Annotated in this window: 100 protein-coding genes and 2 pseudogenes (2 of these 102 running past the window's edge); 38 read left to right on the forward strand and 64 right to left on the reverse strand. The window is 60.4% G+C overall.

The features are described 5' to 3' along the window. The 3 genes from V6Z53_RS05205 to V6Z53_RS05215 form a co-directional block, all read left to right on the forward strand. Positions 1-494 carry the 3' portion of an NAD(P)H-dependent oxidoreductase gene (locus tag V6Z53_RS05205; protein ID WP_338584461.1) on the forward strand. 145 nt of this gene lie to the left of the window's left edge, so only the last 494 of its 639 coding nucleotides appear in the window; its start codon lies beyond the left edge, outside the window; it ends in the stop codon at positions 492-494. Further along, complete coding sequence (locus tag V6Z53_RS05210) at positions 495-800, forward strand: multidrug efflux SMR transporter (RefSeq protein WP_338584462.1); 306 nt, start codon at positions 495-497, stop codon at positions 798-800. A gap of 107 nt (positions 801-907) precedes the next feature. Continuing rightward, on the forward strand, positions 908-1,798 hold the full coding sequence (locus V6Z53_RS05215; protein ID WP_338584463.1) for a triacylglycerol lipase: 891 nt from the start codon (positions 908-910) through the stop codon (positions 1,796-1,798). A 106-nt stretch (positions 1,799-1,904) separates the two neighbouring features. Here V6Z53_RS05215 and V6Z53_RS05220 read toward each other — a convergent pair whose 3' ends face one another. After that, a complete protein-coding gene (locus tag V6Z53_RS05220; protein ID WP_338584464.1) occupies positions 1,905-2,780 on the reverse strand; it encodes a DMT family transporter in 876 nt (291 codons plus the stop codon). 96 nt (positions 2,781-2,876) lie between these two features. On the opposite strand from V6Z53_RS05220, the gene V6Z53_RS05225 reads away from it, so the two are divergent. The 4 genes from V6Z53_RS05225 (at position 2,877) to V6Z53_RS05240 (ending at position 9,842) form a co-directional block, all read left to right on the forward strand. Then, positions 2,877-3,659, forward strand: a complete 783-nt coding sequence (locus V6Z53_RS05225) for a helix-turn-helix transcriptional regulator (protein WP_338584465.1) — start codon at positions 2,877-2,879, stop codon at positions 3,657-3,659. A 46-nt stretch (positions 3,660-3,705) separates the two neighbouring features. Next, positions 3,706-8,190 carry a DUF6543 domain-containing protein gene (locus tag V6Z53_RS05230; protein ID WP_338584466.1) on the forward strand — a complete coding sequence of 1,495 codons (4,485 nt, stop codon included), beginning with the start codon at positions 3,706-3,708 and terminating at the stop codon, positions 8,188-8,190. A 90-nt stretch (positions 8,191-8,280) separates the two neighbouring features. Then, positions 8,281-8,589, forward strand: a complete 309-nt coding sequence (locus V6Z53_RS05235) for a PsiF family protein (protein WP_338584467.1) — start codon at positions 8,281-8,283, stop codon at positions 8,587-8,589. Positions 8,590-8,828: 239 nt separating this feature from the next. Beyond that, positions 8,829-9,842 carry a hypothetical protein gene (locus V6Z53_RS05240; RefSeq protein WP_338584468.1) on the forward strand — a complete coding sequence of 338 codons (1,014 nt, stop codon included), beginning with the start codon at positions 8,829-8,831 and terminating at the stop codon, positions 9,840-9,842. 120 nt (positions 9,843-9,962) lie between these two features. Here V6Z53_RS05240 and V6Z53_RS05245 read toward each other — a convergent pair whose 3' ends face one another. Then, entirely contained in the window at positions 9,963-11,237 is a 1,275-nt protein-coding gene (locus V6Z53_RS05245; protein WP_338584469.1) for an Hsp70 family protein, read from the reverse strand. Between the two features lie 295 nt (positions 11,238-11,532). On the opposite strand from V6Z53_RS05245, the gene V6Z53_RS05250 reads away from it, so the two are divergent. Then, on the forward strand, positions 11,533-12,477 hold the full coding sequence (locus tag V6Z53_RS05250) for a DnaJ C-terminal domain-containing protein (protein ID WP_338584470.1): 945 nt from the start codon (positions 11,533-11,535) through the stop codon (positions 12,475-12,477). Positions 12,478-12,500: 23 nt separating this feature from the next. Continuing rightward, positions 12,501-12,806: a chaperone modulator CbpM gene (locus tag V6Z53_RS05255; RefSeq protein ID WP_338584471.1), complete on the forward strand. Its 306-nt coding sequence runs from the start codon at positions 12,501-12,503 to the stop codon at positions 12,804-12,806. 552 nt (positions 12,807-13,358) lie between these two features. Here V6Z53_RS05255 and V6Z53_RS05260 read toward each other — a convergent pair. Together V6Z53_RS05260 and V6Z53_RS05265 are read right to left on the reverse strand one after the other, a co-directional pair. Continuing rightward, a pseudogene (locus V6Z53_RS05260) lies at positions 13,359-13,673 on the reverse strand (RHS repeat-associated core domain-containing protein); the annotation flags it as partial. Between the two features lie 250 nt (positions 13,674-13,923). After that, positions 13,924-15,051 (reverse strand): HAMP domain-containing sensor histidine kinase, encoded by a 1,128-nt coding sequence (locus V6Z53_RS05265; RefSeq protein WP_338584472.1) that lies wholly within the window; start codon positions 15,049-15,051, stop codon positions 13,924-13,926. Positions 15,052-15,298: 247 nt separating this feature from the next. On the opposite strand from V6Z53_RS05265, the gene V6Z53_RS05270 reads away from it, so the two are divergent. After that, complete coding sequence (locus tag V6Z53_RS05270; RefSeq protein WP_338584473.1) at positions 15,299-20,569, forward strand: DUF6543 domain-containing protein; 5,271 nt, start codon at positions 15,299-15,301, stop codon at positions 20,567-20,569. 66 nt (positions 20,570-20,635) lie between these two features. Here the strand turns inward: V6Z53_RS05270 and ureC are convergent, their stop codons facing one another. The 24 genes from ureC to cbiE form a co-directional block, all read right to left on the reverse strand. Further along, positions 20,636-22,336: an urease subunit alpha gene (gene ureC / locus V6Z53_RS05275; protein ID WP_338584474.1), complete on the reverse strand. Its 1,701-nt coding sequence runs from the start codon at positions 22,334-22,336 to the stop codon at positions 20,636-20,638. 184 nt (positions 22,337-22,520) lie between these two features. Further along, positions 22,521-22,829 carry an urease subunit beta gene (locus V6Z53_RS05280; protein WP_338584475.1) on the reverse strand — a complete coding sequence of 103 codons (309 nt, stop codon included), beginning with the start codon at positions 22,827-22,829 and terminating at the stop codon, positions 22,521-22,523. Beyond that, positions 22,829-23,362, reverse strand: coding sequence for a GNAT family N-acetyltransferase (locus V6Z53_RS05285; RefSeq protein WP_338584476.1), 534 nt, complete (start codon positions 23,360-23,362; stop codon positions 22,829-22,831). Before V6Z53_RS05285 ends, V6Z53_RS05280 begins: the two co-directional genes overlap by 1 nt. Before the next feature lie 6 nt (positions 23,363-23,368). Continuing rightward, positions 23,369-23,902 carry an N-acetyltransferase family protein gene (locus V6Z53_RS05290; protein ID WP_338584477.1) on the reverse strand — a complete coding sequence of 178 codons (534 nt, stop codon included), beginning with the start codon at positions 23,900-23,902 and terminating at the stop codon, positions 23,369-23,371. 9 nt (positions 23,903-23,911) lie between these two features. Next, positions 23,912-24,214: an urease subunit gamma gene (gene ureA / locus V6Z53_RS05295; protein ID WP_007907366.1), complete on the reverse strand. Its 303-nt coding sequence runs from the start codon at positions 24,212-24,214 to the stop codon at positions 23,912-23,914. 138 nt (positions 24,215-24,352) lie between these two features. After that, complete coding sequence (locus V6Z53_RS05300; protein ID WP_338584478.1) at positions 24,353-25,192, reverse strand: urease accessory protein UreD; 840 nt, start codon at positions 25,190-25,192, stop codon at positions 24,353-24,355. 30 nt (positions 25,193-25,222) lie between these two features. Then, positions 25,223-25,921, reverse strand: a complete 699-nt coding sequence (urtE, locus tag V6Z53_RS05305; protein WP_008031204.1) for an urea ABC transporter ATP-binding subunit UrtE — start codon at positions 25,919-25,921, stop codon at positions 25,223-25,225. Positions 25,922-26,044: 123 nt separating this feature from the next. Further along, a complete protein-coding gene (gene urtD, locus V6Z53_RS05310; protein WP_338584479.1) occupies positions 26,045-26,914 on the reverse strand; it encodes an urea ABC transporter ATP-binding protein UrtD in 870 nt (289 codons plus the stop codon). Beyond that, positions 26,911-27,990: an urea ABC transporter permease subunit UrtC gene (urtC, locus tag V6Z53_RS05315; RefSeq protein ID WP_338584480.1), complete on the reverse strand. Its 1,080-nt coding sequence runs from the start codon at positions 27,988-27,990 to the stop codon at positions 26,911-26,913. The genes urtD and urtC overlap by 4 nt, the downstream gene beginning before the upstream one ends. Continuing rightward, positions 27,990-29,489: an urea ABC transporter permease subunit UrtB gene (urtB, locus tag V6Z53_RS05320; protein ID WP_338584481.1), complete on the reverse strand. Its 1,500-nt coding sequence runs from the start codon at positions 29,487-29,489 to the stop codon at positions 27,990-27,992. The genes urtC and urtB overlap by 1 nt, the downstream gene beginning before the upstream one ends. Before the next feature lie 127 nt (positions 29,490-29,616). Next, complete coding sequence (gene urtA / locus V6Z53_RS05325; protein ID WP_034149690.1) at positions 29,617-30,882, reverse strand: urea ABC transporter substrate-binding protein; 1,266 nt, start codon at positions 30,880-30,882, stop codon at positions 29,617-29,619. A gap of 315 nt (positions 30,883-31,197) precedes the next feature. Then, positions 31,198-32,208, reverse strand: a complete 1,011-nt coding sequence (locus V6Z53_RS05330; protein WP_338584482.1) for an iron ABC transporter permease — start codon at positions 32,206-32,208, stop codon at positions 31,198-31,200. After that, complete coding sequence (locus tag V6Z53_RS05335) at positions 32,205-33,155, reverse strand: ABC transporter substrate-binding protein (protein ID WP_338584483.1); 951 nt, start codon at positions 33,153-33,155, stop codon at positions 32,205-32,207. The genes V6Z53_RS05330 and V6Z53_RS05335 overlap by 4 nt, the downstream gene beginning before the upstream one ends. Further along, positions 33,152-33,940 (reverse strand): ABC transporter ATP-binding protein, encoded by a 789-nt coding sequence (locus tag V6Z53_RS05340; RefSeq protein ID WP_338584484.1) that lies wholly within the window; start codon positions 33,938-33,940, stop codon positions 33,152-33,154. The genes V6Z53_RS05335 and V6Z53_RS05340 overlap by 4 nt, the downstream gene beginning before the upstream one ends. 158 nt (positions 33,941-34,098) lie before the next feature. Further along, on the reverse strand, positions 34,099-35,478 hold the full coding sequence (locus tag V6Z53_RS05345) for a PepSY domain-containing protein (RefSeq protein ID WP_338584485.1): 1,380 nt from the start codon (positions 35,476-35,478) through the stop codon (positions 34,099-34,101). Positions 35,479-35,587: 109 nt separating this feature from the next. Next, positions 35,588-37,705 (reverse strand): TonB-dependent copper receptor, encoded by a 2,118-nt coding sequence (locus tag V6Z53_RS05350; protein ID WP_338584486.1) that lies wholly within the window; start codon positions 37,703-37,705, stop codon positions 35,588-35,590. 84 nt (positions 37,706-37,789) lie between these two features. Continuing rightward, positions 37,790-38,236: a DUF2946 domain-containing protein gene (locus V6Z53_RS05355; protein WP_338584487.1), complete on the reverse strand. Its 447-nt coding sequence runs from the start codon at positions 38,234-38,236 to the stop codon at positions 37,790-37,792. 21 nt (positions 38,237-38,257) lie between these two features. Beyond that, on the reverse strand, positions 38,258-38,737 hold the full coding sequence (locus V6Z53_RS05360) for a copper chaperone PCu(A)C (protein ID WP_338584488.1): 480 nt from the start codon (positions 38,735-38,737) through the stop codon (positions 38,258-38,260). A gap of 48 nt (positions 38,738-38,785) precedes the next feature. Beyond that, a complete protein-coding gene (locus V6Z53_RS05365) occupies positions 38,786-39,184 on the reverse strand; it encodes a DUF2946 domain-containing protein (RefSeq protein WP_338584489.1) in 399 nt (132 codons plus the stop codon). 108 nt (positions 39,185-39,292) lie between these two features. Continuing rightward, positions 39,293-39,616: a transcriptional regulator gene (locus tag V6Z53_RS05370; protein WP_338584490.1), complete on the reverse strand. Its 324-nt coding sequence runs from the start codon at positions 39,614-39,616 to the stop codon at positions 39,293-39,295. A gap of 4 nt (positions 39,617-39,620) precedes the next feature. Continuing rightward, positions 39,621-39,956 carry a type II toxin-antitoxin system RelE/ParE family toxin gene (locus V6Z53_RS05375; protein ID WP_338584491.1) on the reverse strand — a complete coding sequence of 112 codons (336 nt, stop codon included), beginning with the start codon at positions 39,954-39,956 and terminating at the stop codon, positions 39,621-39,623. A 56-nt stretch (positions 39,957-40,012) separates the two neighbouring features. Next, entirely contained in the window at positions 40,013-40,738 is a 726-nt protein-coding gene (locus V6Z53_RS05380) for a cobalt-precorrin-6A reductase (protein WP_338584492.1), read from the reverse strand. Then, positions 40,735-41,832 (reverse strand): cobalt-precorrin-5B (C(1))-methyltransferase, encoded by a 1,098-nt coding sequence (locus V6Z53_RS05385; protein ID WP_338584493.1) that lies wholly within the window; start codon positions 41,830-41,832, stop codon positions 40,735-40,737. Before V6Z53_RS05385 ends, V6Z53_RS05380 begins: the two co-directional genes overlap by 4 nt. After that, the gene (gene cbiE / locus V6Z53_RS05390; protein WP_338584494.1) at positions 41,825-43,036 is read right to left on the reverse strand and encodes a precorrin-6y C5,15-methyltransferase (decarboxylating) subunit CbiE; all 1,212 of its coding nucleotides are present in this window, start codon (positions 43,034-43,036) and stop codon (positions 41,825-41,827) included. Before cbiE ends, V6Z53_RS05385 begins: the two co-directional genes overlap by 8 nt. Before the next feature lie 214 nt (positions 43,037-43,250). On the opposite strand from cbiE, the gene V6Z53_RS05395 reads away from it, so the two are divergent. From V6Z53_RS05395 to V6Z53_RS05425, 7 genes are all read left to right on the forward strand, one after another. After that, positions 43,251-44,024: a hypothetical protein gene (locus V6Z53_RS05395; protein ID WP_338584495.1), complete on the forward strand. Its 774-nt coding sequence runs from the start codon at positions 43,251-43,253 to the stop codon at positions 44,022-44,024. A 161-nt stretch (positions 44,025-44,185) separates the two neighbouring features. Continuing rightward, a complete protein-coding gene (cobG, locus tag V6Z53_RS05400) occupies positions 44,186-45,493 on the forward strand; it encodes a precorrin-3B synthase (protein ID WP_338584497.1) in 1,308 nt (435 codons plus the stop codon). Beyond that, on the forward strand, positions 45,486-46,112 hold the full coding sequence (locus tag V6Z53_RS05405) for a precorrin-8X methylmutase (RefSeq protein ID WP_338584498.1): 627 nt from the start codon (positions 45,486-45,488) through the stop codon (positions 46,110-46,112). Before cobG ends, V6Z53_RS05405 begins: the two co-directional genes overlap by 8 nt. Continuing rightward, the gene (locus V6Z53_RS05410) at positions 46,112-46,843 is read left to right on the forward strand and encodes a precorrin-2 C(20)-methyltransferase (protein WP_338586452.1); all 732 of its coding nucleotides are present in this window, start codon (positions 46,112-46,114) and stop codon (positions 46,841-46,843) included. The genes V6Z53_RS05405 and V6Z53_RS05410 overlap by 1 nt, the downstream gene beginning before the upstream one ends. Beyond that, positions 46,843-48,540 (forward strand): precorrin-3B C(17)-methyltransferase, encoded by a 1,698-nt coding sequence (gene cobJ, locus V6Z53_RS05415; RefSeq protein ID WP_338584499.1) that lies wholly within the window; start codon positions 46,843-46,845, stop codon positions 48,538-48,540. The genes V6Z53_RS05410 and cobJ overlap by 1 nt, the downstream gene beginning before the upstream one ends. Positions 48,541-48,739: 199 nt before the next feature. Further along, entirely contained in the window at positions 48,740-49,510 is a 771-nt protein-coding gene (locus V6Z53_RS05420; protein ID WP_338584500.1) for a hypothetical protein, read from the forward strand. Between the two features lie 60 nt (positions 49,511-49,570). Then, positions 49,571-50,329, forward strand: coding sequence for a hypothetical protein (locus V6Z53_RS05425; protein WP_338584501.1), 759 nt, complete (start codon positions 49,571-49,573; stop codon positions 50,327-50,329). Here V6Z53_RS05425 and V6Z53_RS05430 read toward each other — a convergent pair. The 14 genes from V6Z53_RS05430 to gcbA form a co-directional block, all read right to left on the reverse strand. Further along, on the reverse strand, positions 50,298-50,894 hold the full coding sequence (locus V6Z53_RS05430; protein ID WP_338584502.1) for a MarC family protein: 597 nt from the start codon (positions 50,892-50,894) through the stop codon (positions 50,298-50,300). The two genes, V6Z53_RS05425 and V6Z53_RS05430, sit on opposite strands and share 32 nt — an antisense overlap. A 62-nt stretch (positions 50,895-50,956) precedes the next feature. Continuing rightward, complete coding sequence (locus tag V6Z53_RS05435; RefSeq protein ID WP_338584503.1) at positions 50,957-53,734, reverse strand: response regulator; 2,778 nt, start codon at positions 53,732-53,734, stop codon at positions 50,957-50,959. A 98-nt stretch (positions 53,735-53,832) separates the two neighbouring features. Then, a complete protein-coding gene (purD, locus tag V6Z53_RS05440) occupies positions 53,833-55,128 on the reverse strand; it encodes a phosphoribosylamine--glycine ligase (RefSeq protein ID WP_338584504.1) in 1,296 nt (431 codons plus the stop codon). 107 nt (positions 55,129-55,235) lie between these two features. After that, positions 55,236-56,843: a bifunctional phosphoribosylaminoimidazolecarboxamide formyltransferase/IMP cyclohydrolase gene (gene purH, locus V6Z53_RS05445; protein ID WP_338584505.1), complete on the reverse strand. Its 1,608-nt coding sequence runs from the start codon at positions 56,841-56,843 to the stop codon at positions 55,236-55,238. An 82-nt stretch (positions 56,844-56,925) separates the two neighbouring features. Beyond that, on the reverse strand, positions 56,926-57,246 hold the full coding sequence (fis, locus tag V6Z53_RS05450; RefSeq protein WP_015093301.1) for a DNA-binding transcriptional regulator Fis: 321 nt from the start codon (positions 57,244-57,246) through the stop codon (positions 56,926-56,928). Further along, positions 57,243-58,253 carry a tRNA dihydrouridine synthase DusB gene (gene dusB, locus V6Z53_RS05455; RefSeq protein ID WP_338584506.1) on the reverse strand — a complete coding sequence of 337 codons (1,011 nt, stop codon included), beginning with the start codon at positions 58,251-58,253 and terminating at the stop codon, positions 57,243-57,245. The genes fis and dusB overlap by 4 nt, the downstream gene beginning before the upstream one ends. Positions 58,254-58,438: 185 nt before the next feature. Further along, complete coding sequence (locus V6Z53_RS05460; protein ID WP_338584507.1) at positions 58,439-59,701, reverse strand: DUF3426 domain-containing protein; 1,263 nt, start codon at positions 59,699-59,701, stop codon at positions 58,439-58,441. Positions 59,702-59,731: 30 nt separating this feature from the next. Next, positions 59,732-60,610 (reverse strand): 50S ribosomal protein L11 methyltransferase, encoded by an 879-nt coding sequence (gene prmA, locus V6Z53_RS05465; protein WP_338584508.1) that lies wholly within the window; start codon positions 60,608-60,610, stop codon positions 59,732-59,734. Positions 60,611-60,878: 268 nt separating this feature from the next. After that, a complete protein-coding gene (gene accC, locus V6Z53_RS05470) occupies positions 60,879-62,237 on the reverse strand; it encodes an acetyl-CoA carboxylase biotin carboxylase subunit (protein ID WP_338584509.1) in 1,359 nt (452 codons plus the stop codon). Between the two features lie 17 nt (positions 62,238-62,254). Next, positions 62,255-62,713, reverse strand: a complete 459-nt coding sequence (gene accB, locus V6Z53_RS05475) for an acetyl-CoA carboxylase biotin carboxyl carrier protein (protein WP_338584510.1) — start codon at positions 62,711-62,713, stop codon at positions 62,255-62,257. Between the two features lie 48 nt (positions 62,714-62,761). Then, the gene (aroQ, locus tag V6Z53_RS05480; RefSeq protein WP_338584511.1) at positions 62,762-63,214 is read right to left on the reverse strand and encodes a type II 3-dehydroquinate dehydratase; all 453 of its coding nucleotides are present in this window, start codon (positions 63,212-63,214) and stop codon (positions 62,762-62,764) included. Positions 63,215-63,346: 132 nt separating this feature from the next. Continuing rightward, positions 63,347-65,092: a protein-disulfide reductase DsbD gene (locus tag V6Z53_RS05485; protein ID WP_338584512.1), complete on the reverse strand. Its 1,746-nt coding sequence runs from the start codon at positions 65,090-65,092 to the stop codon at positions 63,347-63,349. Between the two features lie 165 nt (positions 65,093-65,257). Then, the gene (locus V6Z53_RS05490) at positions 65,258-67,204 is read right to left on the reverse strand and encodes a methyl-accepting chemotaxis protein (RefSeq protein ID WP_338584513.1); all 1,947 of its coding nucleotides are present in this window, start codon (positions 67,202-67,204) and stop codon (positions 65,258-65,260) included. A gap of 52 nt (positions 67,205-67,256) precedes the next feature. Continuing rightward, on the reverse strand, positions 67,257-68,927 hold the full coding sequence (gene gcbA / locus V6Z53_RS05495; protein WP_338584514.1) for a diguanylate cyclase GcbA: 1,671 nt from the start codon (positions 68,925-68,927) through the stop codon (positions 67,257-67,259). Between the two features lie 424 nt (positions 68,928-69,351). Here gcbA and V6Z53_RS05500 point away from each other — a divergent pair, with 424 nt between their 5' ends. The 6 genes from V6Z53_RS05500 (at position 69,352) to V6Z53_RS05525 (ending at position 76,129) form a co-directional block, all read left to right on the forward strand. Next, on the forward strand, positions 69,352-70,419 hold the full coding sequence (locus V6Z53_RS05500; protein WP_338584515.1) for a DUF2333 family protein: 1,068 nt from the start codon (positions 69,352-69,354) through the stop codon (positions 70,417-70,419). Between the two features lie 3 nt (positions 70,420-70,422). Continuing rightward, positions 70,423-70,980 carry an NUDIX hydrolase gene (locus tag V6Z53_RS05505; RefSeq protein ID WP_338584516.1) on the forward strand — a complete coding sequence of 186 codons (558 nt, stop codon included), beginning with the start codon at positions 70,423-70,425 and terminating at the stop codon, positions 70,978-70,980. Positions 70,981-71,275: 295 nt separating this feature from the next. After that, the gene (locus tag V6Z53_RS05510; protein WP_338584517.1) at positions 71,276-71,647 is read left to right on the forward strand and encodes a translation initiation factor Sui1; all 372 of its coding nucleotides are present in this window, start codon (positions 71,276-71,278) and stop codon (positions 71,645-71,647) included. A gap of 219 nt (positions 71,648-71,866) precedes the next feature. Next, a complete protein-coding gene (speA, locus tag V6Z53_RS05515) occupies positions 71,867-73,780 on the forward strand; it encodes an arginine decarboxylase (protein WP_338584518.1) in 1,914 nt (637 codons plus the stop codon). A 232-nt stretch (positions 73,781-74,012) separates the two neighbouring features. Then, positions 74,013-75,335, forward strand: coding sequence for a contractile injection system protein, VgrG/Pvc8 family (locus V6Z53_RS05520; RefSeq protein WP_338584519.1), 1,323 nt, complete (start codon positions 74,013-74,015; stop codon positions 75,333-75,335). Continuing rightward, the gene (locus V6Z53_RS05525; RefSeq protein WP_338584520.1) at positions 75,332-76,129 is read left to right on the forward strand and encodes a DUF4123 domain-containing protein; all 798 of its coding nucleotides are present in this window, start codon (positions 75,332-75,334) and stop codon (positions 76,127-76,129) included. Before V6Z53_RS05520 ends, V6Z53_RS05525 begins: the two co-directional genes overlap by 4 nt. Positions 76,130-76,140: 11 nt before the next feature. On the opposite strand, the gene V6Z53_RS05530 is transcribed toward V6Z53_RS05525, so the two are convergent. Together V6Z53_RS05530 and V6Z53_RS05535 are read right to left on the reverse strand one after the other, a co-directional pair. Next, complete coding sequence (locus V6Z53_RS05530; RefSeq protein ID WP_338584521.1) at positions 76,141-77,487, reverse strand: MATE family efflux transporter; 1,347 nt, start codon at positions 77,485-77,487, stop codon at positions 76,141-76,143. A gap of 70 nt (positions 77,488-77,557) precedes the next feature. Then, complete coding sequence (locus V6Z53_RS05535; RefSeq protein WP_338584522.1) at positions 77,558-77,851, reverse strand: hypothetical protein; 294 nt, start codon at positions 77,849-77,851, stop codon at positions 77,558-77,560. A 165-nt stretch (positions 77,852-78,016) separates the two neighbouring features. Here V6Z53_RS05535 and V6Z53_RS05540 point away from each other — a divergent pair, with 165 nt between their 5' ends. The 5 genes and pseudogenes from V6Z53_RS05540 to V6Z53_RS05560 all read left to right on the forward strand — a co-directional run bounded on the left by V6Z53_RS05540 (position 78,017) and on the right by V6Z53_RS05560 (position 82,451). After that, positions 78,017-78,319: a MazG-like family protein gene (locus V6Z53_RS05540; RefSeq protein ID WP_160108969.1), complete on the forward strand. Its 303-nt coding sequence runs from the start codon at positions 78,017-78,019 to the stop codon at positions 78,317-78,319. Next, a complete protein-coding gene (locus V6Z53_RS05545; RefSeq protein WP_338584523.1) occupies positions 78,319-79,068 on the forward strand; it encodes a methyltransferase domain-containing protein in 750 nt (249 codons plus the stop codon). The genes V6Z53_RS05540 and V6Z53_RS05545 overlap by 1 nt, the downstream gene beginning before the upstream one ends. Before the next feature lie 12 nt (positions 79,069-79,080). After that, a pseudogene (locus V6Z53_RS05550) lies at positions 79,081-79,700 on the forward strand (DUF4136 domain-containing protein). Positions 79,701-79,754: 54 nt separating this feature from the next. Next, positions 79,755-80,312, forward strand: coding sequence for a DUF4136 domain-containing protein (locus V6Z53_RS05555; RefSeq protein WP_338584524.1), 558 nt, complete (start codon positions 79,755-79,757; stop codon positions 80,310-80,312). A 216-nt stretch (positions 80,313-80,528) separates the two neighbouring features. Continuing rightward, positions 80,529-82,451: a pilus assembly protein TadG-related protein gene (locus V6Z53_RS05560; RefSeq protein WP_338584525.1), complete on the forward strand. Its 1,923-nt coding sequence runs from the start codon at positions 80,529-80,531 to the stop codon at positions 82,449-82,451. On the opposite strand, the gene V6Z53_RS05565 is transcribed toward V6Z53_RS05560, so the two are convergent. Both V6Z53_RS05565 and V6Z53_RS05570 read right to left on the reverse strand, forming a co-directional pair. Further along, the gene (locus tag V6Z53_RS05565; RefSeq protein WP_338584526.1) at positions 82,436-85,189 is read right to left on the reverse strand and encodes an ATP-binding protein; all 2,754 of its coding nucleotides are present in this window, start codon (positions 85,187-85,189) and stop codon (positions 82,436-82,438) included. The genes V6Z53_RS05560 and V6Z53_RS05565 overlap by 16 nt on opposite strands. Further along, positions 85,186-85,626, reverse strand: coding sequence for a TadE/TadG family type IV pilus assembly protein (locus tag V6Z53_RS05570; RefSeq protein ID WP_338584527.1), 441 nt, complete (start codon positions 85,624-85,626; stop codon positions 85,186-85,188). Before V6Z53_RS05570 ends, V6Z53_RS05565 begins: the two co-directional genes overlap by 4 nt. 75 nt (positions 85,627-85,701) lie before the next feature. Between V6Z53_RS05570 and V6Z53_RS05575 the strand changes: the two genes are divergently transcribed. From V6Z53_RS05575 to V6Z53_RS05585, 3 genes are all read left to right on the forward strand, one after another. Further along, entirely contained in the window at positions 85,702-86,172 is a 471-nt protein-coding gene (locus tag V6Z53_RS05575) for a prepilin peptidase (RefSeq protein ID WP_338584528.1), read from the forward strand. A 111-nt stretch (positions 86,173-86,283) separates the two neighbouring features. After that, entirely contained in the window at positions 86,284-87,069 is a 786-nt protein-coding gene (locus tag V6Z53_RS05580) for a response regulator transcription factor (protein WP_338584529.1), read from the forward strand. A 1,278-nt stretch (positions 87,070-88,347) separates the two neighbouring features. After that, positions 88,348-88,707: a DUF6124 family protein gene (locus V6Z53_RS05585; RefSeq protein ID WP_338584530.1), complete on the forward strand. Its 360-nt coding sequence runs from the start codon at positions 88,348-88,350 to the stop codon at positions 88,705-88,707. A 166-nt stretch (positions 88,708-88,873) separates the two neighbouring features. On the opposite strand, the gene V6Z53_RS05590 is transcribed toward V6Z53_RS05585, so the two are convergent. From V6Z53_RS05590 to cpaB, 8 genes are read right to left on the reverse strand one after another with little or no spacing between them, the layout of a single operon-like run. Beyond that, positions 88,874-89,149, reverse strand: coding sequence for a DUF3613 domain-containing protein (locus V6Z53_RS05590; protein WP_338584531.1), 276 nt, complete (start codon positions 89,147-89,149; stop codon positions 88,874-88,876). Positions 89,150-89,160: 11 nt separating this feature from the next. Then, positions 89,161-89,874, reverse strand: coding sequence for a tetratricopeptide repeat protein (locus V6Z53_RS05595; protein ID WP_338584533.1), 714 nt, complete (start codon positions 89,872-89,874; stop codon positions 89,161-89,163). Positions 89,875-89,884: 10 nt separating this feature from the next. After that, positions 89,885-90,775 (reverse strand): type II secretion system F family protein, encoded by an 891-nt coding sequence (locus V6Z53_RS05600; RefSeq protein WP_338584534.1) that lies wholly within the window; start codon positions 90,773-90,775, stop codon positions 89,885-89,887. After that, positions 90,772-91,656, reverse strand: coding sequence for a type II secretion system F family protein (locus tag V6Z53_RS05605; protein ID WP_338584535.1), 885 nt, complete (start codon positions 91,654-91,656; stop codon positions 90,772-90,774). The genes V6Z53_RS05600 and V6Z53_RS05605 overlap by 4 nt, the downstream gene beginning before the upstream one ends. 10 nt (positions 91,657-91,666) lie before the next feature. Next, positions 91,667-92,947 (reverse strand): CpaF family protein, encoded by a 1,281-nt coding sequence (locus V6Z53_RS05610; RefSeq protein ID WP_338584536.1) that lies wholly within the window; start codon positions 92,945-92,947, stop codon positions 91,667-91,669. Next, a complete protein-coding gene (locus tag V6Z53_RS05615) occupies positions 92,944-94,131 on the reverse strand; it encodes a pilus assembly protein (RefSeq protein WP_338584537.1) in 1,188 nt (395 codons plus the stop codon). The genes V6Z53_RS05610 and V6Z53_RS05615 overlap by 4 nt, the downstream gene beginning before the upstream one ends. Further along, complete coding sequence (locus tag V6Z53_RS05620) at positions 94,128-95,390, reverse strand: type II and III secretion system protein family protein (protein ID WP_338584538.1); 1,263 nt, start codon at positions 95,388-95,390, stop codon at positions 94,128-94,130. The genes V6Z53_RS05615 and V6Z53_RS05620 overlap by 4 nt, the downstream gene beginning before the upstream one ends. A 22-nt stretch (positions 95,391-95,412) precedes the next feature. After that, positions 95,413-96,360: a Flp pilus assembly protein CpaB gene (gene cpaB, locus V6Z53_RS05625; RefSeq protein WP_338584539.1), complete on the reverse strand. Its 948-nt coding sequence runs from the start codon at positions 96,358-96,360 to the stop codon at positions 95,413-95,415. A 322-nt stretch (positions 96,361-96,682) separates the two neighbouring features. On the opposite strand from cpaB, the gene V6Z53_RS05630 reads away from it, so the two are divergent. After that, the gene (locus V6Z53_RS05630) at positions 96,683-96,898 is read left to right on the forward strand and encodes a Flp family type IVb pilin (protein ID WP_338584540.1); all 216 of its coding nucleotides are present in this window, start codon (positions 96,683-96,685) and stop codon (positions 96,896-96,898) included. Positions 96,899-96,972: 74 nt separating this feature from the next. Beyond that, positions 96,973-97,386, forward strand: a complete 414-nt coding sequence (locus tag V6Z53_RS05635; RefSeq protein WP_338584541.1) for a response regulator — start codon at positions 96,973-96,975, stop codon at positions 97,384-97,386. A 496-nt stretch (positions 97,387-97,882) separates the two neighbouring features. Here V6Z53_RS05635 and V6Z53_RS05640 read toward each other — a convergent pair whose 3' ends face one another. The 4 genes from V6Z53_RS05640 to V6Z53_RS05655 form a co-directional block, all read right to left on the reverse strand. Continuing rightward, entirely contained in the window at positions 97,883-99,553 is a 1,671-nt protein-coding gene (locus tag V6Z53_RS05640; protein ID WP_338584542.1) for a POTRA domain-containing protein, read from the reverse strand. A 126-nt stretch (positions 99,554-99,679) separates the two neighbouring features. Next, positions 99,680-101,158 (reverse strand): collagen-like triple helix repeat-containing protein, encoded by a 1,479-nt coding sequence (locus V6Z53_RS05645; RefSeq protein WP_338584543.1) that lies wholly within the window; start codon positions 101,156-101,158, stop codon positions 99,680-99,682. Between the two features lie 457 nt (positions 101,159-101,615). Then, positions 101,616-102,470 (reverse strand): MaoC/PaaZ C-terminal domain-containing protein, encoded by an 855-nt coding sequence (locus tag V6Z53_RS05650; RefSeq protein ID WP_338584544.1) that lies wholly within the window; start codon positions 102,468-102,470, stop codon positions 101,616-101,618. 2 nt (positions 102,471-102,472) lie between these two features. Then, the gene (locus V6Z53_RS05655) at positions 102,473-103,825 is read right to left on the reverse strand and encodes a 3-oxoacyl-ACP reductase (RefSeq protein WP_338584545.1); all 1,353 of its coding nucleotides are present in this window, start codon (positions 103,823-103,825) and stop codon (positions 102,473-102,475) included. A gap of 265 nt (positions 103,826-104,090) precedes the next feature. Here V6Z53_RS05655 and V6Z53_RS05660 point away from each other — a divergent pair, with 265 nt between their 5' ends. Further along, the gene (locus V6Z53_RS05660) at positions 104,091-105,368 is read left to right on the forward strand and encodes an acetyl-CoA C-acetyltransferase (protein ID WP_338584546.1); all 1,278 of its coding nucleotides are present in this window, start codon (positions 104,091-104,093) and stop codon (positions 105,366-105,368) included. Between the two features lie 183 nt (positions 105,369-105,551). Then, the gene (locus tag V6Z53_RS05665; protein ID WP_338584547.1) at positions 105,552-106,343 is read left to right on the forward strand and encodes a helix-turn-helix transcriptional regulator; all 792 of its coding nucleotides are present in this window, start codon (positions 105,552-105,554) and stop codon (positions 106,341-106,343) included. Positions 106,344-106,468: 125 nt separating this feature from the next. Here the strand turns inward: V6Z53_RS05665 and V6Z53_RS05670 are convergent, their stop codons facing one another. Beyond that, positions 106,469-108,415 carry a methyl-accepting chemotaxis protein gene (locus V6Z53_RS05670; RefSeq protein ID WP_338584548.1) on the reverse strand — a complete coding sequence of 649 codons (1,947 nt, stop codon included), beginning with the start codon at positions 108,413-108,415 and terminating at the stop codon, positions 106,469-106,471. A gap of 447 nt (positions 108,416-108,862) precedes the next feature. On the opposite strand from V6Z53_RS05670, the gene V6Z53_RS05675 reads away from it, so the two are divergent. Then, on the forward strand, positions 108,863-109,756 hold the full coding sequence (locus tag V6Z53_RS05675; protein WP_338584549.1) for a PA4780 family RIO1-like protein kinase: 894 nt from the start codon (positions 108,863-108,865) through the stop codon (positions 109,754-109,756). Between the two features lie 159 nt (positions 109,757-109,915). Here V6Z53_RS05675 and cueR read toward each other — a convergent pair whose 3' ends face one another. The 3 genes from cueR to V6Z53_RS05690 all read right to left on the reverse strand — a co-directional run bounded on the left by cueR (position 109,916) and on the right by V6Z53_RS05690 (position 113,296). After that, a complete protein-coding gene (gene cueR, locus V6Z53_RS05680; protein ID WP_338584550.1) occupies positions 109,916-110,332 on the reverse strand; it encodes a Cu(I)-responsive transcriptional regulator in 417 nt (138 codons plus the stop codon). Further along, positions 110,329-112,722 carry a heavy metal translocating P-type ATPase gene (locus tag V6Z53_RS05685; protein ID WP_338584551.1) on the reverse strand — a complete coding sequence of 798 codons (2,394 nt, stop codon included), beginning with the start codon at positions 112,720-112,722 and terminating at the stop codon, positions 110,329-110,331. The genes cueR and V6Z53_RS05685 overlap by 4 nt, the downstream gene beginning before the upstream one ends. Before the next feature lie 190 nt (positions 112,723-112,912). Beyond that, positions 112,913-113,296 carry a hypothetical protein gene (locus V6Z53_RS05690; protein WP_338584552.1) on the reverse strand — a complete coding sequence of 128 codons (384 nt, stop codon included), beginning with the start codon at positions 113,294-113,296 and terminating at the stop codon, positions 112,913-112,915. A 159-nt stretch (positions 113,297-113,455) separates the two neighbouring features. Here V6Z53_RS05690 and V6Z53_RS05695 point away from each other — a divergent pair, with 159 nt between their 5' ends. After that, the gene (locus V6Z53_RS05695; protein WP_338584553.1) at positions 113,456-113,653 is read left to right on the forward strand and encodes a cation transporter; all 198 of its coding nucleotides are present in this window, start codon (positions 113,456-113,458) and stop codon (positions 113,651-113,653) included. A gap of 93 nt (positions 113,654-113,746) precedes the next feature. Next, on the forward strand, positions 113,747-114,943 hold the full coding sequence (locus tag V6Z53_RS05700; protein WP_338584554.1) for a multidrug effflux MFS transporter: 1,197 nt from the start codon (positions 113,747-113,749) through the stop codon (positions 114,941-114,943). A gap of 7 nt (positions 114,944-114,950) precedes the next feature. On the opposite strand, the gene V6Z53_RS05705 is transcribed toward V6Z53_RS05700, so the two are convergent. Both V6Z53_RS05705 and V6Z53_RS05710 read right to left on the reverse strand, forming a co-directional pair. Beyond that, complete coding sequence (locus tag V6Z53_RS05705) at positions 114,951-115,124, reverse strand: hypothetical protein (RefSeq protein WP_338584555.1); 174 nt, start codon at positions 115,122-115,124, stop codon at positions 114,951-114,953. A 183-nt stretch (positions 115,125-115,307) separates the two neighbouring features. Further along, a protein-coding gene (locus V6Z53_RS05710) for a zinc-binding alcohol dehydrogenase family protein (RefSeq protein WP_338584556.1) crosses the window boundary here: on the reverse strand, positions 115,308-115,343 show its 3' portion. Its footprint extends 978 nt past the window's final position; only the last 36 of its 1,014 coding nucleotides appear in the window; the start codon falls outside the window, past its right edge — the gene reads right to left on this strand; it ends in the stop codon at positions 115,308-115,310.

Below are 115,343 nucleotides of genomic sequence, written 5' to 3' on the forward strand. Positions count from 1 at the left end.
CGCCGGTCAACGAAGCGTTTGTGGCCGCCGCGTTTTATCCCGAACCCGAGGCCCGTCCCTTGTCGATGCAAGCCGATTTGGCGTTCAGCGATGAACTGGTCGGCGAGTTGCTCGGCCATGATCTGCTGGTGATTTCCACGCCAATGCACAACTTCAGCGTACCCAGCGGTTTGAAGGCCTGGATCGATCAGATCGTGCGACTCGGCCTGACTTTCAATCACACCCTGGACAACGGTGTGGCCCAGTACGAACCGTTGGTGCACGGTAAAAAGGCCTTGATCGTCACCAGTCGCGGCGGCTTCGGTTTTGGTCCGGGCGGTGAGTTGGAGGCGATGAATCATGCTGATCCGCTATTGCGCACAGCACTGGGTTTCATCGGTATTACCGATATCACGGTGGTAGCGGCCGAGGGCGAAGAGTCCGAGGCGCGCACCTTCGCGGTCTCCGCCGCCGAGGCCGAACAGCGCTTGCTGGCGCTGGCCAGGGAGTTCTAGATGGCCTGGCTGTTTCTGCTGATCGCCGCCGGGTTTGAGGTGACGTTCGCCATGGGCATGAAGTACGCCGAAGGCTTCACCCGGCTCTGGCCGTCGCTGATCACCGTGGCGGCGGCAGTGGGCGGGATTTACTTCCTGACCCTGGCCATGCGCGAATTGCCGGTCAGCATCGCCTATCCGATCTGGACCGCTATCGGGTCGCTGGGCACGGTGTTTCTCGGGTTTGCGTTGCTGGGGGAGAGCCTGACGGCGGTGAAGTTGTTGTCGGTCGGGCTGATCGTGGCGGGCGTGGTGGGGTTGAAGTAGGGCGGATGTCATAGACTGGTCGTCGAGTTGTCATCTTCGCTGGCGATGCTTGGCGGATGTCTTGCATCCCGCCTTGCGTCACTTCTCGATCACAAGGATGTCCGCCCATGTCGCAAGGTTCTGCCCCGCGCTATCCACTGGTGCTGGTCCCGGGAATGCTCGGGTTCATCCGTTTGGTGCTTTATCCGTACTGGTACGGGATCGTTGATGCGTTGCGCCGTGGCGGCGCCATCGTGTTTGCGGTGCAGGTCTCGCCGCTGAACTCCAATGAAGTGCGCGGCGAGCAATTGCTGGCGCGGATCGAGGAGATTCTGCGCGAAACCGGGGCCGAGAAGGTCAACCTGATCGGTCACAGCCAAGGCTCGTTGACGGCGCGATATGCGGCAGCCAAACGCCCGGATCTGGTCGCCTCGGTGACTTCCGTGGCGGGGCCGAATCACGGTTCGGAACTGGCCGATTATCTGCACAAGCACTATCCCCACGACAGTGCCAAGGGGCGGCTACTGAGCTTTTTATTGCGCATGGTCAACACGTTGATGTGCCTGCTGGACACCGGTTATCACGGACCGAAGCTGCCTGTGGATATCCATGCGTCCCATCATTCCCTCACTACCGAAGGCGTGGCGCTGTTCAATCAACGTTATCCACAAGGGCTGCCCGAGACCTGGGGCGGGCACGGGCCGGAAGAGGTCAACGGTGTGCGTTATTACTCCTGGTCCGGAACCCTGCAACCGGGCAAGACCGATCGCGGGCGCAACCTGCTCGATGGCACCAACCGCAGTTGCCGGTTGTTCGCGAGGACTTTCGTTCGTGAGGCCGGGCATTGCGACGGGATGGTCGGGCGCTACAGCTCGCATTTGGGGACGGTGATTGGCGATGAGTTTCCGCTGGATCACTTCGACATCGTCAATCAGTCGTTGGGATTGGTGGGGAAGGGCGCCGAGCCGATCCGGTTGTTTGTCGAGCATGCGGCTCGGTTGAATGCTGCAGGGCTCTAGACCGCCTGTGGCGAGGGAGCTTGCTCCCGCTGGGGCGCGAAGCGGCCCCCAAAAAATAGGACTGCTGCGCAGTCCAGCGGGAGCAAGCTCCCTCGCCACAAAGTAATTACGCGCGGCCCAACACCGTCGTCCAACGCTCCGAAAGCACCACCCCACCCAACGTCAACACGCCACCCACCAGGTGATACATCGCCAGTTGCTCGTGCAGCACCACCGCCGCAATCAGCGCCGTAATCAACGGCAGCAAATTGAAAAACAGCACGGTCCGGCTCGGTCCCAGGCGCACCACGGCCTGCATCCACGCCAATGGCGCGACCATCGAGGCCAGCAAACAGGCATACAACACCAGCGGAATATTCTGCAGAGTCGGGCCGATTTTCGGCGAGGCGAGGAACAGCGGAAACAACACCACCACCGCCACCAGCACCTGCAAATACAACAACACCAGCGGCGGTAATTTCAGCTGCCATTTTTTCAGCAGCGTGCTGTAGACCGCGTAAGCCAGCGTCGCGACCAGCATCATCGCGTCGCCCAGGTTCACCCCGTGCTCCAGCAATGCGCTGAGACTGCCGGACGAAACCACCACCAGCACGCCGGCGAACGACAGCACCGCACCAGCCAGTGCGCCGGCAGTCAGGCGCTGACCGAGGCTGACGATCGCCATGGCCAGCGACATCAACGGCATCAACGACAGGATGATGCCCATGTTGGTGGCCGTGGTCAGGGCTGCGGCGAAATACGCCAGGCTTTGATAGACCGCCATGCCGAGCACGCCGAGGATGAAAATCTTGCCTAGGTTCGGGCGAATCTGCGGCCAGTGAGCGATCACCGGTTTGAGCATGAAAGGCGTGAACAACAAACCGGCGAGCAGCCAGCGGTAGAAGCCGATCTCGGCAGGGAAGATCGCCCCGGCCGACATTTTGGTGATCACTGTGTTGCCGGCCCAGATAAAAATGGCCAGCAGGGGATAAGCGTATTGCATCAGGGAAAACCAGAACGTTAATGAGGGGCAATTATCCCCTGTCTGGATACAGGTCTATACTTCGATCCAGACAACCCGCCCTTGATTCCGGACAGCATGACCAGTAAACACATAGATCTGCTGGATTTCAGCGAACTGCCGGCCCCGGTGTACTTCCGGTATGCCGACTTCAACACCCACGAATACGCCTCGGCGCACCGGCATCCCTGGGGCACGCTCGAGTATGCGGCGCACGGGGTGTTGCACATGGATGTCGACGGCAGTCGTTTCTTGTCGCCGCCGCAATACGCGGTGTGGGTGCCACCGGAAATCGAGCACAGTTTCTACAGCCATCAGCCGATCAATTACCGTGCCGTTTGCCTGGCCCCCGCAGTCTGTGAGGATTTGCCAAAACAGGCCTGCACGCTCGCTATCAGTGACATTCTCAAGGCGATCCTCAAGGACTTCGCCGTCCGTGATGTAAAGATTCCCGAGCTGGCCGCAGACAAGCGCCTGGCCCAGGTTCTGGTAGACCAGTTGCAACAGGCGCCGGTGCATGAGTGTTACCTGCCCTATGCCAGCACGCCGGGATTGCTGGGTATATGCGAAGCCCTGCAAGCCGCACCTGATGACAATCGGCCCTTGGCGCATTGGGCGGCGCAGGTTCACGTCAGCGAACGGACCCTGGCCCGGCAGTTTGTCCGCGAGTTAGGCATGAGTTTCGGGGAATGGCGCCAGCGTCTGCGATTTCTGGCTGCGATTGAAGCGCTGGACAGCCATCGCAGCATTCAGGAAGTTGCCTTCGACATGGGGTACAGCACGGCTTCGGCATTTATTGCGATGTTCCAGCGTCAAGGGGGTTGTTCACCCGACTACTATCGGCGCAATAAACTGTTTTAACGGTCTGATTAAGATATTTCATACAGCATTATCCGAAACGAACTTCATGGGGCAGGATTGGAGCGCTGTAGGCTTCGATACTCTTTATCAAGGTTTGCAGGTAATTGTTGTGAAGAGTTTATTGTTAAAAGCTGAAAGTGTTTCGAGCGTTTCTGATCCTGAGTACGAAAACAGTATTCACTTTGATTTTATAAAAAGTGCCATTCCCGACTGGATTGTCAATTCCTCTCTTCTGCGGATGGCTGATTTGCGCAACACCCCCAAAGTTGTTTCCGAATGGCACAAAGCGGCGTCCCCTACCGAACACCTGGCCGCGAAAGTCGCCACGCAGGCGGGCTGGATGGCCCAGAATACAGTCGATCGGATGCTTGGCAATCTGCAGGACGTTGAATCCTTCGCCCAACCAATACTGACTCGGGCTATTCATGAGCAATACGGTGTAGTAGTCGATGTTCGTGAAACTTTTCTACGCTTGTATTCCGCTGCTAAAACTTCACCTTGGACACTTAATGTCACGGGCGGCGTCAGCAGTCGAACTGTTTCTTTGCTTAACGCTTCGCTGCACAACTTCGCCGAAGGTGAAGTCTTTAGCGCTGACTCGGTATTTACTGGCAAGCCCGACGAGATTGGGCAGTTTGAAATTAAAAGTCTGGGTATGACAGTCGAGCAGTTCAAGGCGCTGTGCCGAACTCTGGATATCGGCACCCAGTATAAAAAACATCTGGAAAGTTATCTGATTCCCGAAGATGCCATGGTCCGTGCGGTGGTCCAGCAGCGCATTGTCGATAGTCAGAAAGGCGCCATGAAAGCCGCCGCACACCTGGCGTTGATGAAGAAAGACATCGGGCCTGCGGCGTACCTGACTGTGTTGAACATGGTTCGGGGCAAAAAGGGGCAGGTGTTCGATGGCGGTCCCGTACGCTATTACCACTTGAGCATGCTGGGCACCCGCCTGACCGGAATTGTGCTTATCGCCGCCGATCTCGACACGCCCGGTGCGAATGTCCGACGCGTTATTGCTTATGTACCGCACGATCCCGAGCATCCGCTGAAAGAGTATGCCTCGACGGTCGAATTCTCGCGTGAACTGACTCGCCAGTTACGGGGCAACGATCAGGCCTCCGCTTCTGCCCGGACGAGCTACCAGACGTTTTTCAGTCGATTCGTGGATCATGGGCAACGTGGGCATTTTTTCTCCGCGCTCAACGCCAGGTTGGTGCAAGTCACCTATCACGGCGCGCAACCGGGCTCCGGTTTACCCGCCTGGCGCGAAACCCAGGTGGAGCGCCCTGACCTGCGGTTCGCCTCGGTGTCTTTCGAAAGCGATATCGCCAGTCGCCAACACGACGATCCCTGGATTTATCTCTATGAGCGACAAGTGGACAAGATCCTTGCCGACGGACGCGCGCTGGCGGTGACCACGGCCGATGCGGACAGCGCCGCACGCTGGGCCTGGATTGAAAACCTGGAAAAAATGCTCTCCGACATCATGGAAGTTGCCTTGCTCATCGCGACCCCGTTCGTACCGGTGCTTGGGGAGGCCATGCTGGGGTACATGGTTTATCAACTGGTCGACGGGGTGGTTGAAGGTGTTGTCGAATTCGCCGAGGGCGAGTACCTGGAGGCTGCGGAGCACTTGATCGGCGTCGCTGAAAATGTGATTCAGTTGGGCGCCTTTGCCGCTGGCGGGATTATCGCCACTCAAGTGGTGAAACCCAGGCTGTCGTCGTTCCTCGAAGGTGCCCGACAAGTCACGTTAAGAAATGGCGAGCAGCGACTGTGGGGGCAAAATCTGCAGCCCTATCTACTTCAAAACCTGCGTCTTGCGGGGGACTCCAAACCTGACGCTCACGGCCTGCATCAACATCAGGGCAAGCAGATTCTGCCGCTGGACGGTGACCATTTCGAAATCACGCTCGATTCGCGAACCGGCAAACATCGCGTGCAGCATCCGACTCGACCCGAGGCATACCAACCGTTGGCGGAAAGTAACGGTACGGGCGCGTTTGTGATCGAGGGTGAGCAACCGCACACCTGGGATGCCGATAAGTTGATCAAGCGGCTTGGTCCCTCGGTGGAAGGCTTGACGGACCGGTTCGGCGACATCCGTACCGTCAGCCGCGCCGACCTTGGAGCGCTTGTACGCATGTACGCCGATAACGAGCGAGCGATTCCTTTGCTGAGCGATACGGTGACCCGCTTCCGGATCGACCGGGACATTCACACGTTCATCCGCAACATCGGCAGCTCCCATGCGCAGGATTACCTGCAGGCCGATGCGCTTTGGCAGTTTCAACTGCTGGACGGCTTGTGGCCAGGCCGGGCGATTGAGCTCCTGGGGGCCGATGGACAGGTTCTGTACTCACTCGGGTCCGCTGCAGAACCTGTGTCCATCCATGCGGGCCGACTGGCGAACACCGACCTGATCGACACCTTGCTGTCGTATCTCGATGACGACGAAATCCGCCAACTGCTGGGTGATGAAGCCCACGCATCGCTCGGCAGCCGACGCAAGAATGCCGAGCGTGTGAGGATGCAGCTCGCGCAACTGGCCGATCAGCGCAAGGTCTCGTTGTTCGACACTCGCTACCGAGGCATCGAGCGAGCCGTCAGCGCCGAGGCAAGGGTCATCCAGGACGAGGTGTCAGGGCTGCCCGCTATCGTCGCAGAAGAACTGGTGGCACTGGCTCGTCCGGAGGAGTTGCAGGCGCTCAAGATGCGCAGGCTTCCCGAACGACTGGAAGGTTTTGCGAAATGGGCGCTCAGGGATGTGCGGATCAGTCGGGCCTATGAGGGCTTCTATCTGGAGTCGGTCGACAATCCGGACTTCGACGCCTTGGCCCTGCATTCGCTGGAGAACCTGCCAGGCTGGAACGCCGATGTCCGGATCGAACTCCGTCATTACAGCGTCGACGGTCCTAAGCTGGACAGCATCGGTCGGGAAGACGCCGCGATTCGACGTACGCTTGTCGTGAGCGACAGCGGAGTGTTCCAGGCCTGTGACGAGCATGGAGATGCCCTGCATTCAGGCAGTGATTTGTTCACCTCGATCTTGCAGGCATTGCCCGATGCCGAGCGGGATGCGTTGCAGATTCATATCGGCCAAGGCCCGATCCTGAAGGCGGCATTACGCGACCATGCCCTGAAGCCGTACCGATTGACGAGTGTTCTTTCCGACGTGCCGGAGCTGAAAAATACGGCATTCGATCCGGCGATCATGCGCCTGCGGGGAGGGGCTCCCACTGTGACCGGTGAGGTTGCGCAACTGCAGGACGTCGAACAACGCTGCCTGGAATTCGTCAACGCTGCCTTTCATCCGAGCATCCCCTCGTTCGAACGATACAACTACCTGCGCGGACTGAAGTTGATGGACGAGAGCTTGTCCGACGATTGCTGGAGCGCACTCTGGGATGGGCTTGCGAAGGCGAACATCGAGAGCTTCGAGGCCAACCAGCGCATAGTAAAAAGCATCGAGGTGGTACCGGACCTGAAAACGCTGATGTCGCCTGAACAGTTCGAGGCATTGCTCGAGCGGTTGTTCACGGAGGACGGTTTGGTAGCGCTCACGGAATCCGAGCGCAATCTGGGCGAGCGTGCGCGTGATCTCAAGCAAACCGGGCGTCTCGATGAATATCTGGGGCTGCAACAGACAGTCAGGGAAAACGCCACGCCGTCCAGTGAATCATGGGTTGCGTTGCAGCAGTATGCGGATGAGCTTGGATCGGGTGTATCAGCGCCAGAACAGCCCACCGAAGTGACGCCTCAGGTCATGGCCAACCTGCGTCAGGCACAACGCGCGATCTATCGGGCCAAGGAACTGTTGCCTTTATCGGGCAACCAGTTGCCGAGCATCTGGGAAAACGGCGGTTCTGCGATCGCGAAAATCAAGGGATTGCGAGGGTTGGATCTCCAGGAAGGTCAATTCACCGCGCAGATGACAATCGCCGAACATGCGCGCAAAGCCATCGAAATCAAGGGTGGAAACTGTTCGGAAAACTCGAAAGTGACCTTCGCGCTGCTGGCCAGCCAACCGAGAAATTCGCGGGTTCACCTCGTCAAAGCCACCGCTTTCGACCATCAATACGTGGTGATCGGCGATGACTTGAGCAATCTCCAGCAACTGGTCGTTGCCGATTCGTGGCCGGAGTTCCCTGTCGCCCATACGGCGGACAATGGTTACTTCGAGTTTGAACTGCCAGCGCTGGCAACCCTTGAGCCTGGCCCCGCCAGTTCGGACTTTGTCTTCATCAATGATGTGCCGGCGGGGCGCGCGGCGCTGCCGGAGGTTTCCCGGGACAACACCATCAGGCAGATAAAAATAAACAAGCTGTACAAGTCGGGGGCTTATGCTCAATTCACTTCATTGAAGACGTTGGGAACACAATACGGTCTGCCTGGGGAAGTCGGGGTGTCGTTCGAGCGATTGCCGGGATCGGTGATCGATAAGCGCCTGTCAGCCTGGCAAGAATATCAACAGGCATTCAAGAGCCTGCGGGAGCAACCGTCCGCCAGTGAATCGCCGGCCGAATGATCATCCATGGCTGGAGGAAGGTGTAACAAGGCTTGACTACACTCTGGGTGAATGCCGCACCTCTCGGTGCGGCGACAAGGAGAAAACTCCATGAAGATAATGCGTGCCCCTTTGTTGATGATCGGTTTGTTGCTCTGTTCCCAAAGCTTCGCCGCCACTGACCAACAGAACAAGATGACCACCTGCAACGCCGAGGCGACTGCAAAGACTCTCAAGGGCGATGAGCGCAAAGCCTTCATGAGCAATTGCCTCAAGGCAACACCCGCAGCCAACGATGCCGGCGCGGCCTTGACCCCGCAGCAACAGAAAATGAAAACCTGCAATGCCGACGCCGCCACCAAGGCCCTGAAAGGGGATGAGCGCAAAGCCTTCATGAGTGATTGTCTGAAGAAAAAATAATTCGTGCGGATAAACACGAACAGGGTGGGAGCGGGCTTGCTCGCGAATGCGGTGTATCAGCCGATGTAAATGTTGAACATTCCTCAGCATTCGCGAGCAAGCCCGCTCCCACAATTGATCTGCATGCATAGTAAGTAAGTTGCCTGCCCCCCACTAAGGTCGCCCCACACAATCCCTAGTGCTGACACCGGATCGCTGGCAGACTGCCAATCCTTTTACGCCGTTCGTTTTGAGGCTGTATGCCAACGTTTTCTCAGCGTCAAGTTTTGCTGGTCATCAGCTGGGTCATCATCTTTGGTGGGCTGCTGCTGGTGATACCGCTGCGGTTACTGCCAAGTCTGCTGGCCGGGTTGCTGGTGTTCGAACTGGTCAACATGCTCACCCCGCAATTGCAGCGGCTGATCGAAGGCCGGCGTGCGCGCTGGTTGGCGGTGGCCTTGCTGGGGACGTTGATTGTCAGTGTGCTGACGCTGATTTTTGCCGGCGCCATCAGTTTCCTGCTGCACGAAGCCGAAAACCCTGGCGCCTCCCTCGATAAATTCATGGGCGTGGTCGACCGTGCGCGTGGGCAGTTGCCGCCGTTCATCGACGTCTACCTGCCGGCCAGTGCCGCCGAGTTCCGCGTGGCGATTGGCGAGTGGGTCAGCAAGCACCTCAGCGACTTGCAACTGGTCGGCAAGGACGCGGCGCACATGTTCGTGACGCTGCTGATCGGCATGGTGCTCGGCGCGATCATCGCCTTGCAGCGGATTCCGGACCTGACCAAACGCAAGCCATTGGCTGCGGCGCTGTTTGATCGCTTGCATCTGCTGGTCCAGGCCTTCCGCAACATCGTGTTCGCGCAGATCAAGATTTCCCTGCTCAACACCTTCTTCACCGGGATCTTCCTGGCGGTGGTGCTGCCGATGTTCGGCATCAAGTTGCCGCTGACCAAAACCCTGATCGTGCTGACTTTCCTGCTCGGCCTGTTGCCGGTGATCGGCAATCTGATGTCGAACACCCTGATCACCATCGTCGGCCTGTCGCTGTCGATCTGGGTGGCCTTGGCCGCGCTGGGTTACCTGATCGTTATCCACAAGCTCGAATACTTTCTTAACGCGCGCATCGTCGGCGGGCAGATCAGTGCCAAGTCATGGGAGTTGCTGTTGGCGATGCTGGTGTTCGAGGCCGCGTTCGGCCTGCCGGGGGTGGTGGCGGGGCCGATTTATTACGCGTACCTGAAGAGCGAGTTGAAGCAGGTGGGGATGGTTTGATGTGCTATTGATCTGATTGTGGCGAGGGAGCTTGCTCCCGCTGGGGCGCGAAGCGGCCCCAAAAAAAGGGACTGCTACGCAGTCCAGCGGGAGCAAGCTCCCTCGCCACAGAGGATCTGATCAGCCCATCGGACCGTAACGCTTCGACGCCTCAATCGCCAAACCGCTACCAATACTGCCGAAGATATTCCCTTCCACATGCCGCGCATTTGGCAACATCGCCGAAACGCTGTTGCGCAGCGCCGGAATGCCGCTGGAACCACCGGTGAAGAACACCGTGTCGACCTGATCAACCCGCACATCGGCATCCGCCAACAACTGGGTCACGCTGTTGCGTACGCGTTCCAGCAGGTTATCGATAGCCGATTCGAATAGCGCGCGGCTCAGTTCCACGCTCAAACCGGCTTCGATGCGATCCAGCGGCACGTGGCGATGTTCGGCATGGGTCAGCTGGATCTTGGTTTCTTCGACTTCCATCGCCAGCCAGTGCCCGGCGCGCTGTTCGATCAGCTTGAACAGGCGATCGATGCCGCCGGTGTCTTCGATGTCATAACGCATGCTGCCCAGGGCCAGTTGCGACTTCTGCGAATACACCGAGTTGATGGTGTGCCAGGTCGCCAGGTTCATGTGGTGGCTGGTGGGCATGTAGGCGCCGCTCTTCATGCGGCTGCCGTAGCCGAACAGCGGCATCAGGCCTTGCAGGCTCAGCTGTTTGTCGAAGTCGGTCCCGCCGATGTGCACGCCACCGGTGGCCAGGATGTCTTCGTGACGGTTGTCGTGGTTGCGCCGCTCCGGCGACAGGCGCACCAGCGAGAAGTCGGACGTACCACCGCCGATGTCGACGATCAGCACCAGTTCTTCTTTCTCGATGGTCGACTCGTAGTCGAATGCCGCAGCAATCGGTTCGAACTGGAACGAGACTTCCTTGAAGCCGATCTTGCGCGCCACATCCACCAGGGTGTCTTCGGCTTCTTTGTCGGCCATCGGATCATCGTCGACAAAAAACACCGGACGACCCAGCACCACTTCTTCGAATTCCCGACCAGCGGCGGCTTCGGCGCGGCTCTTGAGCTGGCCGATGAACAGCCCGAGCAGGTCCTTGAACGGCATCGCCGTACCGAGGACGCTGGTGTCGTGCTTGATCAGCTTGGAACCCAGCAGGCTCTTGAGCGAGCGCATCAGGCGACCTTCGTAGCCTTCCAGGTACTCGTGCAGCGCCAGACGGCCGTACACCGGGCGGCGTTCTTCGAGGTTGAAGAAGACCACTGAGGGCAGGGTGATCTTGTCGTCCTCCAGCGCAATCAGCGTTTCCACACCGGGGCGCAGCCAGCCGACGGTGGAGTTGGACGTGCCAAAATCGATACCAACGGCACGGGCTGGAGAGGCGTTGTTCATGTCTTTCAAGTTCCGGTTAAAAAACGGCCGCGCAGTGTATGCCAGTGCGGCACAGAATCGAAGGCCGACTATCCGCTAAATCTTGCCACTGCGCCTTGAAAGACGTGCCATCACCCCCAAACTACCCTGCATCAACCGGACAGCCGCGCTGCGACCGCAAGTCGCCCCGCCTGCTGCCGATAAACTTCTGATGCGCTGCCCGGTCACAACCATGAGATCGGTCAAGCCCTGCGCTGCAAACAGGCGCATGCTGTGGCAGGTGGCGCGACCTCGATAACGGATGGTGATTCCCGCGATGGACTTCAAAGACTATTACAAGATTCTCGGTGTGGAGCCGACTGCAGACGACAAGGCGATCAAGGCCGCCTATCGCAAGCTGGCGCGCAAATACCACCCGGACGTCAGCAAGGAAAAGGACGCCGAGGCCAAGTTCAAGGACGCCTCTGAAGCCTATGAAGCGCTGAAAAGCGCCGACAAGCGCGCCGAATATGACGACTTGCGCCGTTATGGCCAGCATGGCCAGCCGTTCCAGGGACCACCGGGCTGGCAGAGCCGTGGCGGTTTTGGTGGCGGTGGCCAGGACACCGGCGACTTTTCGGACTTCTTCAGTTCGATCTTCGGTAACCGTGGCCCCGGTTTTGGTGGTGCAGAGTCGCGTCGCAGCAGCGGGCGTCGAGGGCAAGACGTGGAAATGGAACTTGGGATCTTTCTCGAAGAAACCCTCTCGAACGAATCGAAGAAGGTCACCTTCCAGGTGCCGCAATACAATGCCGCCGGCCAGCACGTCAGCAATACCCCGAAAAGCCTGAACGTGAAAATCCCGGCCGGCGTGACCGACGGCGAGCGTATCCGCCTCAAGGGCCAGGGTGCTCCGGGTGTGGGCGGTGGCGCCAACGGCGACCTGTACCTGACAATCCGTTTTGCGCCGCACCCGAAATTCGACGTCGAAGGCGAAAACCTGATCATCACCCTGCCGCTGGCACCGTGGGAGCTGGCGTTGGGGGCTGAAGTCGCGGTGCCGACCCTGACCGGCAAGATCAACCTCAAGGTTCCGGCCGGCAGCCAGAACGGCCAGCGCATGCGCGCCAAGGGCCACGGCCTGCTGAACAAGGCGGGTGAACGCGGTTACCTGTTCGTGCAACTGAAGGCGGTCATGCCGAAAAAATCGGACGATGACATCAAGTCCTTGTGGCAGGAGCTGGCGAAGAAAGCAGCGTTCGACCCTAGAGAAAATTTCTGATCCAAGACACGGAGTAGCCCGTCATGAGCAACCCCCTGATCGTTCAACTGGACCTGGCAGAATTCTGTGAGGCGACCGATTTGTCGGACGTCTACGTGATCGAAATCGTCGAGCACGGCATCCTCGAACCTCAGGGTGCCGTGCCCAAGGATTGGCGTTTCACCGATTACGAACTGACCCTGGCCAAGCGCGCCGCCAAGCTGCGGCACGATCTGGAACTGGAGTGGGAAGGCGTCGCCCTGGCGCTGGATCTGCTTGAAGAAGTGCAGCAACTGCGGGCTGAGAACCGGATGTTGAAGCAGCGGTTGGGGCGGTTGGTGGTGGAATAATTATTAATGCAATTCACCACCAGTGAACGCAGATGACAATACGAGTTAATGGCGCTCAGCCCCCCCTCTGCGAACGCTTCTTACAGTAAACATTTCGACGCTGCTGTGGAACCAAGTGCCATCCGGATTTCGACTCATGCTGTATTGACGCACCACATTGTCAGATATCCTTCTCGTTGGAGGAAGAGGTGGCATGTCAGAGTTTGATGATTCCATTCTTTGCATTTCTGGTTCTGCAGGCCTAATTCTGTTTCCTCCGATCGAACCAGAATCATGCGAAGACGCCGACAAGGGTTGTGCAGGCTGAGTCAGCGAAGTTGGTTCAGGCTGCTCAAGCGCTCTTAGATCAGCTGCTTCCTCATATGTAGGTAGTGACGACCTTGTATAGCGAGGCGCTGGTTCTTCATAGCGGGGCGTCGTGCGGAGCCTTAATGGTTGTTGAGCAGCAGGGGGCACTGAGAGATGGACATTCGCATCGGGTGTTGCCATTGTCCGGTTACGTGCAGAGGAAGATGGAAAGATCCTGCTCAGGGTTGCAGCGACAGGGTTGAACACATGCCCCGTCGGATCCGAAGCATTCACCGGATCCCCCACACAATACATATACGCATTCAACCCACCCTCCCCAAACGGGCTCCAACTGTCCGGGCTATGAAAACGCATCAACACCGTGTTGTAAGCCCTGTAGCCATTCCCCAGTAGATACCAGGCAAGTTCTACCTCGCGTAGCTCGCCGTTAAACCCCAACCGCCCGCCAATCCCCTGCCGCCCGGACTGTTCGCCGTAGGCTGAATACGCAATTGAATTGACCTTGCCGTCCGTTACCTCGGCGAGCACCGAGCTCTTGCTGTCGGTGGCCAGCAGTAGAGTCTTTGACTGGCGCAAAGGGCGATCCTTGCTTATGGAGTCGGTCATGGCGAGGCCTGCCTTGGGGCTGAATTCGTACTTCCAGTTTTACTCGGACGGCCAAGGGTTGGGAACTATCAGAACTGATAGTGAGGGGTTTCTACGGTGGCCAGCAGGCTGGCTCCCACAGTTGACGGGTGTTGCCAGACTGAACTCGGTCAATTGTGGGAGCCAGCCCTGCTGGCGATGAACGATAACGCGGTCACAAGCCTCACACCTTCCTCGGCAACACCACGGTAAACAGCGTGCCGTCAGCCTCATTCGAGCTGACCTCAATCGTCCCCTGATGCGCTTCCACCACTTCCTTGACGATAAACAACCCCAGCCCAAGGCTGGTGGTGGGTTCGCCGAGCTCTTCACTGGCGCTGCGCACCAACGGATCGAAAATCGTTGGAATCGCGTCGGCAGGGATCGGTATTCCGTCGTTGTGCACGGTCAACTGAACGTTGGTGGCATCGCCCTTGAGCGCCAAGGTCACTTCACGCTTGTCCGAGCCATGTTGCAGCGCGTTGCCGATCAGGTTCTGCAGCATCTGGTCCAGCCGCCGCGGATCCCACACACCCTGGGTGTCGCCCACGATGTCCAGGGTCGGATCGCATTCGGGCTGGGCGGCGCAGGCCCGGGCGATGGCGTCCTGTGTTGCCTGGGCCAGGTCCATGGGGGCCGGATCGATCGGCAGGTTCTTGCCCAGACGGCTGCGCACCAGCTCCAGCAGGTCGTTGACCATCATAGACATGTGACCTGTGCCGCGTTTTATGTGGGTTGCGCACTTCAACGCATCGCCTTCGAGGTTGGCTTTGCGCAACAGCATTTCGGTGGACATGTTCACTGCTTGCAGTGGGGTGCGCAGGTCGTGGCCGAGAATCGCCAGGAAAATGTCCCGCGAGCGATTGACCCGCTCGGCGTAGGCCGCGGTGGACTCGGCCAGGGCTTCATCGATGGCCTCATTGAAACGGATCATGTCCTGAAAGTAGGCCATGTCGGGGGATTCGAGGCTGTTGACCCACAGGCGAATCACGCACGCCCGCAAATGGCGGAATTCGCTGGTCATCTGCACCAGATCGAAACCCACGGTGTGGCGCAGTTCGCCATGGCTGGCGCCGGCTTCATCCAGGCTCGGGGTTTTCTCCGGGCCTTCGCCACGGGCCTTGGCCGCTTGTTCACCGGGACTTTGGGGTTTGTTCATATCCCGCGCTGCGGCCAGCAGGATCGAGCGCGCATGGTCGCGTAGCGCCGGGCCGTCCATGGTGTCGGCGGCAGGGGTGATGGTTTTGGCGAACAGCTCCCACTCATCGACGATGCGGTCAACGTTTTTGACGATGAACTCGGAAAGACGCATGGCGGTTACCTGAGCATGAAACGGGGGCTGCGAATCGAATAGTAGTCCCTTTGGCGGGAAAAACACGACCGCTCATGCCGAGGCACGAACCGAGGCCTCTGTGGCGGTACTTATGTATCGGCGACTCGCTGATTTTCGAACTGTCCGCGCCGTTTCAGCGGGTCGCTCCAACAGTTGTTTGGACTTTTGTTTCGGGCGAGGGTGAATAAGCTGATGGCTCATTTCTTGTCATCAAGGTGATTCAAACGTGTCTGATTTGCATGGAAGCAATTCACAGAAAAAGCCCGAAACCCTGAGCACCGAAAATAACGGCGTGCACTACCTTCGCGTGCTCGGTGTGATTCCGGGCGCCATAAAGAATGCGTCGTTGCCGAGGTTGACGGCCCTTGCGGCACTCAAGCCTCAGGTGCCCGATTGGTACAGCGGTGCACGGGACATCGACCGTCAATTCCTCAAGGAACTGATTGACGAACGCTGGCGCCTGCAAGGCGTGCTGGACACGACGCTGGGCGACTTGCAGCACGACATCAAGGCTTTCGCCGAACCGCTGCTCGGTGCGTCAATGCAGTCGAAATTCGCTACGGTCGAGAATATCCATGAGCTCACGGTGCAACTTGAGGTGCCGAGCACGATCATCTTCGGCATCGATACCGGGGCCAGTCGCGTCAGGCATTCCACGTTGCTCGAAGCCGCGCTGCACAATTTCGAAGAGTCCGAAACCGCCGACGACGCGTGGCGAAACAGCTCGGGTGTTTACCGCAAAGATGAGCGCGGCAGTCTTGCTCTTGAACCGAATATCAAGCTGCCGGAGTTCGCCTCGTTATGCAGAAGTCTGGACATCGGCGCCCAGTATCAGCAGCACATCAAAAATGTCCTGCTGCCCGCGACCGCCCAGGCGCAGCGGACCTTGCAACAAGACTCGATCGCCAGCGAAAAGGCCGCTTTTCATGTCGCCACCCTGATCGCCCGGTTGAAGGGCGACATCAGCGATCATGCCTACGGCAAACTGGGTCAATTACGCGAGGGTTTGGCTAACACCACGCTGTACGACCAGCCGTTGCACTGCCATCGCTTGTCACTGATGGGCTGCAGGCTGACCGGCATTGTGCTGTTCAGCGCGGTTACCGAACCGTCGCAAGTCAAGCTTGAAATCCAAGCGTTGACGCCGGCGCTGCTGAGCTTCTGGATCGACTGGTCACGACGCATCCCTGTGTTGCCCGGACAGGAATATGATCAATTCAAACTGTTGCAGGCTTTTTTCGCCAATGGGCCGCAGGGGCTGAGCGATGAGCTTTTGCGCCGGGAAGACATCTACCAGCAAAGTCGTTTGTCCGGGCCGCTGATCGCCTACGTGCCGGACGATCCGGACCATCCCTTGAAGGAATATCCGTCGCTGACCGCCTTCATGAAGGAATTGATTGGTCAGTTGAGAAGCACGGAATATCAGGCTTTTTTCAGCCGTTTTGTCGCGCAGAAGGACAAAGCGCTGTTTTCCTCTCGGGTCAATGAACGCCTCACAACGTTCACCTGGCATGAGCGCGAGCCGCTCGACATGGGGCCGTGGTGGCGTGAAACGGCAGTGGAGAATCCTGATGCCGAGCCCGTCACCAATCGTGTTGATGGTGATTTGTGGGTAACGCTGTTTCGCGAGCGTCGCAACAAGGCCATCGCCGATGCCAGGCTCATCGCCGTGCCGACCAATGATGAGGACGCGACCGCCCGCTTCAAACGCTTGACCGGTTATCTGTCCATCGGTTGGAACGTGTTCAATTTTGCCGCGATGCTGGTGCCGGGTCTGGGTGAAGCCATGCTCGGCATCATGGTCGCGCAAATGCTTGCCGAGGTAGCGGAAGGCGTAGAGGACTGGAGCAAGGGCGACAAAGAACAAGCCTCGGCCTATTTCAACGGAGTGCTGGTCAACTTCGCTCAATTGGCGCTCATGGGCACCGCACATGTGGTGCCCGGCGCCAGTGTCGCGCCGATCAAGGTCGCGCCGTTCGTCGAGGGGCTCAAGCCCGTGGAAATCGGCGGCAAGACGCGATTGTGGAACCCGGATCTCGGCCCCTATGAACGACCGATCGCTTTGCCTGAAGACGCGAAGGGCGGCGATCAGGGACTTTACCGACATCAGGAAAAGGACCTGCTGCGGCTCAATGACAAAAGCTATGAAGTCAGGCAAGACCCGAACACTGGCGAGCATCGTCTGCAACATCCGACCCGCACTGACGCTTACCAGCCGCGCGTGGAGCACAACGGCGCCGGCAGTTGGAAGACCGAAATCGACCAACCACTCGAATGGGATCGACGTGCAGTGCTCAGGCGCCTGGGCGCTTCGGTGGATGGATTCTCCGATGAAACTCTGGAACAGATTCTGACCGTCAGCGGCGTGCACGAAAACGCCCTGCGCCGATTGCATGTCGAGCATGAAACCCCGCCCGCACTGTTGGTCGACACCCTCACACGCTTCAAGGCCCATGCCGATGCCGAAGCCTGTGCGCAACAAATTCTGGCCAATCGGATTGATGACGAGTGGGCTGATTACTCGCTGCGGCTCATGACGGAATTGCGCGGCTGGCCCGGTGACAAGGCCATTGAAGTGTTCGAGGATCCGGACCTGACCGGTGCATCGATCAAGGATGGCTACGCCGATGCGTCAACGACCAATACTTTGCAGATAACCAGATCTGAACTGCGAACGGGTCAGTTGCCCCAACGGGTAATGAGTTTTCTTGACGAACCGGCACTGCGCGAACTGCTCGGACAATGGTATTCCGGTGACGGGCTGAAACGTGCCCAAGCGCTGCGTGATCAGTGGGCGGCATTGGCGCGTCAGCGCAAAAGTCAGTTGTTCGAGCGGCTGTACAAGAACCGGACACAGTCGGACGATCCATGGGTGAACCTGCTCAAGGGTGACGGGGCAGAGATCTCGACCAGTCAGGCACACGCGCTGCTGAGTGAAGCGCATCCATCGGATGAGCAGCATTTTCACGAAAAACAACGCGTGCCGTTGCGACTGGCAGAGCAAACCCGCAAAGCAGCAGAGCAACTGCGGCTGACACGGGCGTATGAAGGCCTGTACCTCGACGGACTCCACAATCGCGATACCGCACGCCTGGAGTTGCATTCGCTGGCCGCTCTGCCGAACTGGCCGGCGGATCTGCGTCTGGAAATTCGTGAATACTCATTCGAGGGACCATTGACCGACAGTCTCGGCCCCGTCGACGCGACGACCTGCAAAGTGCTGATCTGGGGCGAGGATGGCAAGTACGAAACTCGGGATGACAGCGATCAACATCTGCACGGTGCGGACAATTTGTACGCCGCCGTGCTGCACGCCTTGCCCGACGCGCAACGAACAGCCCTGGGTTTTGAAATCGAGGAGGCATCGCGGCTTGAGCAAGCGATAAAAGCACGCCCGCTGGATCGCTACGTGTTTGAGCCGATGCTGCGGGACAATCCGAATTTCAAACCGGCGTACGACCCGGCCAACATGCGCCTGCGTGGCGGCATGCCCGGTTACGCACAGCAAGTGCCGCGCGGGGTTGGCCTGCGGCGACGGGTGCGCGGGTTGTATCCGGGGTTCTCGCCGGAGGAAGTTGAAAACCTGCTGACTGAGCTCAGTCAGGGTGAAGGATCGGTGCATGAGCGGCTTGCCGCACTGGAAACCGAGTTCAATCAGTTGAACCACGCCATGCAACGCTGGATGAACTCGCCGACGCATTCGTTTCGTTTTAGCCCCGCGGGGGTGGCGGAGTGGCATGCACGGAACCGGCTCTACAAAATGATCAGGCAATGCTGGCAGCGAACCGGCCCCGAGGGCATCGAGGCTTCCGGCGTCGTACGGCCGCAGGCGTTGAAACTGGACAACATTCCCAAGCTGAGCCAACTGCTGGAAACCTTGCCCAGGCTGGAGGCCAACTTTGATCACGTCACCAGCCTGAGCCTGCGCGGTGGCCAATTGCGTTCCGCGCACTTGCCGTTCCTCGACTCGTTCCATCAGGTGCGCTACCTCAATCTGCAGGACAATCTGCTGACGGCTGTTCCGCAGGTGCTGAAAGACATGCGTCATCTCACCGATCTGTTCCTCAATGACAACCGCATTGAACTGGATGTGCTGGCGGTGGATCGTTTGAAGAAGCTCATTCGCCTGCGGTCCTTGGGGTTGCGCGGCAATCCGCTGAAGCTTGTACCGGACATCAGTCGCATGCCGCATTTGCAGGTGCTGTTGCTGAACGACACCGGGCTGGACACCTGGCCGGTCGGGCTGTTTTCCCAGTCGCGGCCACGCAGCATCTATCTTGATCTGAGCCGCAACCCGATCAGTCGGATACCCGACGTCGCACCGGGTTCGTTTCGCGCCGAGTTGCTGGCGCGCACGGTGATCAGTCGGGAGCCGCGCTGGATGTCGCCGGAAAATCTCGACACCCTCAAGTTTTACATCGAGTCGGTCGGCATGGACCCTGAACGTCGGTATCCGCCCCGAGGCACGCTGGACAGTGCCGACTGGTGGATGGGCATGACACAAAAACAATGGGAAGCCAGACAACTTGTGTGGAACGCGGTCGAGGATGAATTCGACTCGATGCCGTTCTTCAACGAAATCCGCCAACTCACCCAATCCGCTGATTTCAAGGCCGGTGAGACTTACCAAACGGAACTGACCGCCAAGGTCTGGCGCATGCTGGAAGCCATGGCCGACGACAGTGAGTTGCGCGTCAAACTGTTCAGCGAAGCGGCATCTACCACTCAGTGCGTGGATGGCGGCACGCAACTGTTCAACGCCATGGGTGTGCAGGTGCTGATTCATGAGGCTTACGCCCTGGAACGCGCAGACCTGATCGAAGCGCAATTGCTGGAGCTGGCCCTGGGCAAGTCCCGGCTCGATGAACTCGGGGCCATCGCACGACAGCGAGTGGCGGCGCGCGTGGCGAAGGGCGAGCAATTGCGTCGCATTGACGGTCTTGGCAATGTTGCCGGCACCATTGATGAGGTCGAGGTTCACCTGGCCTACATGACCGATCTGGCCAAGCGTCTTGATCTGCCATGGCAGGCGCGAGGCATGCAATTTCGCAAGATCGCCGGGGTCGACAAGGAAATGATCGAGGCGGCGTTCCAGCGGATCAAGGCGCTGGAGGAAGGTGATCTGCTGACTGACCGCATCTTCGAACAACCGCTCTGGAGAACCTGGCTGGAGTCCACTTACCGCGAAGAACTCAATGGTCTGAAGCGTCGCATCGACGCCACCACCGATTTGCAGGATGCGTTGCAGCGCAGGGCCGAAGGGACGCAATTCACCGCTGAGGAAAAAGCTCAGGTGGAAGCGGAAATCAAGGCGCTGTGCGGTGAGCTGGGCAAAAGTGAAGGTGATTTCGCGGATGGCCAGCTCATGACGGACGAGGCGTATGTTCAAGCCTTGGATGACATCGACCGGCAGATCACACAACAGCTGAGAACGCTGACCCGCGAAGCGATGGTTCGGGCCAAACTGGATCGGCTGCGGATTGAGCCTGCTCAGTAATCCCGGAAAAAGCAAAGGCCTCGACACGCTGTGTACGAGGCCTTTGTTTGTGGCGCACCCGCCGATTCAGAACAGGAAGTAACGCTGCGCCATCGGCAGGGTTTCCGCCGGTTCACACCAGAGCAAAACTCCATCGGCCTTGACCTGATAAGTCTGCGGGTCGACGTCGATGTTCGGCAGGTAATCGTTGTGGATCAGGTCGGTTTTCTGCACCTCGCGGCAACCTTTGACCACGGCGATTTTCTTCTTCAGCCCCAGCGCTTCAGGCAAGCCTGCTTCGTGCGCTGCCTGGCTGATAAAGGTCAGGCTGGTGGCGTGCAGCGAGCCGCCGTAACTGGCGAACATCGGGCGGTAGTGCACCGGTTGCGGAGTTGGAATCGAAGCGTTGGCGTCGCCCATCAGGCTGGCCGCGATGGCGCCACCCTTGAGGATCAGCGTCGGTTTTACGCCGAAAAACGCCGGGCGCCAGAGCACCAGATCCGCCCACTTGCCCACTTCCACCGAACCCACTTCATGGCTGATGCCGTGGGTGATCGCCGGGTTGATGGTGTATTTGGCGATGTAGCGTTTGGCGCGGAAGTTGTCGTTGCCTTCACCGTCCAGCGGCAGCGGGCCACGCTGCTTTTTCATCTTGTCGGCGGTTTGCCAGGTGCGCGTGATGACTTCACCGACACGGCCCATGGCCTGGCTGTCGGAGCTGATCATCGAGAATGCGCCGAGGTCATGGAGGATGTCTTCGGCGGCAATCGTCTCGCGGCGGATGCGGCTTTCGGCGAACGCCACGTCTTCGGCAATGCTCGGGTCCAGGTGGTGGCAGACCATCAGCATGTCGAGGTGTTCATCGATGGTGTTGCGGGTGAACGGCCGGGTCGGGTTGGTCGAACTCGGCAGCACGTTGGCAAAGCCGCAGGCCTTGATGATGTCCGGCGCGTGACCGCCCCCGGCACCTTCGGTGTGGTAGGTGTGGATGGTGCGGCCCTTGAATGCGCCGAGGGTGGTTTCGACGAAACCGGATTCGTTGAGGGTGTCGGTGTGGATCGCCACCTGCACGTCGTACTGGTCGGCGACGTTCAGGCAGTTGTCGATACTCGCCGGGGTGGTGCCCCAGTCTTCGTGCAACTTGAGGCCGATGGCGCCGGCCTTGACCTGCTCGATCAACGGCTCCGGCAGGCTGGCGTTGCCCTTGCCGGTGAGGCCGATGTTCATCGGGAACGCGTCGGCAGCCTGGAGCATGCGCGCCAGATGCCACGGCCCGGAGGTGCAGGTGGTGGCGTTGGTGCCGGTGGCCGGGCCGGTGCCGCCGCCAATCATGGTGGTGACGCCGCTCATAAGCGCCTCTTCGATCTGCTGCGGGCAGATGAAGTGGATGTGAGTGTCGATACCGCCGGCCGTGAGAATCATACCTTCACCGGCAATTACTTCGGTGCCGGCGCCAATGGCGATGGTCACGTTGGGCTGGATGTCCGGGTTGCCGGCCTTGCCGATCGCCGCGATGCGCCCGTCCTTGAGGCCGACGTCCGCCTTGACGATGCCCCAATGGTCGATGATCAGCGCATTGGTGATCAGCGTGTCGACCACTTCGGCGGCCAGCAACTGGCTTTGGCCCTGGCCGTCACGGATGACTTTACCGCCGCCGAATTTCACTTCTTCGCCGTAGGTGGTGAAGTCCTGTTCCACTTCGATCCACAGCTCGGTGTCGGCCAGACGGACCTTGTCGCCGACGGTGGGGCCGAACATGTCGGCGTAGGCTTGACGGGAAATCTTCATTCGTTCGCCTTATAAATGATAGGTGGCGGTGTGCGATCCATTGTGGCGAGGGAGCTTGCTCCCGCTGGGCTGCGCAGCAGCCCTAAAACCTGCAATCGGATTTCGTCAGGCACACCACATGTTTCTGATTAGCGAGCGCTTCGCACTCGAGCGGGAGCAAGCTCCCTCGCCACTGGTGAGCATTTCAGTCGAGATCGCCCATGATCCGCCCGGCAAACCCGAACACCCGGCGATGCCCGGCCAGGTCCACCAACTCGACATCGCGGCTCTGTCCCGGTTCGAAGCGCACGGCGGTGCCGGCGGGAATGTTCAGGCGCATGCCGCGACTGGCGGCGCGGTCGAAGGTCAGGGCGTCGTTGGTTTCGAAAAAGTGATAGTGCGAGCCGACCTGGATCGGCCGGTCACCGCTGTTGGCCACCGTCATGCTGATCGTGCGGCGGCCGACGTTGAGTTCGATGTCGCCGGGCTGGATCTGGTATTCACCGGGAATCATCAATGGGCTCCTTGCAGAACTTTGTAATAGAGGGCAGTCGGCCTGTAGAGGCCGCTCGGGTCGCAGGCGTAGTCGGGAATCTCACCGGCGCGGGTGTAACCCAACGCCTTGTAGAAATCTTCGGCGGGCGAGCCGGCTTCAGTGTCCAGGTAGAGCATGCCGCGTTTGTATTGCAGCGCGGCCTGTTCCAGTGCGGTCATCAATTGTTGGCCCAGACCACGACGCCGCGCGTGCTCGCGCACCAGTAGTTTTTGCACCTCGGCGCGGTTCAGACCATTGGCTTTCTGGCACAGCCCCAGTTGCACGCTGGCCTGCACCTGTTCGTCCTTGACCACCACCCAAAGCAACACATTGCCCTTGTTCAGATTCTCCTGAACCTCATCGAAATACGCGCGGGCCTGCGTGGCATCGAGGTCGGCCATGAAGCCGACGCTGGCGCCATAGCCGACGGCATCGAGCAGCAGATCAATCAAACCCTGACGATAGTGCGCAAAGCTTTCAACGTTGACGCGTCGCAGTTGGGCGGGGTTCATGGGCTATCACTCCTTGTTGGCGGCCGGTGGTTGCGCGCCAGGATTGAGGGTCAGTTGCATGAAGGTCAGGTCAAGCCAGCGACCGAACTTGGTGCCCACCTGAGGCATCTGCCCGGTGGTCACGAAACCGATGCGCTCGTGGATACGGATGGACGCGGCGTTGCCACTTTCAATGGCGGCGACCATCACGTGTTTGCCGCAGCCCTTGGCGCGCTCAATCAGCACGTCCATCAATTTTGGCCCGAGGCCGTTACCGCGCTGATCGCTGCGCACGTAGACCGAGTGCTCGACGGTGTGACGGAAGCCGTCGAACGGCCGCCAATCGCCAAACGAGGCGTAACCCAGCACGGTGTTGTCTGCGTCGACGATCACCAGAATCGGGTAAGCCTGGGACTGTCGCGCGCTGAACCAGGCCTGGCGGTTGCCGAGGTCCACGGCCTGTTCGTTCCAGATCGCGGTAGTGTTGAGCACTGCGTCGTTGTAGATGTCGCGGATCGCCGGCAGGTCGGCATGCACCGCATCGCGTATTTGGTAAGTCATGGCGTGGCCTCAGGCGATCGGTTGGTGGACGGTGACCAGTTTGGTGCCGTCGGGGAAAGTCGCTTCGACCTGAATCTCCGGGATCATTTCCGGGATGCCTTCCATCACTTGTTCGCGGCTGAGCAGGGTGGTGCCGAAGTGCATCAACTCGGCCACGGTCTGGCCGTCGCGGGCGCCTTCGAGCAGCGCTGCGGAGATATAGGCCATGGCCTCCGGATAATTGAGTTTCACGCCGCGAGCCAAACGCCGCTCGGCGACGAGGCCGGCGGTGAAGATCAGCAGCTTGTCTTTTTCACGTGGGGTCAGGTCCATTGGTGCAATCCATCAGGGCAGATAAAAAGGTATTCGGGCACGTAAACACGACCCCTGTGGGAGCTGGCTTGCCAGCGATGGGGACCTCGAGGCCGCCAAAAGCATCGCTGGCAAGCCAGCTCCCACAGGGATCGGTGTTCAGGTGTTCCAGATTCGCGGTGGTATGGCGTCGCGGCCAAGCAATGCCGGGCGCAGCAACCTCCACAAATCAATCAACCAGCCTCGGGCAAGTAACGCTTCGCTGGTCAGACATCGGGCAACCAACAACCCCGGCAATTGCGTCAGATCCCCGCGCACGTTGTGAGTCAGCGAGCGGCACTGTTCCAGCAAATCGCTGTCGATCTCGCCCGTCACCAACAAGGTCGCAAACACCGGTTGCCCGTCCAGCCCAATCGGCGAATCAAGCAAACCGTCATTGCCGACAATGCGCTGACGTTCGTGCCAGAGCAACTGGCCGTCGCGACGGATATCCAGTTGCGCCTGAAAATGCCCGAGGTCGAAGCGTTCGCCGCTGGCCGGGCGACCCAGAGCCACCACGTCCCAGTAGAACAGGCGTGCGTCGCCTTCCAAGTCAATTGAGGTGCTCAGTTCAGCCTGCGCCGCACTGAAAATGATCGTCTCCTGCGGCAGCCATTCCAGTGTCGCACCGGACGCCACTCGCAAGTCCAGCCGCTGATAGGCGGAACCGGCCGCGCGATACCACTTGGCCGCACCGGGGCTGGTAATTTGCGCCCAGGCGTCGCTGCCAACACTGGCCGAGATGTCCAGCCGATCACCCCCGGCAATCCCGCCCGGCGGGTGGACGATGATGTGCTGACAGACTTCAGGCCCTTCGGCATACAGGTGCTTTTGCACGCGCAAGGGGCCAAGGTGACGGCGCTGGACCGGGCGCGTGGTGTCGCCGAAGCGGGCGTAGCCCAGCTCCAGCTCGGCGTGCCAGCTCGGGGTGAACAGCATTGTTTGGGCAGGTAAATTCATGATTTCTAATTATCGTTAGGTCGCTACAGATTAGATGGTAACCAGTCCGCGCACACCTTCGGCTTCCATGTTTTCGCCACGTCCCTGTTGCACGATCTCGCCCCGGGACATCACCAGGTATTGATCGGCCAGTTCGGCAGCGAAATCGTAAAACTGCTCCACCAGCAGGATCGCCATGTCGCCACGGGCCGCGAGTTTTTTGATCACGGCTCCGATCTCCTTGATCACCGACGGTTGAATGCCTTCGGTCGGCTCATCGAGAATCAGCAGGCGAGGGCGGCTGGCCAGGGCGCGTCCGATCGCCAGTTGTTGTTGCTGGCCGCCGGACAGGTCGCCACCCCGGCGTTGCTTCATTTGCAGCAACACCGGGAACAGCTCATAGATGAACGCCGGGACTTCTTTCGCCTCACTGCCGGGGAAACGCGACAGGCCCATCAGCAGGTTTTCCTCGACGGTCAGGCGACCGAAGATCTCCCTGCCCTGGGGCACGTAGGCGATTCCGGCATGCACCCGTTGATGCGGCTTGAACGTGGTGATCGGTTTGCCTTCCCAATTCACCGCGCCTTCCTTGGCCGGCAGCAAACCCATCAGGCATTTAAGCAGGGTGGTCTTGCCCACGCCATTGCGCCCGAGCAGGCAAGTGACTTCGCCGACCTTCACGTCAAACGTCAGGCCGCGCAGGATGTGGCTACCGCCGTAGTACTGGTGCAGCTTGTCGACTTGCAGCATTCTCAAATACCCCTCAATCCCCTGTAGGAGCATGGCTTGCCCGCGATGAACGATGACACGTTCTTTCAGTTAAACCGCGGTGCACCCATCGCGGGCAAGCCTTGCTCCTACAAGAGCGAAAAATTATCGACCGAGATAAACCTCGATCACCCGCTCGTTATCCTGCACCTGCTCCAGCGACCCTTCGGCCAACACACTGCCCTGATGCAATACGGTGACGTGGTCGGCAATCGAGCCGACGAAACCCATGTCGTGTTCCACCACCATCAGCGAATGCTTGCCGGCCAGGCGCTTGAACAGCTCGGCGGTGAATTCGGTTTCGGCGTCGGTCATGCCCGCCACCGGCTCGTCGAGCAGGAGCAATTGCGGGTCCTGCATCAGCAACATGCCGATTTCCAGAAACTGCTTCTGACCGTGGGACAGCAATCCAGCGGGACGATTGACCGAAGCCGTCAGGCGAATGGTGTCGAGCACTTCGGCGATACGATCTTTCTGTTCTCCGTTGAGGCGAGCCCGCAGGCTGGCCCACACCGACTTGTCGGTTTTTTGTGCCAGCTCAAGGTTTTCAAACACGCTCAAGGCTTCGAATACCGTCGGCTTCTGAAACTTGCGACCGATACCGGCCTGGGCGATCTGCACTTCGCTCATCTGCGTCAGGTCCAGAGTTTCGCCGAACCACGCCTTGCCATGGCTGGGCCGGGTCTTGCCGGTGATCACGTCCATCAGCGTGGTCTTGCCCGCGCCGTTGGGGCCGATGATGCAGCGCAGCTCGCCGACGCCGATGTACAGGTTCAAATCGTTCAGGGCCTTGAAACCATCGAAGCTGACGCTGATGTCTTCCAGGGTCAGGATCGTGCCGTGGCGGGTGTTCAGGCCCGGTTCGACCCGTTGACCCAAGCCGATGGCGTCGCGGCTGCTGCCGGCATCCTTGTTGGGCTCCACGGGAAAGAACGCCGGTTCGAGCATGAATTCAGCCGTCGCAGTGGTTCTCATTGTTCACCTCTTTTCTTCAGCAAACCGATCACGCCTTTGGGCAGATACAACGTCACGACGATGAACAGCGCGCCGAGGAAGAACAGCCAGTACTCAGGGAACGCCACGGTGAACCAGCTCTTCATGCCGTTGACCACGCCGGCGCCCAGCAGCGGGCCGATCAAAGTGCCGCGACCGCCGAGGGCGACCCACACCGCCGCTTCAATCGAGTTGGTCGGCGACATTTCGCTCGGGTTGATGATCCCGACTTGCGGCACATACAAAGCACCGGCGAGGCCGCACAACACTGCGCTCAATACCCACACGAATAGCTTGAAACCACGTGGGTCGTAGCCGCAGAACATCAGGCGGTTTTCCGCATCGCGCAGCGCGGTCAGCACCCGGCCGAATTTGCTTTGCGCCAGGCGCCAGCCGATGTACAGGCTCGCTACCAGCAACATCACCGTGGCGAAAAACAGCACCGCACGGGTGCCCGGTTCGGTGATGCCGAAGCCGAGAATGGTGCGGAAATTGGTGAAGCCATTGTTGCCGCCGAAACCCGTTTCGTTGCGGAAAAACAGCAGCATGCCGGCGAAGGTCAAAGCCTGGGTCATGATCGAGAAATACACGCCCTTGATCCGCGAGCGGAAGGCGAAGAAACCGAACACCAGCGCCAACAATCCCGGCGCCAACACCACCAGGCACAGGGTCCAGAGAAAGCTGCTGGTGCCGGTCCAGAACCATGGCAGTTCGGTCCACGACAAGAACGTCATGAAGGCCGGCAAGCCGTCGCCGGAGGCCTGGCGCATCAGGTACATGCCCATCGCATAGCCGCCGAGTGCGAAGAACAGGCCGTGGCCGAGAGACAGCAAACCGGCGTAGCCCCAGACCAGATCCAGCGCGAGGGCGACGATGGCGTAGCAAAGGATTTTGCCGACCAGGGTCAGGGTGTAGGCCGAGATGTGAAACGCGCTGTCCGGCGATAGCAGCGACAGCAGCGGCAGCGCCAACAGCAGAACGAGGATCACCGCACCGACGGCAATCGAGACTTTGGGGCCGGCTTTTTGGGTTGCGGTAACGAGCAGGGGCTGGTTCATCAGTCGATCACCCTTCCTTTGAGTGCGAAGAGGCCTTGCGGACGTTTCTGGATGAACAGAATGATCAGCGCGAGGATGAGGATCTTGCCGAGTACGGCACCGATTTGCGGTTCGAGAATCTTGTTCGCAATGCCGAGACCGAACGCCGCCAACACGCTACCGGCCAGTTGCCCGACACCACCGAGCACCACCACCAGGAACGAGTCGATGATGTAGCTTTGGCCGAGGTCCGGGCCGACGTTGCCGATCTGGCTCAGGGCCACGCCACCGAGGCCGGCAATGCCTGAGCCGAGGCCGAAGGCGAGCATGTCGACGCGTCCGGTGGGCACGCCGCAGCAGGCGGCCATGTTGCGGTTCTGCGTCACGGCGCGCACGTTCAGGCCAAGGCGCGTTTTATTCAGCAGTAACCAGGTCAGCACCACGACAAACAAGGCGAAGGCGATGATCACGATGCGGTTGTACGGCAGCACCAGATTCGGCAGCACCTGAATCCCGCCCGACAACCACGCCGGGTTGGCGACTTCGACGTTCTGCGCACCGAACACCAGACGCACCAGTTGAATCAGCATCAGGCTGATACCCCAGGTAGCGAGCAGGGTTTCCAGCGGGCGGCCGTAGAGGTGGCGAATCACCGTGCGCTCCAGCGCCATGCCGATGGCGGCGGTGACGAAAAATGCCACCGGCAGTGCAATCAGTGGATAGAACTCGATGGCCTGTGGCGCGTAGCGCTGGAACATCAACTGCACAACGTACGTGGAGTAGGCACCGAGCATCAGCATCTCGCCGTGGGCCATGTTGATCACGCCGAGCAGGCCGAAGGTGATCGCCAGACCGAGGGCGGCGAGCAGCAGGATCGAGCCCAGCGACATGCCGCTGAAGGCCTGCCCCAGAAGCTCGCCGACCAGCAGTTTGCGTTTGACTTGAGCGAGGCTGGTTTCAGCAGCGGTGCGCACATTGGCGTCGGTTTCGACGCCTGGCTCCAGCAAGCTTTCGAGGCGGGTGCGGGCCAGTGGATCACCGGTTTCGCCGAGCAGGCGCACAGCGGCAAGACGCACGGCGGGGTCGGCGTCAACTAATTGCAGGTTGGCCAAGGCCAGGCTCAGGGCGGCGTGGACGCTTTCGTCCTGTTCGCCAGCGAGTTGCTTGTCGAGGAATTTCAGCTGTGCCGGTTTGGCGCTTTTTTGCAGTTGCTGCGCGGCGGCCAGGCGAAGTTTGGCGTCGGCGGCGAGCAATTGATGACTGGCCAGGGCGGTGTCGATCAGACCCCGCAGGCGGTTGTTCAGGCGCAAGGTTTTCGGCTGGCCGTCGACGGTCAATTCGCCTTGTTGCAGGGCGTTGATCAGTTCGACACGGGCCGGATCGGGCTGCGCGGCCCAGGCTTCCAGCAGCTTGGCTTGCTGCACGGGATTGGCGGCGACGAAGTCTTCGGCGTCGCCGGCGTGAGTGGCCATTGGCAACAGGAAAAAAACACAGGCGAGAAGCAAACGATAAAGGGACATAGCTACGTCCTGAAGGGCGACGACGGCCCCTGTAGGAGCCGAGCTTGCTCGCGATGGCGGTGTGTCAGGCATACCGCTATCGCGAGCAAGCTCAGCTCCTGCAGGGTTGAGGGCTTGTTCCTGTGGCTTAGTTGCTCTTCATCGCATAGTCCGGCTTCTTGTCGTTACCCGGAATGAACGGGCTCCACGGCTGGGCGCGGATCGGCCCTTCGGTCTGCCATACAACGTTGAACTGACCGTCGGCCTGGATCTCGCCGATCATCACTGGCTTGTGCAGGTGGTGGTTGGTCTTGTCCATGGTCAGGGTGTAGCCGGACGGTGCGGCAAAGGTCTGGCCGGCGAGGGCTTCACGGACTTTGTCGACGTCGGTGGACTTGGCTTTTTCAGCGGCTTGCGCCCACATGTGGATGCCGACGTAAGTAGCTTCCATCGGGTCGTTGGTCACCGCTTTATCCGCGCCTGGCAGGTTGTGTTTCTTGGCGTAGGCTTTCCAGTCGGCGACGAATTTCTTGTTCGCCGGGTTCTCCACCGATTCGAAGTAGTTCCAGGCAGCGAGGTTGCCCACCAATGGTTTGGTGTCGATGCCGCGCAACTCTTCTTCGCCGACCGAGAACGCCACGACCGGAACGTCGGTGGCTTTCAGGCCCTGGTTCGCCAGTTCCTTATAGAACGGCACGTTGGAGTCGCCGTTGACGGTGGAGATAACGGCGGTTTTGCCACCGGCCGAGAACTTCTTGATGTTGGCGACGATGGTTTGATAGTCGCTGTGACCGAACGGGGTGTAGACCTCTTCGATGTCCTTGTCGGCCACGCCCTTGGAGTGCAGAAACGAGCGCAGGATTTTGTTGGTGGTACGCGGGTAGACGTAGTCGGTGCCGAGCAGGAAGTAGCGCTTGGCGCTGCCGCCTTCTTCGCTCATCAGGTATTCAACGGCAGGGATCGCTTGCTGGTTCGGCGCGGCGCCGGTGTAGAACACGTTCGGCGACATTTCTTCGCCTTCGTACTGCACCGGGTAGAACAGCAGGCCATTGAGTTCTTCGAACACCGGCAACACCGATTTGCGCGACACGGACGTCCAGCAACCGAACACCACGGCGACCTTGTCCTGGGTTAGCAGTTGACGGCCCTTTTCAGCGAACAGCGGCCAGTTCGACGCCGGGTCCACGACCACCGGCTCCAGCATCTTGCCGTTCACGCCGCCCTTGGCGTTGATCTCGTCGATGGTCATCAGCGCCATGTCTTTGAGCGACGTTTCGGAGATCGCCATGGTGCCGGACAACGAATGCAGAATACCGACCTTAATGGTCTCGGCGGCCTGGACAGTCCAGGTCATGCCCATCGCGGCAATGGATGCCGAGAGTGTGAAAGCCTTGATCAAACTGCGACGCTTCATTGTGCGATCTCCATGAACTTATGAATTTTCTTGGTTGGCAGATGCGGACTACTGAAGGGTCTTTAGCAAGGGCTGTGCCCGGTCGGGAAAAGGCAGGGAAATGTCGTTTCAGAGCGGTTGCGCGGTTGGGTGGCGCACCATGAAGGGACGGCTTGCGTGCACTGGTGCGCTGCAATGCGCCACATTGGGGCGGACAACACCGATCAAAACTGTGGGAGCGGGCTTGCTCGCGAAGAGGGTGTGTCAGTCACCATTTATGTTTTCTGACACACCGCATTCGCGAGCAAGCCCGCTCCCACATTGAATAGTGTTGGATCAGCGGCGACGCATCAGGCCGATAAAGAACAAACCACCAATAGCTGCGGTGGCCACACCAATGGGCAAGTCTTCCGGGGCGATCATCGTGCGGGCGGCAACATCGACCCAAACCAGAAACACACTGCCGAGCAACATGCACACCGGCAGCAATCTTCGGTGTTCAGCCCCGACCAGGCGCCGCGCAATGTGCGGCACCATCAGCCCGACAAAACCGATCGAGCCGCTGATCGACACCAGCACGCCGGTCATCAATGAGGCAATCAAAAACACCCGCAGGCGAACGGTGCGCGCATTCAATCCCAGGGTCACCGCCGTTTGTTCGCCGGCCATCAACGCATTCAACGGTCGCGCCATGCCCAGCAGCAAAACCAGGCCGAGCAGCACACTGACGGCTGGCACAGCCAACAACTCCCAACGCGCCAGCCCGAGGCCGCCAAGCATCCAGAACATCACCGCCGAACTGGCGCGGTGGTCGCCCATGAACAGCAGCAAGTTAGCGATTGCCATCATGACGAACGACACCGCCACACCGCACAGCAACAGCCGATCACTGTCCAGGCGACCGTGACGGCTGGCGATCATCAGCACCACCAGCATGCTCAGCAGCGCACCGATAAATGCCGCGATGGGCAAGGTGAGCAGGCCGACGATTTCACCGACGTGCAGCACCACGATCACCGCGCCGAGCGTCGCGCCAGAGGTGACCCCGAGCAAATGCGGATCGGCCAGCGGATTGCGCGTCACCGCTTGCAGCACCGCACCGATCAGCGCCAGCCCAGCACCGACCAATGCCCCAAGCAACATGCGCGGCACGCGGATCAACCAGACGATGTGTTCCTGTCCGGCGCTCCAGTCCGGCACACCGAAGTCGAACAGCTTGTGCAACAGAATCCGCCACACCACGTCCACCGGTACCCGCGCCGGACCGAAGCCCAGCGACACCACGCACGACACCAGCAACAGCGCGCCGAGGGCAACCAACAGCAAGGCGTAGCGACGATTGATCATGCGCCGTGGAAACCCTTGGCCAGGGTTTCGACGGCCAGCACGTTATCGATCCCCGGCGTGGCCTGCACATAAGGAATGACGATGAAGCGCTGGTGCTTGATTGCGTCCACCGATTGCAGCGCCATGTTGCTGCGCAAGAATTCAATCTTCTGTGCGGCGGTGACTTCGCCGTAGTCGACGATCACGATCACCTGCGGATTGCGCTCGACCACGTTCTCCCAGTTGACCCGGGTCCAGCTCGCGTCGACGTCGTCGAGAATGTTTTGCCCGCCCGCCGCATCGATCAGCGCTTGCGGCATGCCCAAACGGCCGGACGTCATCGCCCGGTCTTCGCCACTGTCGTACAGGAACACCCGTGGTTTGTCGGCGGGCAGGTCTTTGCGAATCTCGGTGACTTGCGTCTGCATCCTGGCGATGACCGCGTTGGCGCGATCCTGCACGTCGAAGATTTTGCCGAGGTTGCGCAGGTCGTTGTAGGTGTCTTCCAGACTGGCCGGCGGACGCTTCATCACGAAGGCGCAAGATTCGGTCAACTCATACACATTGATACCCAGCGGTTGCAGGGTTTGCGGTGTGAGATCACCGCCGACGCGCATGCCGTAATCCCAACCGGCGAAGAAGAAATCGACGTTGGCATTGAGCAGGGTTTCCACCGACGGGTACTTGGCCGCCAGCTCCGGCAAGCCGTCGAGGATGGTCTGCATCTCGGGCGTCACCGACTTCCAGCCAGACACGCCGCTGTAGCCGGCCATCTGCGGCTTGAGGCCGAGGGCGAGCATCATCTGGGTCATGTTGATGTCGTGGCTGACCGCGTGTTTCGGCGCTTGCTGGAAGGTCACCTCACGGTTGCAGCTCTGGATCGTCAACGGGTAGTGCGTGGCCTCGGCGAATGCCTGGGCGCTGCCGAGCATCAGAACGAGGGAAAGGCTGGAGCGCAGAAAATTCATGGTTGGGTTATCCAGGTAATTCGTGGGTAGCCGTGCAGGGGATGTTCATCGATGAGCGCGTCGACGCCGAACACGTTGCGTAGCAGCGCAGCGTTGAGGACTTCTTTTGGCGTGCCGCTGGCCACGATGCGACCGTGATTGATCACATACAGCCGATCACAAAACGCCGCGGCCAGATTCAGGTCATGGATGCTGGCCAGAGTGCCGATCTTCAAGCGCTTGACCAGCTGCAACAGCTCCAGCTGATAGCGTGGGTCGAGGTGATTGGTCGGCTCGTCGAGGATCAGCAGTTGCGGTTGCTGGGCCAGGGCGCGGGCGAGAATCACCCGCTGTTTTTCACCGCCGGAGAGGGTGGAGAAGGCATGGTCGTCGAAGCCCTTGAGGCCAACGGATTGCAACGCCTGATCAACTAGTCGGGCGTCTTCCAACGTGTCGCCATCGAACAGGCCTTTGTGCGGCGTGCGCCCCATGGCGACCACTTCTTCCACGGTCAGGCCGAAGGCATCGGGAAACTCTTGCAGCACCACGGCGATGCGTTGCGCGCACCACCGTGAGGATTGCTTCCAGACGTTTTGATGGTCGAGCCGGACCTCGCCGATTTCCGGTTTGCTGAAGCGCCAGGCACAACGCAGCAGGCTGGTCTTGCCGCTACCGTTGGGGCCGATCAACCCGACAAACTCCCCGGCAGCCACGTGCAGCGAGGCATCGCGCAGCTGGAACTGGTGATGACAGTGACCGTGGCCGAGGGGTGTCCATGCGAGGTTTGTGAGGTTCAGCGAGGTCATGCAGTGGCTCTTGAGGTGATGCTAATGGCCCCATCGCTGGCAAGCCAGCTCCCACAGGTTTTGCGCAAGGCCTGTGGGAGCGAGCTTGCTCGCGATGGGGTCGGGGTGACATGCGCGGGGATTCTACAGACATCTCTAAACCGCGCATCTCGCCTGTTTCATGATGAAGATGAGGCCGACTCAGTCTGTCGAGTGAAGCGCGACAACACCACGCGATCCAGCAACCACACCACCACCAAGGAAGCCCCCACCAACGGGAACGCCACCGCCAGCGCGAACATGATCACCATCGCGGTTTTCCATTTCGGCAGGTCGTGGCGCAGCGGCGGTACGCCGAACTTGCCTTGCGGACGACGCTTCCACCAGATCACCACACCGCTGACGGCGCTGAGCAGGATCATCAGGCAGATCAGCAACACGATGATCTGGTTGACCACACCGAACATCTTGCCTTCGTGCAGCATCACGCCGATTTCCGTGGCACGGGCGACGGTGCCGTATTGCTCGTAGCGCACATCGGCGAGGACCTTGCCGGTGTACTGATCGACATGCAGGGTGGCATCGTTGCGCGGGTCATCGGCGAACACGGCGATGGTGAATACGCCGGTGGCAGTGGTCGGGAAGGTGATGCTGTAACCCGGTTCAACCTTGCTTTGGGTGGCGATGTTCTGCACATCTTGCAGGCTGATGGTCGGCGCGGCCGGGCCGGCTTGTGCGCCACCGTGGGCCATGTGTTCGGCGTGATCGCCGGACATCGGCATCGGTGTGTTTTCCATGGCCCATGGCACGGTCTGGCGGGTGGCGCTGTTGAGGCTGCGAGCCTCGACATCGGACTTCGGAACGTCATCCCACATCGCCGCCGGAAACACGTTCCAAACGGCCGCGTACTGTTGGCCCCAGAAGCCGGTCCAGGTCATGCCGCTGAGCAACATCACCAGCAACAGGGACGCGCCCCAGAACCCGGTGACGGCGTGCAAGTCGCGCCACAAGATGCGGCCGCGACTGCTCAAGCGCGGCCACAAAATGCCCGCTGCCTGACCGCGCGGCCACCACAGGAACACTCCGGAAACCACCAGCACCACGCCCCAACCGGCGGCCATTTCAACCAACCGGTCACCGACGGTGCCAATCATCAACTCGCCGTGGATCGCCCGCGCGATTGCTTGCAGGTTCTTCTTGGCGTCTTGCTCGCCGAGGATGTCGCCGTGGTACGGATCGACGAATACGTTCAGTTCGTTGCCAGCGTTGAGCACGACAAACTGCGCGCTGCGTTCGGCGTTCACCGGTGGCAGGTACTGCTTGATCGTGCCTTGTGGATACGAGTCCTTGACGCGCTTGAGCAGGTCGTCGGCCGGGATCGTGTGATGGCCGGCGGGGACGTTGAGCAAGCTGCTGTACATCAGCGAGTCGAGCTGCGGTTTGAACAGGTAAATGGTGCCGGTCAGGGCCAGCATCACCATGAATGGCGCAACGAACAATCCGGCATAGAAATGCCAGCGCCAGGCCAGGTTGTAGAAATTCACTTTGGGCTGTTTCATCACGTGTGCTCCGCTTGGCTTGGATCTTTTAGTTGTGTGTTGGCGGTTGCTGCGCAACCGATCGCGAGCAGGCTCGCTCCTACAGGGGAGCGGGCTGCCCACGAAACGCTTAGAAACTCATGTCCACCTTCGTCCAGAGCGTGCGCCCCGGTTCCTTGATGGCTTGCGGGTCATTGGCCGGGTAGCCGAAACCGGCGTTGCCGGCCAGGTTCAAGTGTTCGGCGTAGGCCTTGCCGAACAGGTTGTCGACGCCGCTGCTGACCTTCCAGTTGCTATTGATCCGATAGGCACCGTTAAGTGAGAACACGGCGAAACCGGGTGTCTTGTCGAAGTCCTTGCCGACCACGTTGCCTTTGTTCTGGTCGATGCGGTTTTGCGCGGCGACCACTCTCCACAGTGCGCCGGCGCTCCAGTTGTCTTTGCTATAGGTCAGGCCGAAACGAGCATCCAGCGGTGGCATTTGCGGCAATGCACTGCCATCGCTGCTGTTCTTTCCCCAGGCGTAGGCCAGGGTCGCATCGGCTTTCCAGTTTTGGGTGAAATTGTAGGCAGCGCCCAGTTCGCCACCCATGATTCGCGCGTCGATGTTCTCGGCTTGCGAGGTCATGCCCATCATCCCGGGCGTGTAGTTGAACAGGATGTAATCGCGTACCTGGCCGACGTAGGCCGAGGCCCAGGCTTCGAGAACTTCGGTCTTGTATTGCAGGCCGAAGTCGAGCTGAGTGGTTTTTTCCGGCTTGATCGAATCGAAGGCATTCACCGACCCGGCGGGGCCGGAGTTGGGCGAAAACAGCTCCCAGTAATCCGGGAACCGCTGGGTATGCCCCACGCCCGCATACAACGTGGTCGGGCTATCGGCCAGGTCGTGTTCGTAACGGATGAAACCGCTCGGCAAGGTATCGGCGCGGGTGTCGTCGGCGGTCGGGTTCGGCCGGGTCATCATTCCCGAGCCGGTGGTCTGGCGAAAATCCTTGGCCGAAGCGCGGTCCAGGCGTGCACCGCTGATCAGTCGTTCACGCTCGGCGGCGTACCAGGTCAGCTCGCCAAACATCCCGTAGTTATGGAAGTCGGCATCCTTGGTGTACGGCAGGTCCTTGTAGGTGTCGATGCCCATCGCGCTGCGTTGACGATGCTCATTGGTTTGCGCGTCGATGCCGCTGATCAATTGCACATCGGCCCAGCGCCAGGTGCCCTTGATTCGCGCGCCGAGGGTACGGCGGTCGACGTTGGACGCCATCGGCCCGGCCATCATTCCGGTGCCGGACGGCGTGCGCAGGGTGTAGTTGTCCATGACGTGGTCGGCGTAGTTGTAGTAGACCTGCGCCTCGAGTTTTTCCATCACGTCGCTGATGTTGGATTTCTCGAAACGCAGGCCGAGACTTTCGCGCTTGAACTGCGAGCCGTCCATGCCGCGCCCGGCGTAACGCGCCTCACCGTCACCTTTGCCGGCAGTCAGCTCCAGCAGGGTGTCGGCATCCGGGGTCCAGCCGAGTGCAACGTCGCCGTTCCATTTGTCATAGCGCGACGGGACGGTGTCGTTGTTGCCATCCCGATAGTCGTCGGCATGCGCGGTGTTGCCGATAACTCGCACATAGCCCAATGGCCCACCGGCAGCCGCGTCGACCACTTTGTCGAAGCGGCCGTTGGAACCGGCCAACACGCTCGCGTTTACCCGTGTGCCGAGCTCGCCGAAGCTTTCCGGTTCGCGATCGAAAAGGATGGTGCCTGCCGAAGCGCCTGGGCCCCAGAGCACGGTTTGCGGGCCTTTGATCACGGTCAGCTTGTCGTAGGTTTCCGGCGAGATGTACGAGGTTGGCGCGTCCATCCGACCTGGGCAGGCGCCGAGCATCATGCCGCCGTTGGTGAGGATGTTCAGGCGCGAACCGAACATGCCGCGCAGCACCGGGTCACCGTTGGTGCCGCCATTGCGAACCTGGGCGAAACCCGGAATGGTCTTCAGATAGTCCGAGCCATCGCTGGCCGGCACCGGTTGGCGCGGGTCTTTCGGGTTGGTAACGATGGTCAGCGGTGAACTCGGAGCAATGGCGGTGATGACCGTCGGGCTCAGTTCTTCACTGTGACCGGCGTGTTCATCGGCCAGCGCGGAGGGCGCCAGCAACGCACTGCACAGAATCGCAGTGGCGTGCCTGAAACGAATGCTGGATTCGTTCTGGGTAAAAATGGCTTGGGCAGGGCTCAAGCCTGTGTCAGCAGAAAACCTGGACATGACAATTTCCATCGAACAGTCGTAAACGACACGGCCGACAACCAGAAGCTGTCTTCTCAACCGTGTGAAATCAGGGGTGGCTGTTTACGTGACGATGGGTGGGGCGCGGGTGCGGGCGCCGGGGAAGAAGGTTTGCCGGGCATGGCCCAGGCGCGGGGAGGGTATGGTGAACGTGTTGACGGGCGGGATATTGAAGGCGACGAAGGACCCGCCACCGGTCAATGCCGGGCAATTGAACAGCAGGCTGCAATAGCCGCATTTTTCCCAGATTGCATGGTGCCCGGCCGCAGGCGGGCAATGTTCGGCCGAGGGTTGCGCGCCGTGGTCGGCGTGCTCCATTGCCGACATGTCCATGCTCATGTCCATCGACATGTTCATGGACATCGGGGTGCGCGAATCCATCGGCATCGACTGAGAAATCAGCGGACCGATAAAGATCATCAGCATGGCGAACAGGCTGATCCAGCTGCCGCGTGTCAGGCTCGATGGCTGACGACGTGGACTGGATGACCTGGCGCTAAGCGGGCGCATGGGCGTGTTCAGCTCAGTTGGTTACTGGACGTGCGCGTGTTGTTGCGTAACCTCGGGCGCCTGCTTCTGCACCGCCACTTCGACCGTCACGTCACCGGACTTCTCGAAGTGCAGGGTCATCGGAAAGCGCTTGCCGTCGCTGAGCAGACTGCGGTCTTTCAAGCCCAGCAGCATTACGTGATAGGCCATCGGGGCAAACGTGACATTGCCACCGGCAGGGATTTCCACACTGGGAACCCGCTGCATTTTCATCAGGTCGTTCTGCATCACATGCTCGTGCAGTTGCGCTTCGCCGGAAATCGGCGAGTCAACGCTGAGCAAGCGGTCGGCGGTCGTGCCCGAGTTGTGAATCACGAAGTAAGCCGCGACTGTCGGCGCATTCGGCGGCAACTCCTGCGACCACGGATGGGCGATTTCCAGTGCACCGGCCTTGTATTCGTGGGCATTGGCAAAGCAGGCAGGCAGCAGCAGCGCGACCAGAACGATGAGTTTGTTCAACATGGCAGTTCTCCAGAGCGATTCAAAACGCAGATCAATTGCGAGAAGGAATCACACCAGAGGCGAGGCGCGGGGATTGAGACTCGGCCATTGTTGGCGCGGTGACGGGGAATTCAGTGATGCGGGGGGCAGGCTTCGATTGGCTTCGAACTGCGCGAAATACAACTGCGGCATATGCCCGGGCAACGCCACCAATGGCGCGGAGCCGGAGCAGCACCAGCAATGCTGCATATTGGAATGATCGTCGTTCTGCGGGGCTTTCTGTTCAATGTCGCCGATGGAGATCGCCACCAGTTTGGTGCCGCCGGACGTGCAGAAACTGCCCCACAACAATTGTTCGGCGGGTGACTTCGCCGACTGCGCCATCGCTCCGGACATCGGCATGGCGAGCATGTTGAACAGCACTGCGAAGCAGGCTATCCAGGCAATTGCGAGCCGTTGTCGGGACATGGGACAAAATCCGTTGGGTGGGCGATCAGGCGCGGGCTATTTAGCCTGATCAGGGCCGATAAGTAAAAAAGGTGCGTGCGGTTTGGTGTCGCAGTAAAAACACGTGGCTCAGTGCGCACGTACCGCATGTACTTGTATATCTACTCCCAGCGTAGCTCGAATTACGGCAAATATCGCAGCCAGGTTATCCATGCTTGGGTTGCCTTTGGCAGACAGCATTCGATGGAGACTTTTGCTGGGTTTTGCCGTTTCCTTTGCGAGTTCTTCAAAGCCAACAGTAGCGTTTATGAGGTCGCGCAAGATGATCCGGGCCATTTCAGGTTCGCCGTTAAGAAACAGAGTAGCAGCCTCATCCAACAATGCCTGGGCGAACTCGGGGTCACGTTGGGCACGCTCGGCAATGGTGTGTTTGTAGCTTCGGGTGAGCGCCATGACGTTATCTCCGGTGCCGTTCAGCCTTTTTTCGGGATCGAAATTCGGCTATCAGTGTTTTTGCCTGTTTAATGTCTGTTTTTTGTGTGGATTTATCGCCCCCACCAAAAAGGATGATCAGGCGCTTCCCCTCTTGAACAAGATAAATTCTGTAGCCTGGGCCCCAATTTATCCGGTACTCACCGAGACCGTCGAACCACTTGATGTTTGATGTGTTTCCCAGTTCCAGCCGGAGCAGCGCACTGGATACCTTGAGTGCTGCCTGCGCATTCAAGGTGGAAAACCAGCGACCAAAGGGGCTTGTTTCGTTGTCTTGAACGTATTCTTCGAGTGTGATCACAGGTGGCCCTGAAGGTAACAAATAGGTTACTTATCATGCAAGCCGACCATCCTGCCCTAAGAAGTGAACACCAACAACGCGTCAAGTGTTTCCTCAAGCGTCAGAAACTCCCGCTCAACCCCCGGCAACACCGGCCGCTTCAACACCAACACCGGCACCCCACGCTCACGCGCCACTTCCAGCTTCGGCTCAGTAGCCGTGCTGCCGCTGTTTTTGCTGATCAACACATCGATCTGCCGACGTTCAAACAACTCACGCTCATCATCAATCAGAAACGGCCCGCGCGCGCCGATCACTTCGCAGCGCTCGTTGCCGGGATAAACGTCGAGTGCGCGCAGGGTCCAGAATTGCTCCGACGGGATTTCGTCCAGGTGCTGCAATGGCTCGCGGCCGAGGGTGAACAGCGGTCGACGAAAGGGTCTCAGGGCCTGGATCAGCTCGGACCAATCGCTGACTTCGCGCCAGTCATCTCCGGCCTGTGATTGCCACGCCGGGCGCCGCAGTGCCCAGCAGGGAACACCGCTCAAACGCGCGGCAGTCGCTGCGTTTTGACTGATTTGCGCGGCGTAAGGGTGAGTGGCGTCGAGCAGCAGATCGATGCCTTCATCGCGAATGAACTGTGCCAGACCTTCGGCACCGCCATAACCGCCGACGCGAACCTGGCATCTCAGATCCGTAGGCACCCGGCCGATGCCGGCGAGGCTATAAATGTGTTCCGGCCCCAAGGTGCGGGCAATGGCCAGTGCCTCGGTCACGCCGCCGAGCAGCAAGATTCGTTTCATTGAAAAGCTCCCGCGTGGCCGACAATCCCGCCCTGGCGGTCGATGGCGAACACTTCCACCTGAACCTGCGCCGGCACCACGCTGCGGGCAAAGTCCAGCGCGTGCCGGCACACCGCATCACCGAGGGCGACACCGGCAGCGCTGGCCATGGCCAAGGCTTGCTGGCTGGTATTGGCTTCGCGGATGCCTTGCTGCAACGCTATGTCAGCTCCGATCGCGGCGGCCCATTCGGCCAGTTGTGGCAGGTCGATGCTCGAATGCCGGCTGTGCAAGTCCATGTGCCCGGCCGCCAGTTTGCTGATCTTGCCGAAGCCGCCACAGATGCTGAGTTTATCCACAGGCACTTTGCGCAGATGTTTGAGCACCGCGCCGACGAAGTCGCCCATTTCGATCAGGGCGATTTCCGGCAGATCGTAGACCCGGCGCATGGTGTCTTCGCTGGCGTTGCCGGTGCAGGCGGCGATGTGCAGGTAGCCGTTGGTTTTCGCCACATCAATGCCCTGATGGATCGAGGCAATGTACGCGGCGCAGGAAAACGGCCGGACGATGCCGCTGGTGCCGAGTATCGACAAACCACCGAGAATGCCCAGGCGCGGGTTCATGGTTTTCAGTGCCAGAGCTTCGCCGTTTTCGACGTTGACCGTGACCTCGAAGCCGCCGCTGTAGCCGAGCTCGTCGGCCAGTCGGGTCAGGTGATCACTGATCATTTTGCGCGGCACCGGGTTGATCGCCGGTTCGCCGACGCCCAGTACCAGTCCGGGACGGGTGACCGTGCCGACCCCGCGTCCGGCATTGAAGCGAATGCCCGGCTCATGGTTCAGGCGCACGTGGGAGTAGAGCAGTGCACCGTGGGTTACGTCCGGATCGTCGCCCGCGTCCTTGATGGTTCCCGCTTCGGCTCCTTCATTCGCCAGTCGACAGAACTCCAGACGCATCGGCACGTGCTTGCCCTTGGGCAGGATGATTTCCACCGCGTCCGCCGTGGTGCCAGCGAGCAACAGGCGAGCCGCCGCCAGACTGGTCGCGGTGGCGCAGCTGCCCGTGGTCAGGCCACTGCGCAGCGGTGCGGGTTGTTCGGCGGTCTCGTCACGCATCGCAAGGTTTCGTCATGTCCAGCACGGTAATCGGCAAGGCCTGGCGCCAGGTATCGAAGTCGCCCAGCGGCTGCGCCTGAGCGATATGGATGCGTGTCAGCTCACCGCCGTGTTGTTCACGCCAGGCCATCAGGGTCATTTCACTTTGCAGCGTGACCGCGTTGGCGATCAGCCGGCCACCGGGTTTGAGGGCGGTCCAGCAAGCGTCCAGCACGCCTTCGCGGGTGACGCCGCCACCGATGAAGATCGCATCCGGAGGTTCGAGGCCGTCGAGGGCTTGTGGCGCGCGGCCGCGAATCAGTTGCAGGCCGGGCACGCCAAGGGCATCGCGGTTGTGTTCGATCAGTTGCTGCCGGCCTTCGTCGGCTTCGATGGCCAGTGCCCGGCAACTCGGGTGGGCGCGCATCCATTCGATACCGATCGAACCGCTGCCGGCGCCGACATCCCACAGCAGTTCGCCGGGGATCGGTGCGAGGCGTGCGAGGGTGATTGCGCGCACGTCACGCTTGGTCAGTTGGCCGTCATGCTTGAACGCCGAGTCCGGCAGACCGGCCAGTCGTGACAGGCGAGGCGTATTCGGTTCGGCAATGCAGTCGATGGCGATCAGGTTGAGGTCGGCGATGTCGGGATCGGTCCAGTCGCTGGCGATGCCGTCGACACGCCGCTCGGCTTCGCCGCCCAAATGTTCCAGCACGGTAAGTCGGCTCGGTCCGAAGCCGCGTTCACGCAGCAGTGCGGCGATGGCGGCGGGACTGCTGCCGTCGTTGCACAACACCAGTAAGCGCACGCCGCTGAACAATTGCGCGTTGAGCGCGGCGACGGGGCGGGCAACCACCGACAGCGTCACCACGTCCTGCAATGGCCAGCCCATTCTGGCAGCGGCCAGCGAGCAAGAAGAGGGTGCCGGCAGTGTCAGCATTTCATTGGCCGATACCCGCCGCGCAAGGCTGGCCCCGACGCCGAAAAACATCGGGTCGCCGCTGGCCAGCACACAGACAGGCTCGTCACGCAGGGCCAGAACCGGTTCGATCGAAAACGGACTCGGCCAGCTTTGGCGTTCGCCACGAATGCAAGGCGGCAACAAATCCAGATGCCGTTGACCGCCGAAGATCCGTGAGGCACGCAGCAGCGCATGCCGGGCGTTCTTGCCCAGACCTTTGAAACCGTCTTCACCGATGCCTACAACTGTCAGCCAGGGCGTCATGCCTGCTCCTTGAAAAAGTGCCCCACGACCAGGTCGGGACTGGGCGGAATGATACCGCGTCGCTGCGGTTTTTTACGTATTCCACGCAGCTCGAACCGCGGCTGCTAAATATCCTGTGTTACTCCACAGATTGTTGGAGGCCTCCGCATCTGGTTAGTTGTCGTCGTTGGTTGACGTAGAGATCAACCCATCAAACATACAAAAAGGATTTTTTATGTTCGACACACCTATCGAGTTTCCATCGCTGGAACAGCGCCTGGCCTTTCTTGGATTGACCGATGCGGTATCCGCCGCTCATGCCCCGCAGGTCACCGCACGTTCGCAGGCATTTGCGCTGCCGGGCAGCGATCCTGCACCTGCTCGGGCAGCCATTGCCGGCAGCACCATCGTTTCCGCGACCGAGGGAGTATCCGAAAGCGATGAACAGGATGTGCTGGACTGCGCGCTGTATCTGGAGCAGTACACAGACACTCGCTACAACCGCGAAACCGAGTGGTACCAGTGGTTGCAGCACTACACGCTGGGGCTCTGGCACCATGGCTGGATTCATCAGCGTCCGGTCATGCTCGACACGCGGGAGCTGGTGCTGAATGAACCGATTTCCAGTGCGATCCTGGAGACACTCAAGCCAAACGTCAGTGGCAGCATGTACAGCGCCGCGATGCACGCGTTCGAGGCGTTGAAAGACAATCTCCGGGCATCGATGCTGCTGGCGCAAAAAAGCGGGAGCGAGCGCGGCAGGCAATTTCAGATGATGCCTTGCGGCTACGATGCCAAGGGGCGGCTGACTGTCATGCTGATTCATTGCTGGTATTTCGCCGCCGTCGACCCGGACGAGTTTCTGTTCTGGAAGTGGGAGGATTACCACCTCACGCTGATTCAGCATTACGGGACGTTCACGCTGGACAGAAAACGTTTCGACCAAGTGGCACCCGCCATGCGCGAAAAAATTACCCAGCGCAGCCGCGAGTATCTGATGCGGATGTGAAGGGAGGGCGTTCGTTCGAACTTGCCGGGCTGCGTGGCGGTTAACCTTCCCGTCGTCCGACAAGCTTTTCATACCCCGTTGCAAAGCAGGCATAATACCGCCCGCTTCGCCCGCGAAGTGCTTCGCCACCTGAACGGGTCATCCCCTTGAACGAACGCCCTGTGTCCACCGCCTTACGCCCCTCGGCCTGTCCGGGGTTGCTGCGTATTGTCCCGGCGCTGGATGGCGGAATCTGCCGGATCAAACTCGGCGGCGGTTCGATCAGCAGCTTTCAGGCCGAGGCAGTGGCAAGTGCGGCAGAACGTTTTGCCAGTGGCGCGATCGAGGCGACCAACCGCGCCAATCTGCAAATACGCGGGATTGGCCGCGAGCAAACGGCATTGATCGAGCGCCTGCTGGCCGCCGGTCTGGGGCCGCAAAACGCGGCGGGCGATGACGTGCGCAATTTGATGCTCAGCCCGAGTGCCGGGATCGATCGCAAGATGCTGCTCGACACACGTCCATTGGCCGAGCGGATCCTCGCCACGCTGCAAAATCACGAACCCTTCCACGACCTCAGCGCCAAGTTTGCCGTGCAACTCGATGGCGGCGAGGCCTTGGCGATGCTCGAACATCCCCACGACCTGTGGCTCTCGGCCTTTGGGCGAGACGACGAGGTGCGGTGGGCGTTCGGTCTGGCGGGTTGCCCAACGGACACGCCCGCAGGTTCGGTGGCACTCGACGATGGCCACAACCTCGTGGTTGCGGTGCTTGAGTTGTTTCTGGAACTGGCGCGACCCGAGCAAACGCGGATGCGTCATTTGTTGGCCGAGCACTCGATCGAAAATGTCCTGACTCGACTGGCCGGACGCGTATCTATCCAGGCCATGACCGATTGGCGACGCACTGCGGATTCAAGTGTTCTGCACATCGGCGCTCATCCACAGGCGCTGGCAGATCTTGTCTACGTCGGCGCAGTACCGCCGCTGGGACGGCTTGATCCTGCAATGCTGCGGGGCGCGGCACAACTGGCGAGCGAGTTCGGCGACGGCAGTCTGCGGTTTACCCCGTGGCAGAGTGTGCTGCTGCCCAATATTCGCAGCGAACACGCCATTGATGTCATTCAACGCCTGGAACATTTGGACCTGTTGTGCGACCCCGAGCAATCCTTGACACGAATGATCGCCTGCACCGGTTCAAGCGGCTGTGGCAAAGGTCTGGCTGAAACCAAGGGCGATGCCCTGCAACTGGCCACTCTGCTGCAACGTCACGGGCTCGCACTGAATGTGCACCTGAGCGGTTGCTCGCGTTCCTGTGCCGCCGCGCACATTTCGCCGGTCACATTGCTGGCCGTCGCCCCCGGCCACTACGATCTCTATTTTCGCGATGCAGCGCAGCCCGGTTTCGGCGCCCTGCACGCACGCAACCTTACTATTGAAGCGGTCGCGACTGTGCTCGACGCCCGCTCACGGAGCCCCCTTGATGCTTGATTACATCCGCGACGGTCAGGAGATCTATCGCAACTCCTTCGCGATCATTCGCGCCGAGGCCAACCTCGCGCGAATCCCGGCCGATCTGGAAAAACTCGCGGTGCGGGTGATTCACGCCTGCGGCATGGTCGATGCCATCGACGGTTTGCAGTTTTCCGAAGGTGCGGGCAAGGCAGGGCGTGACGCACTGGCTGCTGGCGCACCGATCCTGTGTGATGCACGGATGGTCTCCGAAGGCGTGACCCGCGCGCGGTTGCCGGCGAACAATCAAGTGATCTGCACGCTGCGCGACGAGAGCGTTCCGGACCTCGCTCGTGAGTTGGGCAACACCCGTTCTGCCGCTGCGCTGGAGCTATGGCGTCCTCATTTGGAGGGCAGTGTGGTGGTGATCGGCAACGCGCCGACCGCACTGTTTTACCTGTTGGAAATGCTCGACGCCGGCGCCCCGAAACCGGCGTTGATCCTCGGCTTCCCGGTGGGCTTTGTCGGCGCCGCCGAATCGAAGGCAGCGTTGGCGGCGGACAGCCGTGGCGTGCCTTTTGTCATCATGCAAGGTCGCCTGGGCGGTAGCGCCATGGCCGCCGCCGCCGTCAATGCCCTCGCCACGGAGATCGAATGATGCAGCAACCTGGACGTTTGATCGGCCTTGGCGTCGGCCCTGGTGATCCGGAACTGATTACCGTGAAAGCCCTGCGCCTGCTGCGCGAATCGCCGGTGGTGGCGTACTTCGTCGCCAAGGGTAAAAAGGGCAATGCGTTCGGCATCATCGAGGCGCATCTGCAGGAAGCGCAGAACCTGTTGCCGCTGGTCTACCCGGTGACCACCGAGGCGTTGCCGGCGCCGTTGTCCTACGAACAAGTGATCAGCGATTTTTACGATGACGCCGCCGAAGAACTGGCGACGCACCTCGATGCTGGTCGCGACGTGGCGGTGATTTGCGAAGGCGATCCGTTCTTCTACGGCTCCTACATGTACCTGCACGACCGGCTCGCCGAGCGTTATCAGGCCGAAGTCGTGCCGGGCGTGTGCTCGATGCTTGGCGGTGCCTCGGTACTCGGCGCGCCGCTGGTGTATCGCAATCAGAGTCTTTCGGTGTTGTCCGGCGTGCTGCCCCACGACGAACTCAAGCGTCGCCTGGCCGACGCCGACGCGGCCGTGATCATGAAGCTGGGGCGCAACTTTCCCAAGGTTCGCCAGGTGCTGGAAGAACTCGGTCTCGCTGGGCGCGCGTTGTACGTCGAGCGCGCGACCATGGCCAATCAGAAAATCGTGCCGCTGGATCAGGTCGAGCCAATGTCCTCGCCGTATTTCTCGCTGATCATCGTTCCCGGCGAAAGGTGGCAAGGCTGATGACCCGACTCGTTCCGGCGATTGTCATTCTCGGCAATGGCAGCCTCGCCACTGCGCGTACGCTCCAACAGTTTTACCCCGGCGCTCTGATCCATGGGTTGGCCGAACGGGTCGATAGCGCGGACCGTGTCTATCACGAGTTCGGCGCGACCCTGCGAGAACTGTATCAACAGAACACGCCGATCATCGCGTTGTGCGCGGCCGGGATAGTGATCCGCACATTGGCGCCGTTGCTGCTCGAAAAGGGCGCCGAGCCACCGGTGCTGGCCGTGGCTGAAGACGGCAGCGCGGTGGTGCCGTTGCTCGGTGGTCTGGGCGGCGTGAATGTGATGGCGCGGGAAATTGCCGCCCATCTCGACGTCGCACCGGCCATCACCACCAGCGGTGAACTGCGTTTCGGCACTTGCCTGCTCAACCCGCCCAGCGGCTATACCTTGGGTGATCTGGAACTGGGCAAGCGTTTCGTTTCTGATCTGCTCGCCGGCGAAACCGTGCGCATCGAAGGTTCGGCACCGTGGCTGGCGCAAGCGCAGTTGCCTGAGGATGCGCAGGCGCGGCTGGCGGTGCGTGTCAGTCATGCCGAGCGCCTGCCAGCGGCCAACGAATTGCTGATCTATCCGCGCAGTGTGTTGGTCGCGGTCCGTGCCGGCGTTGCGGATTTGCCGAACGTGATTCGTAAGGCCTTGCATCAGGCTGCAATTGCCGTGCAGTCGGTGGCCTGTATGTTGGCCGCCGAAACCGAAATGGCCAGCCCGGCGCTGCGTGAAGCGGCACTCGAACTGGGTGTGCCTTTGCGCTTTTCCAGTGCCGTGGGTGGAGCCGTTGAACTGGCACGTCAGGCGATGGAGCCGGGAGCTTCCATCGTTGGTGATGATGCCGTCGCCATTGCCGTGGCCGCGCAGCCATTGGACCCGTTGCAGATCGGCCGTGCGCGCGGGCGCCTGGCGGTGATAGGCCTGGGGCCGGGTGCGGCTGAGTTGATGGTGCCTGCGGTGAAGGCCGAACTCGCTCGCGCCAATGACGTGCTGGGTTACGAAACTTATGTACGCATGGCCGGGCCATTCCGCACGGACCAGGTGCTCCATTGCACCGACAACCGCGAAGAGATGCAGCGTGCACGGCATGCATTCGAACTGGCGGCCCAAGGGCGATCAGTGGTGGTGGTGTCGTCGGGCGATCCGGGTGTTTTCGCCATGGCTGCCGCGGTGCTCGAAGCGCTTCACGAGTCCACCGACATCAATTGGCACAACGTCGATCTTGAGATCTTGCCGGGTGTGTCTGCCTCGCTGGCAACTGCGGCCCAGGCCGGCGCACCGTTGGGTCATGACTTTTGTGTGATGTCGCTGTCGGACAACCTCAAGCCTTGGTCGATCATCGAGAAACGGCTGGACCTGGCCGCCCAAGCAGATCTGGCCCTGGCGTTCTACAACCCGATCTCGCGTTCACGTCCATGGCAATTGGGGCAAGCACTGGAGATCGTCGCCCGGCATCGCGCGCCAGAGACACCGGTGGTTTTGGGGCGCGACATCGGGCGTCCGGGGCAGACGCTACGGGTGACGACCCTTGGGCAACTGACGCCAGATCAGGTTGATATGCGAACCATGGTGCTGATTGGTTCCTCAACCACTTGTGTCTTTCCGCGCCCGGAAGGTGGCGTGTGGGTATACACGCCTCGCTGGTATGGCAATAAACCGTAAGTTGCAGAAAGGGCCGGCGCAATGCCGGCCTTGTTTATTTTAAGTTATTTGTTCGTTGTTTAAATGCCGGCTTATTAGTCGGCATTTGTGCGTCACAATATCTTGTGGTTATTTCTGGTTTGACCAAATTTTTGTGGGTCGCTAAGTTTTGTCTGTCTGCAAGAGGCAGGCTCAATTAACTAATAAGGAAGTGAGTAATATGATTGCTAATGAAGTGATGGATGAGGCATTCGACTATTCCGCGCAACGGGAATATTTTGGACTGACTGAAACAGTACGGCCAATGACGCGTATGGCAAATATTAGTATGACCTCGGTGCAAAGTGACAACGAATCCTCCGCCGTATTGGGAACAACCGTTGCAGCTTATGATGAAGCACTGTCGGACGAAGATCGCGAGGCATTTGACGATACGATTCTTTTTGCGGAAATGCGTGCAGACACGTATTACAACCGCGAAACCCAGCGCCGCGAATGGTATGGCGAATATAGCAAAGCGCTGACCAATTGCGGTTGGCCGACCATGAGCGACCCTTATAAGGAATACATCAGTCGGGATTTGAACTTCACCATGGACGAGGCTGCACTGCAGATCATCGCGTTGGCCGCCGGTGCCGACAAACTGAAAGTCCTGCCACTGATCTCCGCAGCTTTTAACTCCCTGGAAAAGAACGATGGCGCACTAAAGCTGATAGAGCTGAAAAGTAAACAGAATAAGTCCGGCAACCTTCAGGTTGTTCCATGTGTATTACTGGGTGGGCGACCAACAATGATTGCGTGTGCTATGCAGATGGAGGCAAAGGAACTGATTACAAAAATCCTGTTTTTCAAATTTCGGGGTGAAGAGGTGAAAGTATATACCGCCGCTACGCGCCGTACATTGAATCGGCGTGCTTACAATGTCGTCAAGGATGTTGTTCAGGGCGCAGTCGATAAGGCTCGGCTCGATTACTTTAAAGTTCCGCTGTAATTATGATGAGAACTTCGATGCTTGAAGTTCTCTTTGCTTCTACAGTTTGCAAGGTGAAACATGGAAAGTAATCGTCAGGAATCGTTTGTCGATACTGGTTTGTTAAGCGTGTTGTCCAGTTCATTGGAAAGCCAAATGAAGTGCGACACATTGTATTCATTACTCGCCGCCCGGTTGATGGCGTCGAGTAAGTTTCCGAATGTCGAAGAGTTTTCGCAATGGCACAGCACGTTTGTCCAGGCGCTTGAACGGAGCGCTTGGACGCTCCGGGGAGAGCAAGTGTTGCGACCGACATTTGAAGGCCGGTCCAGCGTCACGCTCAGTGATGTGATCGTTCAGGCAATGGCAGGTCCGTCGCTTCACGAGCAGAGTGCCTTAGTACTTGAAGCAATGAATGCCTTCAGCAAAATCCCCACGTATTCACCATCAGCGGTGCGCTTTTGGGAGCGCTGTGTCAGTCAGCGCATGGTCAAGGTGCCGGGGAAGGAAGAGGAGCAACGCTTTACGGTGCATGTGCTGTTTGCGGTGAGCTCACGCAAAGCCTGTATGGATCTGTTCCAGCTTGAGTTCGAAACGTCGCAAACTGTGGAAGAGCCTTTTTTGCAGCTGGCTTTTTTGCCGCGCAGTTTTACTTCACCGGTATCGGTGAAACATCACAGGTTCGAAATGGCGGCGAGGGCGTTTGCCAGAAGCAGGGAGCAACTCATCGCCTTTGTACGGTGGCATCAGATGATAGCGGTCACGCCTGATATCGAACCCGGGCAGGATTACGTGACCTGTGGCGCGGTCATGGCACCAAATACCCTTTCACTCCGGTGAAAATAATCTGCGCTGCCAACGCACACACGAACAAGCCCATTAACCGGCTGACAATCTGCAACCCCTGATCACCGAGAATGCGCTCGATTCGGCTGGACAGGTACAGCACCACGCCGACAGTGAAGCTGGCCAGGGCAATACTGAGAATGGCCGTGAGCTTGTCGTCCCAGTGCGGCTGGCTCACGCCCATGACCAGCAAGGCACCGATGGTGCCGGGGCCGACCGTCAGCGGGATAGTCAGCGGAACGATGGTTACGTCCTGCTGCACGTTATCGGTCTGCACGGCCGACTTGCCCTGGGCCATGCCCAGCGCCGAGATGAAGAGTACGCTGCCGGCACCAATGCGGAACGCGTCCACGGTGATGCCGAAAACGTCGAAAATCACTCGGCCAAACAGATACAGCAATACGCTGGAGACCAGCGTGGCGGTCGCCACTTTCCAGGCCAGCCGACGTTGTTCCTTGCGTGAGTAACCGCGGGTAAGGCTGATGAAGCAGGACAACACGAAGAACGGGCTGTAGAGCACCAGCATCTTCAGGTAAACGCTGAACAACACATGGAGCATGGTGCAAGCTCACTGGCGAGGGAAGTCGAGGGGGAGTCTATCAGGCGATTGGGTCTGTCGGCTCAGGACGTTGGTGTCGCCGTGCGGTTCTGCAGATCGCGTTGGGCAACCCAGTGCTCGATCAACTCACGCAACTGCGAGAGTTCGACCGGTTTGGCCATGTGTCCATCCATGCCGGCCTGACGCGCTCGCTCTTTATGTTCGGCGAGGATATGAGCAGTCAATGCCACCACGGGAGTACGGGTCCGCTGGTTGCCGACTTCCCAGGCGCGCAATTGCTGGGTGGCCGAGAAGCCGTCGAGGATCGGCATTTCACAGTCCATCAGCACCAGGTCGTAGCGCTGGGCCTTCATTGCCTGCAAGGCTTCCTCGCCATTGCTGGCGGTATCCGGTTGCAGGTTGAGCTTGCCCAGCATGCCGCGGATAACCTTGGTCGAGATGCTGTTGTCTTCGGCCACCAGAATACGGAAGTCGCTGGGAACCTTGACCGGCAGGGTCGGGCCGGAAGAGGGTGGCTGCATGACGGCGAGGCCCTTGTTGCGCTGGGTAAGTTCGTCGGCCAGGGTCGTCTTGAGGGTGTAGCCAGCCACCGGTTTGGCGAGGATGCGTTTGATCCCCGAATTGCGCGCAATGATCTTGCTCGGCGCATTGCTGATGCCGGTGAGCATGATCAGCAGGATGTCGTGGTTCAGGCTCGGGTCTTCCTTGATCTTGGCCGCCAGTTGCATGCCGGTCATGCCGGGCATGTTCTGGTCCAGCAGGACCACGTCGAAATAATCACGCAAGTGCGCCTTGGTACGCAGCAGCGCCAGGGCTTCCTTGCCGGACGCAACGGCACTGACGTTCAAGCCCCAGGCGCTGCACTGCTGCACCAGGACCTTGCGACAGGTGTCGTTGTCATCCACCACCAGTACCCGCGCACCTTGCAGCGGGCCATCGAGGTCGGAGGTCGGATGTTCGAGACGATCCGGGTCCAGCGGCAAGGTCAGCCACAAGGTGCTGCCCTGGTTGCTGCCACTCTTGATGCCGAACTCGCCTTGCATCAAGCGAATCAGCTGACGGGCGATCACCAGCCCCAGATTTCCGCCCAGACGGTTGGCCGACAGGAAGTGCTTGCTGTGCAGTTCGGCGTGCATCAGGGCATCGCGCTCTTCGGCGTCCATCGGTTCGCCGCTGTCCTGCACGGCGATGCGCAGGCGCGGTTTGGCGCTGCGCTCATCGAGGGCGACGACGATCAGGATTTCGCCTTCATCGGTTTTCTTCAGGGCGTTTTCCAGCAGGCTCAACAGGGTCTGGCGCAAGCGGGTCGGATCACCGCTGATGACCCGCGGCACTTGCGGCTGGATGAAGCTGATCAGCTCGACGTTCTGCTGTTCGGCCTTGGCGCGGAAGATACTCAGGCAGTCCTCGATCAGTGCATTGAGATCGAACTGCACATCGTCGAGTTCGATCTGCCCGGATTCGAGTTTGGAGATGTCGAGAATTTCGTTGATCAGCGTCAGCAGCTCGTTGCCGGCGCTATGGATGGTCTGTACATAGTCACGCTGCTTGACCGAGAGTGGCGTACCCAGCAACAGCTCGGTCATGCCCAGCACGCCATTCATCGGCGTGCGGATCTCGTGGCTGATTTTCGCCAGGAACTCGGCCTTGGCATTGATCTCGGCGTTGCTGGCCGCCAGGTCGCGGCTGATGCTGAAACGATCTTCGGTGATGCGCCGCTGACGCTCGCTCAAGGCGATGCTCATCAGCAGACCACTGATGCAAATGAACGCCAGCAGGGTGGTGATCAGGCCGTGGGGTTCGATCAGGGTCAGCCCGAGCAGAGCGGGCAGGATGATCAGCGTGCCGAGGTTGAACACCACCATCGCCGCCACGAACAGCCGCGCCGGGCGATAGCCCTTCTGCCAGTGACAGGCGCTGACGAACAGCATGGTCAGGCCCGCAAGGGCGACCAGGCCGTAGGTGATGATGTTCAGCGGCAATGTGTTGACGAACAGCAGCAACAGGCCGCAGATCATGATGAACAGGATCTCGCCCAACATCAGCTTGTTCAGAGGGTGTGGGCCGAGTGGGGCGAAGAAACGATAGGCGAACATCAGGCCGGCAGGTGCCGTCAGTAACAAGGCGAGGTAGGCGCCGGGTGTTTGTACGGCTTGCCAGTTCGGCAGCCATGGCCCTGCCAGATTCAGCAACAGCACCACGCTGAGCATCAGCAAACCTTCGCAGATGGCGAGCCAGAGACTGCTGCGTGAACGGGTGTAGGCATAACGGATGAGGTTGTGCAGGATCAGCATGCCGATGCAGCCCAGCAGCAGGCCGTAGATCAACGTCTGGTTCTGGCTGGCCGCGGCCACCACCGCCGATTGCAGGGTGATGAAAGGTCGCAACTGGTGTTCGGAGACCAGTCGCAGGTAAACGTCGAGGGGTTTGTCGACTTGCGGCAACGGCAGCATGAAGTCGCTGCTGGGCAGTGGTCGGTCAGCCTGGGGCTGTTTGTGGCCGGTGCTCGATTGCTCGATCAGCTTGTCGCCGTCCAGCACGTACATATTGAGTTGCAGCAGGTCGGGTGCGAATACTCTCAGCAACTGCTCATGCTTGCCCGGTGCAAGACGAAAGCGCAGCCAGAGCGCGCCGTCGGGCTCGGCTGCCGTGATGCGTTCGAGATCGATAGGACTGAATTGGTTGGTATAGCGCGCGGAGCGGACATCGCTCAGCTGCAGGTCACCCTGTTCGTCGAGCAATACCGCTAGGCCACTGCCTTGTCCGGCCTGAGCCGGGAGCATGCAGAGCAGGGTCAGCAGAGTGACGGTGAAACCTATGGCAATCCTGAGCCAGCGCACGGCGAAATCCCTTCGTAGGTTAATGCCAGAATATAACTATGCGCGGCGCCGGAATAGTCAGGCAAGGGCCCGAAGCCCTCGCCCGGCTGAATGGAAGCTTATTCCTGATTTTCGCCACGCTCGCGGGCAATGGCACGGTAGCCAATGTCCTTGCGATAGAAACAGCCTTCCCAATCAATGCTGGCCGCCAGTTTGTAAGCCTGCTGCTGTGCAGCATCGACGCTGGCACCCATGGCAGTGGCGCAAAGCACACGACCACCGGCCGTAACAACCTGACCGTTTTCAAGAGCAGTACCGGCGTGGAAAACTTTGCCTTCCAGTGCCGCCGCTGCATCCAGGCCCTTGATGGCCGCGCCTTTGGCGTAGTCACCAGGATAGCCGCCCGCGGCCAGCACGATGCCGACGCTCGGACGTGGATCCCATTGTGCCTCGACCTTGTCCAGCGCCTGTGCCAGCGCAGCTTCTACCAGCAGCACCAGGCTCGACTGCAAACGCAGCATGACCGGTTGGGTTTCAGGGTCGCCGAAACGGCAGTTAAATTCGATAACTTTTGGGTTACCAGCCTTGTCGATCATCAGGCCCGCGTACAGGAAGCCAGTGTAGACGTTCCCTTCCTCGGCCATGCCGCGAACCGTCGGCCAGATCACCAAGTCCATGACGCGCTTGTGCACTTCGCTGGTAACAACTGGAGCAGGGGAGTAAGCACCCATGCCGCCGGTGTTCGGACCGGTGTCGCCGTCGCCGACGCGTTTGTGGTCCTGGCTGGTGGCCATCGGCAGCACGTTCTTGCCGTCGACCATGACAATGAAACTGGCTTCTTCGCCGTCCAGGAATTCTTCGATCACCACGCGCGAACCAGCATCGCCAAAGGCATTGCCCGCCAGCATGTCGCGCACGGCGTCTTCGGCTTCGGTCAGGGTCATGGCAACGATCACGCCTTTGCCGGCAGCCAGGCCATCGGCCTTGATCACGATCGGCGCACCTTTTTTACGCAGGTAAGCCAGGGCCGGCTCTATCTCGGTGAAGTTCTGGTAGTCGGCGGTCGGGATCTTGTGGCGAGCCAGGAAGTCCTTGGTGAAGGCTTTCGAACCTTCCAGCTGAGCGGCGCCAGCGGTCGGACCGAAGCAATCCAGGCCACGGGAGCGGAACAGGTCAACGACGCCAGCGACCAGTGGCACTTCCGGGCCAACGATGGTCAGGGAAACGTTTTTCTCGGCAAAGTCCGCCAGTTGCTCAAGGGCCAATACGTCGATGGCGACGTTCTCGCACTTGGCTTCGATCGCGGTACCGGCATTGCCCGGAGCGACGAAAACCTTCTGCACGCGCGGATCCTGAGCCACTTTCCAGGCCAGGGCGTGTTCACGGCCACCGCTGCCAATGATCAAAACATTCATTTCAAAAACCTCGGTTGTGGGAAGGCTTGCCCGCGATGGCGATCTTGAGGACGCCATCGCGGGCAAGCCTTGCTCCTACAGGTCTGCGCATTGCAGGCCTGATGATATTAGTGACGGAAGTGGCGCATGCCGGTGAAGACCATGGCGATGCCGGCTTCATCAGCTGCAGCAATCACTTCAGCATCACGCATCGAACCGCCTGGCTGGATCACCGCAGTGATACCGACCTTGGCCGCATTGTCCAGACCGTCGCGGAACGGGAAGAAAGCGTCGGACGCCATCACCGAACCGGCTACCTGCAAGCCGGCATGCTCTGCCTTGATTGCAGCAATACGCGCCGAGTTCACGCGGCTCATCTGGCCCGCGCCGACACCGATGGTCTGGCGGTTCTTGGCGTAGACGATGGCGTTGGACTTCACGTACTTGGCGACTTTCCAGGCGAAGATCAGGTCGTGGATTTCCTGTTCGGTCGGTGCGCGTTTGGTCACGACTTTCAGGTCATCGGCGCTGATCATGCCGATGTCGCGGCTCTGCACCAGCAGGCCACCGTTGACGCGCTTGTAGTCCCAGGCAGCGGCACGATCTGCCGACCACTCGCCGCAGGCCAGCAGGCGTACGTTGGCTTTGGCGGCGACGATGGCGCGGGCTTCTTCGCTGACCGAAGGAGCGATGATCACTTCGACGAACTGACGCTCGACGATGGCCTTGGCAGTCTCGGCGTCCAGCTCGCGGTTGAAGGCGATGATGCCGCCGAAAGCGGATTCGGTGTCGGTGGCGTAGGCCAGGTCGTAGGCCTTGCGGATACCGCCTTCAGCGTCCGGGCTGACGGCCACGCCGCACGGGTTGGCGTGCTTGACGATCACGCAGGCCGGCTTGACGAAGCTCTTCACGCATTCCAGCGCGGCATCGGTGTCGGCCACGTTGTTGTACGACAGTTCCTTGCCTTGCAGTTGGGTTGCGGTGGCGATGCCGACTTCGGCAGGCTTGGCTTCCACGTAGAACGCCGCGCTCTGGTGCGGGTTCTCGCCATAGCGCATTTCCTGGGCCTTGATGAACTGGCTGTTGAAGGTGCGCGGGAATTCGCTGCGGCCGGAGGTCGAGAGTGTCTCGGCAGCCTGGTTCACAGTGCCCATGTAGTTGGCGATCATGCCGTCGTAGGCGGCGGTGTGTTCGAACGCCTTGAGCATCAGGTCGAAACGCTGAGCGTAGGTCAGGCCACCGGCCTTGAGGTTTTCCAGGACGCTGGCGTAATCGCCGGCGTTAACCACGATGGCAACGTCTTTGTGGTTCTTGGCTGCGGAACGGACCATGGTCGGGCCGCCGATGTCGATGTTCTCGATCGCGGTCGGCAGGTCGCAGCCTGGCTTGTTGATGGTGGCTTCGAACGGGTACAGGTTGACCGCTACCAGATCGATCGGCTTGATGCCGTGCTCGTTCATGATGGCGTCGTCGATACCGCGACGACCGAGGATCCCGCCGTGGATTTTCGGATGCAGGGTTTTCACCCGGCCGTCCATCATTTCGGCAAAACCGGTGTAATCAGCGACTTCCACTGCGGCAACGCCGTTGTCCTGCAGCAGCTTGAACGTTCCGCCGGTGGAGAGGATCTCGACGCCCAGAGCTTCAAGCTCTTTGGCGAATTCGAGGATCCCGGTCTTGTCGGAAACGCTGATCAAGGCGCGGCGGATCGGCAGGCGGGTAGTCTGGTCGGTCATCTCAATTTCCATCAAAAGCAAAGGAAGTCAGCAAAAAAGGCGACCGGTTTTACGCGGGCGCCTTTCTGGTTTTATTGAATGCTTACAGCAAATCGTACTGCTTGAGTTTCTTGCGCAGTGTGCCTCGGTTGAGTCCGAGCATCTCGCTGGCCTTGGTCTGGTTGCCCTTGACGTAGTTCATCACGCATTCGAGCAGGGGAGCCTCGACTTCGGAGAGCACCAGGTTGTACACATCCGTGACGGCAGCGCCCTCAAGGTGGGCGAAATAATTGTGCAGCGCTTTCTCGACACTCCCGCGAAGGGTCTGACCTTCTTCGCTTGGGGTATTGAGGTGCTGTTTCAAATTCACGTTGTCGCTCACGGGTGTTGTTCCACTCACTAAAGTCTCGGTCATCATCGTCATGCGGCCACCCACTCTCCGTCCCCTGTCAGGCTCTTGTAACGCTCGGCGAAGAACTCCCGAACGTTGGCGCATTGTGTTTCCGTACCATCCAAACGATTGAAGTGGGCGCGAAACTCCCTGGCGCCCGGCAGGGTTGCGAGATACCAGCCCACATGCTTTCGAGCAATGCGTACGCCCATCACGTCTCCATAGAAGGCGTGCAGCGCAGCCAGATGCTCTAGCAGGATGCGTTCCACCTCGACCAGTTCCAGTGCCGGGAGCTTCTCGCCGGTACGCAGGAAATGGTCGATCTCGCGAAAAATCCATGGCCGCCCTTGGGCAGCCCGGCCAATCAACAGGCCATCGGCACCGGTCGCGTCGAGCACGTAGCGGGCCTTTTCCGGCGAATCGATATCGCCGTTGGCGAAAACCGGCATCGACACCGCCTGCTTGATCGCGGCAATGGTGTCGTACTCGGCTTCACCGGTGTACAGATCGGCACGGGTGCGGCCATGGACCGCCAGCGCCGTAATGCCTGCCTGCTCGGCGATCTTCGCCACCGTCAGGCCGTTCTTGTTGTCCCGGTCCCAACCGGTACGGATCTTCAAGGTGACCGGCACATCGACCGCCGCCACGACGGCCTGCAGGATCTCGGTTACCAGTGCTTCATCTTTCAAAAGTGCGGAGCCGGCGGCCTTGTTGCAGACCTTCTTCGCCGGACAACCCATATTGATATCAATAATCTGTGCGCCCAGTTCGACGTTGGCCCGGGCCGCATCCGCCAGCATCTGCGCATCGCCACCGGCGATCTGTACCGAGCGTGGCTCGGGATCACCTTCGTGGATCATGCGCATCCGCGACTTGCGGGTGTTCCATAAACTCATGTCGCTGGTGACCATTTCCGAGACTACTAGTCCCGCGCCCAATCGCTTGCACAACTGACGAAAGGGTTGGTCGGTGACGCCCGCCATGGGGGCGAGAATCAAGCCGTTGTGTAATGTATATGGACCGATGCGTACCGCCGACATAGGACTTCCCTGTTGTGGGGCCGGATCATGAGAGTTCGAAAAAGGGTTGGCATGATACCCGCTCTCGATGACTGGATAAAGGTCGAATTGAACAAAATCTGAACAGTTATTCTGTTATCGCCAGCGGTTTGGTCCGCACGGGCGAAGTCAGAAAGCCGTCGTCAATCGGGGGGCAGTGAATCGTTTCACTCGGGCGAGTGGAAGCTCAGGCTGTAGTTCACCGCTTTTGCGCCGGGGTCGAGAATGTCCAGCGCGATGTGAATCGGCGTTTGCGGAGGCATTTCCACCATGCCTTCGAGGTCGCCGTTGAGGTACTCGCCGGGTTTGAAGCGACGACTGGCGATCAGATGGCCGTTGAGGTCGGCAAAACGCAGTTCCAGCAGCGGGAAAGGCTGGGAGAAGGTCGCGCGGTTGTAGATGATCGCATCGACCACCAGTGCACCGCTGAATTCCGGGTGGCTGCGGACCACCAGATTGCTGCTTTTGATCTTCGCGATGTCGACCTTGGAAGGCACGGTGCAACCGATTTGCGGGCACAACTGCTGGAACCATGGGCGGTACTGGTCCTGGCGCGCCAGTTCGTCGAAGTGGTAGGCGACGTACTGGCCGACGAGAGCACCGGCGCCGAGCAGGATCATCAGTAGCCAGAAGAAACGGCGACCCCACGGCGAACGGCGTTTTTGCCAGTCCAGTTGCAGTGGGTCATCGGTCAGGTCCTGCAAGACTTCGGCACGAACCCCCGGTTCGCCGCGCTCGCGGCGTTTTCGCAGCGGTTCGACCGAGGGCAGTTCGTCGTCGATTTCTTCAGTTGTCGTTGCCGACAGGCGTTCGTGATGAAGCGGTGCATCGAGCGGATCGTGCAGGCGAAGCTGCGGAGGCTGCGGTTCGTCGTCCAGCTCCACGGGTTCCAGTGACAGCGACGGTTCGGTGCGTGCGAGTATGCCCGTTTCCTTCAGCGGTTCCTCTGAGACAGGTGTGTCGAGTGTATCGAGGTTATCCAGATCGTCGACCGCTTGAGCGCGGTCGGCGGCCGATTCGCTGAACAGGCTGTCGGTGGTCCAGGGTTCCTCGTCATTTTCGACGCTGTCGCGGCGTGCGCTGAGGCTGTCTTCACGAGGCCGGCCGAATTCGGTGGTCGGCTGGATTTCCCGCTGTTCAAGGCGGGCAAGTTCTTCGTCGAGGTCGAGGCTGTCCAGATCCAGTTCGGCGGCGGACCATTGCTTTTGGCTGATGGCCCGGGGTTCCGCGGCTGGCGGTGTTTCGACGACAGCCGGAGCGACCGGCACGACCGGCTCTTTGCCGGCCTGCTCAAGCAATTGCTTGGCAGCGTTGAACACCTGCAGGCATGAGCCACAGCGAACGACACCACGTGCCACGCTCAACTGAGCATGGCTTACGCGGAAGCTGGTTTGGCAATGCGGGCACTGGGTGACGAAGCTGTCGGTCATGCGGCGATCCGGTTTATGCAGGCGTTCATTCTAGCGCCGACGGCCTGTGATGCGCACCCAGCCATCGCGATTGGCGATCGGATCCAGATCGAAGTCCTTGGCGTAGGCGGCAGCGACCTCATCGCCTTGCTCGGCAAGGATGCCCGACAGCGCCAGACGCCCGCCGGACTTGACCAGACCGGACAGTTGCGGCGCCAGGGACACCAGCGGACCGGCGAGAATGTTGGCGACCAGCACGTCGGCCTGAACTTGCGGCAGATCTTCCGGCAGGTACAGCGGGAAGCGTTCATCAGCAATTTGGTTGCGCCCGGCGTTGTCGCGGGAGGCTTCCAGCGCCTGTACGTCGATGTCGGTGCCGACCGCTTGCTTCGCGCCCAGCAGCAGGGCGGCAATCGCCAGAATCCCCGAACCGCAGCCGAAGTCCAGCACGTTGCAGTCCTTCAGGTCCTGACCGTCGAGCCATTCCAGGCACAGCGCGGTGGTCGGGTGAGTGCCGGTGCCGAACGCCAGGCCCGGATCGAGCAGCAGGTTTACCGCATCAGGCTCCGGCGCCGCGTGCCAGCTCGGCACGATCCACAGGCGCTGGCCGAAACGCATCGGCTGGAAACCGTCCATCCAGCTGCGCTCCCAGTCCTGGTCTTCGATCACTTCGCTGTGATGCTCGGGCAGCGGGCTGCCGGTCAGCAATTCCAGATGAGCCAGCACCGGGCCGGGCTCGGTGCCACCTTCGAACAGGGCCAGCAGGTGCGTGTGCGACCACAGTGGCGTGGTGTTGAGTTCCGGCTCGAAGATCGGCTGATCTTCGGCGTCCATGAAGGTCACCGACACGGCGCCCACTTCAAGGAAAGCGTCTTCGTAGGTTTCGGCTTGTTCTGGGCTGATGGCGAGACGGACTTGCAGCCAAGGCATGGCGGGCACCTTTGAAAAATATTGATTGCAGCCTAGCGGGCTGCGAGAAGCGCGCAAGTTTACGCGAGCGCGGGGCAGATGACGACAGGGCCGAAGCTGGCGTTCTCTTTGTAGGAGCAAAGCTTGCTCGCGATGGCGGAGGTACATTGAGCATATATGTGAATGACAGCCTGCAATCGCGAGCAAGCTTTGCTCCTACGGAGAGGCGATGGAAACCTTCAGAAACAACAAAGCCGCCCGAAGGCGGCTTTGTTGATCGGGTCGAAGCTTAGTGCTTCTCGGCAGCCAGCTTGTGCTCGAGGTAGTGAATGTTCACGCCCCCTTTGCAGAAGCCTTCGTCGCGGGTCAGGTCGCGGTGTAGCGGGATGTTGGTCTTGATCCCGTCAACCACGATCTCGTCCAGCGCATTGCGCATGCGCGCCATGGCTTCGTCGCGGGTTGCGCCGTAGGTGATCAGCTTGCCGATCAACGAATCGTAGTTCGGCGGAACGGCATAACCACTGTACAGGTGCGAGTCGACGCGAACGCCGTTGCCGCCTGGAGCGTGGAAGTGCTTGACCGTGCCTGGGCTCGGCATGAAGGTTTTCGGGTCTTCGGCGTTGATCCGGCATTCCAGCGCGTGACCGCGGATGACCACGTCATCCTGGGTGAACGACAGCTTGTTGCCGGCGGCGATGCTGAGCATCTCCTTGACGATGTCGATACCGGTGACCATTTCCGAAACCGGGTGCTCTACCTGGACACGAGTGTTCATCTCGATGAAGTAGAAGCGACCGTTCTCGTACAGGAACTCGAAAGTACCTGCGCCACGGTAACCGATGTCTATGCACGCCTTGACGCAGCGGGCGAAGACTTCCTGGCGAGCTTTCTCGTCGATGCCCGGTGCCGGCGCTTCTTCGAGAACTTTCTGGTGGCGGCGTTGCAGCGAGCAGTCGCGGTCGCCCAGATGGATGGCATGGCCCTGACCGTCGGAAAGAACCTGGACTTCCACGTGACGTGGGTTGGTCAGGAATTTTTCCAGATAGACCATCGGGTTGCCGAACGCCGCGCCTGCTTCGGTGCGGGTCAGCTTGGCGAAGGAGATCAGGTCTTCTTCTTTATGCACAACGCGCATGCCGCGACCACCGCCGCCGCCAGCGGCTTTGATGATCACCGGGTAACCGACTTCGCGACCAATGCGCAGAGCGGTTTCTTCGTCTTCCGGCAGCGGGCCGTCAGAACCGGGAACGGTCGGTACGCCAGCGGCGATCATCGCGTGCTTGGCCGAAACCTTGTCGCCCATCAGGCGGATGGTTTCAGCTTTCGGACCGATGAAGGCGAAGCCGGAGTTCTCGACCTGCTCGGCGAAGTCGGCGTTTTCCGCAAGGAAACCGTAGCCCGGGTGAATGGCGGTGGCGCCAGTCACTTCGGCTGCGGCGATGATTGCCGGAATGTGCAGGTAGGAGTGGGCGGCCGATGCCGGGCCGATGCAGACGGACTCGTCTGCCAGACCCAGGTGCATCAGTTCCTTGTCAGCCTTGGAGTAAACGGCGACGGTCTTGATGCCCATCTCTTTGCAAGCGCGCAGGATCCGCAGGGCGATCTCACCGCGGTTGGCGATCAGAACTTTTTCCAACTTCGCAGTCATCAAAGGCTCTCCGCGGTTCAAACGATGGTGAACAGCGGTTGGTCGTACTCAACCGGCTGGCCGTCTTCAACGAGGATGGATTCGATCACACCGCTGGTTTCAGCTTCGATGTGGTTCATCATCTTCATGGCTTCAACGATGCACAGGGTGTCGCCTTTCTTCACGGTCTGGCCGACTTCAACGAAGGACGGCGAGGTTGGCGAAGACTTGCGATAGAACGTACCGACCATCGGCGAACGGGCAACGGTGCCGTTCAACACTGGCGCAGCAGGAGCGGCTGGTGCAGCGGCAGCTGGAGCGGCGGCGGCAGGTGCGGCAGCCGGAGCAGGCATTGGAGCCGGTGCGTAGTACTGCTGAGCCGGGGTCTTGCTATGACGGCTGATGCGTACGGACTCTTCGCCTTCCTTGATCTCGAGCTCGTCGATGCCGGACTCTTCCAGCAATTCGATCAGTTTCTTAACTTTACGGATATCCATGAATCATCAACTCCCAAGGGTCGGTCAGGGGCGTTTAACGCTTGTAGTTCAAGTCGTTGCCTGTGTTTCAAGCTGTTCTAGCGCGGCCTCCAGGGCCAGTCGGTAACCGCTGGCGCCAAGGCCGCAGATCACTCCCACCGCTACGTCGGAGAAGTAAGAGTGATGGCGGAAAGGTTCGCGTTTGTGCACGTTGGACAAATGCACTTCGATGAATGGGATGCTCACCGCCAGCAGCGCGTCACGTAATGCGACACTTGTATGTGTAAAAGCTGCTGGGTTGATCAAAATGAAGTCAACGCCTTCGCTGCGAGCGGCGTGGATTCGGTCAATCAATTCGTACTCGGCGTTGCTTTGCAGGTGCAGCAAATGGTGGCCGCCTTCACGGGCGCGGCGTTCCAGGTCCTGGTTGATCTGCGCCAGTGTCGTGGCGCCGTAGGTGCCCGGTTCGCGGGTGCCGAGCAAGTTCAGGTTGGGTCCGTGCAGGACGAGTAGCGTCGCCATCGGCTGTTCCTTTGTTATCCGTGTGCAATTGTCAGAACCCGGCGACTATGCCGCAAAGCCTTTGTGACTGTCCAGTTCTATGCAATAGCCAGCACGATGGCCGATGTTTGCGCGAAATATATGACCGAGTGATTAAATCCGGTCATTTGCTTTGGCAACACGTTCGGCGAAGTCCGCCGCATTGATCTCGCCGATCACCCGCACATCGGCACGTTCGACGCCGTCCTTGCCGAAAAACATCAGCGCTGGAGGGCCGAACAGTTTGTAGCGGTCAAGCAATGCGCGTTGTTCGGCGTTGCTCTCGGTGATATCGAAGCGAACGAGACGATAGCCCTTGAGGCGTTCGACAACGGTAGTGTCATTCAGCACTTCGTGCTCGATGACTTTGCAGCTGATGCACCAGTCGGCGTACCAGTCCAGCAGCAGCGGGGTGCCGGACGAGCTGGCTTCAGCGAGCACACGGTCAAGATCTGCCGGAGTACTGACGGTTTGCCAGGTGCTGGTCTCGGGTGCGGCTTCGGTGCTGACGACTGTGCGCGACTGGCCGATCGGATTGAACGGATCGCTCTGCCCGCTGAACCCGCCATACCAACAGGCCAGCGCATAAAACAGCAGGAATATTCCGAACAGTTGGCCCAGGCGTTTTCTCGGCGGTTTGTAGACGAACTCCAGCGCGCCCATGAACAACCCGACGCCAGCGGCCAGCAAGCCGATCAACAGCAAGGTGACCTGGCCCGGCAACACCCGGCTGAGCAAGCCGATCGCCAGCCCCAGCAGCAACACGCCAATCGCGTTTTTCACGTAGACCAGCCACGGTCCGCTTTTCGGCAGCCACGCCGCGCCGCCGGTCGCGACCAACAACAACGGGGCGCCCATGCCGAGGCCGAGCATGAACAGTTTCAAACCGCCGCCCAAGGCATCGCCGCTGGCGCTGATGTACAGCAACGCGCCGGCCAATGGTGCCGAAACGCAGGGCGAAACCAACAGGCTGGAAACCACGCCCAGCACCGCCGCGCCCCACAGCGAGCCACCCTCGGTGCGTCCGGCAATCCGGTCCAGTCGAGTGCTGATGGCTTGCGGCAACTTGAGTTCAAACACGCCGAACATCGCCAAAGCGAACACGACAAAAAACATCGCGAACGGCACCAGCACCCACGCCGATTGCAGCCGCGCCTGAAGATTCAGCTGCGCGCCGAACATCCCCATCAACGCGCCAAGCAAAGCGAAGCAGATTGCCATTGGCAGCACATAGGCGAGCGACAGATTGAAACCGCGCCAGCCACCGAACTGACCGCGCAGCACCACGCCGGAAAGGATCGGCAGCATCGGCAGCACGCACGGGGTAAAGGTCAGGCCGAGGCCGGCGAGGAAGAACAGCGCCAGTTCGCGCCAGCTCCAGTCATGCGTCGTTGCAGGACTGCCGCTGCCGTCGATGCTCAGGCGCTCGGTTTCCGGCGGATAACACAAACCTTTGTCGGCGCAGCCCTGATAAGTCACGGCCAGGGTGAAGGCGCGCTGATCGGGGCGCGGCAGCTCTACATCGAGAATGCCGTGGTAGACCTCGACATCGCCGAAGTACTCATCGTGCTTTTTTTGCCCATCGGGCAATTGCGCCGCGCCGAGCACGACCTCGGCCGGATCGGCGCGGAACTGAAAACGATGGCGATAGAGGTAATAACCCTCGGTGGCGACGAAGCGCAGTTTGATCGATTGCGGTGTGCTTTCCACCAGGCTCAGCTGAAACGCTTCGCGCACCGGCAGAAAATCGGCGCTGTTGTTGATCGAGCCCAGGATAGAACTGGGGCGACTCTCCAGCAAACCGCTGGCGGAGGCCGGCAGGGCGAGGACCAGAAACAGCAGGCAGAGCAAACGGCGCATGACAATCTCGCGTATCGGAATTGGGGGGATGATAGCGGACAGTCGAGTGAAATGCGCCGTACCTGTAGGAGCAAGGCTTGCCCGCGATCAAGGCGCCGCGGTGCATCAGGGGCACTGCGTTATCGTTCATCGCGGGCAAGCCTTGCTTCTACAGGGGGCGGTCTATCAGACGCGGAAGGCCTGAACTGCTGTATGCAGGCGCCCACCCAATACCAGTAGGTTCTCCCCTTGCTCACGCCCTTCACCAATGCGCAGCAAGTTATCCCCACCCAACTGGTGAATGCGCTCACTGTGATCGCGAATCTCGCTGACGGCGCCGCTCTGCTGGGCGGTGACATCGGCGATGCGTACGGCGGTGTCGGAAATGGTCTGGATCGCCCCGACGATTTTATCCAGCGCGCCGTCGGCCGCCTGGGCCTGGTTGGCCGTGGCTTCGGCATGCTCGACCTGGGCGCGCATGCCTTCGACCGATTGCCGTGCGGCGGTTTGCAGGCCGGCGATCAAGGTCTGGATCTCGGCCGTGGCGCCGGCGGTGCGTTGCGCCAACGAGCGCACTTCCTCGGCCACCACGGCAAAGCCGCGCCCCATTTCCCCGGCACGCGCCGCTTCAATGGCGGCGTTCAGTGCCAGCAGGTTGGTCTGGTCGGCGATCGAGCGGATCACTGTCAGCACGCCGCCGATGGTTGCGGATTCTTCGGCCAGATGTTCGATCATCTGCGCGTTGCCCTGTACTTCTTCTACCAGCGCATGCAGGCCGGTCAGGCTCAGGCCGATGACTTTTTGCCCTTGCTCCACTGCCAACCCCGCATGACGACTGGCGTCGGCGGCCTGGCTGGCATCGCCGGCGACTTGCTGGATGGTCGCTTCCAGCTCACCGAGGGAATCACGGATCAGCGCTGTGTCACCGGCCTGATGCTCGGCGCCGCTGTGCAGTTCATTGCTCAACTCGGCCAGGGTGCGGCTGCTGCCGGCGACTTGTTCGGCGTTCAGGCGAATGGTCCCCACCAGGGCCACCAGATAGGCGCGCAAGCGATTGAGCGACGCTTCAATGTCATGCAGTTCGCGGTTGGTCTTGCCCAACTGGATGTCCTGGCTGAAGTCACCCTCGGCCCAGGTCGACAGGGCCGGGGCGAGGTTGGTCAGGGTGCGGGCGAGTTTGCGTTGCAAGGTATCGATCAGCAGCGCGATGAGCAGAATCAAGCCGATCATCAGCCCTTGCATCAGTCGCACCTCGCCCTGGATCTGCCCGTGCTGGGCACGCACCACCGGCTCCAGGCCGGCGATGGCTTGCTGCACGTCGGCGATTTTCAGGTGCGTCGCAGTGCTGAGGTCGGCGCGTTTCTGGATCTGGTCACGGGTGCGTGCCAGTTCTGCCGGGTAACGGTTGAGCAAACTGTTGAGTTCGCGCTTGAAGCCGACGCCGGCATCTTCGGCGACGGTTTTTTCGGTGTTCTCCAGGCCCATCATCGCGGCGAAATCATCGGTGTTCGATTCGTTGCTGGCCGTCACGCCAAGCAGCGGTAAGGCATCGATTTGCTCGGCCTGGGCGCGGATGTTGCTGACTTCGCGCTCGACATCGGCGGCCAGTTCGCTGCGACCGCTGCTGACCAGTTTGTCCCGGGCCAGCGACAGTCTGCCCAGATGCTGGGACGCGGCGAGCAGCGGTGTCAGGTAGGCCGCGTTGCCTTTGGCGTACTGGCTGAGCTGGTCAAGGCTGGCGCCCAGTTCGCGCTCGGCTTGCAGCAACAGGGCCTGCGGGTCGCCCGCGAGTTTGCCGGCGGCGAGCAGGTCGGTTTTGCTGAATTCGTCGAGGTTCGACAGGCTGGGGCGCAAGGTTTCAGCCAGCGCCGGTGGCAACTCCCCGAGTTGCTTTTGCAGGTTGTCGATGGCCTGGCTGGCGCTGCTCAAGCGCAGGGCATCGCCGCTGCCGAGGTAATCCTCGACATTGCGCGCCACTTCATTCTGGAACTGCTGGGACAAACCCAGGTAACGCTCCATTAATAGATAGGGGCGTTCGAGGGCTTTTTGCGACCACCAAAGCGTGGCGCCAAGGGCCACGCACACGGCGACTAAAAGGACGGTGTTGAGATTGGTCAGCAGCTTCAGGCGCATCGCGGGACTACCAACGGCAGAATGGTAAGTGCCTGAAGTTATTGCGTTTCTGTTACAGGGTTATGACGGATGGGGTCGATTGAGATGAAAAAGTGGCACTTTGCTTTGACGGCTGCGCGGCCTGCACGCGGTTGCGTCCGGCGCCTTTTGCCCGGTACAGCGCCTCGTCGGCCTGGCTGGCCATCGACAGGCTGTCGGAGCTTTCGCACAACTCAACCACCCCCGCGCTGAACGTGCACCACAGATCCTGCGGCTGGGCAGGGTAGTGGATTTCGGCAAAACGCTGACGGATTTCATCCAGTACGTTCCAGGCCGCTTCGAGGTCGGTGTCGGGCATGACGATGGCAAATTCTTCACCGCCGTATCGGCCAATGAAGTCGGTCTTGCGCAACCGCTGCTTGAGAAACAGCGCGAGGCTCTTGATCACCCGGTCGCCCATGGGGTGACCGTGGCTGTCGTTGACCCGTTTGAAGTGGTCGATGTCGAGCATGGCAAAGCTCAGCGGCTTGTTCTCGCGGCGCGCGCGGAACGAGCAATCTTCGAGCAATTGCAGGATGTGGGTGTGGTTGTACAGACCGGTGAGGCTGTCGCGAACCATCCGCGCCTTGAGGTTACGCGCCCGCGCCGCGCGGTTGCGCACGGTGGTGATCAGGTGCCGCGGCTTGATCGGCTTGGTCAGGAAGTCATCGCCGCCCTCGCTCATGGCGTCGAGTTGCTTGTCCAGATCGTCTTCGGCCGAGAGATAAATGATCGGCACGCTGACATAACGGTCGTTGTGGCGGATCACCTTGGCCAGTTCGGTACCGGTGCAGGCCGGCATGTACATGTCGAGGATAATCAGGTCCGGCTGGAAGTCGGCCAGTTCGGCCATGGCCTGGATTGGTTCGATCAGCGTGCGGGTGACGATCCCGGCACTGTTGAGCAGACGCTCGGTGTGCAGGGCCTGGGCGCGGGAGTCGTCGATGATCAGCACTTTATAAGGTTCGTACTGGGCGACGCAGGTCAGGACTTCGATTTTCTCCAGCAGGCTCGACGCTTCGAGGGTGCCGGTGAGGAACTCCTGGCCACCGGCGCGCACGGCGGCGAGACGGGTCGGGGTGTCGGTTTCGTGCAGGCTGAAAAACAGCAGCGGCAAACGATGATCGAGACCTTCCTGGGCTTCGGCGGCCAGTTTCAGGCCAACGCCGGGGCCACTGAAGTCGACGTCCATGACAATCGCTGCGGGCAGACGCTCGACCATCGAGGAACGAAACGCCGCCACGCTGTCGAGGGACTGGGCGCTGAGCCCGAAAAATTCCAGTTGTTTGGCCAGGCGTTCAGCGCGGTCGTGGTCCTGCAGCATCACGTAGATCGGCTTGCGCAGCGGCGGCAGGAACGTTTGGTCGAGCTGATCGCCATGCCGCAGACCGGTGCGCGACAGGCGCTGCATCAAACGGTTGAGGTCGGTGATCAGGCCGCTGCTCAGGCGTCCGCGATTGGCGTCGACAGCCTCCAGCGACTGGCCGATGTGGCGTGCCAGTTGCGTGTGTTCCGGCTGTTCGAAGCGCTCGGCGAAACGCAGCAGGCGCAGGTTGGCCTCACTCAGTTCCGACAAATCGGTGGTGGACCACTCGCTGCGTTGCAGGCGCTGCCATATCTCAAGTATCTGACGTGCCTGATGAATTACCCGCTGGGCAAAGTGGTGCTTGAGGCGCTCGCGGCTGGGGTCTTCTGGCTCGGTCATATCCTGACTACTAGTTAGGGTGCACGCTGAGGTCGACTGGTGGCTCTATGCTAGCACCTCTTTTCAATAACATGAGAGCTGTACGTCAATAATCTGCAAAGCGGACGCATTCAGTTTCTGACTGATGAGTCGGTAATCGAATATTGATTCTCGTGAAGTGCTTGTGAGCTGGGGCTTTCAAGGGTTCTGCTGCTGTTCATGCAGCCATTTTCGAGGGCGAAAGTGAATCTCGTCTGTCAGGCTCTTTCGATTTTTGTCGGCTTAAATAGAAGCGCAATTTCGTGTGTAGGGGCCTAAGGGATTCCCTTAGGGGCTGTGGGCGGATAATTTTCCTCATTAACCCGACGTCGGGTGCCGGGCCAAGGCACGTTGTTGTATGGTTGTGATCGAACCGATGAACCCAAGTAATAGAAAGGAAATCGCCATGCTGGACTGGAAGAACCGCGCCGGTAGCGCGCCTGAACGTGCCGCTGAGCCGAAATCGGCCACCCGCAGTTATCTGGGCGGCCTGTTGTTCAGCCGCGCGCTGGCCACGTTGATCGGCCTCTACCTGTTGGTGGCGATTGCTCTCGGTTGGTACTGGAGCCAGGAGCCCGAGCTGTTCCCGGTGCAGCAGACGGCGCAAATGGCTGCCGAGAAAGAAGGCAAGCAAATGGTGGTCGGCTATACCACGGTGGAAACCCTCAAGACCGTTGCCGGCACGTTGCTGACCAAGCAGGGCGGTTACATTTCCAACGACCGTTTCCCGCCGGGCCTGTGGATGGACAACATGCCGAGCTGGGAATATGGCGTGCTGGTGCAGGTGCGTGATCTGAGCCGTGCACTGCGTAAAGACTTCGCCCGCTCGCAGTCGCAGTCCGCTGAAGACGCCGACCTGGCCAAGGCCGAGCCGCGTTTCAACTTCGACAACAAGAGCTGGGTGCTGCCATCCAGTGAGTCCGAATACCAGGAAGGCATCAACTCCCTGAGCCGTTATCAGGCGCGCCTGTCTGACCCGAACCAGAAGAGCGCGCTGTTTTATGCTCGCGCCGACAACCTGAACAACTGGCTGGGCGATGTCGGCACGCGTCTGGGTTCGCTGTCGCAACGACTGTCGGCCAGTGTTGGCCGGGTCAAGCTCAACACGGCGCTGAAGACCGAGGTCGTGGTACCGGGTGTCGCGCCGCAGGTTGACGAAGAGATCGTCGAAACCCCGTGGCTGCAAATCGACAACGTGTTCTACGAAGCTCGTGGCCAGGCGTGGGCCTTGTCGCACTTGCTGCGCGCCATCGAAGTCGACTTCGCCGATGTGCTGGCCAAGAAGAACGCCACGGTCAGCGTGCGTCAGATCATTCGTGAGCTGGAAGCGTCGCAAGAGCCGGTCTGGAGCCCGATGATCCTCAACGGCAGCGGCTTCGGCGTATTGGCCAACCACTCGCTGGTCATGGCCAACTATATTTCCCGGGCCAACGCGGCAGTGATCGATTTGCGTCAATTGCTCAATCAGGGCTGAGTCATGGTCGATAACGCCAGAGAGGCTGCGCACCGTGCGGCCTCTGATGCTGAACAGATCGCCTGGGTCGACGAGCAGGACAACCTGCTCGGCGCCCTGGTCCGTTCCGAACTGCGTGAGCGCGGGCTGATCGGGCGCGGTACCTACATTATGTTGTTCAACTCCGCCGGTGAGCTGTGCGTGCATCGGCGGACATTGAGCAAGGCGATTTATCCCGGTTATTGGGACGTGGCGGCGGGCGGCATGGTGCTTGCCACGGAAACCTATGCCGAGTCGGCGGCCCGGGAGCTGGAAGAGGAATTGGGTGTGGGCGGCGTGGAATTGACCGCCCACGATCACTTTTTCTTTGAGGACACCGGCAATCGCCTGTGGTGTTCGGCGTTTTCAGCGGTGTGGGACGGCCCGTTGATCCTGCAACCGGAAGAGGTGCTGGAAGCGCGCTTTATCCCCATTGATCAGGTCATGCAGGAAATCGAGCAAAAGCCTTACTGCCCGGACTCTTTGGCCGCGTTGAAGCGCTATCTTCGCTCACGTGGCGAAGACGTCGCAAAAGAGGCATAAATTGGCGCCGATTGGCTCTTAGCAATCGGCGTTTTTGCCGTTACACTGCGCGACCTTTTCAAGCTGAACCGGTATTGCTTCACCTGTAGGAGCGAGCTTGCTCGCGAAGAGCGTAAGGAAGACACGTGCTACCTGATGCCACGCGTTATCGTTGACGTCCATCGCGAGCAAGCTCGCTCCTACAGGATCAGGTTTTACCGTTTCAGTAGCGCTGCCCCTGCCTGAGTGGGGCTTCGCGGTCGATGGCACTTCCCAAGTGCTGCGACCAGTCTTTGTCCTCCCAAGAGGATTGCCGGTGGCCAAAAAAGCCGCATCCTTCGCCGCCTTAGGTGGCCTGGTATTTTCCACCGACGCAGGTCGTCATTGTCCGGATTGCAGTAAACCGGTGGACGCCTGCATCTGCAAACAGACCGTTATCCCGGCCGGCGACGGCATTGCTCGCGTGCGTCGCGAAAGCAAGGGCCGTGGCGGCAAGACGGTGACCACCATCACCGGCGTGCCGTTGGCTGAAGACGCGCTCAAGGAACTGGCGACCACGTTGAAGAAGCGTTGTGGCACCGGCGGGGCGTTGAAAGACGGGATCATTGAAATCCAGGGCGATCATGTCGAGCTACTCTTGGCTGAACTGATCAAGCTCGGTTTCAAAGCGAAGAAGTCCGGCGGCTAGCAGCCTCTGTGAAACCCACCAGCGGCTTGATCCGGACCTGATTGTTGTCAGGCCCGGCGTCGTCACCATGGTTTTCACAGAGCCTGTTCATGACCGGTTTCTAAACTCACTGCCGTCGGCGGGGTCTACCCCCTCGTTGACGAACCGTCATTTTCATTCTTTAGACTGCGCCGGCCTGAATCCAGGCGACGCACTATGACTTCTTTATAGGGGACTTCGATGTCCGTACGACGCACACGCAAAGACGATGGCAGCCAATGGACAGTTGCGGACAGCCGCAGTGTTTACGGGATTCGCCATTGGGGGGCCGGGTATTTCGCGATCAATGACGCCGGTCGCGTCGAAGTTCGTCCGAACGGTCCGAGCAGTTCGCCTATCGACTTGTTCGAACAAGTCGACCAGCTGCGCAAAAGCGGCCTGTCGCTGCCGTTGCTGGTCCGTTTCCCGGACATTCTGCAAGACCGCGTGCGTCAGCTGACCGGTGCGTTCGACGCCAACATTGCGCGTCTGGAATACCAGAGCAAGTACACCGCGCTGTACCCGATCAAGGTGAACCAGCAGGAAGCGGTGATCGAGAACATCATCGCCACCCAGAACGTGTCCATCGGTCTGGAAGCCGGCTCCAAGCCTGAACTGCTGGCGGTGCTGGCGCTGGCGCCGAAGGGCGGCACCATCGTCTGCAACGGCTACAAGGACCGCGAGTTCATTCGCCTGGCCTTGATGGGCCAGAAGCTCGGCCACAACGTGTTCATCGTGATCGAGAAAGAATCCGAAGTCGGCCTGGTGATCGAAGAAGCCGCCTCGCTGAAGGTCAAGCCACAGGTCGGCCTGCGTGTGCGCCTGTCGTCCCTGGCCTCGTCCAAGTGGGCGGACACCGGTGGCGAGAAATCCAAGTTCGGCCTGTCGGCGGCGCAACTGCTGTCGGTGGTCGAGCGTTTCCGTGCCGCTGGCCTGGATCAGGGCATTCGCCTGCTGCACTTCCACATGGGTTCGCAGATCGCCAACCTGGCCGACTACCAGCACGGCTTCAAGGAAGCGATCCGTTACTACGGCGAATTGCGCAACCTCGGCCTGCCGGTGGACCACATCGACGTCGGCGGCGGTTTGGGCGTGGACTACGACGGTACGCACTCGCGTAACGCCAGTTCCATCAACTACGACATGGACGATTACGCCGGTGTCGTTGTCGGGATGCTCAAGGAATTCTGCGACGCGCAGAGCCTGCCGCACCCGAACATCTTCTCCGAAAGCGGCCGCTCCCTGACCGCGCACCACGCCATGCTGGTGATCCAGGTGACCGACGTCGAGAAACACAACGACGACGTGCCGCAGATCGAGAACAAGGAAGCGCTGCCGGAAACCGTGCAGTGGCTGGTAGACCTGCTGGGCCCGACCGATATCGAGATGGTCACCGAAACCTACTGGCGCGCCACGCACTACATGAGCGATATCGCTGCCCAGTACGCCGACGGCAAGCTGACCCTGGCCGAAAAAGCCCTGGCCGAGCAATGCTATTTCGCCGTATGCCGTCGCCTGCACAACTCGTTGAAGGCGCGTCAGCGTTCCCACCGTCAGGTGCTGGACGAGCTCAACGATAAGCTGGCCGACAAGTACATCTGCAACTTCTCGGTATTCCAGAGCCTGCCGGACACCTGGGCCATCGATCAGGTCCTGCCGATCATCCCGCTTCATCGTCTCGACGAAGAGCCGCTGCGCCGCGCCGTGCTGCAGGATTTGACCTGCGACTCCGACGGCAAGATCAACCAGTACGTCGACGAGCAGAGCATTGAAACCAGCCTGCCGGTACACGCGTTGAATGAAGGCGAGGATTATCTGTTGGGAGTGTTCCTGGTGGGCGCCTACCAGGAAATTCTCGGCGACATGCACAACCTGTTCGGTGACACCGATTCGGTGAACATCTACCAGAACGCCGATGGCAGCGTGTACCACGCCGGTATCGAAACCCACGACACCATCGAAGACATGCTGCGCTACGTGCACTTGTCGCCCGAAGAACTGATGACCCATTACCGCGACAAGTGCGCCAATGCCCGCATCACTGCCGCCGAGCGCACCCAGTTCCTCGATGCCCTGCGTCTGGGCCTGACCCGTTCGTCTTACCTGTCTTCCTGAGGTAAGTCCCGCTCACATCAGGTTGTCTGAAAATGTACCGCACGCTGCGGAAATTTCAGATGACCTGGTGCGGCGATTCTCTTTTTCCACGCGAAACGACCTACGTCCTCGGCTATCCAAGCCATTTGGTCTTCTTTTCGCGTAGGTCATTTCCTAAGTTGTACTTCGCCTCTCTACTCGGCCATGTCTCTCGGCGAGAATCCCCGGCCGCCCCTCCTGTAGAGAATCGCCGATGTTCGATCCCGTCAACGAACCTGAATTTCGTCTGGTCGTAGCAGGTCTGTCCGACGCCTTCGAGGTCGTGGCCTTTACCGGTAGAGAAGCCATCAGCGAGCCGTTCGTGTTCGACGTCGATCTGCTGATCAACGACCCGGCACTCGATCTTGCCAGCCTGCTGTACCGCTCGGCCGTCTTGCATTTCGGGCCGGCGGGAAACAGCGTCCATGGACATTTGCATGAACTGGTGCAGCGCGACCACGGTTCGACGCTCAGGCTTTGCCATGTGCGGCTGGGGCCGAAACTTTCGTGCCTGGCCCAGCGATTCAGCCAGCGTATCTTCAGCGCCCGTTCGGTGCCGCAAATCCTCGACCAGGTGCTCAGGGAACACGGAATAGTTGGCCAGGACCGGCGTTTCGAGCTGGACGATGATTACCCGCTGCGGGATTTCTGCACGCAGTACCGCGAATCGGATCTGCAATTCCTGCAACGGTTGTGCGCTCAGGAGCGGATTCACTATCACTTTGAGTCCCCCGCACGCGGGCACTGCGTGGTGTTCGCCGATGGGCAGACGCATTTTCCCGTGGGTGATGTGGCGGTCTTCAGACGCGAGGGTGAACCATCGGCGGTGCGGCGCTTCGAGGTGCAGCGATGTGCCGACAGCTTGCAGCAAAGTGCTGAATGCCACACGGATCTGGCGACGTTGCGCAGCGGGCAATGGATGCCGCTGGCCGACCATCCGGTGAAAGAGTGGAATCAGCTGTGGCTGCTGACCCATGTCGAACATCAGGGCAGCCAGGACCCGCTCAACCCTTACCGTAATCAGGTGCGCGCGATGCACTGGGCTGCACCGTTCGAGTCACCGCACTGCGCGCCGAAGCCCAGGATGCACAGCCTGCAACGGGGATGGGTGGTGAGTGTTGATGAGCCACAGCCGGATCCTTCGCGCCCGGTGGCCGTGCAGTTTGACTGGTCGTATCAGGGGGAGGGGGCAACGCCCGGCCACTGTTGGCTGCCGTTGGCCCCGCAGTTGCAAACGGCCAGTGGCGCGTCGTTGAACGAAGGTGTGGAGGTGGTGGTGAGTTTCATCGAAGGCGATCCGGATCAGCCATTGATTACCGGAGTACTTCACCAGCCTAAGCAGGGTGAAAAGGCTGATGCGGCGGGGGCCGTCCCCGTCGATGAGCACCTGCCCGACGGCGTGCAGGACTGGCTGCGTTCGGGTGAGCCTTTGCTGTTGTTGTGTCTGATGCCCGGTGGCGGCAGCTTCAATCATTGCACGCAGGCGCTATGCACCTGCCGGACGGCAGTGCGACTTGGCCAGAGCGGTGCGGCATGAACGCCGTGCACACGCCCGATGCGATCGCGCAATGGCTGTTGCTGGATGTGCCGGGCATGCCGCAGGCGGGTGTGATGTTGAAAAGCAGGTTTGCCCAGGCTCGATGGTTCTGGCTGTTCGAAAATACCGAATGGCATACGTTGCGCGAGCAAGGTCCGGCGCTGATCGACCTGCGTTGCTGCCCGGAGTTGGCCCAGATATGCGAGCGCGATGCTCAGCACTGGCGCGGCTTGCTGTTGGTCAGCGAGGCCTCGACGTCGACGTTACTGGCGCACTTGCGGCGCATGCTCACGGTCAGTTTCGGCCTGCACCATCGCGCCTTGCTGAGTTACTACAACCCGCACACCGCCAGCTACTTTTTCGATGCCTGCGATGCTGGGGAACTGACTCGCTGGTTGGGGCCGATCAGCCAGATGCGCTGGTTTGGCGGCACCTGGGCCGACCGGGCGATTGGCAGTCAGGGCTGGCAGCAGTTACTCAATCCCGGGGTGGCCGTCAGCCCTTTGACCGTCGAAGAAAACCTCAGCCCCCGGCAACGGGAAAAACTGCAAACCTGCCTGCTGGAACAGCACGCCTGGCACTGGAGCCGATCTACCGCGACGGACTACGCGTGGATGTGGTCCCATTTGCAGGAAGGGCTGGGGCTGGGTTTCAGCGAGCGTCCGGTGCTGGATGACTGGTTATGGTTGCGTCTGCTGCATCCCTACGCAGCGCTTTTGTCGCCATTGACCGGACAAACCCAGCAGGAGCGGCTCGACAGCCTGCGCAACCGCTGGCAGAGCGATCAATCCTGAACGTCGGCCGGTCAGTGGGCGCGGGCGAACCAGCCGTCGTTGCGACGCAGGCGCCAGGCGATCACGCCGAGGGTCAGGCTGCGGAGCACCATAAACAGCAGGAAAGTTATCCACAGTCCATGGTTGCCCAAACCTTGCAGCGCCCAGGCGAACGGCACCAGCAACACCACTGTCAGCAGCATGCCGTTGCGCATTTCACGGGCTCGGGTGGCGCCGATGAACAAGCCGTCGAGCAGGTAGCTCCAGACCGCAATCAACGGCAGCGCGGCGAGGTAGGGCAGGTAGATGAACGCGGTATCGCGCACGCTGGTGATGTCGGTCTGCATCTCGATGAACAGGTGCCCGGCCAACAGGAACAATGCGGCGAAGCCCAGGCTCGCCAGCAACGACCAACCGCACGCCACCACCAAGGAGCGACGCAGGGCATCGCGGTCACGGGCACCGATGGCATGCCCGCACAGGGCTTCCACGGCGTGCGCCAAGCCATCGAGCGCGTGGGCAGTCAGCAGCAAGCCGTTGAGCAGCAGGGCGTTGGCGGCGACAGTGGCATCACCCAAGCGCGCGCCTTGCACGGTGATCAGGAAAAACACCGATTGCAGGGCCAGGCTGCGCAGGAAGATGTCGCGGTTGACCGCCAGCAGCGGTCGCCAGCTGTGCCACAGCCGCAACGCGCTCCAGACGATATGGCCGGGGTAAGCGCGCAAGGCGTGGCGGGTCATCAACAGGCCGATCAGGGCACCGGTCCACTCGGCGATCACCGAGGCACGGGCCGCGCCGACCACGCCCCATTCCAGACCGAGGACAAACCACAGGTTCAGGGCGATGTTGACCAGATTGGTGGTCAGCAGAATCGCCAGTGGAGCACGGGCGTTTTGTGTGCCGAGGAACCAGCCGACCAGCGCATAACTGGCCAGCGCCGCCGGCAGGCCGAACAGCCGCGTGTGGAAAAATTCGCGGGTCATCTGGTCCAGTTCCGCCGACGGCTGCATGAAGTGCAGCGCGACCCCGCTCAACGGCACGCCAACGGCGCCGAGCACAATTGCCAGGCCCATGGCCAACAGCAGGCCCTGCAACAAAATCTGCCGCAACGCCGCGCCGTCGCCACGCCCGGCGGCTTGAGCCGCGAACCCGGTGGTACCCATGCGCAGAAAGCCCACGGCCCAGGCCAGAAAGGTGTACAGGCTGGCCCCGACCGCGACGGCACCGAGTTGATGGGCATGGGGCAGGTGACCGATGACGGTGCTGTCGACCAGCGCCACCAACGGTACGGAAATGTTCGAGAGAATCATCGGCGCCGCCAGCGCCCACACCCGACGATGGGTAGGACGGTCGCGCCAGTCGGCAATCAGGTTGGACATGCAGGCTCCTTGGGGGAGCGGGCATTGTAGCGACACATCGGCAATCTGCCGCGATCGAATGTGTGGGGTGTCAGTGCATGATCCAGCTGAGCAACCAAAGCCCCAGCATCAACCAGATGATCCCCATGATGAACGCCGCATTCATGAACGCGCGGATCGCCGACCACAGCAGCACCAGCCCCAGGATCAGGATAACGATGCTGATGATCGAGGTGTCCATGCCCAAGGCACGAGACAAGCCTTCGACAAAGTTGCTGCTGGCACGGCTCACCAACTGGAACAGGCCACTGAGGGCGTCAACGATGAAACGGATGACGGAGCCAAGTGCCTGACCGAGCCATTCGAAAAAACCTTCTACCTGCATGGAATGAGCGTCCTGATGAATGAGATGCACGGTTGGGCCATTGATCACCGTACCGAGTTCCCCACAAGCATAGAGGGTTGCGCTGTACCTGTGGGAGCCGGCCTCTCTTTGTCACTTGCCTTCACTCGTCATCCCCCCGAAGCTATACGCCTTCAGGAGAGCCCGATGAACCTTGTTGAACTGACCGAACGCCTGCACGCCATCCGTGACCGCAATGACTGGCGGCAATTTCACAGCCCGAAAAACCTGGCCATGGCCGCGAGCGTCGAAATGGCCGAGCTGGTGGAGATTTTCCAGTGGCTGACCGAAGACCAGTCACGGCAGTTGCCGGCGGACAAACTGGCCCATGCCGGCCAGGAAATCGGTGACATCGTGCTCTACCTACTGTTGCTGTGCGGCGAGTTGGGACTGGACATGAATGAAGTGGTGCGCAGCAAACTGGCCGACAGCGAGCGGAGGTTCAGCTGATGAGCGACCGTCATTTCGATCAACTGGCGACCCGTTTCGCGGAAAAAATCTACGGCGGTGCCAAAGGCGCGATTCGCCTGGCGGTGTTGCAGGCCGACCTTGCCGAAACCCTGCCGGACCGACCGCTGCGCGTGCTGGATATTGGCGCCGGGCTTGGCCACATGTCGTTGTGGCTGGCCGAACGCGGGCATGACGTCACGTTGGCCGAGCCTGCCGAGCCGATGCTCGAAAGCGCCCGCCAGCGTTTCGCCGAGGCCGGGCAAACGGCGACGTTCATTCAGGCGCCATGGCAGGAACTGCTCGGTCAGCTCACCGAACCCTACGATCTGGTGCTGTGTCACGCCGTGCTGGAATGGCTGGCCGAACCCCACGCGATCCTGCCGGTGTTGCATCAATTGACCAAGGCCGACGGCTGGCTGTCGCTGGCGTTCTACAACCGCGATGCATTGATTTACCGCAACTTGCTCAAGGGCCACTTCCGCAAGATGCGCAAGAACGACATGGCCGGCGAGAAGCAGAGCCTGACTCCGCAACAGCCGCTGGATCCACGGGAATTGGCGGCGCAACTTGACGGCTTGTGGCGGGTCGAAAGCCAGAGTGGAGTGCGGGTTTTTCACGACTATATGCCGGTGGAATTCCAGGCCCGCGCCGAACTGCTGGATTTGCTCGAAATGGAACTGGCGCACCGCCGTCACCCAAGCTTTGCCGGGCTTGGGCGTTACTTGCACTGGATCTGTCGGCCGATCTGATCGGAGCCCGAAATGAAAAGTCGTACAGGGTTGTTGCTGATCTGTCTGGGTTTGGCTGCCTGTCAGGGCAGCAACCCGTATGTGGCGTCCTCCAACCCCATTCCACCGGCGCCCCCGCAGGCGGCCAACACCTTCGACCGCAGCGCCTACCCGGCGCCGCCCCGCGACTATGGGCGCTATCGCAGCTGGGCCTGGCTCAACGGGCAAATGCCGCCGGGCACCGCGTGGGCGGATTCGGCGCAGGTTGCCGAAGCGGTCAGCAGTGCGCTCGATCAACGCGGTTTACGTCCGCTGCATGACAATCGTCCGGCCGACCTGTTCGTCAGCGCCGATCTGCGGATGGAAACCCGTTTGCGCCAGGTCCGCGATGACTACTACGACGGTGGCTACTACGGTGGTTATGGCGGTTACAACCGCTATGGCAGTGGCTACGGTGGCTACGCACAGTGCCGATCATCCGCACCTATCAGGAACAGGTCGTGGTGGTGCGTGTCGACCTGTTCGACGCGCAAAGCGGTCAACCGGTGTGGAGTTCCAGCGCCGAAACCAGCAACCGGGGCACGCAGAGCCAGCAAGTGGATGCCATACGGGAGGCTGTGGAAAAGGCAATGTCGGCGTATCCTCCCAGTTAGCTTCTGTAGATAAGAAGCATTTCGCAGGTTCATGTCTTCAATCGGAGAATCATCATGTTCCGCCGTTTCGCTTTACTGGCAGTGGTCGCGCTGCTCAGTGCCTGCGCCGCTAACCAGGTCAATCATGACTTCGATGCCAGCCGCGACTTTGCCGCTTATCGCAGCTGGAGCTGGAAAGAACCGGTCCTGCAATACCGCCCGGATGACCCACGCATCAAGAGCGACCTGACCGAGCAACGCATCCGCCAGTCAGTGGCCGATCAACTCGATCAGCGCGGCCTGCGCCCGGCCGCCGCCGGTGCCAAGGGTGACTTGAGTGTACAGACTTACCTGATTGTCGAAGAGCGCCAGCAACAAGTGACCACCAACTATGGCGGCGGTTGGGGCAACCCGTGGAACGGCTACTGGGGCGCGCCGATGTACAACGAAACCCGTCTGGTTAATTACAAGGTAGCGACCATCCAGATCGACCTGCTCGACGGCAAGGACGGCAAACTGGTGTGGCGCGGCAGCGACGAGCAGATACTCAGCCGCACACCGAACCCTACCGATCGCAGTAATGCGATACGCGAAACGGTGACCCGGGTATTGGCGAACTATCCACCCAAGTAATCATCTCGTTACCCTGTGGGAGCCAGCCTGTTGGCGATGACGGAGTGTCAGTCGACACAGATGCTGACTGATACACCGCTATCGCCAGCAGGCTGGCTCCCACAGGGTTTTTTATTGTCTTGGCTGGCGAGTTGCCAGCAGTTTCGCCATCCCTTGTCTACACTGCTCTAACCAATGGAGGTAGCGCTCGGCAGTGCGCCGGCAAAGGAGTGCGCGATGTCGCCTCGCATGCAGTTTCGCGGCCCGGCCCGGCAACGGGGGGCGATCGGTTTGATGGCGGCCGGCACCCTCGCGCTCGCGCTGGGGTTCACGCTGCTGGTGATCGATTCCGGCAGGCTTTATCTGGAGCAACGCAAGCTGCAACGGGTGGCGGATACCGCGGCACTCGAGGCCGTTACCCGCGATGGCAATTGCAAGTCCGGCCAGAGTGCAACCACCTACGCCACGCAAAGTGCGACGCGCAACGGGTTTACCGTCAACGCGGACAACACGCTGGTGGTCAATTGCGGCACTTTGCAGACCGGCGCAGGTAACCTTCGGGCGTTCGCTGCCGATGCGACAAAAACCGCTACCGTGCAAGTCACCGTCAGCCGTCCCGTCACGACCAGCGTGGCGGCGGGCATCGGTGCGTTGTTGTCCGGCGGACCGGTCAGCCTCACGACCCGGCTCAGTGCCACCGCTGTCGCCGCCGAGCCCAAGCAGACGCTGGCGCAATTGAGTATTCGCAGCACTTTGTTGGGAGTCGATAGCGCCCGATCAAACCTGTTGAACCCACTGTTCTCGACGCTGCTGGGGGGCAACGTCAACCTCACCGTCGGCGGCTGGGACGGGTTGGTCAAGACCGATATCAACCTGCTGAAATTCATGGATCAACTCGCCATCGAATTGGGCGTTACGGCCGGCAACTACACCGCGCTGTTGAACACGCAAGGCAGTGTCACCAAGTTCATCAAGGCTGCGGCTACGGTGGCGGGGCAGAGCGGCGCCACGGTGGAAGTCAAAACCGCGTTGGCCAACCTGCAACTGTCGGCCTCCGCCGCTTCGCCGATCAAGCTCGGTGATCTGCTGCAATTGCAAACCGGTGCGCAAGCGCAAGGGCTGGACGCCACGGTGCAGCTGTTCCAACTGATCCAGGGGTTTGTCCAACTGGCGAACAAGAACAGCGCGGTGAACGCCGTGTTGCCGGTGAATTTGTTGGGCCTGGCAGGCGTGACGACCCGCATAAAAGTCATTCAGCCGCCGCAGTTTTCGGCAGTGGGTGACCCGGCGCTGGCGAAAGTCGCGCCGCTGGGGGTGAACAGGATTTATGTGAGTACGGCGCAGATTCGTGTTTTGGTGGCGGTTGATTTGTCGCTGATCGATTCCGTTCTGCAACTGGTCAACTCGTTGCTGACGCCGGTAGTGGGAGCGGTCAATACGTTGCTGTGGCCTGGCTGCATCCTCGGCAATTGCACGCAGACCGATCTGAAAATATTGCCGAATGGCCTTAGCCTCGACGTCGGTATCGAAGCAGGCACTGGCAGTAGTTATGTGACCGATTACTCCTGTGCCACCCCGACCAGCAAGAGTCTCACTGCCACCACCAACATTGCGGCGGTACAGGTCAAAGTCGGTCAGATCAATGACGCGATCTGGCTTTCGTCCTCACTCGCTCCAAGCCTGTCGCCGTTGCCTCTTGTCGATATCGGCTCGAAAACCTGCCACTTGTTCAGCTGTGGCGCGCGAACCGCATTCGGCGGTGGCGGCAGCGAAATCATGATCGACAGCCCGATTGCCGGCAAAACCGAACCGAATTACACCTTCGTCAATCCCCATGAGATCAACGTGTCACCGATCCCGACGCATCCGGTCGCAGTGTCCGGAGTGGTGGGCAGTCTCAAAGGAACATTGGGCGGTGTCACCCTGATCAAGCACACGCCCACCATCGGCAGCCTGCTGGGATCGTTGCTCAGTTCGCTGTTGTCGGTTCTGTCAGACGTCGTTTCATTATTGATCACCGCCATCAGCGGCCTGCTCGCACCGCTGGTCGACCCAATCGTGGACAATCTGCTGATGAACCTCGGGGTCGACATCAACAAAGTCGACGTCGGTTTCAACCTGACCTGCGGTGAGAAAGGCAAAGCCTATCTGGTGATCTGATCCTGCGGCACAACCGGCAATTCAATGCAGAACCGTGCGCCCTCGGTCGAGTTCCTGACGCTGAGTTTGCCGCCCATGTTCTCGACAATGCCGTAACTCACCGACAGCCCCAAACCCGTGCCGACGCCCACCGGTTTGGTGGTGAAAAACGGTTCGAAAATCCGCTCCAGCAAACGGTGATCAATACCGCCGCCGTTGTCCTCGACCCACAGCTGCACCGACTGCTCATGGCGCTCGGCGTACACGGCGATCCACGGTTTGAATTCAGGATTGCCTTCACGCTTGCCGAGTAGTGCGTCCCGGGCGTTGACCATCAGATTGATCAGCACTTGTTCAAGCTGATCGACATGGCCGCGCACCAACACCTCAAAACCCGTCTCACTGATGCGCAAATCCACGCCTTTGCCGCGCATGCCTTCGGCCAGCAACGACAGCGTGCCTTCGATGGCCTGGGCCGGGTTGAACGGGTGCTCTTCGATTTCCGAGCGACGGCCGAACACGCGCATGTGATCGACCACGCGCGCGGCGCGCTGTACCTGCGCATCGATACGGTTGAGTTTGTCGGTCAGGTAATCAATCTGCGCATCGCCGTTGCTCAAGCGCTTGAGCACATTGACGATGGCCATGCGCATCACGTTCAGCGGCTGGTTGATTTCATGGGCCAGGCCCGTGGCCATTTCGCCGAGGGTGGCCATTTTCGCGCTTTGCGTGAGTTGCTGTTGCGAGCGCCGCACTTCGGTGTTGTCGCGGCCCACGGCTTGAATTTCCAGCAACTGGCCTTGCGGGTCGAACACGCCGCGATCCGACCAGACCCACCACGCATGTTCCCTACCGGGCAGTTGCAGGTTGATCTCGGCGGTACTCACCGGAAACTCGGGGCTCAACTGACTCAGGCGCTGGGTGAATGCCTCGCGCTGTTCCTGGGACATCCAGTTGCCCAGATTCACCCCCGGCAATTGTTCCGGCGTGCATTCCAGATACGTCGCCAGCGGCTTGTTGCCGAAGGTCAGGGTCAGGTCCGGGCGATAGCGGCAGATCATCGCTGGCGAGTCTTCCACCAGAATCCGGTAACGCTCCTCGCTCTGCTTGACCCGCTCGGTCGCAAGGGTCGCTTCGGTGACGTCCAGCCACAGGCCAACGGCCTCCACCGGCAGGCCAAGGTCATCGCGCAGCAGCTTGGCTTCATCGAGCAACCAGTGGTAATCGCCACGACTGTCGCGCAGCCGATAGCGGCTGCTCACCGAACCTTCGCGCAGCAGTTGGCGAGTGCGTTCGAAATAGCGGTCGCGGTCCTCGGGGTGAACCCGTTCGACCAACGCGGCGCCGGTGCATTCGGCGAGGGTCCAGCCGAGCAACGGCCCCAGGCTGTCGCTGAAGAAGGTCGGTTGCAATGCACCTTCGACATAGCGCTGCACGTAAATGACCGCGGGCGAACGGGCGATCAGATTGTCCAGCCGCGCATGGGCTGCGGCGGCGTTTTGTTCCTGGTTCTTGATGTCGCTGATGTCGAGCATGAAACCGACCAGACGCCGGTTTCTGCCGACGCCCAAGGCCTGGCCTTGCAAGCGATACCAGGCGGGCGTGGAGGCGTTATCGAGGGGACGCAGGCGCACGCACAGCAATAGCGGCGTGCTTTCATCCTGCAAGGTTTGCAGGCGACTGCGCAGCTCTTCGCGGTCGGCTGGGTGCACCTGATCAAGCCAGTCCTGCACGGGCAAACGCAGGGTCCCGAGGTTCAGCGTGCTGGCCAGTGAGGGCGCCAATAGCACCTCGGCGCTGTCGCTGAACACCTCCCACCAACCTGTGCCGAGCAGGGCTTGCAGCGACTCGAGGCGTTCCAGTTGCAGGTGATGCCGGTGTTCGCGCAAGCGTTCCAGCACGGGCGCGGCGAGCGCGGCAGCGAATTGCAGCCAGTCGATCATCCCGACGTCGGGCGCTCGTTGCTGCACCGACCAGCAACCACACAACAACCAGGCCGCCACCCCTTGGGCATCGTGATAGGGCACGACGAAACCCTCGGAATTGCCGAAGGTGCCTTGCAGGCGCGGGTGCTCCATCAGATTGAGGTGCTGGGGCGCGGAGCCGTTGAGGCTGTCGAGGCCGGTGCCCAGGCGCTGCCCGTTTTGCCAAAGCTGCGGCGCGTCGAAACCGACGTAGTGCTGGTGAATCTGCCAACCCTGTTCCTGCTCGTCGAGCAATGCCAAGGCGATGCACGGGATCTGGAAGCGCTGGGCGAGGCTTTGCAGTTGTTCGGTCAACACCTCGGGTAAACGCGTCAGGCTGCACACGCGCAAATGCTCGCCGATCTGCGCCGCCAGTAACTGACATTGCTCGCGCAGGCGCGATTGCCGGCGTTCGAGCAGCAGATCGCCGATGTCCAGCAACTGCAACAACCAGGCATCGGCCAACGGCTGGACCCAGCCGCGCAGATGCAGGGGCTGGCCACTGAGGCCGTAAAAGTCCAGGTCCAGTTGCTGGCCTTGCCAATCAGCCGGTGAACCCTCGACCACGAGACTGCAATGTGGCAACAGGAAGTCGAGCAGATGCGGCGCCTGCGCGGTGGGTACCTGTTGCGCCAGCAGATGCCGCAACGGCCCCGTCAAATGCAGCACCTGGCCTTCGGCATTCAGATGCATCTGCAAACCGACACTCAGCACGCTCAGCGGCTTCAGGGATTCCGCAGGCGGTGATGGATGACGGTTGAGCAGACGCCCGAAGAGTTTATCCCCGGCACTCAAAATTGCAGGCTCGAACTGGCGGTGAGCGTGGCGGGTAAATTCGGTACTTGTCCGATGCCCGGCAGGTGCAGAAATGGAATCACCGCGCTGAGTTTGTTGGTGGGGTAGTTGATGCTGACCTTCAGCACACCGGCGGTAAGCGTGGTGCTGGTGTCGGTGTCGACATTGAATTTCAGCCCGGAGGGAATCCACGCCAGCTGCCGCTTCAACTCATCCTTGACCACGGTTTTCAGCGCGGCTTCGTATCCGGGTGTGTTTGGGTCCAGCGCCACGCTGCGGCGCACGGCTTCAGCGGTGGACTGGTTGAAGGACTGCATCAACAACAGCGGCAGGCTGTACGTGACGATGGCATAGAACACGCCGAAAAAAATGACGAACACCAAGGCAAATTCAATCGCGGCGGCGCCTTTTTGCTTGCGGGGGAGGTTGGTTTTCATGAGTGCGTCTACCCTGACCATCACTGCGTAATGTCAGCATAGAATCATTCAGCCAAAAGGGATGTTTTTTACCGAATGCAAAGCTTTGTCCTACTGATCTGGCTGGCGCTGTGCGCCGCACAGGACGCCCGGGAGCGCCATATCGCCAATGCCCTGACGTTGGGCGGCGGGGCATTGGCCCTGGCCTGGTTGCTGTGGAGCGGCACCACCTGGCTGGGCGCAACCGCCGAACAAGGCGGCTGGGCGGCGCTGCTGGCACTGGCCTTCACCTTGCCCGGTTATGCGTTGCGAAGGCTGGGTGCGGGCGATGTGAAACTGATGACCGCGCTGGGCCTCGCGACCGACGGTCGGTATGTGCTGGGCGTGTTTATCGGCGCCGGATTGGCCAGCGTGTTTTGGTGGCTGCTAGCGCCAAGAGTCTGGCTGCTTATTGGTCAAGGGTTTAGAAGTCATGTCCGTTATCTGGAGCCTGGATTGTCAAAAAAACAACCCTTTGCACCGTTCTTGCTGGTGGGTTTTTTACTGACGTTGGCCTGGCTCCGCTAGTCGTTCGTTTTGTACAGAGTGGCCAAGAGCGACTACTTTCATACAAGAGTTGTACAGCCTTAAGCGGTGGATACAGGAACGGTCAGCCTTTGACCTTGCAGGGAGTTGCACGTGAACAAGCGTACCTCGGCAGTAAAAATCCTTGTGGTCGATGATCAGCCCTCGGTCGTTGAAGAACTCTGCGAATTTCTTGAGAGCAACGGTTACCGTTGTGTGCCTTGCGAGTCCGGCCATCAAGCCATCGAACGATTCAATGACGACACCGACATCGGTCTGGTGCTCTGTGATTTGCACATGCCTGGCCTGGACGGGATTCAACTGGTTCAGGAGCTTCAGCGGTTGTCCGGCAAACATCGCGCGTTTGAAGCGATCATGTTGACCGGGCAGGCGGACAAGCAGGATGTGATCAAGGCCCTGCGTGCCGGGATTGCCGATTACTACCAGAAGCCGATTGACCTGGAGGAGTTGCTTGAAGGTTTGCAGCGTCAGGAGGTGGCGTTGCATGAGCGGCAAAAGACGCTGCAATTGGGGCATTTGAATCAGAAGCTGCAATACCTGTCCGAGTCGATCGATGATTTGTACCAGGACCTGGACAAGGTTCGGCGTACGCCGTATTCGTCGGCTTCGACGGATGACGGTGATGTCAGCGATGTGGATCGGGTGGAGATGCCGGCGATTTTCAATCAGCTGTCACCGCGGCAATTGGATGTGGCGCGGTTGGTGGGCAAGGGGCAGACCAATTATCAGATTGCCTGTGAGTTGGGGATTACCGAGAACACGGTGAAGTTGTATGTGTCGCAGGTTTTGCGGTTGACGCATATGCATAATCGGACGCAGTTGGCGTTGGCTTTGTCGCCTAGTAGTTCGGGGATGCGGCAGAGGGTTACGGCGCACTGATTTTTCCTGGGTGTACGCCGATTAAAACTGTGGGAGCCAGCCTGCTGGCGATGGCGGCCTCCCGGTGTACATATCCATTTCTGCGGTAACGGCGGCTTATGGTTTCGCCCTTACGGCGACTCCCTTTGGCAAACGCCCCAAAGGAAGCAAAAGTCTCGCCCCTTACGTACGGCCCCTCGCTAAGGCTCGGGGTTCCTTCGCTCCGGCATTCATCCGGGGGCATCGCCTCCGGTCTGCTTCGCTACGACCTCCTCTCGATGTGTGCGGCTTCGCCGCACGGCGCTACGCGCCCACCCCCGGATAAACGCCTCCACTCAGCCTGCCGATGGGGCGGGTGGATCAAGATCAAAAGCGGCAGGCGAGCTAACGCTCGGCCTGTTGAGTGGTGAGAGGCAACTCGGTGGTGTGTGCTGATCTGCTTTTGCTTTTGCTTCTCTGTAGGAGCAAGGCTTGCCCGCGATGGCGGCCTGTCAGCCCACCAATTTCTTTCGAATGCACCCAATCCAATTGTAGGAGTGAGCCTGCTCGCGATGACGGAGTGTCAGGCGACATCGATGTTGAATCCACCGCCCTCATCGCGGGCAAGCCCGCTCCCACAATAATCGCGGTTGCTCGCAAATCTTGGGTACACCCACCAACCCTGTGGGAGCTGGCTTGCCAGCGATGGCGGCCTGTCAGCCGACCAGTTTCTTGCAACTGCACCCAATCCAACTGTAGGAGTGAGCCTGCTCGCGATGACGGAGTGTCAGGCGACATCGATGTTGAATCTACCGCCCTCATCGCGGGCAAGCCCGCTCCCACAATAATCTCGGTTGCTCGCAAATCCTGGGTACACCCACTAACCCTGTGGGAGCTGGCTTGCCAGCGATGGCGACCTGTCAGCCCACCAATTTCTTGCGAATGCACCCAATCAAACTGTGGGAGCCAGCCTGCTGGCGATGGCGGCGGAACAGCCGACGATGTTTAACGGTGAATAAAAACACCGGAACCTTCCCACACGTTTTTCAGGTTGTCCGTCGGACGTGCGATCTCTAGCCTTTGTCTGTCGCTGAAAACTCAGCGTCCGGGCGTCGCGGCTCGATTCTTGAGGCATAATCGCTCCACCTGACAACAGCACGATAGGTGTCTGTCGTTTTGTGTCATGGCGACTGTGCGTGGGATACCTTCGGGTATGCCGAAATGCCTCTGGGATCGGTCCGCGAACCCGCGTACAGCTGCCACCCCAAATTGCGTCGCGGCAATTTGGACGTGGCTCCATTTCATCCCAGAGGTGTAGCAATGATCAAACCAACCCCAAATCCCCCCGAAACCGACCCCGCTTCCCCCTACGAATCTACCCGCTCAAAAAAGCTCCACGAAGCCGCCGATCGTGCGCTGGATTACCATCTCAATCCCGACAAAGACTCGGCATCCCCGCGCCAGCCCAGCTCGATGTTCGTCATCGTTCCTGACATCAACACCGAAACCCTGTTGGCCCACGCGTGCGAATCGTTGGCGTCGGCGAGCATCATGGCCAGTGACCTCGCGGGGTTTCTGGACAGTCCGCATCGCAATGCGTTGCTGGGTATTGCGCAGATCATCATGCTCGGCGAGCTGGCAGTGAATCGGGCGCTGGATAACCTCGATCCGCAGGATTGATCACTGCTTCCCTGTGGCGAGGGAGCTTGCTCCCGCTGGGTTGCGCAGCGACCCCAAAACCGCAGTTTGCGGTGCATTTGGCAAACCGGGGCCTTTGATCGCGACTGCTACGCAGTCGAACGGGAGCAAGCTCCCTCGCCACGGTTTGTCAGGTGCAACGTTTCATTTATTCCCCCGCCCCACTATTCACTTTCCCCCCCTCGTACTGATCAAAAAACGCCGGTATCTCGTGCTGAAAGCTCTTCAGCCAGCGCTGCATCGCCAGTTCACGTTCGGTGGCGCTGGCGGTTTGTGGTTTGTCGGAGGCAAAGGTGTTGCGCGATTGCAGTTGCAGCCAGCCTTCGGTTTCCTGCTGTTGCGGTGAGGCCGGGCCGGCGTCGATGGCGTGGCTGGCGAAGGGCAGGGCCAGCAGGCCGAGGCAGCAGAGGGTGGTTGGTTTCATGTGGGGTCTCCCTACTGAAGTGCCGGGTTGGTGACGGCGGCGACTTGGGCGGCAATGGTGGCGCCGGGTTTGGCCGGGGCCTTGAGTTTCTCGGCGCGGGCCTGGGCTTCGGTGACTTGGGCCGGGCTCAGACCGAGGCGGCTGACCAGTTCGGCGGCGCGGCTCCAGTCGTCCTGGTAGATCAATAAAGTCACCAGATTCACCGCAGCCAGTTGATCGCTTTGCTTGAGTTCGATGGCGGTGAGGAATTCGAATTTGGCGTCTTCGACCCGCAATTGATTGAGGTACACCACGCCCAGGTCGTTGCGGATTTTTTCATCGGTGGGCGCCAGTCGTGCGGCCCGTTGCAGGTGGGCTTGTGCCTGACCGTGATCGCCCGAGGCGGCGGCGAGTTGGCCCAGGCCGTGTTCGGCTTCGGCGGCCATGCAGCCACCGAGCAGGCTGCGGTACAACGGTTCGGCTTCGCTGCGACCCAGCAGACGATAGACCTTGGCCTTGCGCAGGCGTACGTCGGCGAGGTTGTCCGGCAGGCTTTGCAGGTTGGCCAGGCTGGCGTGGAGTTTGCCGTCCTTGGCCATGTCGTCGGCGAGGTTCAGCGACAGCTGTTGTTCGGAACTCAATTTGCCGCAACTGGCGGAGTCGGTCAGGGCGCTCCAGGGTGTCTGGCCGTTGCTCGCGCAACCGCCCAGCATCAGCAGACTCAAACCGGCAATCAGTGCTTTCATCAGGTTCCCTCTAGGAAGCAAAGGCCCGGGCCAGGGCGGTGAAGCCCGGGCCGGCCAGTACGATCAACAACGCCGGGAAGAGAAACAACATCATCACGACGGACATTTTTGCGGACATCTTGGAGATGTATTCCTGCAGGCGCGTCAGGCGCCGGTCATCGAGCAACAGTTTGAGCGCCAGCAGGGATTTCATCGCACCGCCGCCCTGATGGATCAGCTGTTGCAGGATCACGCAGGTGTCGGTGAATTCATCCACCGCCAGCAGGCGAGTGGCTTTGTGCAGTTCTTCGCCCAGTTCCAGGCCGGAGTCGACCCGGGCCAGCACCAGGCGCAGTTCATGGGTCAGGATCGGCAGCAGTTGTTTGCCGTCGTTGCTCAAAACGCGCAGCGATTGCTCCACCGCCATGCCTGATTCAAACAGGATGCGCAGCAGCGGAATGAAGGTGGAGATTTCGATCGCCAGTTTTTTCTGCCGATGGTGCGCGGCCGCCGCCAACAGACGTTTGGGCAACAGATAACCGATGCCGAGAGCGAATGCCGGGGCGATCCACTGATTGACCACGTTGGGGAAAAACAGACCCTGGATCAGCAGGCACAAGATCAGCGCCAGCACCGGTGCGCCCACCTGGAACGCCGCGAACATGGCGCGCTTGCGTGCTGTGCGCCAGCCGAGGGCGTTGAGCAGCGTTTGGGTTTCGTTGTCGAGCTTGACCGATTGCTGGCCGACCCGGCTGGCGCCCAGCGCATGCAGCCACTGGCTGAAACGATTGTCGCTCGGGGTTTTGCCATCCAGGCGCTGCACCACCTGACGGGCACGTCGGCGCAGCTCCAGCACGACACTCAACAGCAGCAACGAGGCCGTTATGAACAGCAACGAGCTCAGCAACATGGACAGGTTCATAGGCTGCGCAACATGCGCCACAGCGCCAGACATCCGAACACCTGCAAGCCGATCGCGCTCACCAGCATCATCTGTCCGGAGCCGTCGTTCCACATGCCCATCAGGTAGTTCGGATTGGAAATCAGAAAGTAGCCGGCGGCGGTGATCGGCAGCAGCGCCAGGACCACCGCCGTGACCCGGGTTTCGCCGGTCATGGCGCTCAGCTGGCGAGCGGCTTGTTCACGTTCGCGAATCATCTTGATCAGGTTTTCCAGCAGCTCGCTGGCGTTGCCGCCGTAGCGGTGGTTGACCTTCAGGCCGAGGGCGAACAGGCGCAGTTCATCTTTGTCGTACAGTTCGGCGAAGTCCGAGGCGGCATCCGGCAGACTTACGCCCAACTGCACGTTGCGCTGCACTCGACCTAGCGCGTGCTTGAGTGGATTTTCGGCGGCGTCGATCGCACCGAGCACGGCATCGGCCAGGGTGCGTCCGGACTTCAGGCTGCGCACAGTGTGATCGAGCAGCGGTGGCAATTGTTCGATCATGCGCTTGAGCCGGCGCTGGTATCGCCACTGCACATACAGCCGCAAAACCACCGGAGGCAGCAGCAACAGCACGAGCAACCCCAGCCAGCCGCCCGCCACCAAGCCGAGTAAGGCGACCAACCCCCAAAGTGTCAGCCATAACCCCAGCCGTTCCGTGGGTCGACCCAGACCCGCGCGCAAAAAGGCGCGCTCCAGTGCCACCCACGAGGTTTTCTGCACCACGCGTTCCGGTTGCCCTTGAGTCAGGCGTTCCAGTGCGCGTTCGGTGCCGGGTTGGCGCAACCCGCGAACGAGCAGGCGCACCGACAGACCGAGCAGTGCCAGGCAAACGAGAGTGAGCAGCAACGGTTTGAGCATGCCGTGCCCTTCAGTACGCGTTGGGGGAGAGCGTCGCCTCGCGACGCAGTTTGTCGCCGGCGGGGTTTGCCGCTTCGCGCATGAAGCCGAAACCTGTACGTCGGTCGAGGCGGAACAGGGTATTGGTGACGTACACGTCTTCACGGATGCCGATCACCTCGACCACTTCGCTGACGCAACGGCGACCATCGGGCATGCGCGTCAACTGGATCACCACGTCCAGCGCTGCGCAGATCATTTGCCGCAACGTCCGTTCGGCGATGCTGCGCCCCGTCAGGCCGACCAGGGTTTCCAGGCGCAGTAATGCGTCCTGTGCGTTGTTGGCGTGCACGGTGCTCATGGAACCGTCATGGCCGGTGTTCATCGCGGTGAGTACATCGACCACTTCCACGCCGCGGATCTCGCCGAGGATGATCCGGTCCGGACGCATCCGCAGGGCGTTGCGAATCAGGTCGCTGGCCTTCACTTCACCATGGCCTTCGGCATTCGGCGGACGGGTTTCCAGGCGCACCACATGCGGGTGGCCAAGTTGCAATTCGGCGACGTCTTCGATGGTCACCAAGCGTTCGTGGGGGTTGATCAACTGGCTGAGAATGTTCAGCAGCGTGGTCTTGCCGGTGCCGGTGCCGCCGCTGATGAGGATGTTGCAGCGCTTGCCCACGGCTTCTTGGAGGAATTCGTAGATCGCCTGATCGATGGTTTGCATGGCCATCAGGTCGGTGCTGTTGAGCATGTCCTGGCGGAATTTTCGAATCGACAGGCACGGGCCGTCGAGGGCAATCGGCGGAATGATCGCGTTGACCCGGCTGCCGTCCGGCAGGCGCGCATCGACCATCGGCGAAGACTCATCAAGCCGCCGACCCAGCGGCGCCAGAATGCGCTGGATGACGCGCTCGACGTGGTGTGCATCGATGAAGCGCAAATCGCTCTGATGCAATACACCGTCGCGCTCGATGAACACCCGGTGCGGGCCGTTGACCAGAATCTCGGTCACCGACGAGTCGCGCAGCAGCACTTCCAGCGGGCCGAAACCGGTGAGCTCGTCGACGATTTCTTCGGCCAGTCGCTCCATCTCGTAACGGGAAATCGCCAGGTGCAAACGCGCGATGTACTCGGCGACTTTGTCGATGACGAACTGCGACAGCACTTGCCGCGAACCTTCCAGCAGGTTTTTGCCGGACTCTTCGATGGCATCGATGATGTAGCGGTGCAGCACCAGTTTCAGGCCATCGTGATCGGTGTTGCCGGTCACCGCGCGCGGGCTGGCGCCGAACAGTTTTTCTGCACTCATTGCACACCTCGCAAGCGACTGAACCAGGACTTGGGTTTGGCCAGGCTTTCGGAGCGTTTGGCCAGGCGTTCACCGAGGGCGCGCAGGCTTTGGGTGAGGACTTCCCGGGGCGCCAGTTCGAACAGGGTCACGCCCTGATTCTTGGCGTTCAGGCGCACCTCCGGGCTGTAGGCGAGGGTGGCGATGATTTCCATGCCGAAGCTTTTGCCCAGGGCATCGGAGTCCGGTGCGACGCTGCGCAGGTAGCGATCGATCAACAGTTTGGCGTGATCGAGCTTCATGCCTTTTTCGCGCCACAGGTTGAGCACCGCGAGATTGCGCCGGCAGTCGATCACGTTCTGGTCGGTGTACCACAGCAGCTTGTCGCAGTGGCTGACGAAGGTGCGCAAGGCTTCGCTGTCCGGTTGGCCAGTGAGGTTCACCACGATGTGCTGGAAATGTTGGCGCAAGGCGCTGAGCAGCATGTACAGCTCGGCGGCGCTGGTGTGTTCCAGCGGCTCGTCGTTGCTGGCGTAGGCGAGGATGCGCAGCCCTACTTCGCAACGGGTGAAGGCGCTGTCGATCAGCGTCGCGTCGAGGCGGCGCACATGGCGCAAGGCATCGCCGAAATGAAACGAACTCTCAAGTCCCAGCAAGGCCAGGCTGTCGCCGCGTGGCAATCCGAGATCGAGCAGCAGGGTTTGCTGGCCGCTCTTCTGCACCACTTGCGCCATGTGGTTGGCGAGCAACGCGCCATCGGCATTGCTCTGCACCCCGTACAACACGGTCAGGCCGCCAAGCTGAGTGTTCGACGCTACGGGCGGCAGGCGTTTGCCCAAGCGACGCACCAGGCCGGCGACCTCGCTGGAGCGCGAGCCATAGGCGACGAAATCCCGCGCCCCGGCACGCATGGCATTGAGCACGAGTTGGTTGTCCATGCCGTCGCCCAACGCGACGATGGCCAGCATCGGCTTGGCTTCCAGCGCACCTTCGATCAACGCGCATTGGGCGACCACATGTTCCCGATCAAGGCCGACAAACACCAGGCTGGCGAAGGTCACGTCCACCAGCGCCAGCAGTTCGTCGAGGCTGCCACCACCGGCGCTGACCACTTGGCCCAGCGGGGCGAGGGCGCCTTGCAGCCACTCCAGATCGGTGCTGTTGCGCGTGATCGCAAGAAAGGTCTGACTCAGGTTCTGGCTCATTGCGATAGCCCGCTGCGTTTATCGAAGTCGCCGTTTTCGAGGAAGTACAGGCGATACCAGTTCGGGTCGTAATTGCGCAGTTTTTCACCGGGCAGCGACGGCAGCGGTGCGTTGACGGCCAACGGCTGCACCAGGTGCGGCGTGACGATCATCAGCAGTTCGCGTTCTTCGCGATTGATCGAGGAGCTGCGAAAGAACGCGCCGAGGATCGGGATATCGCCCAGCCCCGGAAACTTGTTCACCTGCGAAGTGTTTTGCGTGCTGATCAAACCGCTGATGACGAAACTCTCGCCGTCGGCCAGGGAAATGCTGGTGTCGGTGCGGCGGATGGTGAAGGCCGGCACCGTGGTGCCGCCGATGGTCACGGCATTGTTGTAATCCAGTTCGCTGACTTCGGGGGCGACCTTGAGGGCGATCTGGTTATTGCTGACCACCGTCGGCGTGAGCGTCAGGCGGATGCCGAATTCCTTGTATTCGATGGAGTAGCTGTTGCTGTTGGCGCTGGGAATCGGGATCGGAATTTCACCGCCCGCGAGGAAGCTTGCGCTTTGCCCGCTGATCGCCACCAGGCTCGGCCGCGCGAGGGTGTAGGCAAAACCGCTGCCTTCCATGGCGTTGATGATGGCGAGGAAGTTACCGCCACCGGCGACGATGTTGAACATGTCGTTGGCCAACGGAATGCTCGGCACGGCGATGCGCGGATCGAGGTCGCGCAGCGGGAATACCCGAGGCGTCACCGCTGTACCGGGAACGGTGCCGGGGGAGCCGAACAGAAAGTTCGAGTTTTTGCCGTAGATTGAAGTGCTGGCCTCTTTCAGTTTGGTGCGGCTGACTTCGACGAAGCGGATGTCGGTCTGCACCTGCGATGGCAGCAAGGGATCAGCGGACGGTAGTTGTCGCGCGGTGGTCATGGCCGTCGTCGCGCGACCCTGGACGAACACCATGCTTTGGCGCGGCGCGCTGGCGCAGGCGGTCCAGACCATCAGGCTGGTCGTGCCGGGGGCGACACCGGTGAGCAGGAATGCCTGATTGCCATTGACGCGCACGTCGGCGATTTTCGGGTCACCGACGGCGATGCGGGTAATCGCCACGGGCGATTGCAGTTCCTGTTGCTGACCTTCGCCAACTTCCAGTGCGGCCGGCAATGGGCCGAGCGTGGCGCAACTGCCGGTTGCTGCGATTGCCGACGCCAGCGGCAAGCCGCTCAGCAAGGTGGCCCAGATCAAGCCGTTGAACAACGGCGTAATACGTCTGCGCATTAAAAGGCGTCCTTGCTCGATTTCAGGGGGTCTGTTGAGTGATTTCATTGCCGCGGATGACTTCCACGCCCGACCTGCGCGGCGTGGCGGCACCACTGACGACGACAGGTTTGGGTGGCGGTGACATGGCCAGTTGGTTGAACTGGATCAACTCGCGATTGGCGTTGGCGATGTTGGACGGCGAATCGCCTTGGCCGGCCCAGTAACGGGCCAGGCGTTTTTCATCGGCGCTGCGCACGGCCAGGCGCAACACCCCGGCCTGCGCCGCGAGCATCAAGCGGCTCAGCAATTGTTCGGGCACGGCGAGCAGCACGGTGCGGGCGCCGGCGCGCTGTTGTTCCTGTCTGAGTTTGTCATCGTTGCTGCGGGCCGGGCTGGCGGGTTGGCCGTCGTTGGTCAAACCCATTTGCTCGCCCACGCCCAGCACACGCAAGGCCGGGACCACCAGTTGCGCCGAGGGCTGAAGGTTGTTGGTATCCCCGCGCAAAAACAACAGCACATCGACATAGTCCCCCGGCGTCAGTTGGCCGCCGGCGTTGATCACTTCATCCACGGCGACGGCGAGGGCGCGTTCATCGGGGCGAATCATCCGCGCCAGCGTGCTGCCGGCTTCGAAGCTTTCGTCGCTGAGCCAAGTACCGGCGCGGAGGGTGCGCCACGGTGTGCGGCCAATAGCTTGATCGAGGTGGGTCAGGCTGCCGGCGGGAACGGTGCGCAGTTTTTCCAGGGCGACGTCGGCGGAGGTGATTTGCACGAACGGAGCGATGTCACGTTGCAGTACCACCACCGGTTGGCGGGTGTCTTCTTCTTGCTGCACAGGTGCCTGAGCGGTAGTTCCCGGTGTGATAATCGCGGGTTGCGTAACGGTGGCAGCGGCCGGTTGACGGCTTAGCGTGAAACCCCAGTAACCGGCAATGACAGCGCCCACCAGAGACAATCCGGCAAGGCTCAAGATGACACGGCTGTTCATGACGGCTCTCCCTTTCCTGCTGCTTAACCACCTCGTCTATCCAACGAGAAAACTTCGCAATCAGGCAGCTATGAACATAAAACTATTTCGCTATTTGACCGTAGCGCAGCTAGAGCAAAACGCCATTACCGAAGAGTAAAAATCCAGTGAAAGTAGAACATTACGATGAAATGTCATGTTTTTTGACGTCAACGAAACGACTAATACTTTCGTGTTAATGCGTATTTACAGTTGTTGGGTAGGGGAATGCCGACAATGCTGGTGCTGGCACAGGGGAATCATGTTGCGCTTATGCAACACCCGGGGCTCCAGGAGATAGGTCATGTCTTTTTCGAAGCTGGTTCAGAAGGTCAAATCGGAAGTCGTGTTTTACAAGGGGCTGCTCAAGGATAGCGAGGGTGCTTCGGGTATCGAATATGCGATTGTGGCGGCGATGGTGGCGGTAGTGATTGCCGGGCTTAGTGGGGGCATGGGCACAACTATCACGACTCTCTTCGGAACGATCAAAACTGCTTTGACCCCTGCCGTTACTCCGTAATCCAAGCGTCAGTCATTTGTTAATGCCAAAAACGGGTTCTTATGTCAGCGCTTACTTCATTGACGGTGTCGCTTATGAACTCTCCAGTATGTTCGCGCCAACAACTTCTTCTGGTCGATGATGAAGAGGATGCTTTGCTTGAGTTGGCGGAGTTGCTGGAGGGGGAGGGCTTCAATTGTTTTACTGCAACTTCGGTCAAGGTGGCGTTGCAGCATTTGACGCGTCATCCGGATATTGCGCTGGTCATCACTGATCTGCGGATGCCGGAGGAGAGTGGCATGTCGTTGATCAAGCGTTTGCGCGAGCACACGTCGCGGCAGCATTTGCCGGTGATTGTGACGTCCGGGCATGCGGATATGGACGATGTGAGTGACATGTTGCGGTTGCAGGTTCTGGATTTGTTTCGCAAGCCGATTTATCACGTGAGGTTGTTGGAGACTTTGAATAATTTGTTTCCGATGCCGCAGGTTTATTTGGTCAAGGGGTGATCTGCGTTTTGATTGATTTTGGTACATATCCGTTGCTGCGGTAACGGCGGCTTATGGTTTCGCCCTTACGGCGACTCACTTTTTTGACAAACGCCTCAAAAAAGTAAGCAAAAAAAACGCTCGCCCCTTACGTACGGCACCTCGCTAGAGCTCGGTGTTCCTTCGCTCCGGCATTCATCCGGGGGCATCGCCTCCGGTCTGCTTCGCGACGACCTCCTCTCGATGTGTGCGGCTTCGCCGCACGGCGCTACGCGCCCACCCCCGGATGAACGCCTCCACTCAGCCTGCCGATGGGGCGGGTGGATCAAAAGCGGCAGGCGAGCTAACGCTCGGCCTGTTGAGTGGTGAAGAGCTTGGGTGTACGCCGCTTTGCTCTACTGTGGGAGCTGGCTTGCCAGCGATGGCGGCCTGCCAGCCAACCAATTTCTTACGGATACACCCGTCTCCTGTGGGAGCCAGCCTGCTGGCGATGGCGCCCTCTCAGCCAACCCATCTCCTACAACTGATAACTAAAACTAACGCTATACCGCGGCCGCCGATTGAAAGTATCCAGTGCTTCCTCCGACATCGCCTTGGCCACTTCCAGCGCAATGTTGTAGTACCGGGCATCGCCAAACCGCAAACCCACCGCCGCCGATGACATGTCATTGGCCTTGACGGGCAAATCGTTGAACCAGGTCTTGGCCCGGTCCAGCACCACATACGGTTGCAGAACCCGCACCCAATTCCCCTTGCGATTGAAGCTGTAGTTGACCTCGTAGGCCACGCCCCAACCCTTGTCGCCGGACGCCTGGTCGTCGGGGTAGCCGCGCCCGAAGTTTTGTCCGCCGAACACCGCGCGCTCGCTGTCGGGCAAGGTGTCGTCGCTCCAGTACAGCGCGGCGGACAGTACGCCTTGCCAGTTGTCGAAAAACTTGTCGCTTTGCACTCCCGATAAACGCAGCCGGAAGAAGTCCAGGTCGAGGACGGTGTTGTTGGTTTTTGCGCCCATGCCGTCGATGCCCTGATACAAGCCGCCGCTGAGGATACGCAGGCGTTGCGCGTCGGCTTTGCGCCAGTCGCTTTCGAACGCCAGGGCGCGGATGTCGGTGCGTTCTTCGACGCTGAGCGGGAAGCCAACCACCTTGTAGCGGGTCTTGTCATTGACCGCATAAAGACGCGATCCGGCGCTGAGCAGTTCGTTGGGCGAGGCGATCACGGGGTGACTGAAGCCGATCGAGTAGCGATCGTTTTCCCGATGGGGTTTGAGTTCGAGGCCGTTGTCCAGTTGCACATTCGTGCCCGGGTCGGCGCGGTAGCGCGAGGCGGATAACGCCAGTTGCGTACCTTCGGTATTGAGAAACTGGTTGTAGTCCAGTCGGTAGTAATGTTCGTCATCGTCGCCCGGTGGAAACAGGCCGCTGAGGCTCAGTTGTTCGCCCATCGCCGTCTGGGAATTGCTGCTCACGCCGAGCAATGCCTGGAGGCCGTTGCGATTGTCCTCGGTGGTGCTCATCGTGCTGGTGAACGGTTTGCGGCTGGCCTGGGCGATCAGTTGGGTTGCGCCGTCGGTGGTGCCCGGTGGCGGCACTTGGGCCTGCAAGGTCACGCCGGGGATGCGGCTCATCAGTGTGGTGTAGCGTTCGAATGTTTTGCGGGTCAGTGGTCGTTCGGCCTGGAGCTTGGTCACCAGTTTATCCAGCAACCCTTTGACCCGTCCGACGTCGCCCTGCAGTTGATAATCCTTGATGTAACCCTCCACCAGCACCACGCGCGCCACGCCGTTTTCGAACGTCTGTTGTGGCAGGAAGGCGTAGGACAGCAGGTAGCCATCCTGCTGATAGCGACGCGTGATGTTGCGGGTCGCCTCGATCAGATCGGCCAGGCTGCTTTCGTGGCCCAGCAGCGGTTGATAGACGGCGGCCAGTTCGTTCAGCGGGTAGATTGTCCCGCCTTCGATCTGCACGGTCTTCAGGGTGACTTTGGTGCCCATCATCAGCGGTTGGGCCTGAGTCGCGCCGGGTTCCGGCACTTGCAGTGGCGCGGCCGTCGGACGATAAGCGTCGGCGGGCAGGTTCGGCACGGGCAGGTTGCGGATGGTTTCATTGCTGTTGAGAAAACTGGGCAAGGTGTCGGCGAGGAGGGGGGAGCTGAGGGGCAATAGCAGCAAGCAAGCCATAACGCGCATGGGACACTCCTTGTTTGCGTATGGATCTCCATGATCCAAAGAAAAGGCGGAAGACTGAGCAGGATCTTCCGCCTCCAACCAAGCGTAGGCGCTGTAGGTATGGCCGTCGATGCGGCCAGGTGCAAATCAGCGGCGGTTGCCGCCCAGTGCGCCGGTCAGTCCGCCCAGTACGCCACCGAGACCACCGGTTGTGCCAGTGCCGCCATTGACCAGGCCGCCGGCGGCAGTCACGGTTCCGCCCACGGTGGTGACTGTATTGCCCAGTGCGGTGACCACCGGGTTGGCGTTGCTGCCGGCAATCGCGCCGCCGAGGTTGGCGACCGCAGCGCCGGCCTGGCCGGTGAGGCTGGCGACGGGGGCGCCGATCCCGGTGGCGGCGCCGATGTTTTGGGTGAGCCCGGAAACGGCGGTTGTGACCGGGTTGATCGCGGTCCCAACATTCGTACCGAGTGTGGCCAGCGGCGCGGTCGGGCCGGTGTTGGCGATGCCGCTGCCGCCCAGTGCGCCACCCACCGTCGCGATCAGATTGCCGCCGGCAACTCCATTCACTCCGGCTGCACTGACCACGCCATTGGTGTTGCCGATATTCAGTCCGGTACCAACATTCACCACGGCACCACCCACCGTTTCGAGCAAGCCGCTGCCGCCCGATCCGCTGCCGTTGGACACCAGGCCGCCCGCCTTGCCGACCGCAGTGCCGGTGTTGCTCAGTGCGCCACCCAGGGTGTTGGTCAACGCATTGCCATTGCCGGCATCGGTGAGCTTATCGCCCACGCCATCGACGCTGTCGCCGACCTTCTTGACGATGCCTTTGAGCGGATCACCCAGACCGGTCGCGTCGCCGATCTTGTCGGTGGTGCTCTCGACCATGGCGATTACCGGCACCAGTTTGTTGCCGACTTCTTTGGTCACCGAGCCCAGCGGACCGGTCGTGGTGGCGGTGCTCAGGGTGTCGCCGAGCATGGTGACTTTCTCGCCGACGCCATCAAGCACGGGTGCGACTCGGGTCACTACACCGCCGACGACAGGAACACTGTTGGTGGCGGTAGCGAGTTTGCCGCTGACATCGGACACGCCGTTGCCGACATCCTGCACCACGCCGCCCACCGCCGATGCCGTGACGCCGAGGCCGTTCGGATCGGTACCCAGTTTGCCCAGGCCATTGGCGACGCCGTCGCCGAGTGTGCTGACCACATTGCCGGTTGTGTTGGCCACGCTTTGCACCACACCACCAACCACCGGCACTGAGCCCAGCGAGTCGCCGATCTGCCCGACACCCTCGCCGACGCCACTCACGGTGGTGCCGACATCCTGTATCAGCGTGGTGGTCACCAATGGTGCCGCGCCGGGGTTGGTCGGGGTGGTGGGATCTGTCGGATCTGTCGGGTTGGTGGGATTGGTCGGGTCGGTGGTGCCGCCGCCAGTGCCACCCGTTCCGCCGCCGCTGCCGCCCGTTCCTCCGGTGCCCGCCGTGGTTTCGCTGTCCGGCGAGGAACTGTCGGAGCTGCTGTGATGGCCGCCACCGCCGCTGCTGCAACCGGCCAGGCCGAGGGAGAGAATGAGCGCCAATGCTGTTGCCGATTTGCACCACACTTGTGTGTTCATGAGTGAGAGTCCTTGCACCTGTAACAACGTCGTTGTCTTCGATGGCTGACCGGTTCTGTCGCCGGCCATGTCTTCGTCCGTTGTCCACATGACAATCGCAAGGGCTCTACAACGCCACTCTCAACTTGGTATTAAACCGTTTTATACAGGCACCGGTGTGCTGCCCAAGTGCTAATACCTTGGGTATAGGCGCGGATGAAAATGCTTTTTAAATCAATGGTCGTGGATTGCTGCACAGGGCGGGATCGGGTGTTGAACACTTAAGTTATATACACCTAATTGAACATGTTTTTGAGGTGCAATTTTCCGTCAGCCAAAACCGTGTGATCGTTCTTCGCGAGCAAGCCCGCTCCCACATTGGATCTGCAGTGAACACGGATTTTGCGAACATCGGAGATCAAATGTGGGAGCGGGCTTGCTCGCGAAAGCATTCGGACAGACAACCAAAACTTCTTTGTCAGGCAACCGGCCGCCAATGCCCAACCATGTGCTCAAGATCCCCGGACCCGATCAATTGCAGATCACCACTGGACCCCGCCGCGCTGGCCAGCAATGCGACTTCGCTGGGCAGGCGCACCGGTTTCCTGAATTGCACCGCAATCTCGAAGTTCGCCGTTGGCAGATGGTCGGCCAGCGCGGCCAGTGTGCGCGCCTTGTTCCATAACCCGTGGGCGATGGCCGAGGGGAAGCCGAACAACTTCGCACTGGCCGCGCTCAGGTGAATCGGGTTGTAGTCGCCGGAGACTTTGGCGTATCGCCGGCCGATGTCGGAAGGCGCTTTCCATTGCGCGATCTGCGTCAGTGTCAGCGTCGGAACGAGCACCTCTTCGACAGGCTCGCCTTCGAGCTTGACCCCACGACAGAGCATCTGGCTCTGCGCTTCCCACAACGGCCCCAACTGATCGTCCAGGGTCGTCAGCAGATCGAAGGTCGCCCCTTTGGCGTGAGGTTGCAGGTTCTGCACCTGCACGCTGACCCGCACTCGATTGACCCCGCCCATGGGTCGCAATACGCGAATGCGATTGCTCAGGTGAATCAGCCCCAGCAGCGGAAACGGAAACTCTTTGGCGGTGAGCAATTGCATCTGTAATGCGAAAGCGAGGATGTGCGGATAGGTGGGTGGCAGCAGGCTGTTATCGGCGAAACCGCAGACTTGGCGATAGGCTGCCAGGCGTTTCGGGTCGACGTCGACCCAACAGCGCAAACCTGAATCGGGCAGGGTGGTGCCGGTTATTTTCCGTCGCGTTGCTGCTCGCGCATAAAGCCCCGGCAGGCTGGGTTCGCGGTTGAGCGTGTGCCAGTCAGTGATCATGTTTAAGCCCCCAGAACACTTTGCCCGCAGACGCGCAACGCCTGTCCGGTGAACGCGCCGGTGCCCGGTTGCGCCAGCCACGCCACCGCTTCGGCGACGTCTTGCGGCAGGCCGCCCTGGCCCAACGAACTCATGCGCCGCCCGGCTTCGCGCAGGCCGAACGGAATGTGGGCGGTCATCTGGGTTTCGATAAAACCGGGGGCCACGGCGTTGATGCTGATGCCGCGATCCTGCAGCAGCGGTGCCCAGGCTTGCGCCAGACCGATCAACCCTGCCTTGCTCGCTGCGTAGTTGGTTTGCCCGCGATTGCCGGCGATGCCGCTGATCGACGCCAGCAGAATCACCCGGCCGTCGTCGCGCAGGGTGCCGTTGTCGAGCAAGGCCTTGGTCAGTACTTGCGGCGCATTGAGGTTGACCGCGAGCACCGCGTCCCAGAATTCCGGGGTCATGTTGGCCAGGGTTTTGTCGCGGGTGATGCCGGCGTTATGCACCACGATGTCGATGCCGTCGGGCAACTGTTCGATCAATTGCGTGGCGGCGTCTTCAGCGCAGATATCGAGGGTGATGCTGCGCCCGCCGAGGCGTGCGGCGAGGGCTTCGAGATCGGATTTGGCGGGTGGCACGTCGAGCAGGATGACGTCGGCGCCGTCGCGGGCCAGGGTTTCGGCGATGGAGGCGCCGATGCCACGCGCCGCGCCGGTGACCAATGCCTTGCGCCCGGCCAGCGGTCGCGTCCAGTCACTCACCTGCGTATCGCAGGCGTTCAGGCGAATCACCTGCCCGGAGACGAACGCGCTTTTCGGCGAGAGGAAAAACCGCAGCGGCCCTTCCAGTTGTTCTTCAGCGCCTTCGCCGACATGGATCAGTTGCAAGGTGCCGCCGCTGCGCAGCTCTTTGGCCAGCGAGCGACTGAAACCTTCCAGAGCGCGTTGCACACTGGCCGCGAACGGGTCGCTCAAGGTCTGTGGATCACGCCCGAGAATCACCAGATGTGCGCAGTGATCGAGGTTCTTCATCAGTGGCTGGAAGAACTCACGTAGCTGTTTGAGCTGATCGGTTTGCACCAGATCACTGGCATCGAACACCACAGCCTTGAGTTTCGGCCCGTGACCGGGAATCCATGCGGTGGCCATCGAAGGCTCGGTGCCGTAGCTGTAGATCGCATCGGTCAGGCGGTTGGCGAAGGCGCTGACTTTCTCCGCCAGCGGCCCGCCACCGATCAGCAACGCACCGTCTACAGGCCGCAGCCGGCCTGCTTGCCAGCGTTCCAGGCGGGTCGGCGAAGGCAGGCCCAGGGCCCCGACCAGACGATGGCCGATGGAGGAATTGGCGAAGTCGATATAGCGGTCAGACATGGAACGCGCTCCGAAAGCTGGGGTTCAAAGTGTGGACCATGAATGGCGATCAGTCGTTCGATCCACGAGATTAGGCCTACGCTTGATCACAGCACATCGGTTGATCCCGAATTTTCTACGACCACGCAATCCCTGTAGGAGCCGAGCTTGCTCGCGATGGCGGCGGGTCAGTCGACTTCAATGTAGCTGAGATACCGCCATCGCGAGCAAGCTCGGCTCCTATAAGGGAGCGGTGTTCAAACTTGATTTATCGAAGGAGCTTTTCATGACTCAACTGCACCGCGTCGCGATCATCGGCGGTAACCGTATTCCTTTCGCCCGCTCCAACGGACCGTACGCCACCGCCAGTAACCAGGACATGCTCACTGCCGCGCTCGAAGGTCTGATCGAACGCTACAACCTGCATGGCTTGCGCATCGGTGAAGTGGTTGCCGGGGCAGTGCTCAAGTTGTCGCGGGACATGAACCTCACCCGCGAGTGCGTGCTCGGTTCGCGGCTGTCACCTGCGACCCCGGCCTACGACATCCAGCAAGCCTGCGGCACCGGGCTGGAAGCGGCGTTGCTGGTGGCGAACAAGATCGCCCTGGGTCAGATCGACTGCGGCATTGCCGGTGGCGTCGACACCACGTCGGATGCGCCGATCAGTGTCAGCGAAGGCCTGCGCAAGATCCTGCTGCAAGCCAATCGCGCCAAGAGCACCGGCGATAAACTGAAAACTTTCCTGCAATTGCGGCCACGGGATTTCATCCCCGAGTTCCCGCGCAACGGCGAGCCGCGCACCGGTCTGTCCATGGGGCAGCATTGCGAGTTGATGGCGCAGACCTGGAGTATTCCCCGCGAAGCTCAGGACCAACTGGCGCTGGAGAGCCATCAGAAACTCGCCGCGTCCTACGCCGAAGGTTGGCACAACGATCTGATGACACCGTTCCTCGGCCTCACCCGCGACAACAACCTGCGCCCGGATTCAACGTTGGAAAAGCTTGCCGCACTCAAACCGGCTTACGAGAAAAGCGCCAAGGGCACGCTGACGGCAGGCAACTCCACGCCGCTGACCGATGGCGCGTCGCTGGTGTTGCTGGGCAGCGAGCAATGGGCCAAGGAGCGCGGCTTGCCGATTCTTGCCTACCTGCGCGATGGCGAAGCGGCGGCGGTGGATTTCGTCAACGGTGCCGAAGGCTTGCTGATGGCGCCGGTGTACGCCGTGCCGCGCTTGCTGGCGCGCAACGGTCTGACCTTGCAGGATTTCGACTACTACGAAATCCACGAAGCCTTCGCCGCGCAAGTCCTCTGCACGTTGAAGGCTTGGGAAGATCCGGAGTACTGCAAAACCCGCCTCGGCCTCGACGCACCACTGGGCTCGATCGACCGCAGCCGACTCAACGTCAAAGGCAGTTCACTGGCGGCGGGGCATCCGTTTGCCGCAACGGGTGGACGCATTGTTGCGAACCTGGCGAAGCTGTTGGATGCGGCGGGGAAGGGGCGTGGGTTGATTTCGATTTGTGCGGCGGGCGGGCAGGGTGTGACCGCTATTATCGAGCGTTGATGTCGGACAAAACCTGTGGGAGCTAGCCTGCTAGCGATGACGGCAGCACATTCACTACTGATGTGACAGGCAGATCGTAATCGCTAGCAGGCTAGCTCCCACAGGGGATTCGCGGTGTTGAATAGATAGGGGGCATGGATTAACGTCAGCCTTATTAGCAGCTCCGCAACACAAGGCCCGTCAATGCCGACCAACGGACAAATCTCCCTCGAACGCAGCATCCCGCCGATCACCGCGCTACCGCGCCCGCTGTACGCCCGGGTGGAGAGCCTCAATGCAGGTTCGTGGACGCCGTCCCATCGCCATGACTGGGTGCAGTTTTCTTACGCCATCAGCGGCGTTCTCGGCGTGCACACCGCCGAAGGCAGTTTCTTCGCGCCGCCGCAGTGGGGGATCTGGATTCCGGCGGATCTTGATCATCAGGTGGTGACATCGATGCGCGCCGAGATGCGCAGCCTGTATGTGCGTCGCGAGGATTGCCAATGGGCCGACGGGCGTTGTCGGGTGCTGGAAGTGACACCGCTGGCCCGGGAGCTGATCAAGAGTTTTTGTTTGTTGCCGGTGGAGTATCCGCAAGGTGACAGTCAGGAAGCGCGGCTGGTGGGTGTATTGCTCGATCAATTGGCGACGCTGCCGGAAGTCGGATTCTCCCTGCCGTTGCCCCGCCATGAACGGTTGCTGGGATTGTGCAACGAGCTGATCGAAAACCCTGAGCAAAACGCGACCTTGCAGGCATGGGCAGAGCGCTTGGGCACGTCGGAGAAAACCCTGATGCGTTTGTTCCAGCGCGAAACCGGGTTGAGTTTTCGCGGCTGGCGCCAGCGTATGCGGCTGTTGTCGTCGTTGAGTTTGCTAGAGGAGGGGGACAGCGTGACCAATACTGCATTGGCCTGCGGGTATGACTCGACGTCGGCGTTTATTGCGGCGTTCAAGGGGTTGTTTGGGTTTACCCCGGGAGAATTGTTTCGCCAGTGACGGCGTCATCGCGGGCAAGCCTTGCTCCTACAAATTGGTGTGAACGTCGATATTTCATACGACGCAATACTGTAGGAGCAAGGCTTGCCCGCGATTGGCCGCGAAGCGGCCACCGGGATTCTGGATCAGGTTCTGAACCGGCGAACCAACCCATCCAGCTCATTCGACAACCCGGCAAGGCTCTGGGAATCCAGGCGCGCCGAGTTGGCCAGTTCCGCCACCAGTTGCGCATCGCCATGGATCTGGCTGATGTGGCGGTTGATGTCTTCGGCCACTTGGTGCTGTTGTTCCGCCGCCGTGGCGATCTGGGTGTTCATGTCACGGATCACGTCCACCGACTCGCGGATCTGCCCGAAACTGCTGCGTGCTTCACCGATGCGGGTGACCGATTGCTGCGACACTTCCAGGCTCGCGTGCATTTGCTGGGTCACCTGGCTGGTGCGCTTGGCGAGATTGCCCAGCAGCCCGTCGATTTCTGCCGTGGAGTCGGCCGTGCGCTTGGCCAGCGCCCTCACTTCGTCGGCCACCACCGCAAATCCGCGACCTTGTTCACCGGCGCGTGCTGCTTCGATGGCCGCGTTCAACGCCAGCAGGTTGGTCTGTTCGGCGATCGAACGAATGGTCCCGAGGATCGACTGGATGTCGTTACTGTCGCGCTCAAGCTGTTGCATCGACTGCGCTGACTGCTCGATTTCCTGGCTCAGGCGATCCACGCTGTTTACCGCCGCATCGATCTGTTGCTGACCTTCACGGGCCTGGCGCTGGCCGCTGTCCGCCGACTCGGCGGCCTGGCTGCAAGAGCGTGCCACTTCGTTGGCCGTGGCGACCATTTCGTGGAACGCCGTGGACACCATGTCCACCGCTTCACGCTGGCGCCCGGCGGCTTCGGCCATGTCGCTGGAAACCTGGGTCGAGCTCTTCGAGGTGGCGAGAATCTTGGTCGCGGCGCCGCCAATGCTTTGGATCAGGCTGCGAATCGCGGTGAGGAACTGGTTGAACCAGTTGGCCAGTTGCGCGGTTTCATCGCTGCCGCGCACTTGCAGGTTCTTGGTCAGGTCACCTTCACCTTGGGCGATGCCTTCCAGGCCGTCGGCCACGCTGCGGATCGGACGCACGATGACGCTGGCGAAACTGGCGCCGACGATGGCGAAGACCACGGCCAGCACGGTGGCGATGATCGCGATCAACCAGGTCAGTTGGGTCGCGGTGCTCATCACGTCGCTTTGCTTGATCAGGCCGATGAAGGTCCAGCCCAGTTGCTCGGACGGCCAGACGTTGGCCATGTAGCGCTCGCCGTTAAGTTCGACTTCGACCAGGCCTTTGCCGGCCTTGGCCAGTTGCGCATAACCGTCGCCGAGGCTGCCGATGGCCTTGAAGTTGTGTTCCGGTTGCTTCGGATCGACCAGTACGGTGCCGGAGTTTTCCAGCAGCATCAGGTAGCCGGTTTCGCCGAGCTTGATCTGTTTGACCAGTTCGGTGAGCTGTTTGAGCGACACGTCGATGCTGACCACGCCACCGTTGGTACCCAACTTGTTGTCGATGGTGCGTACGGTGCTGACGTAGGACGTATCGTTTTCAGCCCAGTAATAGGCCTCGGTGCGGAACGGCTTGCCCGGTTTGGCTTGGGCTGCCTTGTACCACGGACGCTGGCGCGGATCGTAGTTGGCCAGCTTGGCATCGTCCGGCCACGACACGTAACCACCGGCGGCGGTGCCGAGAATCGCGTAGGCGTAGGACGGGTGAGCGTTGCCCAGGTCCTGCAGGAAACCGAAGAGTTTTTTGTCCGCCTCGCCCTGAGGAATGCTGGCGGCGTTGGCGCTCATGTAGGTCTTGAGGCTGTCGTCGGAGTTGGTGATCAGCGGTTGCTTGGCCAGGTACTCGACGTTCTGGCTGATGCCGTCGAAGAACAGTTGCATGGCATTGCTGACCTGACGGATTTCGCGACCGCTGTTGTCGACGAATTCGTCCTTGGCATCACTGCGCAAGTTCAGCACAACGAGGGTGGCGACCAGCACCACGGGCAAGCAGGCGATGATTGCAAACGCCCAGGTCAACTTCTGTTTGATGTTCATCCGCGCTCCAGATTTTCTTGTAGGCCCACGCAGTGCAGATGACTCGCGGTTTTTTGGCAGCCGTAAACGTTTTTTGGTCAACCCGGGTCCATGAGTGCGACATCGCTATTGTTGGTGCTGCGATTGTCGGACAAATCAGTTTGTCACTAAGGACTTCGGCTGTTGTCGGAGGAAATTGAGGCCTGTTCCGAAAAATCCTGCGAACGGTCGTGTCCAGGTGTCAGCTTCTGTCACAAATGCCCATGCAACCCGCGGACAACAAGTGCTTCAGGCTCGGTTATGATCCGGGGCGGACGGGGGATGGAGCGCAGGTTTTCGTGATGAAACCGGCACATTGTGTGCATCTGCAATGTTCATAGGTCGGCACCCCCTCCCCCGATTGGGTGGATTGCCGTATAACGAATGACTTTCGCGTGTTTGGTAATAAAGGACCCACAATAAAAGCTGATGAAGACTCCAAAACGCATTGAACCCCTGATCGAGGACGGTCTGGTCGACGAGGTGCTGCGCCCACTCATGAGTGGTAAAGAAGCAGCTGTTTACGTGGTGCGCTGCGGTAACCAGTTACGTTGCGCGAAGGTCTACAAGGAGGCGAACAAACGCAGTTTCCGTCAGGCGGCCGAGTATCAGGAAGGCCGCAAGGTGCGCAACAGCCGTCAGGCCCGGGCCATGGCCAAGGGTTCCAAGTTTGGTCGCAAGGAAACCGAAGACGCCTGGCAGAACGCCGAAGTGGCAGCACTGTTCCGCCTGGCCAACGCCGGTGTGCGAGTGCCCAAGCCGTATGACTTCCTTGAAGGCGTGCTGCTGATGGAACTGGTGGCCGACGAGTACGGCGATGCCGCGCCGCGTCTGAACGACGTGGTGCTGGAACCGGACCAGGCGCGCGAGTATCACGCGTTTCTGATTTCGCAGATCGTGCTGATGCTGTGTACCGGCCTGGTGCACGGTGACCTGTCCGAGTTCAACGTGCTGCTGACTCCGACCGGCCCGGTGATCATCGACTTGCCGCAAGCCGTGGATGCGGCGGGCAACAACCACGCGTTCAGCATGCTGGAGCGGGATGTGGGCAACATGGCGTCCTATTTCGGCCGGTTTGCGCCGGAGCTGAAAAAGACCAAGTACGCCAAGGAAATGTGGGCCTTGTTCGAAGCGGGCACCTTGCACCCGGCCAGCGTATTGACCGGCGAGTTCGACGAACCGGAAGAGTTGGCCGACGTGGGCGGCATCATGCGCGAGATCGAGGCCGCGCGCCTCGATGAAGAGCGCAAGCAAGCGGCCCGTGCCGCTGATGACGCACCACCCAACAAAGCCGAAGAGCCGCCTCCGCCGTGGATGCAGTGATCGGTTAAAGAAAAACCCGGCTTCGGCCGGGTTTTTTTATGCACCACACAAATTCAATGTGGGAGCGGGCTTGCTCGCGAATGCGGTTTGTCATTCAGCATTTGTATTGACTGACACATTTCATTCGCGAGCAAGCCCGCTCCCACAGGATATGGTTTTTCAATCAGGGCGCGCAGGGTTAGCACAACACCCCGACTCCAGATTCTTGAGAATCGGACAATCCGGCCGGTGATCCCCCTGACAGTGCTCAACCAGATCCTGCAACGTATCGCGCAACTGCCCCAGTTCGCGGATCTTCTGGTTCAACTCATCGATATGCTGCCGGGCGAGGGCCTTCACATCGGCGCTGGCGCGCTGGCGGTCCTGCCACAGGGTCAGCAGCTTGCCGACCTCTTCCAGGGAAAACCCCAGATCCCGGGAGCGCTTGATGAACGCCAGCGTATGCAGGTCGTCATCGCCGTACATCCGATAACCGTTGCCGGTGCGATGGGCAGCCTTGAGCAAACCGATGGACTCGTAATAACGGATCATTTTTGCGCTCAGGCCACTGTGGCGAGCCGCTTGGCCGATGTTCATCGGTTGTCCTCCAGATCCTTGGGTTTCCAGGTTTTCAACAGTAACGCATTGCTCACCACGCTGACGCTCGACAATGCCATCGCCGCACCCGCCAGCACCGGATTGAGGAAACCGAAGGCCGCCAGTGGAATGCCGATCAGGTTGTAGACGAAGGCCCAGAACAGGTTCTGCCGAATCTTCGCGTAGGTCTTGCGGCTGATCTCCAGCGCCGCCGGCACCAGGCGCGGATCGCCACGCATCAGGGTGATCCCGGCTGCATGCATGGCCACATCGGTGCCGCCGCCCATGGCGATGCCGATGTCAGCCGCCGCCAAGGCCGGTGCATCGTTGATGCCGTCACCGACCATCGCCACCACGCCGGTTTTCTTCAGCGCCGTAACGGTGGCGGCTTTGTCCGCCGGCAGCACTTCGGCGTGCACGTCGGTGATGCCCAGCGCCTTGGCGACGACTTTGGCACTGCCACGGTTGTCACCGGTCAGCAGGTGGCTGCTGATGTGCCGTGCATTGAGTTGCTGCACCGCTTGCAGTGCGCCGGGTTTCAGGGTGTCACCGAAGGCGAACAGGCCCAACACTTTCGGCGCGGGGCTTTGCTCTATCAGCCAGGAGAGCGTCCGGCCCTCGGTTTCCCACGCAGTGGCGGAGTCAGCCAAAGCGCCTGTGCTCAGACCGCTTTCTTCCAGCAGGCGGCGGTTGCCCAACGCCAAACGACGACCATTCAGGTTGCCAGCGATGCCGCGCCCGGTCAGGGATTGGCTGTCAGTGACATCGGCCACGGACAAGTCGCGTTCTTTACACGCATCCAGTACAGCTTTGGCCAGCGGATGCTCGCTGCCCCGTTGCAGAGCTCCGGCCCATTGCAGCAGGGTGGCTTCGTCACCGTCGACGGCACTCAAATGTGCGATACGCGGCGTGCCCGAAGTCAGGGTGCCGGTCTTGTCGAACACCACCGAACTGACTTCATGGGCACGTTCCAGTGCTTCAGCGTCCTTGATCAGAATCCCGTAACGCGCCGCCACGCCAGTACCAGCCATGATCGCCGTCGGCGTGGCTAGACCCAATGCACAAGGGCAGGCGATCACCAGCACCGCGACGGCATTGATCAGCGCGGTTTCCAGCGGCGCGCCATACAGCCACCAACCGACCAGCGTCGCCAACGCCAGCAGCAGAACCACCGGGACGAAAATCTGGCTGACTTTATCCACCAGTTTCTGGATCGGGGCTTTCGCCGCCTGAGCGTCCTCCACCAGACGGATGATGCGCGCCAGCACGGTTTCCGCGCCAAGCGCCTGAGTGCGAACCAGCAGTCGACCTTCACCGTTGATTGCGCCGCCGGTCACCTTGTCACCGGGTTGTTTCGGCACCGGCAGGCTTTCGCCGCTGATCAGTGCTTCGTCGGCATGGCTCTGGCCTTCGACCACTTCACCGTCCACCGGAAAGCGCTCGCCGGGTTTGACCATTACCAGATCATTGAGGCGCAGGGCGCTGATGGCGACGTCCCGTTCTTGGCCGTCAATCACCTGGATCGCCCGCTCCGGACGCAGCGCTTCAAGCGCACGAATAGCGCTGGCGGTCTGGCGCTTGGCGCGGCTCTCCAGATATTTGCCCAGTAACACCAGAGCGATCACCACCGCCGAGGCTTCGAAATACAGATGCGGCATGCGTCCGGCGGCGGTGGCCCACTCGTAGACACTCAAGCCATAACCAGCGCTGGTGCCGAGCGCGACCAGCAAATCCATGTTGCCGGCACCGGCGCGCACGGCTTTCCACGCGGCCACATAAAACCGTGCGCCGAAGATGAATTGCACAGGCGTGGCCAAGGCGAATTGCGCCCAGGCCGGAAGCATCCAGTGCACGCCGAACGGTTGCAGCAGCATCGGCAAGACCAGCGGCAGGGCGAGGACGATGGCCGCGATCAAGGCCCAGCGCTCGCGGTGCAGACGGGATTGTTGATTGTCGGTTTGTGGGTGCTCGGCTTCCCAGACGCTGGCGGCGTAACCCGCCTTGGTCACGGCGGCGATCAAGGTTTGCGGATCGATCTGCCCGAGCAGTTCCAGGTGCGCGCGTTCGTTGGCGAGGTTGACGCTGACGCTCTTCACCCCCGGCACTTTGTTCAGTGCCCGCTCGACGCGACCGACGCAGGACGCGCAGGTCATGCCGTCGATGCTCAATTCAATCGACTGCTGCGGCACGCTGTAACCGGCCTTTTGCACCGCATCCATCAAGGCTGGCAGGCTGTCGGCGGGCGCCTGGACCCGAGCCTGCTCAGTGGCGAGATTGACGCTGACGGCACTGGCGCCGATGACTTTGCTCAAGGCACGCTCGACACGCCCGGCGCAACTGGCGCAGGTCATGCCGGCAATCGGCAGATCGAAAGTGGTGGATTCGGACATCGGTCGCGCTCCCTGTAGAAGATGCCTACAGGATCAACCTTGCCATGCTGGCAAGGTCAAGCGCCATTGTGAAGTTTGTTGTAGATCAAATGTGGGAGCGGGCTTGCTCGCGAAAGCGGCTCGTCAGTCGATATCAATAATGAATGATCAACCGCATTCGCGAGCAAGCCCGCTCCCACTGGGATTTGTGTCAGTAGCCGAGACCTGCGCGTTTCAGGTACATCCCTTCCTGCGTCATCGCAATCCGATACTTGAGCACGTCGCCGGCCCTGAGCTGGATGTCCTGCGAACCCGGCGCGAGCATGCCCGGGTTGCAGCCCGCTGCCTGACCCGGCAGCAGCTTGAGGCGCAGGGACACATTGCCCGGCGGCAGGTTGAACGAAGTGCTTTGCTCTTGAAACAGCCGAGCCGCCAATTGATCCTGGATATACACGCCGATTTCGCAGCTGGTCGCGACTTCCAGGCGCTCGCGGGAAATGATCAGCACGCCATAGTCCTCTCCGGCGGCATGGGCCGAAGGCAGGGCGGCGAAAAGGCTGAGGAAGCCAAACAGGCTGAAAGCTGACCAGCGCATGGCTGAATCTCCTGAGTCGAGTCATAGATGAACGCAGCTTGGCCGAGCGCGGCGCCGATTGCCAGCCCGGCAGATCACTGCAGAACTTGACCTTGCCACGGTGGCAAGCTCAAGACTGTACTCAGCCTCATTCAAGAGCCTCATCAAAGGAGTCATCCCATGCAAGTGTTCAATGTTGAAGGTATGTCCTGCGGTCACTGCGTCAGGGCCATCACTCAGGCTGTTCAGGCTCAGGATCCGGCAGCCAGCGTGCGCGTCGACCTGGCGGCGAAAGAAGTCGGTGTCGAAAGCGCGCTCACTGCGCAGCAGGTGATCGACGCGATCAGTGAGGAAGGCTACGGCATCAAATTAGCCTGATCTTTTTAATAGTTAGCGAGCTATCGGAATGTTCAAGGCGTCCATGCGCGGCTAGACTGTCGGGCTGCCGAACTCTGCCTCACTGGATGCCTGATGAACTTCCGCACAATTCTGATTCTTGGCGCCTTGAGCGCATTCGGTCCGCTGGCGATCGATTTCTACCTGCCCGCGTTCCCGGCCATGGCGCTTGCCTTCGGCACTGATGAGAAACATGTCCAGCTGACCCTGGCGGCGTATTTCCTTGGCTTGTCCATTGGTCAGCTGGCTTACGGGCCGGTAGCGGATCGTCTCGGGCGGCGCCTGCCATTGCTCATGGGCGTTGGCCTATTCACCGCCGCTTCGCTGGCGTGCGCCTATGCGCCGAACCTGGAATGGCTGATCGGCGCACGCTTCGTCCAGGCACTGGGCGGTTGCGCAGGGATGGTGATCTCGCGGGCGGTGGTCAGTGATAAATGCGATGCAGTGGGCTCGGCAAAAGTCTTTTCGCAGCTGATGCTGGTGATGGGCCTGGCGCCGATCCTCGCGCCGATGCTCGGCGGCCTGTTGGTCAACACCACAGGTTGGCAGTCGATCTTTCTGGTGCTGACCGGTTTCAGCGCACTGGCCGGTTTGGCCGTCGCACTCGGATTGCCGGAAAGCATGCCCGCTCATTTGCCACGCCAACCGATGTCAGGGGCTCTGCGTCAGTACGGACGTTTGTTGAAAGATTCGGTGTACCTCGGCCACGCGCTGACCGGCGGTATCGCCATCGCCGGGATGTTTTCCTACATCGCCGGTTCACCGTTCGTCCTCATCAAACTCTATGGCGTCCCGGCCGAACACTTTGGCTGGTTCTTCGGTGCCAATGCGGCGGGCTTCATTCTGGTGGCGCAGGTCAACGCACGTTTGCTGGCCAAGCGTGGGCCGGCATTCCTGTTGACGCGCGCCGTGTGGGTTTACCTGGGTGCCGGCCTGGCTCTGCTCGCCGTCAGTGCAATGCACACGGCACAACTGTGGCCGCTGTTGATTCCACTGTTCATCTGTATCGCCAGCCTCGGCTGCATCCTGCCCAACGCGTCAGCGTGCGCGATGAACGGCCAGGGTGCTCGCGCCGGCAGCGCTTCGGCGATGCTCGGTTGCCTGCAATTCAGCGTCGCCGCTGGTGCGGCCGCGCTGGTGGGCGTTTTGCACGATGGCAGCGCCATGCCGATGGCCATGGTCATCAGCCTGTGCGGAATTCTGGTGGTGAGCGTGGCGATGCTCACCCGGCGTTTGCAAAATGCCCGGGCACTGGCGCAAGCCCAGGTTTGAGAGCGATTCAGCCGGCAGCGCGCTGCGCGTGAAGGGCGGGGATTGGGTGAGGGGCTTGAATGCGTGCTTCTAGGGTGCGCATGAAATTTCGGGCTTCGGTTTCACTGCGGAAGGTTACCGCATGCTGGTCCAGGCGGACCTGCCACTGGGATTTTGCCAATTCTTTTATCAGGATCTTCATAGCTGAACTCCTCTTGTAAAAGACGTCTGGTGAAAGATGTTTCGTAAAAGGGTGCCTCGCAGGAGATTCGATTGTAGACCTGAATACGATCGCTATTGTGACAAGGGTCAACTGTCGGACTGACGGTTTGTAACAAAAAACATCGCAGGCTCTGGGTCAGCCTGCGATGTTGTTTTCAGGGGTTTAGAACCCTTCCAGCACTATCTTGCCCTTGGATTT

Origin of the sequence: Pseudomonas sp. MAG733B (genome assembly GCF_036884845.1) — a bacterium.
In the GTDB taxonomy this organism is placed as follows: Bacteria; Pseudomonadota; Gammaproteobacteria; order Pseudomonadales; family Pseudomonadaceae; genus Aquipseudomonas.

Excerpts from the sequence above, each read along its gene's own strand:
- V6Z53_RS05210 (WP_338584462.1), top strand. The coding sequence starts at position 495 with ATGGCCTGGCTGTTTCTGCTGATCGCCGCCGGGTTTGAGGTGACGTTC.
- V6Z53_RS05215 (WP_338584463.1), top strand. The coding sequence starts at position 908 with ATGTCGCAAGGTTCTGCCCCGCGCTATCCACTGGTGCTGGTCCCGGGA.
- V6Z53_RS05220 (WP_338584464.1), bottom strand. The coding sequence starts at position 2,780 with ATGCAATACGCTTATCCCCTGCTGGCCATTTTTATCTGGGCCGGCAAC.
- V6Z53_RS05225 (WP_338584465.1), top strand. The coding sequence starts at position 2,877 with ATGACCAGTAAACACATAGATCTGCTGGATTTCAGCGAACTGCCGGCC.
- V6Z53_RS05230 (WP_338584466.1), top strand. The coding sequence starts at position 3,706 with ATGGGGCAGGATTGGAGCGCTGTAGGCTTCGATACTCTTTATCAAGGT.
- V6Z53_RS05235 (WP_338584467.1), top strand. The coding sequence starts at position 8,281 with ATGAAGATAATGCGTGCCCCTTTGTTGATGATCGGTTTGTTGCTCTGT.
- V6Z53_RS05240 (WP_338584468.1), top strand. The coding sequence starts at position 8,829 with ATGCCAACGTTTTCTCAGCGTCAAGTTTTGCTGGTCATCAGCTGGGTC.
- V6Z53_RS05245 (WP_338584469.1), bottom strand. The coding sequence starts at position 11,237 with ATGAACAACGCCTCTCCAGCCCGTGCCGTTGGTATCGATTTTGGCACG.
- V6Z53_RS05250 (WP_338584470.1), top strand. The coding sequence starts at position 11,533 with ATGGACTTCAAAGACTATTACAAGATTCTCGGTGTGGAGCCGACTGCA.
- V6Z53_RS05255 (WP_338584471.1), top strand. The coding sequence starts at position 12,501 with ATGAGCAACCCCCTGATCGTTCAACTGGACCTGGCAGAATTCTGTGAG.
- V6Z53_RS05265 (WP_338584472.1), bottom strand. The coding sequence starts at position 15,051 with ATGCGTCTTTCCGAGTTCATCGTCAAAAACGTTGACCGCATCGTCGAT.
- ureC (WP_338584474.1), bottom strand. The coding sequence starts at position 22,336 with ATGAAGATTTCCCGTCAAGCCTACGCCGACATGTTCGGCCCCACCGTC.
- V6Z53_RS05280 (WP_338584475.1), bottom strand. The coding sequence starts at position 22,829 with ATGATTCCCGGTGAATACCAGATCCAGCCCGGCGACATCGAACTCAAC.
- V6Z53_RS05285 (WP_338584476.1), bottom strand. The coding sequence starts at position 23,362 with ATGAACCCCGCCCAACTGCGACGCGTCAACGTTGAAAGCTTTGCGCAC.
- V6Z53_RS05290 (WP_338584477.1), bottom strand. The coding sequence starts at position 23,902 with ATGACTTACCAAATACGCGATGCGGTGCATGCCGACCTGCCGGCGATC.
- ureA (WP_007907366.1), bottom strand. The coding sequence starts at position 24,214 with ATGGACCTGACCCCACGTGAAAAAGACAAGCTGCTGATCTTCACCGCC.
- V6Z53_RS05300 (WP_338584478.1), bottom strand. The coding sequence starts at position 25,192 with ATGAATTTACCTGCCCAAACAATGCTGTTCACCCCGAGCTGGCACGCC.
- urtE (WP_008031204.1), bottom strand. The coding sequence starts at position 25,921 with ATGCTGCAAGTCGACAAGCTGCACCAGTACTACGGCGGTAGCCACATC.
- urtD (WP_338584479.1), bottom strand. The coding sequence starts at position 26,914 with ATGAGAACCACTGCGACGGCTGAATTCATGCTCGAACCGGCGTTCTTT.
- urtC (WP_338584480.1), bottom strand. The coding sequence starts at position 27,990 with ATGAACCAGCCCCTGCTCGTTACCGCAACCCAAAAAGCCGGCCCCAAA.
- urtB (WP_338584481.1), bottom strand. The coding sequence starts at position 29,489 with ATGTCCCTTTATCGTTTGCTTCTCGCCTGTGTTTTTTTCCTGTTGCCA.
- urtA (WP_034149690.1), bottom strand. The coding sequence starts at position 30,882 with ATGAAGCGTCGCAGTTTGATCAAGGCTTTCACACTCTCGGCATCCATT.
- V6Z53_RS05330 (WP_338584482.1), bottom strand. The coding sequence starts at position 32,208 with ATGATCAATCGTCGCTACGCCTTGCTGTTGGTTGCCCTCGGCGCGCTG.
- V6Z53_RS05335 (WP_338584483.1), bottom strand. The coding sequence starts at position 33,155 with ATGAATTTTCTGCGCTCCAGCCTTTCCCTCGTTCTGATGCTCGGCAGC.
- V6Z53_RS05340 (WP_338584484.1), bottom strand. The coding sequence starts at position 33,940 with ATGACCTCGCTGAACCTCACAAACCTCGCATGGACACCCCTCGGCCAC.
- V6Z53_RS05345 (WP_338584485.1), bottom strand. The coding sequence starts at position 35,478 with ATGAAACAGCCCAAAGTGAATTTCTACAACCTGGCCTGGCGCTGGCAT.
- V6Z53_RS05350 (WP_338584486.1), bottom strand. The coding sequence starts at position 37,705 with ATGTCCAGGTTTTCTGCTGACACAGGCTTGAGCCCTGCCCAAGCCATT.
- V6Z53_RS05355 (WP_338584487.1), bottom strand. The coding sequence starts at position 38,236 with ATGCGCCCGCTTAGCGCCAGGTCATCCAGTCCACGTCGTCAGCCATCG.
- V6Z53_RS05360 (WP_338584488.1), bottom strand. The coding sequence starts at position 38,737 with ATGTTGAACAAACTCATCGTTCTGGTCGCGCTGCTGCTGCCTGCCTGC.
- V6Z53_RS05365 (WP_338584489.1), bottom strand. The coding sequence starts at position 39,184 with ATGTCCCGACAACGGCTCGCAATTGCCTGGATAGCCTGCTTCGCAGTG.
- V6Z53_RS05370 (WP_338584490.1), bottom strand. The coding sequence starts at position 39,616 with ATGGCGCTCACCCGAAGCTACAAACACACCATTGCCGAGCGTGCCCAA.
- V6Z53_RS05380 (WP_338584492.1), bottom strand. The coding sequence starts at position 40,738 with ATGAAACGAATCTTGCTGCTCGGCGGCGTGACCGAGGCACTGGCCATT.
- V6Z53_RS05385 (WP_338584493.1), bottom strand. The coding sequence starts at position 41,832 with ATGCGTGACGAGACCGCCGAACAACCCGCACCGCTGCGCAGTGGCCTG.
- cbiE (WP_338584494.1), bottom strand. The coding sequence starts at position 43,036 with ATGACGCCCTGGCTGACAGTTGTAGGCATCGGTGAAGACGGTTTCAAA.
- V6Z53_RS05395 (WP_338584495.1), top strand. The coding sequence starts at position 43,251 with ATGTTCGACACACCTATCGAGTTTCCATCGCTGGAACAGCGCCTGGCC.
- V6Z53_RS05405 (WP_338584498.1), top strand. The coding sequence starts at position 45,486 with ATGCTTGATTACATCCGCGACGGTCAGGAGATCTATCGCAACTCCTTC.
- V6Z53_RS05410 (WP_338586452.1), top strand. The coding sequence starts at position 46,112 with ATGCAGCAACCTGGACGTTTGATCGGCCTTGGCGTCGGCCCTGGTGAT.
- cobJ (WP_338584499.1), top strand. The coding sequence starts at position 46,843 with ATGACCCGACTCGTTCCGGCGATTGTCATTCTCGGCAATGGCAGCCTC.
- V6Z53_RS05420 (WP_338584500.1), top strand. The coding sequence starts at position 48,740 with ATGATTGCTAATGAAGTGATGGATGAGGCATTCGACTATTCCGCGCAA.
- V6Z53_RS05425 (WP_338584501.1), top strand. The coding sequence starts at position 49,571 with ATGGAAAGTAATCGTCAGGAATCGTTTGTCGATACTGGTTTGTTAAGC.
- V6Z53_RS05430 (WP_338584502.1), bottom strand. The coding sequence starts at position 50,894 with ATGCTCCATGTGTTGTTCAGCGTTTACCTGAAGATGCTGGTGCTCTAC.
- purD (WP_338584504.1), bottom strand. The coding sequence starts at position 55,128 with ATGAATGTTTTGATCATTGGCAGCGGTGGCCGTGAACACGCCCTGGCC.
- purH (WP_338584505.1), bottom strand. The coding sequence starts at position 56,843 with ATGACCGACCAGACTACCCGCCTGCCGATCCGCCGCGCCTTGATCAGC.
- fis (WP_015093301.1), bottom strand. The coding sequence starts at position 57,246 with ATGACGATGATGACCGAGACTTTAGTGAGTGGAACAACACCCGTGAGC.
- dusB (WP_338584506.1), bottom strand. The coding sequence starts at position 58,253 with ATGTCGGCGGTACGCATCGGTCCATATACATTACACAACGGCTTGATT.
- V6Z53_RS05460 (WP_338584507.1), bottom strand. The coding sequence starts at position 59,701 with ATGACCGACAGCTTCGTCACCCAGTGCCCGCATTGCCAAACCAGCTTC.
- prmA (WP_338584508.1), bottom strand. The coding sequence starts at position 60,610 with ATGCCTTGGCTGCAAGTCCGTCTCGCCATCAGCCCAGAACAAGCCGAA.
- accC (WP_338584509.1), bottom strand. The coding sequence starts at position 62,237 with ATGACTGCGAAGTTGGAAAAAGTTCTGATCGCCAACCGCGGTGAGATC.
- accB (WP_338584510.1), bottom strand. The coding sequence starts at position 62,713 with ATGGATATCCGTAAAGTTAAGAAACTGATCGAATTGCTGGAAGAGTCC.
- aroQ (WP_338584511.1), bottom strand. The coding sequence starts at position 63,214 with ATGGCGACGCTACTCGTCCTGCACGGACCCAACCTGAACTTGCTCGGC.
- V6Z53_RS05485 (WP_338584512.1), bottom strand. The coding sequence starts at position 65,092 with ATGCGCCGTTTGCTCTGCCTGCTGTTTCTGGTCCTCGCCCTGCCGGCC.
- V6Z53_RS05490 (WP_338584513.1), bottom strand. The coding sequence starts at position 67,204 with ATGCGCCTGAAGCTGCTGACCAATCTCAACACCGTCCTTTTAGTCGCC.
- gcbA (WP_338584514.1), bottom strand. The coding sequence starts at position 68,927 with ATGACCGAGCCAGAAGACCCCAGCCGCGAGCGCCTCAAGCACCACTTT.
- V6Z53_RS05500 (WP_338584515.1), top strand. The coding sequence starts at position 69,352 with ATGCTGGACTGGAAGAACCGCGCCGGTAGCGCGCCTGAACGTGCCGCT.
- V6Z53_RS05505 (WP_338584516.1), top strand. The coding sequence starts at position 70,423 with ATGGTCGATAACGCCAGAGAGGCTGCGCACCGTGCGGCCTCTGATGCT.
- speA (WP_338584518.1), top strand. The coding sequence starts at position 71,867 with ATGTCCGTACGACGCACACGCAAAGACGATGGCAGCCAATGGACAGTT.
- V6Z53_RS05520 (WP_338584519.1), top strand. The coding sequence starts at position 74,013 with ATGTTCGATCCCGTCAACGAACCTGAATTTCGTCTGGTCGTAGCAGGT.
- V6Z53_RS05525 (WP_338584520.1), top strand. The coding sequence starts at position 75,332 with ATGAACGCCGTGCACACGCCCGATGCGATCGCGCAATGGCTGTTGCTG.
- V6Z53_RS05530 (WP_338584521.1), bottom strand. The coding sequence starts at position 77,487 with ATGTCCAACCTGATTGCCGACTGGCGCGACCGTCCTACCCATCGTCGG.
- V6Z53_RS05535 (WP_338584522.1), bottom strand. The coding sequence starts at position 77,851 with ATGCAGGTAGAAGGTTTTTTCGAATGGCTCGGTCAGGCACTTGGCTCC.
- V6Z53_RS05540 (WP_160108969.1), top strand. The coding sequence starts at position 78,017 with ATGAACCTTGTTGAACTGACCGAACGCCTGCACGCCATCCGTGACCGC.
- V6Z53_RS05545 (WP_338584523.1), top strand. The coding sequence starts at position 78,319 with ATGAGCGACCGTCATTTCGATCAACTGGCGACCCGTTTCGCGGAAAAA.
- V6Z53_RS05555 (WP_338584524.1), top strand. The coding sequence starts at position 79,755 with ATGTTCCGCCGTTTCGCTTTACTGGCAGTGGTCGCGCTGCTCAGTGCC.
- V6Z53_RS05560 (WP_338584525.1), top strand. The coding sequence starts at position 80,529 with ATGTCGCCTCGCATGCAGTTTCGCGGCCCGGCCCGGCAACGGGGGGCG.
- V6Z53_RS05570 (WP_338584527.1), bottom strand. The coding sequence starts at position 85,626 with ATGAAAACCAACCTCCCCCGCAAGCAAAAAGGCGCCGCCGCGATTGAA.
- V6Z53_RS05575 (WP_338584528.1), top strand. The coding sequence starts at position 85,702 with ATGCAAAGCTTTGTCCTACTGATCTGGCTGGCGCTGTGCGCCGCACAG.
- V6Z53_RS05585 (WP_338584530.1), top strand. The coding sequence starts at position 88,348 with ATGATCAAACCAACCCCAAATCCCCCCGAAACCGACCCCGCTTCCCCC.
- V6Z53_RS05590 (WP_338584531.1), bottom strand. The coding sequence starts at position 89,149 with ATGAAACCAACCACCCTCTGCTGCCTCGGCCTGCTGGCCCTGCCCTTC.
- V6Z53_RS05595 (WP_338584533.1), bottom strand. The coding sequence starts at position 89,874 with ATGAAAGCACTGATTGCCGGTTTGAGTCTGCTGATGCTGGGCGGTTGC.
- V6Z53_RS05600 (WP_338584534.1), bottom strand. The coding sequence starts at position 90,775 with ATGAACCTGTCCATGTTGCTGAGCTCGTTGCTGTTCATAACGGCCTCG.
- V6Z53_RS05605 (WP_338584535.1), bottom strand. The coding sequence starts at position 91,656 with ATGCTCAAACCGTTGCTGCTCACTCTCGTTTGCCTGGCACTGCTCGGT.
- V6Z53_RS05610 (WP_338584536.1), bottom strand. The coding sequence starts at position 92,947 with ATGAGTGCAGAAAAACTGTTCGGCGCCAGCCCGCGCGCGGTGACCGGC.
- V6Z53_RS05615 (WP_338584537.1), bottom strand. The coding sequence starts at position 94,131 with ATGAGCCAGAACCTGAGTCAGACCTTTCTTGCGATCACGCGCAACAGC.
- V6Z53_RS05620 (WP_338584538.1), bottom strand. The coding sequence starts at position 95,390 with ATGCGCAGACGTATTACGCCGTTGTTCAACGGCTTGATCTGGGCCACC.
- cpaB (WP_338584539.1), bottom strand. The coding sequence starts at position 96,360 with ATGAACAGCCGTGTCATCTTGAGCCTTGCCGGATTGTCTCTGGTGGGC.
- V6Z53_RS05630 (WP_338584540.1), top strand. The coding sequence starts at position 96,683 with ATGTCTTTTTCGAAGCTGGTTCAGAAGGTCAAATCGGAAGTCGTGTTT.
- V6Z53_RS05635 (WP_338584541.1), top strand. The coding sequence starts at position 96,973 with ATGAACTCTCCAGTATGTTCGCGCCAACAACTTCTTCTGGTCGATGAT.
- V6Z53_RS05640 (WP_338584542.1), bottom strand. The coding sequence starts at position 99,553 with ATGCGCGTTATGGCTTGCTTGCTGCTATTGCCCCTCAGCTCCCCCCTC.
- V6Z53_RS05645 (WP_338584543.1), bottom strand. The coding sequence starts at position 101,158 with ATGAACACACAAGTGTGGTGCAAATCGGCAACAGCATTGGCGCTCATT.
- V6Z53_RS05650 (WP_338584544.1), bottom strand. The coding sequence starts at position 102,470 with ATGATCACTGACTGGCACACGCTCAACCGCGAACCCAGCCTGCCGGGG.
- V6Z53_RS05655 (WP_338584545.1), bottom strand. The coding sequence starts at position 103,825 with ATGTCTGACCGCTATATCGACTTCGCCAATTCCTCCATCGGCCATCGT.
- V6Z53_RS05660 (WP_338584546.1), top strand. The coding sequence starts at position 104,091 with ATGACTCAACTGCACCGCGTCGCGATCATCGGCGGTAACCGTATTCCT.
- V6Z53_RS05665 (WP_338584547.1), top strand. The coding sequence starts at position 105,552 with ATGCCGACCAACGGACAAATCTCCCTCGAACGCAGCATCCCGCCGATC.
- V6Z53_RS05670 (WP_338584548.1), bottom strand. The coding sequence starts at position 108,415 with ATGAACATCAAACAGAAGTTGACCTGGGCGTTTGCAATCATCGCCTGC.
- V6Z53_RS05675 (WP_338584549.1), top strand. The coding sequence starts at position 108,863 with ATGAAGACTCCAAAACGCATTGAACCCCTGATCGAGGACGGTCTGGTC.
- cueR (WP_338584550.1), bottom strand. The coding sequence starts at position 110,332 with ATGAACATCGGCCAAGCGGCTCGCCACAGTGGCCTGAGCGCAAAAATG.
- V6Z53_RS05685 (WP_338584551.1), bottom strand. The coding sequence starts at position 112,722 with ATGTCCGAATCCACCACTTTCGATCTGCCGATTGCCGGCATGACCTGC.
- V6Z53_RS05690 (WP_338584552.1), bottom strand. The coding sequence starts at position 113,296 with ATGCGCTGGTCAGCTTTCAGCCTGTTTGGCTTCCTCAGCCTTTTCGCC.
- V6Z53_RS05695 (WP_338584553.1), top strand. The coding sequence starts at position 113,456 with ATGCAAGTGTTCAATGTTGAAGGTATGTCCTGCGGTCACTGCGTCAGG.
- V6Z53_RS05700 (WP_338584554.1), top strand. The coding sequence starts at position 113,747 with ATGAACTTCCGCACAATTCTGATTCTTGGCGCCTTGAGCGCATTCGGT.
- V6Z53_RS05705 (WP_338584555.1), bottom strand. The coding sequence starts at position 115,124 with ATGAAGATCCTGATAAAAGAATTGGCAAAATCCCAGTGGCAGGTCCGC.